Annotated in this window: 101 protein-coding genes, 1 tRNA gene and 2 pseudogenes (1 of these 104 running past the window's edge); 45 read left to right on the forward strand and 59 right to left on the reverse strand. The window is 63.6% G+C overall.

All coding sequences use genetic code 11. The features are described 5' to 3' along the window. The first annotated feature begins 176 nt into the window (after nt 1–176). From ctaD to DXT59_RS22010, 5 genes are all read left to right on the forward strand, one after another. Entirely contained in the window at nt 177–1784 is a 1608-nt protein-coding gene (gene ctaD / locus DXT59_RS21995; RefSeq protein WP_116139107.1) for a cytochrome c oxidase subunit I, read from the forward strand. A gap of 154 nt (nt 1785–1938) precedes the next feature. After that, complete coding sequence (locus DXT59_RS31260) at nt 1939–2034, forward strand: cytochrome oxidase small assembly protein (protein ID WP_420823420.1); 96 nt, start codon at nt 1939–1941, stop codon at nt 2032–2034. A 30-nt stretch (nt 2035–2064) separates the two neighbouring features. Further along, complete coding sequence (locus tag DXT59_RS22000; RefSeq protein WP_116139109.1) at nt 2065–2682, forward strand: cytochrome c oxidase assembly protein; 618 nt, start codon at nt 2065–2067, stop codon at nt 2680–2682. 26 nt (nt 2683–2708) lie between these two features. Beyond that, entirely contained in the window at nt 2709–2903 is a 195-nt protein-coding gene (locus DXT59_RS22005; protein WP_116139111.1) for a DUF2970 domain-containing protein, read from the forward strand. Nucleotides 2904–2997: 94 nt separating this feature from the next. Continuing rightward, nucleotides 2998–3855: a cytochrome c oxidase subunit 3 gene (locus tag DXT59_RS22010; RefSeq protein WP_116139113.1), complete on the forward strand. Its 858-nt coding sequence runs from the start codon at nt 2998–3000 to the stop codon at nt 3853–3855. A 184-nt stretch (nt 3856–4039) separates the two neighbouring features. On the opposite strand, the gene DXT59_RS22015 is transcribed toward DXT59_RS22010, so the two are convergent. Further along, nucleotides 4040–4249: a twin transmembrane helix small protein gene (locus tag DXT59_RS22015; protein ID WP_116139115.1), complete on the reverse strand. Its 210-nt coding sequence runs from the start codon at nt 4247–4249 to the stop codon at nt 4040–4042. A gap of 141 nt (nt 4250–4390) precedes the next feature. Here DXT59_RS22015 and DXT59_RS22020 point away from each other — a divergent pair, with 141 nt between their 5' ends. The 6 genes from DXT59_RS22020 to DXT59_RS22045 all read left to right on the forward strand — a co-directional run bounded on the left by DXT59_RS22020 (nt 4391) and on the right by DXT59_RS22045 (nt 9440). Further along, nucleotides 4391–5095: an SURF1 family protein gene (locus tag DXT59_RS22020; protein ID WP_116139117.1), complete on the forward strand. Its 705-nt coding sequence runs from the start codon at nt 4391–4393 to the stop codon at nt 5093–5095. 19 nt (nt 5096–5114) lie between these two features. Continuing rightward, nucleotides 5115–5762: an SCO family protein gene (locus DXT59_RS22025; protein ID WP_420823416.1), complete on the forward strand. Its 648-nt coding sequence runs from the start codon at nt 5115–5117 to the stop codon at nt 5760–5762. A gap of 31 nt (nt 5763–5793) precedes the next feature. After that, a complete protein-coding gene (locus tag DXT59_RS22030) occupies nt 5794–6903 on the forward strand; it encodes a COX15/CtaA family protein (protein ID WP_116139121.1) in 1110 nt (369 codons plus the stop codon). Between the two features lie 4 nt (nt 6904–6907). Further along, a complete protein-coding gene (cyoE, locus tag DXT59_RS22035; protein WP_116139552.1) occupies nt 6908–7813 on the forward strand; it encodes a heme o synthase in 906 nt (301 codons plus the stop codon). A gap of 7 nt (nt 7814–7820) precedes the next feature. Then, entirely contained in the window at nt 7821–8432 is a 612-nt protein-coding gene (locus DXT59_RS22040; protein WP_116139123.1) for an SCO family protein, read from the forward strand. A 198-nt stretch (nt 8433–8630) separates the two neighbouring features. Beyond that, nucleotides 8631–9440, forward strand: coding sequence for a MetQ/NlpA family ABC transporter substrate-binding protein (locus DXT59_RS22045; RefSeq protein WP_116139125.1), 810 nt, complete (start codon nt 8631–8633; stop codon nt 9438–9440). Between the two features lie 76 nt (nt 9441–9516). On the opposite strand, the gene DXT59_RS22050 is transcribed toward DXT59_RS22045, so the two are convergent. After that, the gene (locus DXT59_RS22050; RefSeq protein WP_116139127.1) at nt 9517–10443 is read right to left on the reverse strand and encodes a bifunctional helix-turn-helix transcriptional regulator/GNAT family N-acetyltransferase; all 927 of its coding nucleotides are present in this window, start codon (nt 10441–10443) and stop codon (nt 9517–9519) included. 411 nt (nt 10444–10854) lie between these two features. Here DXT59_RS22050 and nagA point away from each other — a divergent pair, with 411 nt between their 5' ends. From nagA to nagE, 4 genes are all read left to right on the forward strand, one after another. Continuing rightward, nucleotides 10855–11958 (forward strand): N-acetylglucosamine-6-phosphate deacetylase, encoded by a 1104-nt coding sequence (gene nagA / locus DXT59_RS22055; RefSeq protein WP_116139129.1) that lies wholly within the window; start codon nt 10855–10857, stop codon nt 11956–11958. After that, the gene (locus tag DXT59_RS22060; RefSeq protein WP_116139131.1) at nt 11942–12958 is read left to right on the forward strand and encodes an SIS domain-containing protein; all 1017 of its coding nucleotides are present in this window, start codon (nt 11942–11944) and stop codon (nt 12956–12958) included. The genes nagA and DXT59_RS22060 overlap by 17 nt, the downstream gene beginning before the upstream one ends. A 13-nt stretch (nt 12959–12971) precedes the next feature. Continuing rightward, nucleotides 12972–15554 (forward strand): phosphoenolpyruvate--protein phosphotransferase, encoded by a 2583-nt coding sequence (gene ptsP, locus DXT59_RS22065; protein WP_116139554.1) that lies wholly within the window; start codon nt 12972–12974, stop codon nt 15552–15554. 106 nt (nt 15555–15660) lie between these two features. Beyond that, on the forward strand, nt 15661–17415 hold the full coding sequence (gene nagE / locus DXT59_RS22070) for an N-acetylglucosamine-specific PTS transporter subunit IIBC (RefSeq protein WP_116139133.1): 1755 nt from the start codon (nt 15661–15663) through the stop codon (nt 17413–17415). 99 nt (nt 17416–17514) lie between these two features. Here nagE and cydX read toward each other — a convergent pair whose 3' ends face one another. The 5 genes from cydX to rpoH all read right to left on the reverse strand — a co-directional run bounded on the left by cydX (nt 17515) and on the right by rpoH (nt 21973). Then, on the reverse strand, nt 17515–17631 hold the full coding sequence (cydX, locus tag DXT59_RS22075) for a cytochrome bd-I oxidase subunit CydX (RefSeq protein WP_116139135.1): 117 nt from the start codon (nt 17629–17631) through the stop codon (nt 17515–17517). Between the two features lie 61 nt (nt 17632–17692). Continuing rightward, on the reverse strand, nt 17693–18829 hold the full coding sequence (gene cydB / locus DXT59_RS22080) for a cytochrome d ubiquinol oxidase subunit II (protein WP_116139137.1): 1137 nt from the start codon (nt 18827–18829) through the stop codon (nt 17693–17695). 45 nt (nt 18830–18874) lie between these two features. After that, complete coding sequence (locus tag DXT59_RS22085; protein ID WP_116139139.1) at nt 18875–20464, reverse strand: cytochrome ubiquinol oxidase subunit I; 1590 nt, start codon at nt 20462–20464, stop codon at nt 18875–18877. Further along, on the reverse strand, nt 20454–20726 hold the full coding sequence (gene cydP, locus DXT59_RS22090) for a cytochrome oxidase putative small subunit CydP (protein WP_116139141.1): 273 nt from the start codon (nt 20724–20726) through the stop codon (nt 20454–20456). The genes DXT59_RS22085 and cydP overlap by 11 nt, the downstream gene beginning before the upstream one ends. Before the next feature lie 314 nt (nt 20727–21040). Continuing rightward, the gene (gene rpoH, locus DXT59_RS22095) at nt 21041–21973 is read right to left on the reverse strand and encodes an RNA polymerase sigma factor RpoH (RefSeq protein ID WP_116139143.1); all 933 of its coding nucleotides are present in this window, start codon (nt 21971–21973) and stop codon (nt 21041–21043) included. 331 nt (nt 21974–22304) lie between these two features. On the opposite strand from rpoH, the gene DXT59_RS22100 reads away from it, so the two are divergent. Together DXT59_RS22100 and DXT59_RS22105 are read left to right on the forward strand one after the other, a co-directional pair. Further along, nucleotides 22305–22901: an acyloxyacyl hydrolase gene (locus DXT59_RS22100; RefSeq protein WP_116139145.1), complete on the forward strand. Its 597-nt coding sequence runs from the start codon at nt 22305–22307 to the stop codon at nt 22899–22901. A gap of 38 nt (nt 22902–22939) precedes the next feature. Beyond that, a complete protein-coding gene (locus tag DXT59_RS22105; protein ID WP_116139147.1) occupies nt 22940–23323 on the forward strand; it encodes a nuclear transport factor 2 family protein in 384 nt (127 codons plus the stop codon). Nucleotides 23324–23389: 66 nt separating this feature from the next. Here DXT59_RS22105 and leuA read toward each other — a convergent pair whose 3' ends face one another. Both leuA and ybiB read right to left on the reverse strand, forming a co-directional pair. Beyond that, a complete protein-coding gene (leuA, locus tag DXT59_RS22110) occupies nt 23390–25066 on the reverse strand; it encodes a 2-isopropylmalate synthase (RefSeq protein WP_116139149.1) in 1677 nt (558 codons plus the stop codon). 355 nt (nt 25067–25421) lie between these two features. After that, complete coding sequence (gene ybiB / locus DXT59_RS22120) at nt 25422–26372, reverse strand: DNA-binding protein YbiB (RefSeq protein ID WP_116139151.1); 951 nt, start codon at nt 26370–26372, stop codon at nt 25422–25424. A gap of 181 nt (nt 26373–26553) precedes the next feature. Here ybiB and DXT59_RS22125 point away from each other — a divergent pair, with 181 nt between their 5' ends. Continuing rightward, a complete protein-coding gene (locus tag DXT59_RS22125; protein ID WP_116139153.1) occupies nt 26554–27270 on the forward strand; it encodes a fumarylacetoacetate hydrolase family protein in 717 nt (238 codons plus the stop codon). 28 nt (nt 27271–27298) lie between these two features. After that, nucleotides 27299–27943: a maleylacetoacetate isomerase gene (gene maiA, locus DXT59_RS22130; RefSeq protein WP_116139155.1), complete on the forward strand. Its 645-nt coding sequence runs from the start codon at nt 27299–27301 to the stop codon at nt 27941–27943. Nucleotides 27944–28003: 60 nt separating this feature from the next. On the opposite strand, the gene ftsY is transcribed toward maiA, so the two are convergent. Next, nucleotides 28004–29254 (reverse strand): signal recognition particle-docking protein FtsY, encoded by a 1251-nt coding sequence (gene ftsY / locus DXT59_RS22135; protein WP_116139556.1) that lies wholly within the window; start codon nt 29252–29254, stop codon nt 28004–28006. A 269-nt stretch (nt 29255–29523) separates the two neighbouring features. On the opposite strand from ftsY, the gene rsmD reads away from it, so the two are divergent. The 4 genes from rsmD to DXT59_RS22155 all read left to right on the forward strand — a co-directional run bounded on the left by rsmD (nt 29524) and on the right by DXT59_RS22155 (nt 33414). Then, nucleotides 29524–30144 (forward strand): 16S rRNA (guanine(966)-N(2))-methyltransferase RsmD, encoded by a 621-nt coding sequence (gene rsmD, locus DXT59_RS22140; protein WP_116139558.1) that lies wholly within the window; start codon nt 29524–29526, stop codon nt 30142–30144. 104 nt (nt 30145–30248) lie between these two features. After that, on the forward strand, nt 30249–30743 hold the full coding sequence (gene coaD, locus DXT59_RS22145) for a pantetheine-phosphate adenylyltransferase (RefSeq protein ID WP_116139157.1): 495 nt from the start codon (nt 30249–30251) through the stop codon (nt 30741–30743). 111 nt (nt 30744–30854) lie between these two features. After that, nucleotides 30855–31124 (forward strand): YfhL family 4Fe-4S dicluster ferredoxin, encoded by a 270-nt coding sequence (locus tag DXT59_RS22150; RefSeq protein WP_116139159.1) that lies wholly within the window; start codon nt 30855–30857, stop codon nt 31122–31124. 604 nt (nt 31125–31728) lie between these two features. Continuing rightward, nucleotides 31729–33414, forward strand: a complete 1686-nt coding sequence (locus DXT59_RS22155; protein ID WP_116139560.1) for a hypothetical protein — start codon at nt 31729–31731, stop codon at nt 33412–33414. Between the two features lie 446 nt (nt 33415–33860). On the opposite strand, the gene DXT59_RS30765 is transcribed toward DXT59_RS22155, so the two are convergent. Then, on the reverse strand, nt 33861–34049 hold the full coding sequence (locus DXT59_RS30765; protein WP_162878192.1) for a hypothetical protein: 189 nt from the start codon (nt 34047–34049) through the stop codon (nt 33861–33863). Between DXT59_RS30765 and DXT59_RS22160 the strand changes: the two genes are divergently transcribed. Together DXT59_RS22160 and DXT59_RS22165 are read left to right on the forward strand one after the other, a co-directional pair. Beyond that, nucleotides 34036–35694 (forward strand): hypothetical protein, encoded by a 1659-nt coding sequence (locus DXT59_RS22160; protein ID WP_116139161.1) that lies wholly within the window; start codon nt 34036–34038, stop codon nt 35692–35694. The two genes, DXT59_RS30765 and DXT59_RS22160, sit on opposite strands and share 14 nt — an antisense overlap. Nucleotides 35695–36012: 318 nt before the next feature. Next, the gene (locus DXT59_RS22165) at nt 36013–37902 is read left to right on the forward strand and encodes a hypothetical protein (protein WP_240324623.1); all 1890 of its coding nucleotides are present in this window, start codon (nt 36013–36015) and stop codon (nt 37900–37902) included. A 92-nt stretch (nt 37903–37994) separates the two neighbouring features. On the opposite strand, the gene DXT59_RS22170 is transcribed toward DXT59_RS22165, so the two are convergent. Beyond that, complete coding sequence (locus DXT59_RS22170) at nt 37995–39068, reverse strand: acyltransferase family protein (protein WP_116139163.1); 1074 nt, start codon at nt 39066–39068, stop codon at nt 37995–37997. Between the two features lie 18 nt (nt 39069–39086). Beyond that, a complete protein-coding gene (locus DXT59_RS22175; protein WP_116139165.1) occupies nt 39087–40409 on the reverse strand; it encodes a glycosyltransferase WbuB in 1323 nt (440 codons plus the stop codon). A 252-nt stretch (nt 40410–40661) separates the two neighbouring features. Here DXT59_RS22175 and gmd point away from each other — a divergent pair, with 252 nt between their 5' ends. From gmd to DXT59_RS22190, 3 genes are read left to right on the forward strand one after another with little or no spacing between them, the layout of a single operon-like run. Next, nucleotides 40662–41774: a GDP-mannose 4,6-dehydratase gene (gmd, locus tag DXT59_RS22180; RefSeq protein ID WP_116139167.1), complete on the forward strand. Its 1113-nt coding sequence runs from the start codon at nt 40662–40664 to the stop codon at nt 41772–41774. Nucleotides 41775–41777: 3 nt separating this feature from the next. Next, nucleotides 41778–42752, forward strand: coding sequence for a GDP-L-fucose synthase (gene fcl, locus DXT59_RS22185; protein ID WP_116139169.1), 975 nt, complete (start codon nt 41778–41780; stop codon nt 42750–42752). Further along, complete coding sequence (locus DXT59_RS22190) at nt 42749–43390, forward strand: putative colanic acid biosynthesis acetyltransferase (RefSeq protein WP_420823417.1); 642 nt, start codon at nt 42749–42751, stop codon at nt 43388–43390. The genes fcl and DXT59_RS22190 overlap by 4 nt, the downstream gene beginning before the upstream one ends. Here DXT59_RS22190 and DXT59_RS22195 read toward each other — a convergent pair. From DXT59_RS22195 to DXT59_RS22265, 16 genes and pseudogenes are all read right to left on the reverse strand, one after another. Beyond that, the gene (locus DXT59_RS22195; protein ID WP_116139171.1) at nt 43387–44595 is read right to left on the reverse strand and encodes a glycosyltransferase; all 1209 of its coding nucleotides are present in this window, start codon (nt 44593–44595) and stop codon (nt 43387–43389) included. The two genes, DXT59_RS22190 and DXT59_RS22195, sit on opposite strands and share 4 nt — an antisense overlap. Further along, nucleotides 44592–45881: a glycosyltransferase family protein gene (locus tag DXT59_RS22200; protein WP_162878193.1), complete on the reverse strand. Its 1290-nt coding sequence runs from the start codon at nt 45879–45881 to the stop codon at nt 44592–44594. The genes DXT59_RS22195 and DXT59_RS22200 overlap by 4 nt, the downstream gene beginning before the upstream one ends. Before the next feature lies 1 nt (nt 45882). Beyond that, the gene (locus DXT59_RS22205; protein ID WP_116139175.1) at nt 45883–47175 is read right to left on the reverse strand and encodes an NUDIX hydrolase; all 1293 of its coding nucleotides are present in this window, start codon (nt 47173–47175) and stop codon (nt 45883–45885) included. Beyond that, complete coding sequence (locus tag DXT59_RS22210) at nt 47172–48221, reverse strand: glycosyltransferase family 2 protein (RefSeq protein ID WP_116139177.1); 1050 nt, start codon at nt 48219–48221, stop codon at nt 47172–47174. Before DXT59_RS22210 ends, DXT59_RS22205 begins: the two co-directional genes overlap by 4 nt. Nucleotides 48222–48254: 33 nt before the next feature. Beyond that, nucleotides 48255–49721, reverse strand: coding sequence for a lipopolysaccharide biosynthesis protein (locus DXT59_RS22215; RefSeq protein ID WP_116139179.1), 1467 nt, complete (start codon nt 49719–49721; stop codon nt 48255–48257). After that, nucleotides 49718–51814 (reverse strand): right-handed parallel beta-helix repeat-containing protein, encoded by a 2097-nt coding sequence (locus tag DXT59_RS22220; RefSeq protein ID WP_116139181.1) that lies wholly within the window; start codon nt 51812–51814, stop codon nt 49718–49720. Before DXT59_RS22220 ends, DXT59_RS22215 begins: the two co-directional genes overlap by 4 nt. Beyond that, nucleotides 51811–54150, reverse strand: a complete 2340-nt coding sequence (locus DXT59_RS22225) for a polysaccharide biosynthesis tyrosine autokinase (protein WP_162878194.1) — start codon at nt 54148–54150, stop codon at nt 51811–51813. Before DXT59_RS22225 ends, DXT59_RS22220 begins: the two co-directional genes overlap by 4 nt. Nucleotides 54151–54207: 57 nt before the next feature. Next, the gene (locus tag DXT59_RS22230; protein WP_116139185.1) at nt 54208–55242 is read right to left on the reverse strand and encodes a helix-turn-helix domain-containing protein; all 1035 of its coding nucleotides are present in this window, start codon (nt 55240–55242) and stop codon (nt 54208–54210) included. Nucleotides 55243–55822: 580 nt separating this feature from the next. Further along, nucleotides 55823–56830, reverse strand: coding sequence for an ATP-grasp fold amidoligase family protein (locus tag DXT59_RS22235; protein WP_116139187.1), 1008 nt, complete (start codon nt 56828–56830; stop codon nt 55823–55825). 301 nt (nt 56831–57131) lie between these two features. After that, nucleotides 57132–57734, reverse strand: coding sequence for an aminoacyl-tRNA hydrolase (gene pth / locus DXT59_RS22240; protein WP_116139190.1), 603 nt, complete (start codon nt 57732–57734; stop codon nt 57132–57134). 131 nt (nt 57735–57865) lie between these two features. After that, nucleotides 57866–58474 carry a 50S ribosomal protein L25/general stress protein Ctc gene (locus DXT59_RS22245; RefSeq protein ID WP_116139192.1) on the reverse strand — a complete coding sequence of 203 codons (609 nt, stop codon included), beginning with the start codon at nt 58472–58474 and terminating at the stop codon, nt 57866–57868. Nucleotides 58475–58656: 182 nt separating this feature from the next. Further along, nucleotides 58657–59613, reverse strand: a complete 957-nt coding sequence (locus DXT59_RS22250) for a ribose-phosphate pyrophosphokinase (protein WP_102645078.1) — start codon at nt 59611–59613, stop codon at nt 58657–58659. A gap of 39 nt (nt 59614–59652) precedes the next feature. Then, nucleotides 59653–59729, reverse strand: a tRNA-Gln gene (locus DXT59_RS22255). A 53-nt stretch (nt 59730–59782) separates the two neighbouring features. Beyond that, nucleotides 59783–60664 carry a 4-(cytidine 5'-diphospho)-2-C-methyl-D-erythritol kinase gene (gene ispE, locus DXT59_RS22260; protein ID WP_116139194.1) on the reverse strand — a complete coding sequence of 294 codons (882 nt, stop codon included), beginning with the start codon at nt 60662–60664 and terminating at the stop codon, nt 59783–59785. Between the two features lie 87 nt (nt 60665–60751). Further along, nucleotides 60752–61387 carry a lipoprotein insertase outer membrane protein LolB gene (lolB, locus tag DXT59_RS31265; protein WP_240324631.1) on the reverse strand — a complete coding sequence of 212 codons (636 nt, stop codon included), beginning with the start codon at nt 61385–61387 and terminating at the stop codon, nt 60752–60754. Nucleotides 61388–61456: 69 nt separating this feature from the next. Next, nucleotides 61457–63265 (reverse strand): annotated as a pseudogene (locus DXT59_RS22265) (tetratricopeptide repeat protein); the annotation flags it as partial. A gap of 99 nt (nt 63266–63364) precedes the next feature. Between DXT59_RS22265 and mutM the strand changes: the two are divergent. After that, nucleotides 63365–64192, forward strand: coding sequence for a bifunctional DNA-formamidopyrimidine glycosylase/DNA-(apurinic or apyrimidinic site) lyase (gene mutM / locus DXT59_RS22270; protein WP_116139200.1), 828 nt, complete (start codon nt 63365–63367; stop codon nt 64190–64192). Nucleotides 64193–64205: 13 nt separating this feature from the next. Next, nucleotides 64206–65318: an A/G-specific adenine glycosylase gene (gene mutY / locus DXT59_RS22275; protein ID WP_116139202.1), complete on the forward strand. Its 1113-nt coding sequence runs from the start codon at nt 64206–64208 to the stop codon at nt 65316–65318. Nucleotides 65319–65327: 9 nt separating this feature from the next. Here mutY and DXT59_RS22280 read toward each other — a convergent pair whose 3' ends face one another. The 11 genes from DXT59_RS22280 to kdsD all read right to left on the reverse strand — a co-directional run bounded on the left by DXT59_RS22280 (nt 65328) and on the right by kdsD (nt 74675). Then, a complete protein-coding gene (locus tag DXT59_RS22280) occupies nt 65328–65963 on the reverse strand; it encodes an LON peptidase substrate-binding domain-containing protein (protein ID WP_116139204.1) in 636 nt (211 codons plus the stop codon). Between the two features lie 91 nt (nt 65964–66054). Next, nucleotides 66055–66954, reverse strand: coding sequence for an RNase adapter RapZ (gene rapZ, locus DXT59_RS22285; protein WP_116139566.1), 900 nt, complete (start codon nt 66952–66954; stop codon nt 66055–66057). A 95-nt stretch (nt 66955–67049) separates the two neighbouring features. Next, a complete protein-coding gene (gene hprK, locus DXT59_RS22290; RefSeq protein WP_116139206.1) occupies nt 67050–68018 on the reverse strand; it encodes an HPr(Ser) kinase/phosphatase in 969 nt (322 codons plus the stop codon). Between the two features lie 135 nt (nt 68019–68153). Then, complete coding sequence (locus DXT59_RS22295) at nt 68154–68609, reverse strand: PTS sugar transporter subunit IIA (protein ID WP_116139208.1); 456 nt, start codon at nt 68607–68609, stop codon at nt 68154–68156. Nucleotides 68610–68881: 272 nt separating this feature from the next. Further along, nucleotides 68882–69238, reverse strand: coding sequence for a ribosome hibernation-promoting factor, HPF/YfiA family (hpf, locus tag DXT59_RS22300; RefSeq protein ID WP_116139210.1), 357 nt, complete (start codon nt 69236–69238; stop codon nt 68882–68884). A 171-nt stretch (nt 69239–69409) separates the two neighbouring features. Next, nucleotides 69410–70915 (reverse strand): RNA polymerase factor sigma-54, encoded by a 1506-nt coding sequence (locus tag DXT59_RS22305; protein ID WP_116139212.1) that lies wholly within the window; start codon nt 70913–70915, stop codon nt 69410–69412. Between the two features lie 127 nt (nt 70916–71042). Beyond that, a complete protein-coding gene (gene lptB, locus DXT59_RS22310; RefSeq protein ID WP_116139214.1) occupies nt 71043–71849 on the reverse strand; it encodes an LPS export ABC transporter ATP-binding protein in 807 nt (268 codons plus the stop codon). Further along, entirely contained in the window at nt 71846–72505 is a 660-nt protein-coding gene (gene lptA, locus DXT59_RS22315; RefSeq protein ID WP_116139216.1) for a lipopolysaccharide transport periplasmic protein LptA, read from the reverse strand. The genes lptB and lptA overlap by 4 nt, the downstream gene beginning before the upstream one ends. 30 nt (nt 72506–72535) lie before the next feature. Continuing rightward, nucleotides 72536–73150 carry an LPS export ABC transporter periplasmic protein LptC gene (gene lptC, locus DXT59_RS22320; RefSeq protein WP_116139218.1) on the reverse strand — a complete coding sequence of 205 codons (615 nt, stop codon included), beginning with the start codon at nt 73148–73150 and terminating at the stop codon, nt 72536–72538. Further along, the gene (locus tag DXT59_RS22325) at nt 73147–73692 is read right to left on the reverse strand and encodes a KdsC family phosphatase (protein ID WP_116139221.1); all 546 of its coding nucleotides are present in this window, start codon (nt 73690–73692) and stop codon (nt 73147–73149) included. The genes lptC and DXT59_RS22325 overlap by 4 nt, the downstream gene beginning before the upstream one ends. Next, a complete protein-coding gene (gene kdsD / locus DXT59_RS22330; RefSeq protein WP_116139223.1) occupies nt 73692–74675 on the reverse strand; it encodes an arabinose 5-phosphate isomerase KdsD in 984 nt (327 codons plus the stop codon). The genes DXT59_RS22325 and kdsD overlap by 1 nt, the downstream gene beginning before the upstream one ends. A gap of 140 nt (nt 74676–74815) precedes the next feature. Here kdsD and DXT59_RS22335 point away from each other — a divergent pair, with 140 nt between their 5' ends. From DXT59_RS22335 to purU, 5 genes are all read left to right on the forward strand, one after another. Further along, complete coding sequence (locus tag DXT59_RS22335; protein WP_116139569.1) at nt 74816–76819, forward strand: monovalent cation:proton antiporter family protein; 2004 nt, start codon at nt 74816–74818, stop codon at nt 76817–76819. 82 nt (nt 76820–76901) lie between these two features. Next, the gene (locus DXT59_RS22340; RefSeq protein ID WP_116139225.1) at nt 76902–77468 is read left to right on the forward strand and encodes an adenine phosphoribosyltransferase; all 567 of its coding nucleotides are present in this window, start codon (nt 76902–76904) and stop codon (nt 77466–77468) included. A gap of 40 nt (nt 77469–77508) precedes the next feature. Continuing rightward, nucleotides 77509–78123, forward strand: a complete 615-nt coding sequence (locus DXT59_RS22345) for a LysE family translocator (RefSeq protein WP_116139227.1) — start codon at nt 77509–77511, stop codon at nt 78121–78123. A 35-nt stretch (nt 78124–78158) separates the two neighbouring features. Continuing rightward, nucleotides 78159–79013 (forward strand): NUDIX hydrolase, encoded by an 855-nt coding sequence (locus tag DXT59_RS22350; RefSeq protein ID WP_116139229.1) that lies wholly within the window; start codon nt 78159–78161, stop codon nt 79011–79013. A 40-nt stretch (nt 79014–79053) separates the two neighbouring features. After that, nucleotides 79054–79923 carry a formyltetrahydrofolate deformylase gene (gene purU / locus DXT59_RS22355; protein WP_116139231.1) on the forward strand — a complete coding sequence of 290 codons (870 nt, stop codon included), beginning with the start codon at nt 79054–79056 and terminating at the stop codon, nt 79921–79923. 45 nt (nt 79924–79968) lie between these two features. Here the strand turns inward: purU and DXT59_RS22360 are convergent, their stop codons facing one another. Both DXT59_RS22360 and uvrA read right to left on the reverse strand, forming a co-directional pair. Continuing rightward, nucleotides 79969–81054, reverse strand: coding sequence for an AI-2E family transporter (locus DXT59_RS22360; RefSeq protein ID WP_116139233.1), 1086 nt, complete (start codon nt 81052–81054; stop codon nt 79969–79971). A gap of 79 nt (nt 81055–81133) precedes the next feature. Further along, nucleotides 81134–83995 carry an excinuclease ABC subunit UvrA gene (gene uvrA / locus DXT59_RS22365; protein ID WP_116139235.1) on the reverse strand — a complete coding sequence of 954 codons (2862 nt, stop codon included), beginning with the start codon at nt 83993–83995 and terminating at the stop codon, nt 81134–81136. Nucleotides 83996–84223: 228 nt separating this feature from the next. Between uvrA and DXT59_RS22370 the strand changes: the two genes are divergently transcribed. Beyond that, complete coding sequence (locus DXT59_RS22370; protein ID WP_162878211.1) at nt 84224–85378, forward strand: MFS transporter; 1155 nt, start codon at nt 84224–84226, stop codon at nt 85376–85378. A 74-nt stretch (nt 85379–85452) separates the two neighbouring features. Continuing rightward, on the forward strand, nt 85453–86001 hold the full coding sequence (locus DXT59_RS22375; RefSeq protein WP_116139239.1) for a single-stranded DNA-binding protein: 549 nt from the start codon (nt 85453–85455) through the stop codon (nt 85999–86001). An 89-nt stretch (nt 86002–86090) separates the two neighbouring features. Here the strand turns inward: DXT59_RS22375 and DXT59_RS22380 are convergent, their stop codons facing one another. The 3 genes from DXT59_RS22380 to DXT59_RS22390 all read right to left on the reverse strand — a co-directional run bounded on the left by DXT59_RS22380 (nt 86091) and on the right by DXT59_RS22390 (nt 90338). Next, nucleotides 86091–86540: a response regulator gene (locus tag DXT59_RS22380; protein ID WP_116139241.1), complete on the reverse strand. Its 450-nt coding sequence runs from the start codon at nt 86538–86540 to the stop codon at nt 86091–86093. Beyond that, the gene (locus DXT59_RS22385; protein WP_116139243.1) at nt 86537–88768 is read right to left on the reverse strand and encodes a PAS domain-containing sensor histidine kinase; all 2232 of its coding nucleotides are present in this window, start codon (nt 88766–88768) and stop codon (nt 86537–86539) included. Before DXT59_RS22385 ends, DXT59_RS22380 begins: the two co-directional genes overlap by 4 nt. A gap of 85 nt (nt 88769–88853) precedes the next feature. Then, on the reverse strand, nt 88854–90338 hold the full coding sequence (locus DXT59_RS22390; RefSeq protein WP_116139245.1) for a hybrid sensor histidine kinase/response regulator: 1485 nt from the start codon (nt 90336–90338) through the stop codon (nt 88854–88856). Between the two features lie 558 nt (nt 90339–90896). Here DXT59_RS22390 and DXT59_RS22395 point away from each other — a divergent pair. Continuing rightward, entirely contained in the window at nt 90897–93524 is a 2628-nt protein-coding gene (locus DXT59_RS22395; RefSeq protein WP_205417465.1) for an ATP-binding protein, read from the forward strand. Further along, nucleotides 93521–94663, forward strand: coding sequence for a sensor histidine kinase (locus tag DXT59_RS22400; protein ID WP_240324624.1), 1143 nt, complete (start codon nt 93521–93523; stop codon nt 94661–94663). Before DXT59_RS22395 ends, DXT59_RS22400 begins: the two co-directional genes overlap by 4 nt. A gap of 93 nt (nt 94664–94756) precedes the next feature. Here the strand turns inward: DXT59_RS22400 and DXT59_RS22405 are convergent, their stop codons facing one another. The 3 genes from DXT59_RS22405 to DXT59_RS22415 form a co-directional block, all read right to left on the reverse strand. Further along, complete coding sequence (locus tag DXT59_RS22405) at nt 94757–95338, reverse strand: hypothetical protein (RefSeq protein WP_116139247.1); 582 nt, start codon at nt 95336–95338, stop codon at nt 94757–94759. 66 nt (nt 95339–95404) lie between these two features. Then, entirely contained in the window at nt 95405–96805 is a 1401-nt protein-coding gene (locus DXT59_RS22410; RefSeq protein WP_162878195.1) for an alkaline phosphatase family protein, read from the reverse strand. 114 nt (nt 96806–96919) lie between these two features. Then, entirely contained in the window at nt 96920–99424 is a 2505-nt protein-coding gene (locus DXT59_RS22415; RefSeq protein ID WP_162878196.1) for a hypothetical protein, read from the reverse strand. A gap of 221 nt (nt 99425–99645) precedes the next feature. Here DXT59_RS22415 and DXT59_RS22420 point away from each other — a divergent pair, with 221 nt between their 5' ends. After that, nucleotides 99646–100323: a LuxR C-terminal-related transcriptional regulator gene (locus tag DXT59_RS22420; protein WP_116139253.1), complete on the forward strand. Its 678-nt coding sequence runs from the start codon at nt 99646–99648 to the stop codon at nt 100321–100323. 121 nt (nt 100324–100444) lie between these two features. Further along, nucleotides 100445–102361 carry a sensor histidine kinase gene (locus tag DXT59_RS22425; protein ID WP_116139575.1) on the forward strand — a complete coding sequence of 639 codons (1917 nt, stop codon included), beginning with the start codon at nt 100445–100447 and terminating at the stop codon, nt 102359–102361. Nucleotides 102362–102394: 33 nt separating this feature from the next. Here the strand turns inward: DXT59_RS22425 and DXT59_RS31270 are convergent, their stop codons facing one another. From DXT59_RS31270 to DXT59_RS22440, 3 genes are all read right to left on the reverse strand, one after another. Further along, the gene (locus DXT59_RS31270; RefSeq protein WP_116139255.1) at nt 102395–102826 is read right to left on the reverse strand and encodes a putative quinol monooxygenase; all 432 of its coding nucleotides are present in this window, start codon (nt 102824–102826) and stop codon (nt 102395–102397) included. 64 nt (nt 102827–102890) lie between these two features. Further along, on the reverse strand, nt 102891–103799 hold the full coding sequence (locus DXT59_RS22435) for a dioxygenase family protein (RefSeq protein WP_240324625.1): 909 nt from the start codon (nt 103797–103799) through the stop codon (nt 102891–102893). Nucleotides 103800–103848: 49 nt separating this feature from the next. Beyond that, nucleotides 103849–104379, reverse strand: a complete 531-nt coding sequence (locus DXT59_RS22440; protein WP_116139259.1) for a cupin domain-containing protein — start codon at nt 104377–104379, stop codon at nt 103849–103851. 321 nt (nt 104380–104700) lie between these two features. On the opposite strand from DXT59_RS22440, the gene DXT59_RS22445 reads away from it, so the two are divergent. From DXT59_RS22445 to DXT59_RS22460, 4 genes are all read left to right on the forward strand, one after another. Next, nucleotides 104701–105636: an NAD(P)-dependent oxidoreductase gene (locus DXT59_RS22445; RefSeq protein WP_116139261.1), complete on the forward strand. Its 936-nt coding sequence runs from the start codon at nt 104701–104703 to the stop codon at nt 105634–105636. Nucleotides 105637–105645: 9 nt separating this feature from the next. Next, nucleotides 105646–106893: a sugar MFS transporter gene (locus tag DXT59_RS22450; RefSeq protein ID WP_116139262.1), complete on the forward strand. Its 1248-nt coding sequence runs from the start codon at nt 105646–105648 to the stop codon at nt 106891–106893. Between the two features lie 53 nt (nt 106894–106946). After that, a complete protein-coding gene (locus DXT59_RS22455; RefSeq protein WP_116139263.1) occupies nt 106947–107321 on the forward strand; it encodes a YciI family protein in 375 nt (124 codons plus the stop codon). 107 nt (nt 107322–107428) lie between these two features. Continuing rightward, on the forward strand, nt 107429–108388 hold the full coding sequence (locus tag DXT59_RS22460; RefSeq protein WP_116139264.1) for a LysR family transcriptional regulator: 960 nt from the start codon (nt 107429–107431) through the stop codon (nt 108386–108388). Between the two features lie 31 nt (nt 108389–108419). Here the strand turns inward: DXT59_RS22460 and DXT59_RS22465 are convergent, their stop codons facing one another. The 8 genes and pseudogenes from DXT59_RS22465 to DXT59_RS22495 form a co-directional block, all read right to left on the reverse strand. Then, the gene (locus tag DXT59_RS22465) at nt 108420–108914 is read right to left on the reverse strand and encodes a Fic family protein (RefSeq protein ID WP_240324626.1); all 495 of its coding nucleotides are present in this window, start codon (nt 108912–108914) and stop codon (nt 108420–108422) included. Nucleotides 108915–108971: 57 nt separating this feature from the next. Further along, nucleotides 108972–109106, reverse strand: a pseudogene (locus DXT59_RS31620) (Fic family protein); the annotation flags it as partial. Nucleotides 109107–109438: 332 nt separating this feature from the next. Next, on the reverse strand, nt 109439–110239 hold the full coding sequence (locus tag DXT59_RS22470) for a DUF2167 domain-containing protein (protein WP_162878197.1): 801 nt from the start codon (nt 110237–110239) through the stop codon (nt 109439–109441). A gap of 386 nt (nt 110240–110625) precedes the next feature. Continuing rightward, a complete protein-coding gene (locus DXT59_RS22475) occupies nt 110626–111654 on the reverse strand; it encodes a methyltransferase (RefSeq protein ID WP_116139269.1) in 1029 nt (342 codons plus the stop codon). Between the two features lie 67 nt (nt 111655–111721). Next, nucleotides 111722–112504 (reverse strand): DUF6875 domain-containing protein, encoded by a 783-nt coding sequence (locus tag DXT59_RS22480; protein WP_162878198.1) that lies wholly within the window; start codon nt 112502–112504, stop codon nt 111722–111724. A gap of 8 nt (nt 112505–112512) precedes the next feature. Beyond that, nucleotides 112513–113616, reverse strand: a complete 1104-nt coding sequence (locus tag DXT59_RS22485; protein WP_240324627.1) for an ATP-grasp fold amidoligase family protein — start codon at nt 113614–113616, stop codon at nt 112513–112515. 259 nt (nt 113617–113875) lie between these two features. Next, entirely contained in the window at nt 113876–114994 is a 1119-nt protein-coding gene (locus DXT59_RS22490) for an amidohydrolase family protein (RefSeq protein WP_162878199.1), read from the reverse strand. Between the two features lie 60 nt (nt 114995–115054). After that, nucleotides 115055–115343, reverse strand: the 3' end of a protein-coding gene (locus DXT59_RS22495; protein ID WP_116139276.1) for a phosphatase PAP2 family protein. The gene runs 320 nt beyond the window's last position; only the last 289 of its 609 coding nucleotides appear in the window; its start codon lies beyond the right edge, outside the window; its stop codon occupies nt 115055–115057.

The raw sequence follows: 115343 nt of genomic DNA on the forward strand, positions 1-115343 counted from the left end.
AAGCGAGGCGCCCGCCGCGAGCGGCGCGCAGGCGGCGAGCGGGCCGACGGCCGCGATCGGCCCGAGCGGCGCCGTGACGGCCAGCCGGATGGTCAAGGAACAGCCGGAAGCGGTCGCTGGCCGCTCCCAGCCTGCGGCTTAACGTGTCGCCGCACTATTTGCTCTAGGAGATTCTCATGTCTAGCATCGGACACGATGTAGCCGCGGGCCATGGTCACGACGACCATGCGCACGCCACGCCGCATGGATGGCAGCGGTGGCTGTTCGCCACCAATCACAAGGACATCGGGACGATGTACTTGTTGTTTTCGTTCACGATGTTCCTCGTGGGCGGCGTCGCGGCGTTGATGATTCGGGCCGAGTTGTTCGAGCCGGGCTTGCAGATCATGCGGCCCGAGTTCTTCAACCAGCTCACCACGATGCACGGTCTCATCATGGTGTTCGGCGCGATCATGCCGGCCTTCGTCGGCTTCGCGAACTGGATGATTCCGCTGCAGATCGGCGCGGCCGATATGGCATTCGCGCGGATGAACAACTTCAGCTTCTGGCTGCTGCCGGTCGCCGCCGCGCTGCTCGTCGGCTCGTTCTTCGCGCCGGGCGGCGCGACGGCCGCGGGCTGGACGCTGTATGCGCCGCTGTCGACGCAGATGGGCCCGGGCATGGACTTCGCGATTTTCGCGGTCCACATCATGGGCGCGTCGTCGATCATGGGCTCGATCAACATCATCGTGACGATCCTGAACATGCGCGCCCCGGGCATGACGCTCATGAAGATGCCGATGTTCGTGTGGACTTGGCTCATCACGGCGTACCTGCTGATCGCGGTGATGCCGGTGCTCGCGGGCGCGATCACGATGGTGCTGTTCGATCGCCACTTCGGCACGTCGTTCTTCAACGCGGCCGGCGGCGGCGACCCGGTGATGTATCAGCACATCTTCTGGTTCTTCGGGCACCCCGAGGTCTACATCATGATCTTGCCGGCGTTCGGCATCGTGTCGCAGGTCATTCCGGCCTTCGCGCGCAAGCCGCTGTTCGGCTATAGCTCGATGGTGTACGCAACGGCCTCGATCGCGATTCTCTCGTTCATGGTCTGGGCCCACCACATGTTCGTGACGGGCATGCCGGTGACGGGTCAGCTCTTCTTCATGTACGCGACGATGCTGATCGCGGTGCCGACGGGCGTGAAGGTGTTCAACTGGCTCGCGACGATGTGGCGCGGCTCGCTGACGTTCGAGTCGCCGATGCTGTTCGCGATCGGCTTCCTGTTCGTGTTCACGATGGGTGGCTTCACGGGGCTGATGCTGGCGATGGCGCCGCTCGACATCCAGTACCACGGCACTTACTTCGTCGTCGCGCACTTCCATTACGTGCTGGTGGCCGGGTCGCTCTTCGCGTTGTTCGCGGGCTGGTACTACTGGTCGCCGAAATGGACGGGCTGGATGTACAACGAGACGCGCGGCAAGATTCACTTCTGGGCGTCGATGATCTTCTTCAACTTGACGTTCTTCCCGATGCACTTCGTCGGTCTGGCCGGCATGCCGCGTCGCTATGCCGATTACCCGGCGCAGTTCACGGATTGGAACCAAGTGGTGTCGATCGGCGCGTTCGGTTTCGGTCTGGCGCAGGTCTACTTCCTGTTCGCCGTCGTGCTGCCCGCTTATCGCGGCGCGGGCGAACTCGAGAAGGCCGCCGACAAGCCGTGGGACGGCGCGACGGGCCTCGAATGGACGGTGCCGAGCCCGGCCCCGTTCCATACGTTCGAAAACCCGCCGACGGTCGAGTAACGAGATTGGGCCGATGCCCGCCGGTCGGCGCATGCGATGCGTATGAACGAACCGGCGGGCGGGTCCCCGATATGAGGCGAGGGCGGTACGCCGCGCTCGCCTTCGCAACGAATAGACGATGAATCACCCACACAAAAGACGTTCGCCGGAGCGTATGCGCGCCGGTAATCTGCGGCTCGCGCTGATCTTGGTTGCGGTTGTCGCCGTCTTCTTTGTGAGTGCCGTTCTGAATCAGTGGCTGTCTCACTGAGACGGGCGCCTGCCGTAAAGCGAGGAAACGATGGCAACGCCTTTGCCGCGCGATAGCGATCGGACGCTGAACCGTTCTATGCTGATCAAGCTCGTCGTGATGGCGGCGGTCATGTTCGGCTTCGGCTTTGCGCTCGTGCCGCTTTACCGTGCGATCTGCTCGATCACCGGGGCGAACAGCCTCGTGAAGCGCGACGTCACGGCAGCCGGCGCGAGAAATACGCAAGTGGATTTGACGCGCACGGTTTCGGTGGAGTTCGACGCCAATGCGCGCGGCGCGCTGGCGTTCGTGCCGGAGCAAAACGCGTTCGACGTGCATCCGGGCGCGGTCACGGTCGTGAAGTACCGCGTGACGAACGGCCAAAACCGTACCGTTCGCGCGCAAGCGATTCCGAGTTTCGCGCCGGCGCTCGCCGGGCAGTACTTCGAGAAGATCGAATGTTTTTGTTTCACGCAGCAAACGCTCGCGCCGCATGAGACGCGCGAGATGCCGGTGGTGTTTTTCGTCGATCCGAAGCTGCCGCGCGACGTGAAGACGATTACGCTGTCGTACACGTTTTTCGAATTGGGCGGTCCGGCGGGCGAGACGGTGAATGCGGGCAAGGGCGGCAAGGCCGCGGCGACGCCAACGGCGCCGGCCGGCGCATGAATGGAAGCGAGAGCGGGGTGAGGACGATGGCGTCTAGCGGCAAGAGCAGTTTTGCTCGGACGGTGAAAGCGGTGCTCTGGTCGTTTTTCGGCGTGCGCCGGCGAGCGGACCATGAAGCCGATACGCAACTCAATCCGCTGCATCTGATCGCGGCGGCCATTATCGCGGCGGCCGTGTTCATCGGATTGCTGGTGGCCGTGGTGCATATGGTCACGAGCTGAGCGAGCCGCGGGCGGACAACTTAAAAGCGAAGCGGTGCGCGGTCAAACGCGCCGCGATAGTGCGAAACAATTGGACTGAAGTGGAGAATCAACAATGAGCGGTCAAAACGAGAGCCCGTATTACTTCGTGCCGAATCCGTCTCGGCACCCAGTCACGGCGTCTATCGGCGTGTTGGTCATGCTCGGATCGTTGGCGCTGTGGATCAACGATACGCCCTGGGCGCCGTACACGATGTTCGCGGGCTTGCTATGGCTGCTCTTCGTGCTCTGGCACTGGTTCGGCGATGCGATCGCCGAATCCGAGACCGGCATGTACGGCAAGCGCGTGGACCGCTCGTACCGCTGGAGCATGAGCTGGTTCATCTTTTCCGAAGTGATGTTCTTCGGCGCGTTCTTCGGTGCGCTCTTTTATGCGCGGATGATCGCGTTGCATGAACTCGGCAGCCTCGACTACAAGCTCATTTGGCCCGACTTCACGGCGGTATGGCCGAACGAAGGTCCGGCCGCGCTGGCCGGCCACTTCAAGCGGATGGTGCCGTGGCCCGTGCCGACGATCAACACGGCATTGCTGCTGAGCTCGGGCGCCACGCTCACCGTCTCGCACCACGCGCTGCGCGACAACCATCGCAACAAGGCGATCGTGTGGCTCGCCGCCACCGTCGCCCTCGGTCTGCTGTTCTTGTTCCTGCAAGGCTTCGAGTACGTTCACGCGTACAACGAACTGAACCTCACGCTGGCGTCCGGCGTGTACGGCTCGACGTTCTTCTTGCTGACCGGTTTCCACGGCTTCCACGTGTTCCTCGGCGGCACCATGCTCACCGTCGTGCTCGTGCGCTTGATTCGCGGACACTTCACGGCCGATCATCACTTCGCGTTCGAAGGCGCTGCGTGGTACTGGCACTTCGTGGACGTCGTCTGGCTGGGTTTGTACGTCGTCGTCTATTGGCTGTAATGCAGCAGCAGGCCCGTCCGGCTGGATGGACGGGCCTCGATGCATCGCGCCGATGCGCGATGCATCGAGATGAAATCCCCGTGCGCCGCCTGCGATTCGATCGAGGCGGCGTTTGTCTTTTCAAGTGGGGTGCTGCGGCAATGTGCCGCGGCGAAGCGGCGGGGAACAGCGGATAAAAGGCCGTTTAGCGGCCGAGCGGGACGTGGCTGTAGTCGATCCAGCCGAGCCAATGGGCGAGCCACAGGAAGAGGAAAAGCGAGATCGAGAGGCCGACGCGCGTCGCCAGAGACCAGACCATCCGCTTGGTCTTACCCTTGTCGTGCATCATGAAATAAAGGGCCGAGACCATACTGGCGATGATGAGGATGAAAGCGACGGCAACGAAGATATGCATGGAACCAACCGATGTTCGGATTCGACAAAAAGCAACTGATGCAATTATCGCACCGACGTCGCCTGCTCACGCGGCGTACGAGGGCCCGATGGCAATCGTCGATGGCCGGCTGCGGGATGTTCGAGGCGCGGTTGATCTGACATGAAGATTCGTCTCGTCCCCGCGCTATTGATTCTGATCGTGATGGCGATCACGATCCGCCTCGGATTTTGGCAACGCGACCGCGCGCATCAAAAGGAAGCGTTGCAGGCGCAAATCGATCGTTACGAACATGCGCCGGCGCAGCCGGTCGGCGGCCAGCCGATCGCGCTGGCGTCGATCGAGTATCACCGGGTCCGGGCCGTGGGACACTTCATGCCGGAGCATGTCGTGTATCTCGATAATCGTCCCTATCGCGATCAGCCCGGTTTTTACGTCGTGATGCCGTTCGCGTTGTCCGGCGGCGGCCACGTACTCGTCAACCGGGGCTGGCTGCCGCGCAATGCCGACGTGCGCACGGCGATCGCGCCGTACCATACGCCGCTCGGCGAAGTCGCGATCGAGGGCATTGCGCGCGCCAACGCATCGCGCGCGTTCGAACTCGGCGAAGGTGGATCGGCCGCGCATCAAGCCATCCGCCAGAACCTCGATATCGGCGCATTCGCTCGGGAAACTGGTTTGCAACTGCAACCGTTCGTGATCGAGCAAACGAGCGACGATGGCGATAAGCTCGTACGCGATTGGCCGGCGCCCGCGATGGGCGTGGAAACGAATTACGGCTACATGCTCCAGTGGTGGGGCATGGCGGCCGCGGCGCTGGGCTTCGGCTTATACGCGGCCAGGCGCGCGGCGAAAAAGGGAAATTGAGAGGGAGTTACGCTTGTCGATGTCATCTGAACATTCTCGCGAGCAAAAGCAGCGCGCGCCCGCATCGGCCGGGCGCACGCCGCGCGGTTCTTGGACCAACGGCCGGTGGATGGTGCTGCTGATCGCGCTCGTATGCGCGGCGCCCGTCATCGCGTCGTATCTGACGTATTACGTGATTAAGCCGAAGGGCGGCGCGACGAACTACGGCACGCTGATCGAGCCGCAACGGCCCATTTCGCCGGCATTGATCGTCAAGGACGAAGCCGGCAAGACGATGCCGCTCGCCTCGCTGCGCGGGCGTTGGATCATGATCAGCGTCGATCGCAGCGCTTGCGACGAGGCCTGTGCGACGAAGCTTTATTTCATGCGGCAAATTCGCGCAACGCAGGGCGGAGAGCGCGAGCGTATGCTGACGGTCTGGCTCCGCACCGACGCCGGGTCCGTGCCCCCCGTCATCGAGCAGGCTTATCCGGATACAGGCAAATACATTGCGGATCCGGCCGCGCTGTCCGCCTGGTTTCCGTCCGAGCCCGGGACGACCGACGTGGACCATATCTACTTGGTCGATCCGAACGGCAACTTGATGATGCGCTTTCCGAAGAACCCCGATCCGAAGAAGATCAAGGGGGACATCACGCGGCTGCTGAAGTGGTCGAGTATCGGCTGACGCGCGTCGCCGATCGGTTGGAGGGTAATCGATGTTCTTGCTGCAATTGGCCGCGACGGGGCTTTGTATCGCGCTGCTTCCCTTGAGCTACGTATGGGTCAGGGGCAGCGACGACAAGTTCCGCAAGCTCGTCTGGGTCACGACGTTTCTGACGCTCGATCTGATCATGTTCGGCGGCTTCACGCGCCTGACCGATTCCGGGCTCGGTTGTCCGGACTGGCCCGGCTGCTACGGCACCGCTTCGCCGTTCCTCGCGCACGCTCAGATCAGCGCCGCCAACGCCGCGATGCCGACAGGGCCCGTGAGCATGGTCAAGGCCTGGATCGAGATGATCCATCGCTACTTCGCCATGGCGATCGGCGTGCTGATCGTCGCCCAGACGGCCAGCGCGTGGCTCGCGCGCGTCAAGCGCCGGACGCCGCACGTCTCGCCGTGGTGGCCCACCTCGCTGCTGCTGCTGATCGTCGTGCAAGGCGTCTTTGGCGCATGGACGGTCACGATGAAGCTGCAGCCGGTGATCGTGACGACGCATTTGTTACTCGGCCTGACCCTGCTCGGCTTGCTCGCTTGGTTCGCCGCCCGGCTCACGCCCATGCCGGCATTCGAGCCCGAGATCGCACGCTATCGCGCGTGGGCGCTTGCCGGGCTCGCGCTGCTCGTCGCGCAGATCGCATTGGGCGGATGGGTGAGCACGAATTATGCGGTGCTCGCCTGCACCGATTTCCCCACCTGCAACGGTCAATGGGTGCCCCCGATGAATTTCGCGCAAGGATTTCACCTCTGGCGGGCGCTCGGTATGACCGGCGACGGCGAGGCGATCACGCAAGACGCGCTCGTGGCGATTCATTGGACCCACCGCACGTTTGCCGCGGTCGTCATCGTCTACCTCGCGGTGCTCGCATTGAAGCTGCGCCGTTACGCGTCGCTGCGCAGCCCGGCGACGGGCGTCTTGATCGTGCTCGCGCTGCAGTTCGCGACGGGGTTGTCGAACATCGTTTTGCAGTGGCCGCTGCCGATTGCCGTTGCGCACAACGGCGGGGCGGCCGTCCTGCTGTTGCTGGTCGTTGTGCTAAACTTTCGAACCGCTTCCAGCCGACTTGGCCGCGCCGCCGTTTCGCCGCGCGAGGCCGCACCTGCGTGATCCCATGGAAAGCACGACATTCGCCCGTCATCCGGGCTCCCGAATCTCCCAATATCTCGCGCTCACGAAGCCTCGTGTGACGCAACTCGCGGTGTTTTGCGCGGTTATCGGCATGTTCTTGTCGACACCGGGCATGGTGCCCTGGACCGTGCTCGTCGGCGGAACCGTCGGCATCGCGCTGACGGCGGGCGCCGCGTTCGCGATCAACTGCTTGGTGGAGCAAAAGATCGACGCGATGATGCGTCGAACCGCTTGGCGCCCGTCCGCACGTGGCGAGATCTCCACGTTGCAGATTCTGCTGTTCTCCGCCCTGCTGGGCGGCGCCGGCATGTGGACGCTCTACGCGCTGACCAACGCGTTGACGATGTGGCTGACCGTGGCCACGTTCATCGGTTACGCCGTCGTTTATACGTTGCTGCTCAAACCGGCCACGCCGCAAAACATCGTGATCGGCGGGGCGTCGGGCGCGATGCCTCCGGCGCTGGGCTGGGCCGCCGTGACGGGGCACGTTCCGGGCGACGCCTGGATCCTCGTGCTGATCATCTTCGTTTGGACCCCGCCGCATTTCTGGGCGCTCGCGCTGTATCGCCGCAAGGATTACGAAAACGCGGGATTGCCGATGCTGCCCAACACGCACGGCGAGCAATACACGCGGCTGCACATCCTGCTCTACACGGTCATCTTGTTCGCCGTGACGCTGATGCCGTTCGTCTCCGGCATGAGCGGCATCGTCTACCTCGTCTCGGCGGTTTTGCTGGGCGCCGTCTTCCTGGCCTACGCGTGGAAGATCTATCGCGAGTACTCGGATGCGCTCGCGCGCAAGACCTTCCGTTACTCGATCGTCTACTTGTCGCTCCTGTTCGCCGCGCTGCTCGTCGATCACTATGCGCGCGGCCTGATCGGTCTTTGACCCGTTTATGTCCAAGCTTTCGCTGATGCGCGCCTCGCGCGCTATTCTCGCGGCATGCCTCGTGGGCGGCGCACTGTTCGTTGCCGGCTGCGGCAAGAGCGAGCCGGCGTTCCAAAATCTCGATCTGACGGGCAACAAGCAGTTCGGCACCGATTTCTCGATGCCCGATACGGACGGCAAGTTGCGCACGATGGCGGACTACAAGGGCAAGGCCGTCGTGCTGTTCTTCGGCTACACGCATTGCCCCGACGTTTGCCCGACGACGATGGCCGAACTTACCCAGGCCATGCAGCAGCTCGGGCCCGACGCCAAGCGCGTGCAGGTCCTGTTCGTCACCGTCGATCCCGAGCGCGACACGCCGCAAGTGCTCTCGCAGTACGTGCACGCCTTCGATCCTTCGTTTGTCGGTCTCAGGCCCGACAACGCTCAGCTTGGAAAGGTCGCCAAGGACTTTCGCGTCTATTACGCGAAGGTGCCGGGCAAGACGCCCGAGAGCTACACGATGAATCACACGGCGGCGAGTTACGTGTTCGATCCTTCGGGCCAGTTGCGTCTGTTCGCCCGCGACGGACAGGGCGTCCAGCCCTGGGTTCACGATCTGAAGCTCTTGCTCGACTGATCGGGCCGAATTCCAATGACGATGACAGCGGCCGTAACGGCCGCTTCGTCGTCGAGCTCGATCAGTTCGTTCTCCTAATCGATAGCGCCGCGTCGTTCGATTCGCATATCCATATGCGATCAACGTATTTCCCTTCCAAAGGCGGCTATGACACCATGCCGTGTCTTTTTATTTTTCCTATAAAGAAAGCGAGTTTTTATGCAACGCGGAACGCTTCTCAAGCTCCTCTCGTCCGCCGCAGCCAGCGCGGCATTCGTTATCGGTTCGGTCGCCCATGCCGATCAGGTCGTCAAAGTGGGTACGATCGCGGGTCCAGACGAGCAAACGTGGGCAGTCGTGCAAAAGGTGGCGAAGCGAGAGGGGCTCGACGTCAAGATCGTGACTTTCAACGATTACGTGCAGCCGAACGCGGCGCTCGACGCGGGTGATCTCGACGCGAACAGCTTTCAGCATCAGCCCTACCTCGACAGCCAGGTGAAGCAGCGCGGCTACAAGATCGTGACCGCGGGATTGACCTACATTTCGCCGATCGGCATCTATTCGAAGAAGCTCAAATCGGCGAAGGACCTCACGCAAGGAGCAAAGGTCGCGATCCCGAACGACCCGTCCAACGAGAACCGCGCGCTGTTGCTGTTGCAAGCGCAAGGCTTGGTGAAGCTGAAGGCGGGCGCGGGCACGAACGGCAATAACGCGACGACGCTCGACGTGGCCGACAATCCGAAGAAGCTCAAGCTGGTCGAATTGGATGCGGCGCAACTGCCGCGCTCGCTCGGCGATGTCGATGCGGCCGTCATCAATACGAACTACGCGCTGGCCGCCGGACTCTCGCCGACGAAAGACGCGATTGCGCGCGAGGACGTCCATAGCCCCTACGCGAACCTGATCGCCGTTCGGACACAGGATAAAGACAAGCAGTGGGTGAAAAAGCTCGTGGCCGCGTATCAATCGCCTGAAGTGCGCGCGTTCATCGAGACGCAATTCAAGGGCGCGATGGTGCCTTCGTTCTAAGCGAATCGGCCCCGATAAAAACGCCGCGTGCCTGCACCGCACGCGGCGTTTTTTTATGCGGACGACGACACGCCGTTCATAACTTCCGCTCCCAAGTCTGGGCGATCAAATTGCGCCCGAACCGGCGCTCCGGCTCGGTCGAGATGCATTTGAATCCCGCGCGCTCGAATACGCGGCGGCCGTCGTTGAGCACGCCGCATGTGGTCAGCGTCAGCGTGTCGTAGCCTGCACGCCGCGCGAACCCGATGCTTTGCCCAACGAGCAGAGTACCGATGCCCAAGCCGCGCGACTCCGGTTCCACATACAGCAGCCTCATCCGCGCGGCATGGTCGGATAAGGCCGTCACGAATGCCGCGCCGACGACCGTTTCCTGCTGCTCGGCAATCCAGCACATCGCCCGCTCGCGATCTCGCAGCCGCGACAATTCCGCCATTTCCTGCGCCGCGAATGCCTCGAAGCCCATGTCGGCGCCATACTCGGCCCCGAACAACAGCGCTTGGCGGTGCACGAGCCATCCGTAATCGCCCAGCCTCGGGGCACGCAGCGAGACGGCCGCGCGCGGCGGCGTGCGGTCGAGAAGCCGCTCGATGATGCGCATGGCGGAGATCAGTTGTTCTTGCCCCGCCGCGGACAGTCCCTCCAATACGCCGCACACTTCCTCGATGGCCGCGACTTCGAGCGGCGCGTATGCGGCGCGCCCTTCCGGGGTCAATTCGAGCAACGACTGGCGAGCGTCGGCCTCCGATTGGCGCCGCGTGATCAGTTGCCTGCGCTCGAAGCTCGTCAGCAAACGGCTCAGATAGCCGCTGTCGAGCCCGAGCACGCGCGCGAGCTCCGTCGCCGTGGAAACGGTGCCGATCGTCAACTCGCGCAGGACACGGACCTCCGTCAACGAAAACGGGCTCTTTTGCAGGAATTCATGCAATACGCCGATGTGCTGCGTGTAGAAACGATTGAAATGGCGCACCGCTTCCGCGCGGCGCTGCAAGGAAGTTTCGATCAATGCGGGTGTCACCGTATCGTCTAGATTAGTCAGAACTATATGGGATCGTCGTCAACAAACAAGTTCTGCTCCCCAAACTGGTGGGTGACGAACCGGTCCAACCGCGCCTCGGGCGCACGGGCGTTTCGCCGCGCCGCCGTTCGTTTGGACGAAATTGGTATGCAGTGCGGGTAAATCCCGATGCGGAAGAACCGCCCGAAGGGAGGCTCGATTAATGCGCAAACCTTTGTTACTAAAGGGATCCCAGCTTGATCGACGACGACCGCGCGGTAAATTGACTGGTCCTATTCTGGTTATATAATGGGCTCCAATTTCATCGCCCCCCACCAGCAAGACCGCTGCGGGCGCGTGAGCCCGCAACGACGGTGCGCCTTGCTCGCGCACTCAAGCTTTATTTGAGATAGCAACTTCATGCTGAACGGAAACATCCTTACGCCGGACGGTTGGATTCGCGGCGCGCTGCATGTCGAAAACGGGCGGATCATGGCCCTCGAAGGCACGCCTGTCGATCCTGCGACGAACGGCGACCCGTACGTCCTGCCCGGCTTTATCGATTTGCACGTCCATGGCGGTGGCGGAGCCGACGTGATGGAAGCGGGCAACGCCATCGAAACGATCGCACGAACGCACGCGCGTCACGGCACGACGAGCTTGCTCGCGACGACCATGACGGCGCCGCGCGACGAATTGCTGGCCGTCGTCTCGAGCCTCGGCGAAGTGACGCGCAATCGCACGCCGGGCGGCGCGCGCGTACTCGGGGTGCACCTCGAGGGCCCTTACATCAATCCGGGCAAGCTCGGTGCGCAGCCAGACGCGGCGGTCTCGGCCGTCCTCGATGAAGTGTTGAAGTATCTGGCCGTCGCACCGATCCGCGTGGTGACGCTCGCTCCTGAAATCTCGGGGCACATGGAAATCATCTCGGAGATGGTCGCGCGCGGCGTGCGCGTTCAGCTCGGCCATTCGCTCGCCACCTACGACGACGCCGTCGCCGCGCTGAAGCACGGCGCTTGCGGCTTCACCCATTTGTTCAATGCGATGTCGCCGATGCATCACCGCAATCCTGGGCTCGTCGGCGCCGCGCTCGCGCACGCCGAGTTCGCCGAGATCATCCCCGATCTGCTGCATGTCCATCCGGGTGCGATTCGGGCTGCGATGCGCGCGATTCCGCGCCTCTATGTCGTCACCGACAGCACCTCGGCAACGGGGATGCCCGACGGCGAATACCACCTTGGCAGTCAGCACGTGACGAAATGCATGGGCGGCGTCCGCTTGGCCGACGGCACGCTCGCCGGCAGCACGCTGACGATGGACGACGCACTGCGCAATCTCGTGTCGCTGGGCTTGCCGCTCGCCGATGTGTCCAACCGGATGTCGCGTTATGCCGCCGACTACCTGGGCATCGAGGATCGCGGCCGTCTTGCGCGCGGCGCATGGGCCGACGCCGTCGTCTTCGAACGCGACCTGACGCTCGCCGCCACCTACGTCGAAGGGGAACAGATTGTCGAATATGCTTAAAGAGGCGCTCGCCGCGAGCAACGTCGTGGCGGCGCAATGCGCCGACAGCGCGCGCGTCGAGCAACTGGCCGAGCGGCTCGCCGACGCGCCGCGTCACGTCGCGCTGACGATCGCGCGCGGCAGCTCCGACCACGCCGCGAGTTACTTCGCGAGCCTCGTGATGAGCCGGATCGGCTTGCCGGTGGCCTCCTTGCCGATGTCGATCGCGACGCTGCAAGCGGCGCCGCTGCGCGTTGCCGGCGAACCGGCGATCGCTTTTTCCCAGTCGGGCCGCAGTCCCGATCTCGTCGGCACCATGAAGGTGCTGCGCGAGGCGGGCGCGTTGACCATCAGTGCAGTGAACGCGCCCGGATCGCCGCTCGCCGACACCTGCGAATGGCAACTGCCGCTCTTGGCCGGACCCGAGCGCTCGGTAGCCGCGACCAAGAGCTATATCGCGATGTTGTCGATTTCGGCGCAGCTCGTGGCGTACTGGCAGCGCGATCCGATGCTGCTCGATGCGCTGCAAGCGTTGCCCGATACGCTGCGCGACGCCGCGGCGCTCGATTGGTCGCCGGCCGTCGATGCGCTGCGCGACGTCGAACGCATGATCGTGATCGGCCGCGGACTGGGGCTCGCGATCGCCCAGGAAGCGGCGCTCAAGTTCAAGGAAACCTCGGGCATTCAGGCCGAAGCATTCTCGAGCGCCGAGGTGCGCCACGGCCCGATGGAGTTGATCGATCGCGACTACCCGCTGCTCGTGTTCGCGCCGCGCGGCCCCGAGCAAGCCGGTTTGATTCGTCTCGCGGCCGACATGCGTGCGCGCGGCGCGCGCGTATTGCTGGCCGCGCCGAGCGATATCGCCGATGCGCAATTGCCGCTCGCGACGAGCCGGCACGTGTCGCTGGACCCGATCGCGGCGATCCAAACCTTCTACGTCATGGCTGCGGAACTCGCGGCCGCGCGCGGACGCGACCCCGATGCACCGCGCCATTTGAACAAGATCACCGAAACCCACTGAGCGAGAGATGCGGATGGAACGTGCTGAGGAGTCCCGATTAATGAATCAATCCCCGGACAACGTAGTCCTGCTCGCGCCGCTGACGGGACCGGTGGTCGCGCTCGCCGACGTGCCCGATCCGGTCTTCGCCGGTGGGATGTTCGGCGAGGGCATCGCGATCGATCCGCTCGAGGGGCGTCTGCTCGCGCCCTGCGCGGGCGTGATCACGCACCTGGCCCGCACCGGTCACGCGGTGACGCTGCAAACGCCCGAGGGCGCGGAGGTGTTGCTGCATATCGGCATCGATACCGTCGAATTGGGCGGACAAGGGTTCGCCGCGCACGTGGCCCAAGGCGATCACGTGCAAGCCGGCGACTTGCTCATCGAATTCGATCAGGACACGGTGGGGATGAAGGCGCCCAGCCTGGTCTCGGTCGTCGCCATCGCGAATTCCGATGCGTTCGACGTCGTCGAGCGCGGATCGGGGCGCGTGACGGCCGGCGTGACGCCGCTGCTGGCGCTGCGCGCGAAAGGCGGCGCGAGCGCCGCGCCCAACGCGCAGCCGAGCGACGTGAAGGTGCAAGCGAGCCGCACGATCAAACTCGTACAGGCCGGCGGGCTTCATGCCCGGCCCGCGGCGCGTGCGCGCGAGGCCGTGCGCGGATTGCAGGCCCGCGTGGAAGTGCGCCATGACGGCCGCCAAGCGAACGTCGAAAGCGTGGTGGGCTTGCTCGGGCTCGGTGCGGGCGAGGGCGCGAGCGTCGAGTTGGTCGGTACCGGACGCGATGCCGCGCAAGCCGTCGATGCGGTGGCGCGCGAACTGCTGCGCGAAGTGCACGGCGAGTTCGAGGAGACGCCCGCGCGCATCAAATCGCCGGCACCCGTGGCGGTGGTACGGCCCGTGGGCGCGCCGCTCGACCCCAATACGCTGGCGGGCGTATGCGCCGCGCCGGGTATCGCGGTGGGCAAGCTCGTACGCTGGGACGACGCGGAATTTACCCCGCCCGAACTCGCGACGGGCACGCCCGCGGCCGAAAGCCGTTTGCTCGACCGCGCGCTCGCGACGGTGGACACGGAGTTGAATGCGACGGTGCGCGATGCGTCGCAGCGCGGCGCCGTCGGCGAAGCGGGCATCTTCGCGGTGCATCGCGTGCTGCTCGAGGACCCGACGCTCATCGACGCCGCGCGCGATCTGATCAGCCTCGGCAAAAGCGCGGGCTTCGCTTGGCGCGAGGCGATTCGCGCGCAGATCGCCGTGCTCGCGCAAGTCGAGGACATGTTGCTCGCCGAACGGGCGGCCGATTTGCGCGATATCGAGAAGCGCGTCCTGCGCGCGCTCGGCCATACGAACCCCGCCGCGCGTGCGTTACCCGACGAGGCCGTGCTGGCCGCAACCGAATTCACGCCCTCCGATTTGTCCTCGCTCGACCGCGGGCGCGTGATGGCCCTCGTGATGGCGGCCGGCGGCGCGACGTCGCACGCCGCGATCATCGCGCGCCAACTCGGCATTCCCGCGCTCGTCGCGGTCGGCGATGCGTTGCATGCGATTCCCGACGGCACGCAAGTCGTCGTCGATGCGAGCGCGGGCCGGCTCGAATACGCGCCGACCGAACTCGACGTCGAGCGCGCGCGCTTGGAGCGCCAACGCTTGGCCGGCGTGCGCGAGGCGAACCGTCGCACGTCCAGTCAAGCGGCGGCCACGCGCGACGGCCGCGCGATCGAGGTTGCCGCGAATATCGCGACGATCGACGATGCGCGCACGGCCGTCGAAAACGGTGCCGATTGCGTGGGCTTGCTGCGCACGGAGTTGCTGTTCATCCATCGCGAATCGGCGCCGAACGTCGAGGAGCACCGGCAAAGCTACCAAGCGATCGTCGACGCGCTGGGCGGGCGCACGGCCATCATCCGCACGCTCGACGTCGGGGCGGACAAAGAGGTTCCGTATCTGACGCTGCCGCCCGAGACGAACCCCGCGCTCGGCTTGCGCGGCATCCGGCTCGCGCAGGTGCGGCCCGATTTGCTGGACGATCAGTTGCGCGGGCTCATCGCCGTGCAACCGCACGGCAGCGTGCGGATTTTGCTGCCGATGGTGACGGACGCGGGCGAACTTCAGCGCGTGCGCAAGCGCATCGACGATCTCGCGCGCGCACTCGGGCGCACGGATCCCGTCGAGGTGGGCGTGATGATCGAGGTGCCGTCGGCCGCGCTGCTCGCCGATCAACTCGCGCGCCACGCCGATTTTTTGTCGATCGGCACGAACGATCTCACGCAATACACGCTGGCGATGGACCGCTGTCAGGCCGATCTCGCGGCGCAAGCGGACGGCCTGCATCCGGCCGTGCTGCGCCTAATCGACCAAACCACGCAAGGCGCCGCCAAGCACGGCAAGTGGGTGGGCGTATGCGGTGCGCTCGCGGGCGATCCGCTTGCCGTGCCGCTGCTCGTGGGCCTTGGCGTCACCGAGCTTTCGGTAGACCCGGTCGCGGTGCCGGGCATCAAGGCGCGCGTGCGGACCCTCGATTATCAGCTATGCCGTCAACGCGCGAGCGATTTGCTCGCGCTCGACTCGGCGCAGGCGGTAAGAGCAGCAAGCCGCGAGATTTGGCCGCTCGAATAGGCGGGAAATCCTAACTATTAGGATACCTAACTAATTAGCGGTCGAAATCGCACTTAGACGATAGACTAAAAGTAGCAACGACGAGCCAGACCAACCGGAGGATTTAATGGATGCGAACCCATTCCTAAAGGTGCAGCGCTTAGGACGAGCGCTGATGCTGCCGATCGCGGTATTGCCCGTTGCGGGCATCTTGCTGCGGCTTGGGCAGGCCGATGTCCTGAACATCAAGTTGATCGCCGACGCGGGCGGCACGATCTTCGACAACTTGCCGCTGCTCTTTGCGATCGGCGTCGCGGTGGGGTTCGCAAAAGAAAACAACGGCGTGGCGGCGCTCGCCGGGGCGATCGGCTATCTCGTCGAAATCGCCGTGATGAAGGACATCAACGACAAGCTGAACATGGGGGTGCTCTCGGGCATCATCGCCGGTGTCGTGGCGGGGCTGCTGTACAACCGGTACAAGGACATCAAGCTGCCCGACTATTTGGCCTTCTTCGGCGGCAAGCGCTTCGTGCCGATCGTCACGGGGCTCGCGTGCGTCGTGCTCGGCATCGTGTTCGGCTACGTCTGGCAGCCCGTGCAATTGGCGATCGATGCGACGGGCCACTGGCTCACGACGGCCGGTGCGATCGGCGTGTTCGTCTACGGCACGCTCAATCGGCTGCTGCTCGTCACGGGCCTGCACCACATCATCAATTCGCTCGCTTGGTTCGTGTTCGGCACGTTTACGCCCCCGGGCGGCGGTGCGCCGGTGACGGGCGATCTGCACCGGTTCTTCGCCGGCGACCCGACGGCGGGAGGCTTCATGACGGGCTTCTTCCCAATCATGATGTTCGGCCTGCCTGCCGCGTGCTTGGCCATGTTCCATGAAGCGCCGAAGGAACGCCGCGCGCTCGTCGGCGGCCTGTTGCTCTCCATGGCGCTCACCTCGTTTCTGACGGGCGTGACGGAGCCGGTGGAGTACACGTTCATGTTCCTCGCGCCCGTGCTCTACGTGATTCATGCGGTGTTGACGGGGCTGTCGCTGGCGATTTGCCAAGCGCTGGGCGTCCATCTGGGCTTCACGTTCTCGGCCGGTGCGATCGACTACGTACTGAACTACGGCCTGTCGACGAAGGGCTGGTTCGCGATCCCGATCGGTCTGGCCTACGGCGTGGTGTATTACGGCCTGTTCCGCTTCTTCATCCGTAAATTCAACATGGCGACGCCGGGCCGCGAAAGCGCGAGCACCGAGGCGCAAATCGAATCGTTCGCCGCCGGCGGCTACGTCGCTCCGACGGCCGGCGGGGCAGGCTCGCGTGCCGATCGCTATATCGCCGCGCTCGGCGGTGCGCAGAACCTGACGCTGGTGGATGCTTGCACGACGCGGCTGCGTTTGTCGGTCGTCGATGCCGAAAAGATTTCGGAGCCCGCGCTGAAGGCAGCCGGTGCGCGCGGCGTACTCAAGCGCGATGCGCGTAACGTGCAAGTCGTGATCGGACCGGAAGCCGATATGATCGCCGACGAAATGCGCGCCGTGATCGCGGGTGGTGCGGCCGCCGCTGCCGCGCCGGCCACGTCGGCAACCGCCGCGAAGGTGGCCGACGGCCAAACGGGCCCGCTCGATCCCGATCCGATGCGCTGGCTTGCCGTATTCGGCGGTGCGACGAACGTGGTCGCGCTCGATCCGGTGGCCGCCACTCGCTTGCGCGTGGTCGTGCGCGATCCGTCCGCCGTCGATCGCCAGCGCCTGGCCGCGCTCGATGTCGCATGGGTCTCGGCCGATACGTTCCACATCGTCTGCGGACCGGCCGCGCAACGTTACGCGCAGCAACTCGCGACGCGTTTGCCGGCGTCGGGCGGCCCCTCGCCGCAACCGGTTTGAATGCGGGCCGGCGCCTCGTTCCAGAGGCGCCGGCATAATCGCGGGATTCACAAAAGCGGCGCCTGCGCGCCGCTTTTGTCGTTTCGAGGCCCAGGCTGCCTAGCGCCGCTCCACTTTCACGGCCGCCTTTTCCATCCTCGATTCGAGCCACATCGCGTTGATGATGCCGAAGCCGAGCGCGACGCCGATGCCGAGTATCCAACTGAAGTACCACATGATTCGATCTCCCAAGTAACGAAGCAACGTTCAAAGACGTTCCGGCCGCGACGGCCACGGATCAGTACATCGAATGCCGATTCTGTTCGAGCGCCGCTTGCGTAACCTTGCCGCGCATGACGCGATAGACCCAAGACGTGTAAGCCAGCACGATCGGCAAAAAGACGATCACGGCCACCAGCATGATTTGCAGCGTCAGCCGGCTCGAGGTCGAATCCCATAGCGTTAGGCTGCTCTTCGGGTCGAACGACGAGGGCATGATGAACGGGAACATCGAAAAGCCTGCCGTGAGAATGACGCCGGTGATCATGAGGCCCGTTGCGACGAACGCGGATTTTTCGAAACGCGAACGCGCGAGCGCGAAGGCGGCGAGACCGCCGGCGAACGCGAGCGCCGGTGCGATCGTCATCCACGGATAGCGGCCGTAGTTGGCGAGCCATAGACCCGTGCCTCGATCGACTGTCTTGAGCAGCGGATTGGCGATCGCGTCGAGAGGCGGTGCGCTTTCGATTCGATAGCCCGCGATCGAGGTGGCGATCAATGCGCCGGCCAGCGCGAACGTCAGTAACGCGACGCAAGTCGACGCGCGCAGCGCAATCGCGGCGCGCGCCGCGATTGCGCCTTCCGTCTTCATTTTCACGAAGGCGGCGCCGTGCGCGATCAGCATCGATAGGCTCACCAACCCGGTCAGCAGCGCGAACGGATTGAGCAGCGCGAAGAACGAACCGTGATAGGTCGCGCGCATTTCGTTGTCGAAAGCGAACGGTGCGCCTTCGAGCAGGTTGCCGAACGCGACGCCGAACACCAGCGCAGGCACGAAGCCGCCCGCGAACAGCGCCCAGTCCCATGTCGAGCGCCAGCGCGGATCGATGCGTTTGCTGCGGTAGTCGAAGCCGACCGGGCGGAAGAACAGCGCGAACAGCACGAGCAGCATCGCGAAGTAAAAGCCCGAGAACGAAGCGGCATACACGAGCGGCCAGCTCGCGAACATGGCGCCGCCGGCCGTGATGAGCCAGACTTGGTTGCCTTCCCAGGTGGCGCCTACAGTGTTGACGACGATACGGCGTTCATCGTCGGTCTTGCCGACGAAAGGCAGCACGATGGCGGTGCCCATGTCGAAGCCGTCGGTCAGCGCGAAGCCGATCAGCAGCGTGCCGATGAGCGCCCACCAAATCACCTTGAGCGTTGCGTAGTCCATGATGGTCCTTTGATCGATCGATGACGTGGATTCCGAAGCGCGTGTTCATGCGGGCGTATCGCTCGCCACCTTCGACGCGGGAAGCGGCTCCGGCGGATAACGCCCCGTATGCAACGAGGCGGGGCCGAGGCGCGCGTACTTGAACATCAGCGTGATCTCGATGACGAACAGCGCCGTATAAAAGAGCGCGAAACCGGCGAGGCTCAAATAGACGTCGGTGGGCGTCAAGCTGGACACCGAGAGATTCGTGGGCAAGATGCCCGCGATCGTCCAGGGCTGGCGGCCCACTTCCGCGACGACCCAGCCGAACTCGGCTGCGATCCAAGGCAACGGAATGGCCCAGACGGCCCACCGCAGAAACCAGCGGCGGCGTTCGTCGAGCACGCCCTTGCGGGCGCAGAGCCAGAACGCGTAGGCGAACGTCGCGAGGAACAAGATGCCGAGGCCGACCATCAACCGGAACGAAAAGAATATCGGCGCGACGGGCGGGATCGTGCTTTGTGCGGCGTCGTGGATCTGAGCGGGTGTTGCATCGACAACACGCGGCGTCATCGGTTTGAGCAGTAAGCCGTAGCCGAGGTCGGCCTTGTGCGCGTCGAAGGCCGAGCGGGCGGCGGCCGATGAATCGCCCTGCCGCAGTTGCTGCAAGGCGGCGTAGGCGATCATGCCGTTTTTGACGCGCGCCTCGGCCGATGCGGCGAGGTCCTTCAGGCCGAGCACCGGCTCGTCGATCGAGCGCGTGGCGATGAGCCCGAGCGCATACGGCACGCGCAGCGCGTAATCGGTGCGCTGCGCCGCTTGGTTGGGAATGCCGAATACCGTGAATGCGGCGGGCGGCGTGGCCGTTCCCCACTCCGCTTCGATCGCGGCAAGCTTGACCTTTTGGACTTCGCCGGTGTTGTAGCCCGATTCGTCACCGAGCACGATCACGCATAGCGTCGAGGCGAGGCCGAAGCCGGCCGCGATCGTGAACGAGCGCAGGGCGAATTCCACGTCGCGGCGCTTGATCAGATACCACGACGAGATGCCGAGCACGAACATCGCCGCGGTCACGTATCCGGCCGACACGGTATGGACGAACTTGACCTGGGCGATCGGGTTGAAGATGACGGCGGTAAGGCTCGTCAGTTCCATGCGCATCGTTTCGTAGTTGAACGCGGCGCCCACCGGATTGTTCATCCAGCCGTTGGCGACGAGAATCCAGAGCGCGGACAGATTCGAGCCCAGCGCCACGAGAAACGTCACTGCCAAGTGCTGCACCTTCGAAAGCCGATTCCAGCCGAAGAAGAACAGCCCGACGAACGTCGATTCCAAGAAGAACGCCATGAGCCCTTCGACGGCCAGCGGCACGCCGAAGATATCGCCCACGTAGTGCGAGTAATAGGCCCAATTGGTGCCGAATTGAAATTCGAGCGTAATGCCCGTCGTGACGCCCATGGCGAAATTGATGCCGAAGAGCTTGCCCCAAAACTGGGTCATGTCTTTATAGACGGGCTTATCGGTCATGACATAGACGGCTTCCATGATGACCAGCAGCCATGAGAGTCCCAACGTCAGCGGGACGAATAAGAAGTGATAAAGGGCGGTGACTCCGAATTGGAGGCGGGATAGATCGACGACTTCACTACTGAGCATGGCCGACTCCTTGTGGCACGCGAGAGGCGGTAGAGGAAAGCAATGCGCGGGCGACTTCGGCGGGAGGCATCGACATGTCGGCCGCGCGAGGGTGATTGAAGAACGCGAATTTGAGGGCAGCCAAGAGCAGGATCTTGAGCGCGAGCACGAGTGCGATGTCGCGCGCGAACGTCGGACTGCGTCTAAAGCGCGCGAGCGATGCCGCGAACGGCACGCTCGATGCACGGGCTTGGGCGTCGCCTACTTCCGGCGTGGGTTGCATGGTCTCGTATCCCCGTATTCGCGGAACTCGGGGTGCGGCGCCGCGCTCGTCGATGAGCGGAAGGGGCACCCGGTTCTATGCGTACGGAATGATCGTAGAGCCGGGCTTGGGAGCGGGTGTTGACCTGCGACAAGGGTGCGGCGCTAAAACGCAGGCCGATGCGGTACGGGATTTCCGCGCTAACGACCGGGTCCGGGGCGGGTCCGGGCCGGGTCCGTTTTGGGGCGAGGGCAAAAAAAATCCCGCCGCGCTTCGATGCGGCGGGATCGGTTCGGAGCCGTGGCGCAGGCGGGGTGCCGCCTTCGCGAGAGGCGTTAGGCGTATTCGGCGAGCGCGGTGCGCATCTTCTTCATGGCGCTCGCTTCGATCTGACGAATGCGTTCGGCGGAGACGCCGAATTCGTCGGCCAATTCGTGCAGCGTCGAGCCGCCCGAACCGTCGTCCGCGACATTGAGCCACCGTGCTTCGATGATGCGCCGGCTGCGCGCATCGAGCGAATCGAGCGCCTGCGCGATGCCGTCCGTTTGCAGGCGGTCGTTTTGCCGCGCGGACAGTACGGCCGTCGGCTCGCTATGCGAATCGGCCAGGTAGGCGATCGGCGCGAACGATTCCTCGCCGTCCTCGACCTGCCCTTCGAGCGCGATGTCGCCGCCCGACAGGCGCGTCTCCATCTCCGAGACTTCCTCGCGCTTGACGTTCAACTCCTTCGCCAAGCCATCGATTTCGTCGGGCGTGAACGCTTGCAGCCCTTGCTTGTGGCTGCGCAGATTGAAGAACAGCTTGCGTTGCGCCTTCGTGGTGGCGACCTTCACCATGCGCCAGTTGCGCAAGATGTACTCGTGGATCTCCGCCTTGATCCAGTGGATCGCGTACGACACTAGGCGCACGTTTTGCTCCGGATCGAAACGCTTCACGGCCTTCATGAGACCGATGTTGCCTTCCTGGATCAAATCGGCGTGCGGCAGGCCGTAGCCCAGATAGTTGCGGGCGATCGAGACCACCAGGCGCAGATGCGAGAGCACCAGCCGGCGCGCCGATTCCAGGTTGCTGTGCTGACGGTAATCGGTGGCGAGCTCGCGTTCTTCCTCGGCGCTCAGCATCGGAATGCGGTTGACGGCCTGGATATAGGCGTCGATGTTCCCGAGCTGCCCGGGCAGCATCGACGGCGCGAGCATCAAAGCACCTGCCGAAGCGGCCTTAGCGGAGGCCGGGCGCACAAGATTCGGAAGGGTCATAGCGTTGCTCACGTAAACTCCTTGTGAAACAGATAACTGCTCAGTCACGAAGACTAACTCCACGGAGGATATTAGCACTCCCTTTCGCAGAGTGCTAAGCATTCGAGTCCGCTCGCGCGGCGAAGTTCCCTGGTGCCTATCGAAATTTCGTTTCGATAGAGATTATTTTACGCCGTTTGTCGTTTCGCTGCAGTTCTCCGGTCGCGGCCGGCGATCATTGCGTACGGCGAACAGTATGTTGCGTGAAATGGCATCGTCGCGAGCGCTTACTAGCAAGTAACATCATTCGCCCCCCGGTACCCGGGGGACGATCGACATGTCTCCCGTTCGTTGGAGTATCGAGATGAACAAGAAAAACGAATTGATTCGCATCAAAGGCTGGGCTCGGGTGGGTGCGGCGTGTGCGGCGTTGTTCGTCGGCGCGGCAGCCCATGCTCAGGCATCGGTTACGCCGTCGTCGCAGCAGCAGTTCGGCGTTCAGGTCGGCGTCGGCGCCTCGTTGCAGCATCGGGTGAGGGAAGCCGATCTCGGCTTCGTCTGGGACCCGGGGCTGAACTGGTGGGACACCGGCGGGTGGCACTTCGGTTTGACCGGCGAGGCGCACGTGAGCTACTGGCATACGAACACCGGCGCCTTCCACAACGACGTCTATGCGCTCGGCGTTCAGCCGATGGTGCGGTTCATCAAGGATCAAGGGGCGATTCGCCCGTATATCGAGGCGGGTGTCGGCCTGCGTCTGCTCTCGCATCCGACGATCACCGACCAATATTCACTGTCGACGGCTTTTCAGTTCACCGAAATCGTCGGCGTCGGCGCACAGTTTGGCGGGCATCAGCAGTACCAGGCGGGTTGCCGGTTCCAGCACATCTCTAACGCCAGTATCAAAGACCCGAATCCTGGTATAAATTTCACCCAGCTATACCTGCAGTACAACTTCTGACGCCGGCGCATCCGCGCCGGGTACAAGGGGGCGGTGCGATGGGTGCGAAGGTGATCGAGGCGATTCGGGCGCTCGAGCGCGATCGGTTTCGCGCGATGGTGGACGGCGACGTCCCCCTGCTCAGTCAGTTGCTGTCCGATAGCGTGAGCTTCGTGCATACCAACGGCAAGCGGGAGACGAAGCAGCAGTTCATCGACGCCATCGCCAATGGGCACCGCCGCTACCGGCAAATCGAGTTGCAATCGCAAGACGTGCTGCCGGTGGGGAGCGATACCTGTGTCGTCACCGGGCGGGCCTTGTTGGAGATGGAAGCGAATAACGGCGCGTTGCTGTTCCCAATCGCCTATACGGCCATTCAGGCGCAAGAGGGCGGGCACTGGCGGCTCGTGGCCTGGCAAGCGACGCGCTGCGCACTCGAGTAGAGCCGCGCCGCGCGCCGCCCGTGTTCGCTCGCTCGTGGCGGGCGACTCCGGGTACCCTGCCGGCGCTCAAGCCGCGGCGGGTTCGTCCGCGCGTGCTCGATCCCACTGGAGCCGGTTCAGGGCGCAAACGAGCGCATCCGCCGCCGCCGTCGCCGGATTCACGTTCACGCCGGCGCCGTAACGGGCGGCTTGCGTGCTCCGTCCCGCCACGCCTTCGAGCGCGCAGGCAACGAAAGCCGCCGTGCGGCCGTCGCTCGTCTGAACCGTTTCGAAATCGCAGATCCGCACGCGTTCGCCCACCGCGCCCGAGAGGGCGTCCGCGCAAGCGCTTACCCAGGCATGTCCGCTCTCGTAGTCGGCCGCCGTGTCCAGGCGCATGACCTCGCGATGCCGCCAGCGCAGCGATGCGTCCATGCGCTCGGCCGGCCCGCTGACGTCGAAGTATTCCCGCGAAAACAGGGCGCATACCGCATCGCCGCTCACTTCGGCGCCCGAATCGTCGGCGATTCGTTGCACGGCGTGGCTGAACTCTATTTGCACGCGTCGCGGCGGCGCGAAGCCGAGCCCGCGCTCGAGCAAGAACGTGGCGCCGCCTTTGCCCGATTGGCTGTTGACGCGGATCACCGCTTCATAGCCGCGCCCGACGTCGGCCGGATCGATCGGAAGATACGGCACTTCCCAAGCCCCGTCGCCGCGCTGCTGTGCGAGGCCTTTGCGAATCGCGTCTTGATGGGAGCCGGAGAACGCGGTGAATACGAGGTCGCCCGCATACGGGTGACGCGGATGGACGGCGATCGCGTTGCAGCGCTCGACCACGCGGCGCACCGCGTCGATGTCGGAGAAGTCGAGTCCCGGATCGATACCCTGCGTATACATATTGAGGGCCAGCGTGACGAGATCGACGTTGCCGGTGCGCTCTCCGTTGCCGAACAGGCATCCTTCGATCCGGTCCGCGCCGGCGAGCAGCGCGAGTTCCGCCGCCGCGACCGCGGTGCCACGGTCGTTGTGCGGGTGCACCGAGAGCACGATGCTGTCGCGATAAGCGAGGTTCCGATCCATCCATTCGATCTGATCGGCGAACACGTTCGGCGTCGCCGCTTCGACCGTGGCCGGCAAGTTCACGATCATCTTGTGCTCGGGCGTGGGGCGCCATACCGCGCTGACCGCATCGCATACCTCGCGCGCGAACGCGAGTTCCGTCATGCTGAACGTTTCCGGGGAGTACTCGTAGATCCAGTGCGTGCCGGGCCGCCGCTGCGCTTGTTCCTTGATAAGGCGTGCGCCGTCGACCGCCAGCGCCTTGACGTCGTCCTTCGATGCATTGAATACGATGCGCCGGAACGATGGAGCGATCGCGTTGTATTGGTGGACGATCGCGCGCGGCGCGCCGTCGAGCGCCTCGAAGGTGCGGGCGATCAGATCCGCGCGCGATTGCACGAGCACCTCGATCGTCACGTCTTCGGGAATACGCTTTTCGTCGATGAGCTTGCGCACGAAATCGAAGTCCGTCTGCGAGGCCGAGGGAAAGCCCACTTCGATTTCCTTGAAACCGATCGCGACCAGCATCTCGAAGAACTCGAGCTTGCGCTCGATGCTCATCGGCTCGATCAGGGCCTGATTGCCGTCGCGCAGATCGGTGCTCATCCATATGGGAGCGCGCTCGATGGTGCGGTTGGGCCACTTGCGGCCGGCCAATTGCACGGGCGGGAAGGGGCGGTACTTTGCGGCAGGGTTGCGAAGCATGACGGACCTCGGTTCGTCGGGTCGTCTGCGAAACGCGGCGGATCGAGCGGCTGGCCGATTCGCGCCTGGACGCGATGCTGCCACGTCGGCTGTTTCGCGATCCGTCCGAGCGGTACTCGGCCGAATGCTGACGACTACGGGTTGTAGAAGGAACTGCGGCTAGGGGGTGAAACGAAAACGGCTCGGGGTACTGCGGGAGGACCGCGCGGACGACGCGCGGCGCTACGACCGGCTTACGCTAGTCGTAGCGATAGGGGCCGCGCTAGGCGGCCGGAGGTAATTCGGAGGGGGTTCAGGTTCGAACACATAAGGCGCACTCTATGACAGCGCGCGAGGCGCTGTCAACAGGGCAGTTTTACCGGCCTCTCACTATCCGGACGATTTCTTGAACTTGCCGGGCGAGCGTGGGGGGGACCGGCACGGCGCCGCTCAGCACCTCTCGGATCCAGTGCGCGGTCGTTTCCGCGTCGCGTGCGGCCGGCAGTTCGGGCCCGGCGGCGTCGGGCGAGGATCGCTCGGGCGCGACGAGCGTTTCGGCGATGCCGTCGTGAAGCCAATCGATTTGTACTTGGCGGCGCGTGTCGGCCACGGCTTCGCCCTCGGTTCCGCGGGCAAGCAGGACGCCGCCGGCGGCGGCGTCAAGGTGACCGAGAAAAAGTTCGGCGAGGCTGTCGCGGTAGGGCGGATGCGTGTAATTGACGAGCCGCAAGCCCGCCGGCGCGAACGGCTGCAAGATCTTGATGAGCGTATGCGTGGAGTTGCGCACGCCCATCACGCGCCGCAGCGAGAGCAAACGCGCGAGCTTGGGCGCCAACACTTCGACCGGTGCGAACGCGACGCGCTGGCCGGTCAGCGCCTGCTCGATGCCGGCGTGCGAGGTCGAGGCGGCGATACCGAGACACGCGAATATCTCCGCGCTCGTCACGCGGCCCGGATCCTCGGTCACGCCATGCACGAGCGAGGGCACGCCCTCGCGAGCGAGCAGCAACGCGAGCAACGGAACCAGGTTCGCTTGCTTGCGCGCGCCGTTGTAGCTTGGGATCGAGACGGCCCCCGGCACGCGCAACGGCTCGAGCGAGGCTTGGGCCGCGGCCAGCATCGCGGCGAGCTCCTCGGCCGTTTCGCCCTTTAACCGGTACGCGAGCAAAACGGCGCCGAGTTCGATATCGGAGACGCGAGCGTCGAGCATCGCGCTGTAAAGCGCGTACGTGTCCTCACGCGAGAGCGCGCGGGCTCCGTGCGGGCCGCGCCCGATCTCCTTGATGAAACGGGCGCAGGCGAAGGGTTCGGCGGTGGATGCGGTCATGAGGTGCGAGAGCGAGCGGCGAGTCCGCTCGCGCAAAGGTGAAAGTCCAACGAGTATCGCATTCCTTCGAGATCTGGCAAGCGGGCCGCCGGGCGGACGCGAGGTCGCGCTACACTCGACCTTTTCGCGCGGGCCGCGCTCGAGCGGTTCGCGGCGCGCAATGAACCATGGAGAAAGAGCGATGGAGTACGTGTTTCCCCCGCCCCCGGTCGTCGCCGTGCCGATCGCCGACAGCGTCGGCGAGGCTAGCGCAAGCGAGCGCTTCGCCGTGCGCCGCATCTATTGCGTCGGTCGCAATTACGCGGCGCACGCGCGCGAGATGGGCCACGATCCCGACCGCGAACCGCCGTTCTTTTTCTCGAAGCCGGCCGATGCCGTCGTCTACGTCGCGCCCGGAACGACGGGCGAGTTTCCGTATCCTTCGCGCACGAACGACGTGCACCATGAAATCGAATTGGTCGTCGCGATCGGCCGGGCGGGCCGCGATATCGCCGTGGACGAGGCGCTGGACCACGTCTACGGTTACGCGGTCGGCCTCGACATGACGCGCCGCGACCTGCAAGCGGAGGCGAAGAAAATGGGCCGGCCCTGGGACGTGGCCAAGGGCTTCGACCATTCCGCGCCGCTCGGTCCCATTCATCCGGTATCGCGGGTCGGACATATCGAGCGCGGCGCGATTTGGCTCGAGGTGGGCGGGATCGAGCGGCAACGCTCGGATGTCTCGACGCTCATCTGGTCGACGGCCGAGACGATCGCCTACTTATCGACGCTATTCACGCTGCAGCCCGGCGACCTCATATTCACCGGTACACCGGAGGGCGTGGCCGCCGTCGCGCGAGGCGACGTGCTGATGGGCGGCGTCGAGGGGCTCGGCCAATTGAAGGTGCGCGTGGCCTGACGCCCGAGGCGGGAGGAGGAGACAATCGATGAAGCTTTATAGTTATTTCCGCAGTTCGGCCAGTTATCGCGTGCGTATCGCGCTGAATTTGAAGGGGCTGCCTTACGACTATGCGCCCGTTCATTTGTTGCGAAGCGGGGGGGAGCAGTTGACACCCGAATATCGGCGCATCGGCCCGGACGGTATCGTTCCCGCGCTCGTCGATGGCGACTTGGTGCTGCAACAATCGCTCGCCATCATCGAGTATCTGGACGAGACGCATCCGGATCCGCCGCTTTTGCCCGGCACGCCGGGCGAGAGGGCCTACGTGCGTGCGATCGCGCTGCAAATCGCCTGCGAAATCCACCCGCTGAACAATCTGCGCGTGCTCAAGTATTTGAAGCACAGCCTGAATGTGACCGACGAGGCCAAGGACGCCTGGTACCGGCACTGGATCATCAACGGCTTCGACGTATTGGAGCGCAGGCTGGCCGGCGACCCGCGCACGGGCAAGTTCGTCTTCGGCGATACGCCGACGATGGCCGATCTCGCGCTCGTGCCGCAGGTGTTCAACGCTCAGCGCTTTAACGTGGACATGTCGCCGTATCCGACGATCCGGCGCATCAACGACGAAGCGCTGCGGCACGACGCGTTCGTGCAAGCATCGCCCGAGCGGCAGCCGGACGCCGAGTAACGGCAGCAAACGAGGCGCGCGCGGCCGCGGGTGTCGCGCGCTCGCTTGCGGCCCGAGGGATTAGCCGAGCAGTGCGTCGGCGAATTCCTCGGCGTTGAACGGCTGCAAGTCTTCGACCTTTTCGCCGACGCCGATGAAGTAGACGGGCACGGGACGCTGACGCGCGATGGCCGCCAAAATGCCGCCCTTGGCGGTGCCGTCGAGCTTCGTGACGATGAGCCCTGTCAACGACAGCGCGTCGTCGAAGGCCTTGACCTGCGCGAGCGCGTTTTGGCCTGTGTTCGCGTCGATCACGAGCAACACCTCGTGCGGCGAGCCCTCTTGCGCTTTGCCGATCACGCGCTTGACCTTGCGCAGTTCCTCCATCAAATGCAATTGCGTCGGCAGCCGGCCTGCCGTATCGGCCATGACGACGTCGATCTTGCGCGCGCGCGCGGCGCTGACGGCGTCGAAGATGACGGCGGCCGGATCGCCGCTTTCCTGGGAAACGACCGTCACGTTGTTACGCTCGCCCCAGATCGCGAGCTGCTCGCGCGCGGCGGCGCGGAACGTATCGCCGGCCGCGAGCAGGACCGACTGATGGAACCGCTGCAAGTGCTTGGCGAGCTTGCCGATGCTCGTGGTTTTGCCGGCGCCGTTTACGCCCGCGATCATCATCACGAGAGGCTGCGCGCGTCCGAGCATCAGCGATTTCTCGAGCGGCTTGAGTAGATCGACGAGCAACGCGCGCAGCGCGGCTTTCACTTGCAGCGGATCGGTCAGGCGCTCGGCGCGGACCTTTTCGCGCAACGCGCCGAGTAAGAATTCGGTCGCCTCGACGCCCGCATCGGACATCAGCAGCGCGGTTTCCAGCTCTTCATACAGTTCGTCGTCGATCTTCGTGCGCACGAAGATGCCGGTCAGGCCGGCGCTCGTTTTCGACAGGCCGGAGCGCAGCCGCGCAAGCCACGATTGTTTTTGAGCCGGCTCGGGAGCCGGAGGGGGAACGATTTCCTCGGTTTCGACTTCCTGCCCTTGCTCGCTGTCCACGAACTGCTCGACGGCGGCCGATTGCGCCGCATCGGTGCTCGGGGTGTAGCTAGGCTGCGCCTGCGTGGACGGCGCCACCTGCGGGGCCGGAGCAACGACGGGAGCGCTCGGCGCGGCGGCAGGCGCGGCCGTGGAAGTGGGGACGGCGGGTATCGAAACCGGGGGCGGAACAATTTCGGCCGAGGGCGCGGGCGCGGGAGCCGGGGTTTCCGCGGCTTGGGTATCCTGCTGCGCGGTGTCGGGCGTCTTGCCGCCCTTGAATCGTTTGAAGAAGCTGAACATGATCTGCCGTGATGGGTGCCGGGGCGAGGCGCCCTCGGCGGCAATGAATGGCGCGTGACCGCGCATGCGCCGCGGTGGACCGGCAATGCGGCAATGCGCTCGATAAGCGCGACATTTTACCAGGCGTGCCGTTCATGGCGTGCGCAGCGACATGCGTAGCGGCGTGCGCAGCCGTTCTCGCGGGCGCCGGCGCGGCTGTGGTAACGTTGGCGGTCGTACCCGCGCCGATTTTGCGCGAACCTCATCGCTTTCCAACGCCAGCCGCTCGTATGTCCCGTTCCCCGTCCGCCTCCCGCGCCCCCGGCGCCGCGCCCGCGCGCGGCAAACCCCATACCGTCCGCATCATCGGCGGCGACTGGAAGCGCACGCCGCTGCAAGTGCTCGATCTCGAGGGGCTGCGCCCCACGCCCGACCGCGTCCGCGAAACGCTGTTCAATTGGCTAGGCCAGCGGCTCGACGGGATGCGCTGCCTCGATCTGTTCGCAGGCACGGGCGCACTCGGCTTCGAGGCCGCGTCGCGCGGGGCTGCGCGCGTGCTGATGGTCGAGCGCAACGCCAAGGCGGCTCGCCAGTTGCGGGACATGCGCGAGCGCTTGTCCGCCCAGGCCGTCGAAGTCGTGGAAGCCGACGCGTTGCGGCTCGCGCCGGGCCTGCCGCCTCGCTCGTTCGACGTCGTTTTTCTCGATCCGCCTTTCGGCGAGACGATTGCGCTTTCGCGCTCGCTGCAAGCGTGCGCGCCGCTGGTCGCCGAGGGCGGCTATCTATATGTGGAGTCGGGCGCGCCGCTAGAGGCGGCGGAATCGGAGGCGCTCGCCGGATGGCGGATCGCGCGACAGGGCAAGGCCGGCGCCGTACACTATCATTTGCTGCAGCGCGAAAATGATGAATAATGCGCGTTTCCAGCAGCACGAGAGACGCCGGTCACGGTAAGCCGCGTCAAGGCCGGCGGGCCGCACGCCCACGGCCCAAACAGGATGATGACAGGAGATGGTCGATGGTAGTCGCCGTGTACCCGGGTACGTTCGATCCGCTTACGCGCGGTCATGAAGACCTCGTTCGGCGTGCGTCGAGCATTTTCGATACGCTCGTCGTCGGCGTGGCCGACAGCCGCAACAAAAAACCGTTCTTCACGCTGCAGCAGCGGCTCGATATCGCCCAGGAAGTGCTGGGCCACTATCCGAACGTGCAGGTGATGAGCTTCAAGGGGCTGCTCAAGGATTTCGTGCGCGCCAATAACGCACGCGTGATCGTGCGCGGCCTGCGCGCCGTGTCCGATTTCGAGTATGAATTTCAGATGGCGGGAATGAACCGCTACCTGCTGCCCGACGTCGAGACGATGTTCATGACGCCGTCCGATCAGTACCAGTTCATCTCCGGGACGATCGTGCGCGAGATCGCGCAGCTCGGCGGGGACGTCAGCAAGTTCGTCTTCCCTTCGGTCGAAAAGTGGCTCAAGGAGAAGGTCGCCCAAATGGCGCAGGGTTCTTAGGGGATTGCCTCGAAGATGGAACTTCACGCACCCGGCGAACTCGAAGGGGTCTAAAATAGCGGCGCCGCAGCAAAAAACGGCTGCGGCGCTCTACCGTTTTTCGATGACAGCATGGCTTTACTGATTACCGACGAGTGCATCAATTGCGACGTATGCGAGCCCGAGTGCCCGAACGACGCGATCTCGATGGGACCTGAGATCTACGTGATCGACCCAGCGAAGTGCACGGAGTGCGTCGGCCATTTCGACGAACCGCAGTGCCGGCAGGTGTGCCCCGTCGAGTGCATTCCGAACGATCCGCAGCATGTCGAGTCGCCCGAAGGGCTCCTCGCGAAGTATCACGCGCTTCAAGCAAAGAAGGCCGCCGAAGGCAAGCATTGATTGGCGCATGCGTCAATAGGCTAGGCGGTATTTGCGGCCTCGACAAGAATTTGTGTCGTGACCGGCAATTAGTGGGAACTTTGCATTCGAGTTGGAATCTTCATACGTCGTTGGTCGGAGCCTGAATCGATATCAGCCGCCGCCAACGCATGGTCCGTATCGTGGCCAGCGTCGACTGAGTTGTAACTCTGACGCGCTCGGCCTCGCATATTACAAAACGTTCAATGTTCGCCTGTTTGCAACGCGAGCAATTCGAACAATTCCGAACGCATTGCAGCGTTAGCGCTCGGTTCAATTACGACTAGTAGTGTTCACGGGGTTGTTCGATGCCATTGCCGTCGCACGGCAGTGGCGCGCCCGTTCGTGCCGACAGCTTATAGGTCATCTCATGATATTCATATTCAAGCCCCCCGCGTGCCGTTCATTAGGACTACTAAATATTGCCGCCGCCGCGATCTATGCCTTCGCGAGCGCGGGGGCGACGAGCGCAAAAGCGCAAAATCCGCCCGCCAATTCGATTGTTTGCTCATCACGAACGACAACAGCCGGCGGTACGCCGCATGGATCGGTCTGGGCCGATACGCCCGCATCGAACGGCTTGCGTATGTTTGGTCAAAGCGCCGTTTTCCCGTTGCAATTCGTTACGAATTCGCCCGGTGCCGACCGAGTCAATTGGTCGATTCAGGACTATGCGGGCAATATCCGCGGCAGTGGGTCGTTCGCCGTCCCCGCGGGGACGCACACGTCCAACCTCTCGTGCACGAGTACGGCGAACGGCTATTTCGCCGTCACGGCTACCTTGAGCAACGCCGGCGGTACGTTGCCTAGAGCCGGCACGCGCCCGGCGGGCATCGCGACTTTCGGCATATTGCCCAACGTCTCGTGGGCGCTGCCGCCCGCGGCCTTCGCGAGTCAAGATCAGCACCGCTTCGGCATGCAGGGCGTGAACGATAAGCCCGATCTGCTCGATGCCCTGGGCGTCACGCAATCGATCGACTGGCGCCAGATGCTGATCAAAGAACCGGACCGCGCATATAGCTGGCAACCCACGGCCTCCCAAAGCGTGGAGAGCCTCGATCCGCTGTTCAAGACGGGGCGGATCTCGCGCCTCGTACGCCTCGATGGCGTACCCGCCTGGGCCAGCCGCACGGGCGCGGCCGAGCGCGACACCTACGCGCCGAAGGACCTGACGTATTTCCAGAACTACATGTCGCGTGTCGCGGCCGATGCAAAGGCGATTCACGAGACCTACTTCCCGAACATGCGGAACAATTACTACCAGGTGACGTGGGAGCCCTTGTGGAAGGACTCGCCGCAGAACTTCGTCGCGATGTATAAGGCGGCCTGGGAAGGTATCCACGCGGTGGATCCCCACGCGGTGGTGATGGGGGTGGCGAGCCCCGATCCGGGCATGACCGGCAACTGGTGCACGGCCAACTTGCTGCGCACCTACGCACCGCTTGGGCTCATGAAATATGTCGATGGGATCGCGACGCACGGCTACTACGCGAACCACGATTCCCCGGCGTTCCCGCCGGAGCTGTACGACACGAGCCCCGAACCGTACTACCAGCGCCAAGCGCTCATTCGTCAGATGCGCGATCTGCGCTCCGAGATGCAGTCGCTCAAACCCAATATGCGGCTATGGTCGACCGAACTCGGTGTTGCCTACGATAAGGGCATCAAGTACGGCAACGGCATTTCGAGCAACCAGCTTTACGCGCAAGCCGCCGTTGCCGCGCGTGCGCACTTGATCGTTCTCGGCGAGGGGGCGCAAGTGACGTACTTCTTCTTCGGCTCGGATTACCCGGGCGAAGTGGGCTTCGGCACGTTCTTCGATCTCGATCATCCGGAAGGCGACTTCCATGCGACGTCGCTGAGCCCGAAGCCCGAGGCCATGGCCTTCGCCGCAATGACGCGCATCATCGACGGCACGGACACGCTCGGGCATCTGAACAACTTGCCGGCCTCGGTCTACGGCTATGCATTCCAACGGCTCGGGCATGGTCCTGTCGTCACGGCGCTGTGGTCGCACAACAATGCGAACTGGCCGACGCACTCGGGCGTCTATAGCCAGAGCGTCAGCACCACCTACGCGCTCAAGGTCGATGCGCCGGGCACGAGCGGTAAAGTGACGGTGTTCGACATGATGGGCAATCCGGCGATCATGCATTACACGAACGGCGTCGTGAATCTCTCGCTGTCGGAAGCGCCGATTTACGTCGTGTCCTCGAACGCAGACGTCATCAAGGCGAACGTCACCGCGCCGGTCGGCTACACCGGGCAGTAACCGCCGAGCGAAGCGCCGGGCCTCGGCCCGGTTCTTCGCCGTCCGTGCTTTATCCTTCGCGCGCCTCGTCCTGGGGCGCGCACATTCCCTCTCCGGCCTTCGCTCGAAATCCCGCCGCTGCTTCCATAGTGGGAATTTCTCCTGCCCCCGCGCGCCGAGCGCGCTGTAGGAAACGCCTGACGCGCCGCGTACCAGATATTACAGAAGGTTCAGTCCGCGCCGGATATGCAACCGGTGTCATCTGAACAATACTGCACGTACTGCAGGCCTAGCGTTCGATTCGATGGAAACGAGCCGCGCAAACAGGCCAAGCAATCCGTCTCGCCATTACCCAGTATCTGGCGAACCCGTTCAGAGCTAAAGGTTGAAAGGTCACTCATGCAAGCCATTTCGAAATCCTCCGCACCTGTCTCGTTAGGATTCCTAAATATTGCCGCAGCCGCGGTTTACGCTTTCGCCAGTGTCGGATCGACCGGTGCGAAGGCCCAAACGCCGCCGACCAATTCGGTGACGTGCGCGGCGCCGACGACGACGGCCGGCGGTACGCCCAAGGGCTTGATCTCGGCCGATACGCCTGTCGCGAACGGCGTGCGTCTGTTCTCGAGTGCGAGCAAGTTCACGATGGAGTTCGTCACGAACGCGCCGGCGGCCGACCACGTCAATTGGACGGTGCAGGACTACCAGGGCAACGTGCGCGGCAGCGGTTCGTTTGCCGTCCCGGCGGGCGTGCAAACGTCGAAGATCACCTGCTCGAGCACGGCAACCGGATACTTCGCGTTGACGGGCACCTTGAGCAACGCGGGCGGTACGCTGCCTCGCGCAGGTACGCGTCCGGCCGGTATCGCGACGTTCGGCGTGTTGCCCAATGTGTCGTGGGCGCTGCCGCCCGTGACCTACACGAGCCAAGATCAGCATCGCTTCGGCATGCAAGGCGAGAACGACAAGCCCGCGCTGCTCAACGCCCTGGGCGTCACGCAAGTGCTCGACTGGCGTCAGCTCTCGAATATGGAGCCGATGCGCGCCAATAGCTGGCATCCGACCGCGGCCCAAAGCGTGGCCAATGTGGATGCTATGTACAAGACGGGACAAATCGCTCGCCTGATCCGCTTGGACGGCATCCCCGCATGGGCCAGCGTAACGGGCGCGTTCACGCAAGACACGTATGCACCGAAGGATCTTTCCTACTTCCAGGGCTACATGGCGCGTGTCGGCGCCGACTCGGATGCGATCCACAAGGCGTACTTCCCGAACATGAAGAACAACTACTACCAGGTGACGTGGGAACCCAAGTGGGCCGGCTCGGCCGAGAGCTTCGTCTCGATGTATAAGGCCGTCTACGAAGGCCTGCACTCGACGGATCCGCACGCGGTCGTAATGGGCGTGACGAGCCCCGATCCGGGCACGCAGGGCGATTGGGGCACGGGCTACATGCTGCGCAACTACGCTTCGCTCGGCCTGTTGAACTATGTCGACGGGATCACGACGCACAGCTACTACGCAAACCACCCGTCGCCGGCGTATCCGCCGGAGCGTTACGACGGCAACCCGAACTCGTACTATCAGCACCAGGCGCTGGACAACCAACTGCGTGACCTTCGCTCCGAAATGCAGACGCTCAAGCCCAATATGCGGCTCTGGTCGAGCGAGGTCGGTATTGCCTACGATACCGGCATCACGTACGCCAGCGGTCCGTCGAGCAACCAGTTGTTCGCCCAAGCCGCTGTTGCCGCCCGCACGCATTTGACCGTGCTCGGCGAGGGCGCCCAAGTGACGTACTTCTTCTACGGCTCGGACTATCCGACGGAAATCGGCTTCGGGACCTTCTTCGACATCGTGAACCCGCAAGGCGACTTCCATGCGACGACGCTGAGCCCGAAGCCCGAGGCGCTCGCCTTCGCCGCGATGACCCGGATCATCGACGGGACGGAGACGCTCGGACACCTGAACAACTTGCCCGCATCGATCTACGGTTACGCGTTCCAGCAGCTCGGCAACGGCAAGGTCGTGACCGCACTGTGGTCGCACAACAATGCGAATTGGCCGACGACGTCCGGCGTCTACAGCCAAACCGCCCGCACGAGCTACACGCTGACGGTCGATGCCCCGGGCACGAGCGGCAAGGTGACGGTGTTCGACATGATGGGCAATCCGTCGATCCTGGCTTACACGAACGGCGCGATCACGCTCACGCTGTCGGAAACGCCGATCTACGTGGTGTCCTCGAACGCCAACGTGATCAAGGCTAACGTCACGAAGCCCGTCGGTTACACCGGTCAGTGATACGCCCGTAGTCGCGGTTCAACGCAATGCCAGGCCTCGCGCCTGGCATTTTCGCTTTCTGAGCAAGGCTTAAGGAATCGTGGCCGCCGTGGCTTCGCACAGTGTAGGAAACGTCTGACGCGGCGCGCTGCAGATATTACAGAAGGTTCAGTGCTCGCCCAATAGGCAGCCAAAGTGATCTGAACAATACTAAACGTACTGCAGGCCTAGTCCTCCCCAACTGCAATCAGCAGCATATACCGGGTCCGCGGAAATTCGATCGCCAGTGCCTCAGCCGCGGCGTCCCATACAGTGCAATAGGTTGAAAAGGTGAATTCCATGCAATCCGTCTCGAAAGCTCCCTTCGGTTATTCCTTAGGACTCCTTAATGTCGCAGCGGCCGCATTTTACGCATTCGCGAGCGTCGGCTCGACCGGCGCCAAGGCGCAAACGCCGCCCGCCGATTCGATCACTTGCTTGGCGCCGGCGACGGTTGCCGGGGGCACGCCGAAGGGCTTGATTTCCGCGGACACGCTGACGACCGACGCGACTCGCATGTATGCGCAAGGCAGCGCGTTCAAGATGCAATTCACGACGAACGCCCCCGCGGCCGATACGGTCCAGTGGTCGGTGCAAGACTATATGGGCAACATTCGCGGCAGCGGTTCGTTCGCGGTCCCGGCCGGTGCGCAAACCTCCACGCTGTCGTGCACGGGTACGGCGAGCGGCTATTTCGCGATCACCGGTACGCTTGCCAATGCGGGCGGCACGCTGCCGCGCGCCGGAACGCGCCCCACCGGCATGGCGACCTTCGGCGTGCTCCCCAACGTCTCGTCGGCCCTGCCGCCCGTGACGTTCGCGAGCCAGGACCAGCACCGCTTCGGCATGCAGGGCGAAAGCGACAAGCCCGCGCTGCTCAATGCCCTGGGCGTGACGCAAGCGATCGATTGGCGCCAACTTTCGACGATGGAGCCGAACGGCCCCAATACGTGGACGCCGTCGCTCTCGAAGGTCGATCCGCTCTTCAAGACCGGAAAAATCGCCCGCCTGGTGCGCCTCGACGGTTTCCCCGCCTGGTCGAGCCCGACCGGCGCGTATCAGGACGACACGTACGCCCCGACCAACCTCACGTACTTGCAGAGCTACATGTCGCGTGTGGGGACCGATTCGGAGGCGATTCGCCAGGCGTACTTCCCGAACATGAAGAACACCTACTACCAGGTGACGTGGGAGCCGGCATGGGCCGACACGCCGCAGAACTTCGTGAACATGTACGCGGCCATCTACAAGGGTCTGCACGCCACTGATCCGCATGCGGTCGTGATGGGCGTCACGAGCCCCGACCCCGGTATGGTCGGAAACTGGTGCACGGGCTCGAACTTGCAGACGTACGCGGCGCTCGGCTTGGGCAACTACATCGACGGCGTGACGACGCATAGCTACTACGCGAACCATGTTTCGCCGTCCTCGCCGCCGGAGCAATACGATACGAGCACGAACACGTATTACCAGAAGCAAGCCCTCGATCATCAAATGCAGGCGCTGCGCGCCCAAATGCAGCAGATCAAGCCGAATATGCGCTTGTGGTCGAGCGAAGTCGGCGTGGCCTACGATGCCGGGATCACCTACGATAGCGGTCCCTCGAACAACCAGCTTTTCGCGCAGGCTGCCGTCGCCGCGCGCGCCCACTTGACCGTGCTCGGCGAAGGCGCGCAAGTGACGTATTTCTTCTACGGCTCCGACTATCCGAGCGAAATCGGCTTCGGCAGCTTCTTCGACATCGTCAATGCGCAGGGCGATTTCCACGCGACGACGTTGAGCCCGAAGCCCGAGGCGCTCACCTTCGCGGCGCTGACGCGTATCATCGACGGCACGCAAACGCTCGGACGCCTGAACGCATTGCCGACCAACGACTACGGCTACGCGTTCCAGCAACTCGGCGGCGGTAAGGTCATCACGGCGCTCTGGAACCATCAGAACGTGAATTGGCCGACGAGCTCCGGGCTGTACAGCCAAACGGCGAGCACCGGTTACGCGCTGACTGTGGATGCGCCGGGAACGAACGGGAATGTGACGGTGTTCGATATGATGGGCAATCCGACGACGGTCGCTTACACAAACGGCGTGGTCAACCTGACGCTGGGCGAAACGCCGATCTACGTGGTGTCGTCGAACGCGAGCGTGATCCAATCGCAGGTCACGGCGCCGGTAGGTTACACGGGGCAGTAAGCGCGTAGACGGGAGGGTAAGCCCGAAACGAAAAATGCCAAGCTTCGGCCTGGCATTTTCGCTTTTTTGCGGAGCGTTGCGCTATCCGTCTCCTATCTTCTGCCGCAAGCGAGCAGCGTGAATCCCGGAAACCGCGCCCGCATCCGGGGGTGCAGCGAAGCCAGCACGACGATGACGAATGCGGGGATCAAGAAATAGAACCCCAGCGCGACATCGGAAGAGTGCAAGGGCACCCACTTGAGCGAAACCTTCCGGCAGATCGTCAGTAAAGGTTCGTGGGCGGCAAATACGAAGAAGCTCGCATCGCCCAAACGCACGAGGTGGCGCGTCATGGCATCGGAACGAATGGCGAATCGCGTCATCCATAAGGCCGATACCACACCGAGCAAGACCGACACTTTATGGACGACGACGTATTCGGGGCCGGCGAACCGGCTCGCATCGGCCAGCAACAACGGAACGTAGAGGACTGTCGAGATTGCGCCGATGCGGTCGAGGAAAAAGGGCGTGCTGCCCTTGATCGCCAACCAGGCGCCCATCGTGAAGAATAGCGTGGCATCGCATGCCGGGACCGGTGTCCACCAGATGTTCGCCAGCCATAGACTCAGCAGCGCCAGCACGGCCGCGGCACCCGCGCGGCGGCATACGACATAAACGAGCGGAGCGAGGAGCACCAAGACCATTAGGTCCCGCACGAACCAAAACTGGTAGGCAATCGGCTCCCCGTGTATGCCGAACAGAAGGTCGAGGAATGCCGGCGCCGACAATTGCGACGCGAGCAGGTGCTTTCCCGAGAGAAACCGCGATGCCGCGGGCAGCGATTGCGCCAGCACCAGCACACCGAGCGTGGCCAGGTTCCAAAACAAGAAGGGAAGCAGCAGCGTCTTGGATCTCGATTTCAACTTGCCGAGCAAGCTCGCAAGCGTGGGCTCGAAATCGAGGAAGAATAAATAGCCCGCGATCAGAAAGAGCAGGGGGACCGATATCCGCGCCACGCCCTGCGAAATCACGTTTCTGACGAAATCCAGTACCGGCCCGTCAGCCGTGAAGCCGACCGAGCCGCCGCTGAGCGTCGAGGACAGATTGTAGTTGTGAATAAAGACGACCCCGACGATCAACGGAAACCGCAATATGTGCAGTCGGAGCGAGGCCTCCTTGCTCAGCATTCGTCGCCCTCCTTCGGGTCAGCGCGTGGCCGCGACGTCGGTGTCGGCGACCGAATCCTCGATCATTTCGACCGGGGCGGCGGCAATAGGTGCGCTCTCGCGCGCACGGCGGCGGGCCTTGGCCGACACGCGAGCGTGCAGCGTGTTCGAAAACTCGCCTAGCACCGCTTCGCGCGAGAGCACCGCCTGCGCGAACGCACGGCCCATTTGACCGAGTTCGGCGCGCAAAGGCGCATCGTCGGCAAGACGCTCGATCGCCTGCGCCAACGTGTGTCCATCGCCGGGCGGGATGACCCAGCCGCGCGGCGCGACGACTTCGTAGAGCTCGGTGCCCGATTGCGCCATAGCGATGACCGGGCGCTCGCTGGCGAACATCCCCGTCAATTTCGAAGGCATCACCAAGTCGGCCGCGTCATGGCGCTGCGGTAGGACATGAATATCGGCGAGATTCATGAGCTCGTTCAGTTCCTCGGCGGGACGCAGGTCGCTGAACCGGCAGTTCTTCATCGGGCCGCATAGGGCATGAATGGCGTCGCGCACGGGGCCGTTGCCGCAGAAAACGAAGACGATGTCCTCGCGATCGACGAGTTCAACGGCCGCGGCCGCCAGCACCTCGAGCCCTTGCTTGACGCCCATGTTGCCCGAGTAGAGCACGACTGTCGCATCGGCCGGGATGCGAAACGTTTCGCGCAGCGCGCTGCGTCGGCCGAGCGGACGGATTGCCGCCACGTCGGCCCAATTCGGAAAGTGCACGAGGCGCGCCGGCGCGACGCCCTTGTCGGCCGCGCGTTCGAGCATCTTTTTCGAAATCGTCGATACGGTATCGAAGCGGCGCAACAGCGTGCGCTCGACCCACAACGCCGTGCGCTTGAGCAGCGAACCGTTGAGCATGCCGAGTTGAAACGCCGCATCCACCTCGTAGTCTTGGATATGGATCCAGGCGTGCGCCCGGCACAACCGCGCCACGAGCCAAGCCGCCGGCGCGTTCAGCATGCTCGGTGCGATGCACATCACGACATCGGGCCGCCAAAGCGCGTGCGCCAGCACAACGGGGAGGCTGGAGGCGGCGAAGCTCGCCAAATGGACGATACGGCGCACGCCGCGCGGACGGTTCGGCACCCATAGCGGCGCGCGCCAAAGCGCGACGCCATCGCGGTGCTCCCGGCCGTAGCGCAGCGCCGAATAACCTTTTCCTACGCGCCACTCGGGGTAATAAGGGGGCGCGCACACGACCCGCACGTCGTGACCCTGCGCCTGCAGTGTCGCCGCCATTTCGGCGGTGTACTTGCCGATTCCGGTCAGCTCCGGCGCATAGTTGATTCCATACACGAGAATCTTCATGAACTCCCCGCTTGGCGCAATTTTCGAAAGAAAATGGCGTATCACTGTACTTAACGAATCGTCTCCCAAGCGAGACGTCGACGCGCGCCAGCGTATCGTCTTGTAGAGCCAAGTGCGGCAGGCCCGCGCAACCCTTGGCGTATTTTTCCGGCCCCGATGCGCCAACTTTCTGCGCGCCGCGCCAAGCGCTTGCGCCGCTTTTCTTGGAAGGGCATAACTAGCGCGACTCCCTCTCAATATATAGAGCCCGCTATGCAGAAAGTCGCTTTGATTACCGGTATCACGGGACAGGACGGCGCTTACCTCGCCGAATTTCTGTTGTCGAAAAATTATGCGGTCCATGGGATCAAGCGCCGCACCTCGCTTTTCAATACAGACCGTATCGACCATCTGTATCAAGATCCGCACGAAAAGGACCGTCGCCTTATCTTGCATCACGGCGATATGACCGATTCGTCCAGCCTGATTCGGATCATTCAGGCCGTTCAACCCGACGAAATCTACAATCTCGCCGCGCAAAGCCATGTCGCCGTCTCGTTCGAGGAGCCCGAATACACCGCGAATGCCGACGGGCTAGGCGCGCTGCGTATCCTCGAGGCGATTCGCATCCTCGGACTGACGAAGAAGACGCGCTTTTATCAAGCCTCGACTTCCGAGCTCTACGGCAAGGTTCAGGAAGTGCCGCAGAAGGAAACGACGCCGTTCTATCCGCGCAGCCCGTATGCGGTGGCGAAGATGTATGCCTACTGGATCACGGTCAACTACCGCGAGGCCTATGGCATCTACGCATGCAACGGCGTGCTGTTCAATCACGAATCGCCGTTGCGCGGCGAGACGTTCGTTACACGCAAGATCACGCGCGCGCTGGCGCGCATCTCGCTCGGCATGCAGGATTGCGTCTACATGGGTAACCTCGATTCGCTGCGCGACTGGGGCCACGCGAAGGATTACGTGCAAATGCAGTGGTTGATGCTGCAGCAGGACAATCCCGAGGACTTCGTGATCGCGACCGGCGAGCAACATAGCGTGCGCGAGTTCATCACGCGGGCCGCGCGCTGTCTCGGCATCGAGTTGATGTGGGAGGGTAAGGGCGAGCGCGAGGAAGGGATCGTCGTCGACGTGGGCGTCGATGCGCGCGTGAAAGTGGGCGACGTCCTCGTGCGCGTCGATCCGCGCTACTACCGGCCGACCGAGGTCGACACGCTGCTCGGCGACCCGACGCGCGCGCGCGAGCGTCTGGGCTGGACCCCGACCACGAGCTTCGAACAACTCGTCGAGGAAATGGTCCAAAAAGACCTCGCCGATGCGCGCAAGGACTACCTCGTGCGCAAACACGGCTTCTCGGTGTTCGAGCGTAAGGAGTAGCGAATGACGACGAGCAAGACGCGAATCTTCGTCGCCGGCCATCGCGGGATGGTGGGCTCGGCGATCGCCCGCCGGCTTGCGGCCGAGCCGCACGTCGAATTGGTAGTGCGCGCATCGTCCGAACTCGATCTGACCGACCAAGCGGCGGTGCGTGCGTTTTTCGCCGACGAGCGCATCGACCAGGTGTACCTGGCCGCCGCGCGCGTCGGGGGTATTCGCGCCAACGACACCTATCCCGCCGAGTTCATCTATCGCAATCTGATGATCGAGGCGAACGTCATTCACGCGGCCTGGGAGGCGGGCGTCGAACGCTTGCTCGCGCTCGGCTCCTCGTGCATCTACCCGAAATTCGCGCCGCAGCCGATCGTCGAGGACTCGCTCCTCACGGGTGAACTCGAGCCGACCAACGAGCCGTACGCGATCGCCAAAATCGCCGCGATCAAGCTATGCGAGTCGTACAACCGGCAGTACGGGGTGGACTACCGCAGCGTCATGCCGACCAACCTCTACGGTCCCGGCGACAACTTCCATCCGCTCGATAGCCACGTGATTCCCGCGCTGATCCGGCGCTTTCACGAAGCCAAACTGAGCGGGGCCGCAAGCACGGTGCTGTGGGGCAGCGGGCAGGCGCGGCGCGAGTTCTTGCATGTCGACGATTTGGCAGAGGCCTGCGTGATCGCGATGAACGTGCCGCGCGAGCGCTATTACAGCGTGGCCACGGAGCGCTGCTCGCATCTGAACGTCGGGTACGGCGACGATGTCACGGTGCGCGAATTGGCGGAATTGATCGCGAGCGTCGTCGGCTTCGAGGGGCGCATCGAACAGGACTTGAGCAAACCGGACGGCACCCCGCGCAAGTTGATGAGCAGCGCACGCATGATGTCGCTCGGCTGGCAGCCCAAGATCGATTTGAAATCGGGCCTTGCGTCGACCTATGCGTGGTTTCTCGAGTCTCAGCAGCAACAGGTAGCCGCATGAGCGTCGCGCGTTCCGCCGCGTCGCCGAGCCCGCGCGATACGCCGCCGGATGCCGATTATCCGGCGCCGCGCATGCAAGATCTATCGGCGTTCGAGGTGCCCGCTGATTTCCGCGGCAAGCCCGGCTGGTACGTGCAACTTTGGTGGATCGCCGATGCGCTGCTCTTTCGGCCCTCGCCGCAAGTGTTGTATGGCTGGCGGCGCGCATTGCTGCGCTGGTTCGGCGCCCGCGTCGGCGACGGTGCGATCATCCGGCCCAGCGCGCGGATCACCTATCCATGGAAAGTGTCGATCGGCGAGCATGCTTGGGTCGGCGACGACGTGACGCTCTATAGTCTCGGTCCGATCGAGATCGGGGCGCATGCCGTCGTATCGCAGCGCTCGTACATTTGCGCAGGCGATCACGACTATCGGCGCCGCAACTTCCCGATTCGGGGACGAGCCGTCAGGATTGGCGCGCAAGCGTGGGTCGCGACCGACGTCTTCGTCGCACCGGGCGTCACGATCGGCGAGGGCGCCGTGGTGGGCGCGCGCAGTACGGTATTGCGCGATCTGCCGCCGCGTATGGTCTGCTACGGGTACCCGGCGGTCGCCGTGCGCCCGCGCGAGTGTCTCGACGCGGGGCACGAACCGAACTAGCGTTTGGCCGGCGGCGCGAACGTCGCGCGATACTCGCCCGGCGCGGCCGTGTTGCCGGCGATCAGTTTCACGAGCTTGCGCGCCGCGCCTTCAATCCGAAACTCGCGGTGGTAGCAATCGAGCGCCCGCCCGCGCATCTCGGCGATCTCGGCCGGCCCCTTCGTGTCGCACCATGTCGCGATGCCGGCGCCGACGCCTTCCAGCGTGTCCTTGACGACCATCCCGGCGCCCGAGGCCGCGACTTCGCGCCAGATATTGACGCAATCGGTGATGATGACGGGCGTGGCCGACGCCAACGCTTCGACGACCGCGATGCCGAAGTTTTCCTGGTGGGAGGGCAGCACGAACACTTCGGCCGCCCGCAGCGCGGCCCACTTGACGGCGCCGCTCAGCATTCCGGTCCATACGACTTGCGCGCCGATTCCGCGCGCATCGGCCAGCCGCTCGAGCGCGTCGACCGTCGCGTCGTCGCCGGGCCCCGCGATCACGAGCCGTACGTCCGGATGACGCCCGGCCACCTGCGCGAAGGCTTCGATCAGCAGATCGCAACCCTTCTTCTCGTGAATCCGCGAGAGAAACAGCAAGATCCGTTTGCCGCGCAAGGCCGGGTACGCTTCGAAAAACGCCGCGCCGCCGGAAGGGTCGTCGGGTGGCGGCGCAATGCCGAAACCCGTTACTTCGAGCGGCATGCGGCGGTCCAGAAACGGTTCGCGCGCCAGCTCCAATTCGGTGCGACAGGTGAACAGCACGGCGCGTGCGCGCCGGAACACCCATCGTTCCGCGAGCGCCCAATAGGCGAGCTTCTTCACGTGCTTGCGCGGGTAGGTGCGCTGAAACCACGGATCGAGCATGCCGTGCGGGAACACGAAGAGCGGGGTACCTGAGCGGCCCGCGCCGTAGCGGGCCGCAATCGAGTGGAATTGCCAAATGCCGTGCACGACGATCGCATCGTATTCGCCCGCGTGTTCGCGCATCCACCGCATGGCGTCCATGCTCAGCCCGTACGTCCCTCGCGCGGGGCCCAGCCGATGAACCGCACCCAGCAGTCGCTCGCTCACGGGCGTGTCCGGCCCGTCGAGCGAAGCGACTTCGCCGACGCAGCCATAGGGCAGCATATGATTGACGAGTTGCACCACCGCCTCGGCAACGCCGCCGGCGCGTGGGTCCAACGATCGTACGACGTGCAGCACGCGAAGAGGCATCATTCGTTTTCCGTGACGGCGGGTGCAAGCGGGGCATGCTCGGTGGCGGCTACGGCGGCGCCTACATCGCGCCCGGCCGGCGCGATGGCGGGTCTCGCGCGCGGCGCGGTGTCGGCCACGGCCTCGATGAATTCGATCAGGCGTGCGCCCACTTCGCGGCGTCCGCAACTGGCCGCGATGACGCGCTGTCCCTGCTCGGCGATGCGCCGGTGCGCATCGGGGTTTTCGACGATCGAGGCGATCCGGTGCGCGAGCGCATCGGGCGTGGCTTCGTCCAGCAACGCGGCGCTCTCTTCGTCGAACAGCAGGCTGACGTCGCTGACGTCGGTGCTCAGCACGAGCAAGCCTTGGCTCGCGAATTCGACGACCTTCGACGGAAAGGTCGTGGTCGCCAATTCGGTACCGGGTAGCCGTAGCGACAACCCGACATCGGCTTGCGCCAGCAGTTGCCGATATTCGCGCGGCCCGATGTCTTGGTGAAGCTCGACCCGTACGCCCGAAGCGGCAACGTCGCTTGCGAGCGTCGCGAGCGTTTGCCCGCCGCCGAAGCCGCTGACGACGAAGCGCGCGCGCGGCGCCAGATGGGCGTAGAGCTTGGCGAACCGGCGTACGCCCTCGGCAAAGAGGTACAAGCCGGTCCCGGTTTCGATCGTGCCGCCGAAGAGGAACGTGATGGTCGCGCCGAACGCGCGCGGCGCTGTCGGCTGCGGGGCGCAGACGCCGTTCACGACGCAGGCGTCGCGGATCGCGAGCGATTGCGCGAGCTCGCGCGAGACGACGATCGCGCGCCGGCTGCAAAGCCGTTTGAGCACGACGAGGCTGGCGCGCGTGACGAACCCGCGCAAATCCCTTTCATCGGACCGGGGGCCGTCCTCGATGTCGAGCAATACGCGATCGCGCCCGAGCCATAAGCGCAGCCAAGCGGCGACCGGAATGTATTCGGGGAAGTAGTTGTACAGGACGGCGACGTCCTCGCGCTTTACGTGCCGCCATGCGAAGCGCAAGTAGCACAAGGCCGCGAAGACGCGGTTCAGGCCGCGTAAGCTGATGGCGGGCAAATAGGCGCAGGGCAGGCCGGCATCGCGGCAGGTGAAGCCGTCGAAGAACTTGCGGTCGCGGCTTGCCGTGACGATCGGTGAACTGACGATCACCGCGCGGCGCGCGTGCGCGCGCATGCCGGCCACCATCCCGACGACTTTATGGGCGGCCGCCCCCACGAGAAATCGCTGCCGTTGCCGCTCGTTGTAATGCGGCAGCATGATCGGTGCGAAAAAGAATTGGCGAGCCAAGTCAGATCTCCGGAATGGGAAGCGGGGGACGCGCCGGGCCGGGTACGGGAAAAACGGGCGCGGCCGATGGGTGCCTCGATGAGTATTGCTGGGGCGCCGCCGCGCGATAGCGGCGGTAACGCGCGATCTGGAGCGCGAAGACGATCACGACGAGCTTGTCGAAATCGAGTTCTGCGCCGTTTTGCGCGAGCACGAAGAGTACGAATAACCCGTTCGCCCCACCGCCTGCCGCCCGCCATAGCATCCATAAGAGGGGCAGCGCGAGCCAGCCGTACGACATCAAAAAGTTGAACACGCCGTTTTGAAACGGCTGGTCCTGAAACGGCACGATCATCCGGTGCCGCACGAAGTACGACTCGGCCGCGGTGATCGGCACGCCGAACGGCGCATCGGTCAACACCTGACCGAGTAACTCGAACGGCTGGACCAAACGAATCGCGACCGATTCATCCTCGCCCGAGACGATGCGCTCGATCCGTCCGGTGCTCTTGGCCACCGAGGACGGCAGCGCGCCGGTTACCGTGGCGAGCAAGCCGGCGCTGAGCGCCAGCACGGCGAGTGCGATCGCGAACGACTTCGGAATGCGCGGGGCGTGGAACGCCGCGAAGATGATGAGGTTGGTGGTGAGGCCGAAATACGTTTGCGCCAACGCCGATGTGGTCACCGCGACGGCAAGCGCGAGCCAGCGCAGCTTCGGGCGCAGCGTATGCAGACACACGAACTGCAGCAGCAAGGTCATGAAGCCGAGGTACGAAGGCTCGGAGAAGGCGGCGGCGGGGCGGATCTTCCACTCGTAGCCGTGCTCGCGCGCATGCTCGACCCAGGCGCTTGCGAGCGCCTGATCGTTCGATGTGATGAACCATCGCTGCGGCGGAAACAGCGCGATGCCTTTTTTGGCGGCAACCCACTGCACGGCGGTAACAAAAAACAGCGCGATCAGCATCGCCAATGCAAAACGGCCATCGAAACGCTGGGCGGCATGCCGGGGCGTGCCCCAGAGCGCCGCGAACAGAAAGAGCAGCCCGGCGGCGAAGCGCGCCTCACGCAACAAGTTCGGCTCGTCCGGCAACCCGATGGCGCAATACGCGAGGCTCGCGCCCGTGGCGATGAGCACCATCGCGCTTGGTAGCGGAACGAGCCGCAAACGGGTGTTCCACGCTGTCATCGCGAAGAGAACCGCAGCCACCGAGACGAAGTAGTTGGCGCCGTATTGGATCGTCGGCAGCAGCAAGATCAAGCCGTGCGCGAAGCGATTGCCGCGCCACGCGGCGCGCAGGGCACGCAGCGCGTTCATGACTGCAGGCTCCGTGCTGCCGATTCGGCGTCGAGCTCGTCCGGCCGCAAGGTTTCCACACGACGTACTTGCTGCAGCCAACGATAGAATCCCCGTCCCGCGCGCGGGCCGAGCAAACCGATCGCGAGCCAGAACAAGCTGCGCGTGGAGGCCCGGTCGCGCCACGCCGCGCGGGCGAAATGCGTGACGGCCGCGCGGTGTCCATAGCTGAGCGCCGCGCGTCCGTTTGCGATCAACGCGTCCACGTGCATGCGCCGGCGGAACGCCTCGAAGTCCTGAAAGGCGGACATCGCGTCGCCCCATTTGCGCTCGAAAGCGGCCAGGCCCTTGAGGCGTCGCTCGATGTTGACGCTGGTCCGGTCGCCGCTGTGTTGTACGAACTCGACGAGCGGCGTTTGCACATAGCGCAACTGCCCATACTCGAGACAGCGCAGCCACATGTCGTAGTCTTGAAAGCTCGGCAGGTTTTCGTCGAACAGGCCCGCCTCGATCAGCACGTCGCGGCGTACGAGCGCGAGGCTCGTCGAGGTCGGGCAGACGCCGGAGAGCGCCATCTCGCGCGTGAGAACCGGTTCGAAGCCGCGGCAACTGACCGCGTGTCCGAAGACGAAGTCGATCTCGATATACGAGCACAGCGCGCCGATGCAGACGTCTTGCGTGAGCAGCCGCACTTGTTCGGTCAGTTTCTCGGGCAACCAGCGATCGTCGTCATCGAGAAAGCCGATCAACTCGCCGCGCGCACTCATGATTCCCGTATTGCGCGCGCCGCACGCGCCTTTCGCGCGCGCATTGCGCAGCAGTCTCACGCGCGGGCCGAACGGTTCGAGTACCTCGCGCACGCGCCTTTGTTCCTGCTCGTCGGTGTTGTCGTCCACGACGAGCACTTCCACGTTCGAATAGCGCTGCGCAAGCACGCTGCGCACGGCGCGCGGTAGCATATCGGCGCGCTTGAAGGTGGGAATGATGGTGGAAACGAGCGGTTGCGAGCCGAGCGGCGGCAGGCTCTGGATGGCTGCGCGCCTGTGCTCGTCACGAGGGGTTTGCATCGGTAACCTCCGGTCAGGATGCCGCTCGGCGGCTCACAAGGTGGGCTCGCCGCGCGGTACGCGCAGCCGCAGCGTACGCAGCAGGGAGCCGCACTGGGTCGGGTGAAAGCGGCTTAGATGCCACAGGCCGTAGAGCGCGCCGACGCCGCCCGCGATCACGAGCCGCGCGAGCGGCGGCAATTCGGTGTCGGCCAGCATCGAGTCCGCGGCGAATGCGCATACGAAGACGCCCGTGCCGAGCAGGACCGGCGCGCCGACCGCGCGCAGCAGGGCCATGCGTTTGAGCGCGAGCAGGCGCGCGACGCAGGCGAGGTAGAACGGCGCCGTCGTCAACGTCGCGACCAGATAGCCGGCCGCGATGCCTCGTAGCCCCCAATGGGCGCCGACGAGCCAACACGCGATGTGCACGGCCGTGTTGCCGAAATTGATCCACAGCAGCGAACCGGTGCGGCCTTTGACGATGAACGCCGCGGGCGCGGTACTCAGTACGGATTGGACGAAGCCGACCGGCGCGAGCCACAACAGCAATTGCCCGACCTCGGCCCAACGAGGGCCCAGCGCGACGGCGACGAACGGCACGCGCAGCGCCATGAGTCCGCCCATCAAGGTGGCGGTCAGCAAGCCGACGAACGAGGTGCTGGACAGCCAAGTGGCGGCGAGCCGCTGCGGCTCGCCTTGCTGCATGGCGAGCACGGGGTAGAGCGACTTCGATGCGACGAGCGAAACGTTCTGCAGCGGATACAACATGATGCGAAAGGCGAGGGAATAGGGGCCGAGCGCGGCGGCCCCCAGCATCCGGCCGACGATGACCGAATCGCAGTTGCGCTGCAGATACATGACGAGATTGGACAGCGTCAAATTCGACGAGAACGCGAAGATCCGTTTCAAGTGCGTGGTGTCGCAATGCAGCGACGGGCGCCAAGGCGAAGCGAGGAACAACTGCACCGACGAGAGGCAGGCCTGCACGATCGCCTGCAGCACGAGACTCAGCGCGCCGAGACCGGCGTGCGCGGCGACGACGGCCGCAACCATGCCGCTCGTATACGAGACCACGTCCGCCCGCGCCGTGATGCGAAAGCGCGACTCGCGCTCGAGCAGCGCTTGATGCGCGGCACCGAAGCTCATGATGGGAAACGTCAGCGCGAGCCCGTAGAGAAGATGGGCCAACGGCGCGGCGTCGAACGCGCGTGCGAGGGGCACGGCGGTGGCGACGACGATCAGCGCAACGACGGTGGCGACGCTCAGATTGAGCCAGAAAATCGCATCGACCATCGCGTGATCGAGCTTGCGTGCGCGAATGATCGCGGGCCCCGTGCCCATGTCGCGCAGCAGCCCGGCCAAGCTCGTCACGACCGTGGCGAGCGCCATCATGCCGAAGTCGGCGGGGCCGAGCAGCCGCGACAAGATGCCGATGCCGACCAACTGCACCAGTATCTTCGCGACCTGGGCAGCGCCGAGCCAGCGCGCGTTGGCGCCTACCGAGGGTTCCTTACGCGTCATCGAGCACTCCGCATCGGCGCGATACGCGCCGACGGCTCGAAGCCGCTCGACAATGCCGGTGAACTCGGCGAGAGCGTCAACGATTCCAGCGTACTGCGCGCACCGTTGGGCATCGACTGCGCGAAGCGCACGTCCGCCGAGCCGAACGTTTGCTGCTCGTCGACGTACGGCCGGGCTGCGCTCTCGATGTCGAAGCGCAGTCCGCCGATGATGGCGTTGCGTGCGAGCACGGTGCCCTTGGGCGCGCCGGGGGCATCTTGCATGACCCGCGCCAGCGCCGGGTAGCGCGTCGAATACGGCGGCGCATCGACGCGCCGGTTCGCGAGCATGCTGCGCAACTGGCTGCGCGGATTCGCGACCTCGGCCTTTTGCCAGGTGAGCCCGCGCGCATCGACGTGGACGGCGGGCGCACAGTCCACGAACAAGTTGTCCTCGACGACGTTGTCGCGCCCGCCGCCGACGAACACGGCCTGATTGACGCGCGCGAAGACGTTGCTGCGGATCGTGATGCCGCTCGCCTGGTCATCGAGATAGATGCCCATCGTCGCGTGCGGCCGGTCGGGCGAGCCGATATCGCGCAGGAAGTTGTTGTCGATGACGGTGCCGCGCGCGGTCCAATCGCGCCCCGTGTAGATCGCGCCGGCGTCGCTCGATTCCTTCACGACGCTGTAGATCGTATTGCCCTCGATCCGATGGTCGTTGCCCGTGAAGATGATGGCGGCGTGCGGGCCGTCGTGGATGACGCTGTGCTCGATGCGGTCGCCGACGCCGGTGATGCTGACGGCCGGGCGATAGGAGCGGGCGAGCCGTGCGTAATCGTTGAAGGTGCTGTCGGATAAGACGACGTTGCCCGGCGTGAGATGGTTTTGGTCGCCGGCCGTGATCGATACGCCGCCTTGGCCCGTCCGTTCCACGAGCAAGCCGGCGAAGCGGCTGTTGACCGCGCTCGAGACGAGCGCGCGCGCGCCGGTGTTCTCGATCCCGACGCGCTGGAACGAGAGATTGCTGCCGCCTTGCAACGTCACGGCATCGCCGCGCGACATATCGAACGTGACATCGCTCACTTCGACACCGCTGGCGTTGTCCATCCGCAGGAGCGTGTCGGTGACCGAGGCTTCGATGTCGTTTTCGGCGCCGGGCGCCGGCGGCCAGACGTACACGCGTCCCGCCCGGCGATCCACGTAGTACTCGCCGGGGGCATTTAATTCGGATAGTGCGTTTTCGATGAAGACACGCTGTCCGGCCTTGATGCCCATGCGCGGCGCGCTGGAGAGCGTGAGCGCGCCGCTCGTGGGATCGACGGCGCTGACGGCAAGCGTTTCGTCGGCCCAGTCGCGCGCCCAATAGCCCATCGCGCGCAGATTGGCGTCGCCGCTCCAGCGTGCCGCATTGACGCCTGCGACCGTGAAGCGGGTGCCGTTTGCCCCATCGGGCACGGTGCCGATCGTGGCGTAACCTTGCTGCGGCCACCGCGCGAGCGTGAGCGGCCGGTCGCGATAGAACAGTTCGAACTCGGCCGGCTGCACGGGGATCGCGAAGCCGTACGGCGCGAACGCGGCGGGCAGCGTGATGCCGTTGGCGGCCAAATCGGCGACGCGCACCGCGCCGCGCGCCGCCGCGGGCAATCGGCCGAGCACGGCCGGATCGCGCACCGGCGCCCAGCCGTGCAGGAGTTGCGCGCCGGAAATCACCGCACGCGCATCGCGGGGCCCGCGCAATGCGATCGGGGTGCCGCGCCAGCCCGGGCCCAATGCGACGGTCAGCGCAGCGGCCAGGCGGTAGGTGCCGGGACCGAGATCGATATTGACGCGGCCGACGTCCGGGCCCGCGCGCGCCTTGTCGCGAGCAAGCAGGGCGAGGGCGTCGCGCAGCGACATCGGCGCGGCGGGCGAAGCGTCGCCCGAGCCGGGCCCGGCCTGTGCCGAGTTGGGCGTGTGCGCAGCGGCGAGCTTTGCTTCTTGCGCGTTCGTTCGCTCCGCCGAGACGTGCAATTCGAGTACGTCACCGCTCGACGCATCGGAGGTACTCGTCACGCATGCCGTTGAAAGCGCGGCTACGGCAATGGCGACTGCGACGGCAACGTGCCGGGTCATTTACGTACCTCGGGCGGCAACGCTTCGACCAGCACTTGCTGCGGGACACTGCCCTTGTGCGGCGTGTAGTGGGACCGGTAGCGGTACCCATGCAGCCCGGTGCTCGGATGAAAACCGTTGAGCACGACGCCCTTGAGCAACACGCCTGCCTGCGTGAGACGCTTGGTGGCCTCGGCGAGCCGACCCGCCGTCGTGACGCGGTGGCGCGCGACGATCAGGGCCGTGCCCGCATGCTGACCGAGCGTCGCCGCATCGTCGACCGGCAGCGCCGCCGGCGAATCGATGATGACGACGTCGTAGTTCGCGCTCGCGGCGCGCACGAGGTCGCCGAGCGGCGGGCTTAGCAGCAGTTCCGACGGATTCGGCGGAATGCTGCCGCGCGTGATCAGATCGAGTTTGGGCAGCACGTCGCGGTGCACGACTTGTTCGAGCTTGGCCTCGCCGCCGATGAGCTCCGAGAGCCCGGGCGCCGCCGAGACGTTGAAGTGCCGGCCCAGATCGCCCCGACGCAAATCGCCGTCGATCAGCAGCACGCGTTGATTCGACGCGGCGAGCACCGCGGCGAGGTTGGCGCTCGTAAACGACTTGCCGACGTTAGGCTCGGCGCCCGAGATCAACACGACGTTGTTGTGCGCATCGGGCAGCGTGGTGCGCAGCGCGGAGCGCAGGCTGCGTAGGCTCTCGACGGTGAGCGAATCGCGCTGGGCGTGCGCGAGGAGCCTCACGCCTCCGAGTTTCGCGCGGCGCTTGTCGAGCCGTGCTTGTTCGCTGCTGAACAGCACGCTCGCGAGCACCGGCAGGCCAGACGCCGCTTCGATTTCGCGCGGTTGGGTGATACCGCCGAACAGGCGCTGACGCACCCATGCGATCGCGACGCCGACGCACAAGCCGATGATCGTCGACAGTGCGAGGACGAGCCAACGCTTCGGTTTGACGGGCTTATCAGCCGGCGTCGCGTGATCGACGATGCGCGAGTTGCCCTTGCTTGCGCGGGCCAAATCGAGTTGCTGCAGGTTATTGAGCAGGCCCGTATAGAGTTCGGTGTTGACCTTCACGTCGCGCTGGAGCCGCACTTGCATCTGCTCGAGTTCCGGCAACTGCCGCGTTTGCGATTCGATTTGCGCGACGCGCGCGCGCAGCGTGGCGATTTGGCTGTCCACAGCCACGACCGACGCATGCTGCGGCATGAAGGTCGCCAACAGTTCGCTGCGCTTTTGCTCGAGTTCGGCCAATTTCGTTTGGGCGTCGACCGATTGCTGCAGGATGTTCGTGTCCTGCGTGCCTAGGTCGAGCGTCATATGCTGCGCGCGGAACGCGTTATAGGCGTCCTCCGACTCCTCGAGCTGATGCTTCAGGCGCGGCAACTCGCGGTTCAAGAACTCGATGGAGCGTTGAGCCTCCACCGACCGGCGCTCGGCATCCTGTGCGACGTACTCGTCGCCGATGTCGTTCAAGACGCTGGCGACTTGCAGCGCGTTCGAGCCCTGCAGCGAGGCGCGGATCAAATCCGAATCCTTGGTCGGCTGCGTGACGTCCATGGCACGCTGCAGATCGTCGACCGCCGTGACGACGGCCACGCGCGAGAGCTTGAACGCCGCGCCGGGACGGGCCTCCAACGACGTCACCACGAGCCGAATCGGCCCGTACGGGGTGGCGATGTTCAGCGGTTCGCCGAGGCGGCCCGACGCGTCGATATCGACGTCGATGTCGCTGAACGATCCGAGCAGCCGGTAGCGCCCGCCGTCTCCGGCGACGAGTTTGAACCGCCTGCCGTAGAACTCGGCCGGCATTTCGAACGAGCCCAACTCGGCCCGTTCCGCGCCCCATACGAAGCCGCCCCAGCCGAGCAGCCCCGGATTGGAGAGCGACAGGTCGTGTGCATGGCGCCTGCGCTCGGCGACCCACCGTCCGATCATCGGGAAGTAGCGCGGCTCGGCCCGAACGTTTAGGTGGTACTTCTCGACGACGCGCGATAACACGAGACGCGAGTTGAAAATCTCGATCTGGTCGGAGGTCGCCGATTTCTGATCGAACATTTGCTGCACGTTCTCGAGCAGACTCGTCGACGCGTTCGGGTTGTCCTCCACCTGCAAGAGCAGGCTGGATTGGAACGTCGGCTGCGCGAACACCGCGTAGGCAAGGCCAAGCAGCGTCATGACGACCGTCAATACGACGATCATCGTGCGGTTCGCGTGCAGCAAGTCCCAGAACGGGCCCATGTCGAGCTCGTTGCGGGCAGGCTCGTAGGCGGGAAACGCGGGTGCCGGTCTAAAAACGTACCTGCCGGCTCCCGGCTCCGACGAAGGCTGGTGCGAGGGTTCAAGCGGTCGGTCCACGTTTTTCGACTCCAAATGATGATTGACGGCGAATGGGATGCCGGTGTGCGGCGCGAATCAGATAGGGCACTCGCGCGCGATCTGGCGGACGGCGTCGTGCTGCTGTGCTTCGGGCGGCATGCGGCTGCGCGCCCGGTATTCGGTCGGCGAGATGCGCAGCGTCTTGCGGAAGATTTTGCCCAGGCGATCGCCGTTGCCGATCCCGCAGCGCCGCGCGATTTTTTCGACGGGCAAGTCGGTCTCGGTCAGCATGCGGCACACGAGATCGAGCCGGGCGCGCAGCAGGAATTCGGACGGCGTGACGCCGAGTTGAAGCTTGAAGTGCCGCGAGAAGCTGCGGCTACTCATCATCGCCACTTGCACGCCGTCGGCGACGGTGATCGGCCGGGTGCAGTTTTCGTCGAGCCATAGCGCCGCCGCCCGTACTTTTTCCTCGATCGTTTTATGACCGATGTCGCGCAAAAGTAGATCGACTTTCGCCTTGGTGCTCGGCAGCACGCGCTCGCTGATCTGCTGTGCGAGCTCGTTGCCTAGATCGCGTTTGACTAGATTGAGCGCGCTGCGCACCGCGTCGGCGCCGTTATCGACGACGCAGGTTTCGTGCGTGCGTTCGGTGCCGGGCGCGGCCCAGCCGCCGCGTAAACCGGGTGCATCGCCCGGGCCGCGGCGGCTTCCGCCGGCCAGCAACTGCGCGTACAAGCCGGAGTCCAACGCGCGTCCGGCCAGTAGGAACAAGGCGTCGAAGCGGTCGCGCTGCTCGAACTGGAAGCATTCGGTCAGCATACGGGCAGAGGACGACGATTGCAGGCTCCCGCCCAGCGGCGAAAGCATTCTGACGTCGTAGGTCACCCCGCTCATGTCGTGCAGCGAGTGCGCGAGCGTATGTTCGTTGGCGAGTTGGAATACTTCCGTGATCGCACCCACGCGAAGCAGCGAGAAGCCCTCGGACAGCACGATGCCGATCCGGCGCGTCGTCGGATGCGCGGCGGGCGCGGCCAGCGCCGGATGGATCTCGCCGCGGCCTCGTCGCTCATGACTCAGCGTGTTGACGCCCACGTGCAATAGGTTATTGATTTCGCTGACAGGCGTCATAACGTCACCCTCGAACTTTGGATCATGCAGCGCGGTTGGTTTTTATTGGGCTTCCTTTCCTACGACGGACGCAGGATAACTGAGCAGAAAGACGCTTAATACCGTTTGACCGAAAAAGCCGCCCAAATGGCCAAATTATCCACGGCTTAAATGAGGGTGCGTCGTTTTTGTCGCGGGGGTGAATAAGCTTTCCGCATGAGACTCGAGTGAGTCCGTGGAATCTCGCCGGCAGGAAAACGGCTGGCTGGCGATACCTCTGACGGCAGCCGGCCGCGACGAGCTGGGGCCTTGTGCGGTGGCCCTGTCAGGCCTTTTTCTCGGCCCGAGGCGGTGTGCGCCACCGATATTTGCCGCGCCATTAATAACACGGCTAGGTCCGCATTCCCTGTTTGCATATGCGTTGCCTGCACGAATTATTGCCGCGCTTAATTGGCGATTGCGTCTTGAAAAATGGCCGATAAGTCTGGCTCGTGGAAATTGAAGACGATGATTATGCGTTTTTCATCGATTCGATCCCGACTAATCCGCCAATGGCGTTTTTTTCGCCGATGACGTGGACGGACGCCCGGATTGCCGCCGTTCAATTCGCCGGCTGTTCAATCCGTTTGAGCAATGCGCCCCATTCGTAGTCGATGCGATCGGGGTGGAACGCGAACACACCGGCGCCGGGCGTGAAGGTCAGTTCGCCGAAGTAGATATGCCCGGCGATGTTGTACAGATCGACCCGTACGTAACCGAGACCCTCTGCGAGGCGCGTGGCGACATCGATGATCTCTTGCCAATTCTCTGGCCGCGGCACGTCGGTGGCGCTGCGCGGGAAGTGGCCGAGCGAGAGGTCGACGCGATTCCAGTTGGCATCGAAGACATCGCCGCGTACGTTCCCGAACCGGTCGGCGACGACGCCCGTGAGGATGATCGGGCCGTCGGGCCCGTTGCCGAACATATTCATCTTCACGTCGGCGGGCACGCGCCCGTCGGCCTCGAGCAGCAGCGTTTCAAAATACAGACGCGGCTTGATCGTGCGGTAATGGCGTTCCCGGGCCTGGCAGTAGTAGTTCGTTGCGAGCCAACGATCGGCCAGGCGGCGCAAGGCCTCATACGACGTGTTCGATTTGTCGCGCACGATTTCGACGAACCCGCATCCGTGGTTCGCCTTCATGACGAACGCATCGGGGAGCGCCTCGAATACCTCGCGGGTGAACGTCTCGGGCACCGCGATCAGCGGCACGAGATACTGCTCCCCGATCTTGCTCTTCGCGTACTCGCGCACGGCGAGCTTATCGGCGAGCGTCGTCCAATGCGGCTCGGGGTGCAGGCAGCGGCGCAAAATGTAGTCGTTGTAGGTGACCGGGTTGCGCAAGTTGGGGAAGCGGCCTACGCGGCGCCGATGATTGATCCAGAGGAATAACGCGTCGGGTCCGAGACATCTCAGTCGTCTGCGTACTGCCCGGGCGAGCTCGCCGGCGCCGCTTGCGGCGGCGCGACGAACCAAGCGGTCCCGCGTATTGCGCGTGAATGCCAGCAACGCGTCCACGCCGGCTCGAACCGCCCCGGTCGGCCGCGTGAGTTTGTCGGCTTGCGTCGTCATCGGATCGCCCCGTCGAAAAGTGCCTGACTACTAAGGTCCCTGAATGAGCCAAACGCTCCGCCGGCGGCGCGTTTGTCATGCCGGTCAGATGGTGGCGCGCTCTTGGCTCGTTCAACGGCCAGTTAATTGTGTGTCGCTGCTTGATCTTGTCCATCGAAACATATCCGCCGATAGCCCGGCAATACTGGGGCTCAAAAGGTCGAAGTGTTGGCGAGTTTCGATGACGCTTGGCGAAACGAGACGATGAGGGGGCGGGCAAGGGGGAAGATACGGCCGCCAAGCGCGTGGCGGCCCGTGCGCGTCAGCCGGCGCTATGGAGCTGCATCATGGCGCGCTCGGGCGCGCCTTTCACGACATGGGGCATCACGGCGAGCGAGCGCTCGATCGCGGCATCGATGACCTCTTGTTCTTCCTTGCGCGGCGGCTTGAGCACGAAGGCCGCGACGTCGGGCTTGCTACCCGCGCGGGCGCTTTCGGGGATGAGATCGCGCGGATGACCGATGCCGATCCTCAAGCGCCAGTACTGTTGCGACGACAAATGGGCCGAAATGTCCTTGAGCCCGTTGTGGCCGCCGCTGCCGCCGCCGAGCTTGAGCTTGACGGCGCCGGGCGGCAGATCGAGTTCGTCGTGCGCAACGAGGATTTCGTCGGGCAGGATCTTGAAGAAATGGGCGACGGCGACAACCGATTGCCCCGACCGGTTCATATAGGTTTGCGGTTCGAGCAGATGCACTTCCTCCCCGTGCAAACGCGCTTTCGCATAGAACCCGTGGAAGCGCCGCTCGTCGCGTAGGGTGGCGCCGGCCTCGCGCGCGAGCTGATCGACGAGCCAAAAGCCCGCGTTGTGCCGGGTGGCCGTGTATTCCGCGCCCGGATTCCCGAGCCCGACGATGAGCTTGATCATGCTGTCATACCGGCGAGCCGGTCCGTGAACGAAAGATGAAGGCGGCGAAAAAAAACCCGCCGGGCAAGCCGCGGCGGGTCACGTCGTCCGTTCCAATGAAACGGATCGAGAGGATAGGCGCGAGAAACGCCTTAAGCGGCGGGCGTTTCGCCTTCCGCTGCGGCTTCAGCCGCGGCACCGGCCGGCACGGCGGCTGCCGCCACCACCGGGTTTTCGCTTTCGATGTGCGCCACGAGCGACACGCCCTTCGGCAGCGTGATGTCCTTAGCGTGCAGCGATTGACCGGCTTCGATCTTCGCCAAGTCGAGTTCGACGAATTCCGGCAGATCGCCCGGCAGGCATTCGATTTCGACTTCCGTCACGACGTGCGAGATGATCGCGCCGCCGAGCTTCACAGCCGGATTCGATTCTTGATTCATGAAGTGCACGGGCACCTTCGTGTGCAGCTTCTTGTTCGGGTCGACACGTTGGAAATCGACGTGCAGCACGAGCTGGCGGAACGGGTGGTATTGCACGTCGCGCAGCAAAACGCGTTGCGATTGGCCGGCCACTTCGAGGTCGAGGATCGACGAGTGGAAAGCTTCCTTCTTCAGTGCATGCCACAAGGCGTTGTGATCGAGCTCGATCAGTTGCGGCTCTGCCGTTGCGCCATACACGATCCCCGGCGTCTTGCCGGAGTTGCGCAGGCGGCGGCTCGCACCCGTACCTTGCTTGCTACGCTCAAAAGCGACGACTTTCATGTTCTATCTCCATAACTGCCCGCGACCAGGCAGTGAAACGGAGCCCTCATCCCGCGGATCGAGGCCGCGGAAACAATCGGGCTCCAGACGAAAACGGCGCGTTTCGGTGATCGAATCGCGCCCAAGTGCCGAAGCCGCTCAGTCATGCGGCGCCCTCGGCCAATACTTCTTAATGCTCGGCTTTAGCTCTCGGCGAACAGCGACATCACCGAATCGCCGCGACGGATACGCGAGAACGTTTCGGCAAGCAGACCCGCGCACGAGAGCGAGCGGATCTTCGCGCAAGCGCGCGCTTCGTCGCTGAGCGGAATCGTATCGGTGACGACGAGTTCGTCGAGCGACGAATTCGTGATCCGTTCGCTGGCGCCGCCCGACAGCACCGGGTGCGTCGCATAGGCGACGACTTGCTTCGCGCCGCGCTCCTTGAGCACTTGTGCGGCCTTACACAGCGTACCGGCGGTGTCGACCATGTCGTCCATGATGACGCAGGTACGTCCTTCGACTTCACCGATGATGTTCATCACTTCGGCGACGTTCGCCTTGGGCCGGCGCTTGTCGATGATCGCCAGATCGCAATTCAATTGCTTCGCGAGCGCACGGGCACGCACGACACCACCGACATCGGGCGACACGACGAGCAGATTCTCGTAGCTCTGCTTGCGCAGGTCGCCGAGCAGCACGGGCGTGGCGTAGATGTTGTCGACCGGAATGTCGAAGAAACCTTGAATCTGGTCGGCGTGCAGATCCATCGTGATGATCCGCTCGACGCCGGCGATTTCCAGCATGTTGGCGACGATCTTGGCCGAAATCGCGACGCGCGCCGAACGCGGGCGGCGATCTTGCCGTGCATAGCCGAAATAGGGGATGGCTGCCGTAATCCGACCCGCCGACGCGCGCTTGAGCGCATCGACCATGATCATCAGCTCCATCAGGTTGTCGTTCGCCGGCGCGCAGGTGGATTGCAGGACGAAGACGTCCTTACCACGCACGTTTTCCTGGATCTCGACTTGGATCTCGCCGTCGGAGAAACGGCTGACCATTGCTTTGCCGAGGGGGATGCCGAGAATTTTGACGACTTCCTGTGCAAGCGCGGGATTTGCGTTGCCAGTAAAAACCATCAGGCCGTCATGGCTGCTCATCATGCACCTGCTGCTGGAGGCGGGAACTGCGGGAATGTTTGGCAGGGGAGGAAGGACTCGAACCCTCGAATGCCGGAATCAAAATCCGGTGCCTTAACCAACTTGGCGACTCCCCTACACTGACTCTGAGCTTCGCCGGGCCTGCGGGACAGCCCCGACGATGCGAAACCTATGACGCGAAAGCGAAGAGTGGATGGGTATCCAAACTCGATGCCACGGCGCTGACCCAATCTGCAGGCAGCTTGGCTTGCGCCGCTTCCGCTTCGGCGATGCTCCGGAACGCGGCAAACACACTCGAGCCCGATCCGGTCATCCGTGCTGGTGCAATGGTTTCAAACCATTCAAGCACCTGCGCGACTTCCGCGTATTTTCCCACGACAACTGGCTGCATGTCATTCCGGCCGTAGCTTTCAGGCCATCTTGCGCTGCGGCTTTGCTGTGCAAGAAAGTCCGTAATTGTGACGGCTTCCGAATCTCTTGTCAACGACTTATCGGAAAAAATCGCTGCGGTCGGAACATGCGCCTTCGGGGTGACCACCAGAAAGTAGCGCGGCGGCAATTGTACAGCTTCGAGCGCCTCTCCGACACCCTGCGCGAACGCATTTTTCCCGAAAACGAAGAACGGCACGTCCGCGCCGAGTTGCAGTGCCAACGTTTGGAGCACGTCGCGGGCCAGATCGAGCTTCCAGAGCCGATTGAGCGCCAACAGCGTGGTCGCGGCGTCCGAACTGCCGCCGCCGAGACCGGCGCCCATCGGCAAGCGCTTCTCGATCTCGATGTCCACGCCGAGCGCCGAGCCCGTGTGCGCCTTGAGCAGCATCGCCGCGCGCACGACCAAGTCGTTTTCCTCGGACACACCGGCCACGTCGGTTATGCGGTGCACGCGCCCGTCCTCGCGCAGCGTGAAGTGCAGCGTATCGCCCCAATCGATCAACTGGAACACGGTCTGCAGCGCGTGATAGCCGTCGGGCCGGCGGCCCGTGATGTGCAAGAACAGATTGAGCTTGGCGGGCGCCGCGCAGCCGCGCAGCGAGTGGGACGTTTCGATCATTTGAGGTGCGGCGTAATACGAGAGCTAAGCGTGAACGGGGCGCGCGGCATGGACGGCACTAAAAGCGGTAAAAGCGGGCGGCCCCGCTCAGCGGTCCAATACGAGCTTGATGTCGAGCGGCGGGTCGCGGCGCGTCAAATCGAGGCGCTTGACGCCCGTCGCCGGGGCATCCGCATAGGCGATGTAGTCGATCGTCCAGCCTTCCTGGTCGATCTCCTTCATGCGCGAACTCTGGTTCGGATCGAGCACCGTCTTCGCGTGCGAACTCGGCGCGGGCGAGGACTCGAGCCAATAGCGCAGTCCCTCGATCGGCAAGGCAAAACCGAGCGTGCGCTGCATCAGTTCGCTCACGTTGTCGGCCGTGACGGGCTGATGGTTCGGCACCTCGAGCGTGGCCGACGCCGAGGACGACGTGACGATGGCGAGCGTCTGCCCGAACGGATTGAGCAGTTGCAGCGTGACCGTATCGCCTTGCTGCAGCCAGTCGAAATTGCCGTAGGCGTTGCGCGTTTGGCCGTTCTGGTCCAAATAGCGGACCGAGAACCGGCCGTGGTACGCGTGCATCGTCTGCGTCGAAAGCTCGGGCGTCGCGTTCGAGGTCGAGGGTCCGTGCTTCGGCGTGACCGCGCAGCCCGCGAGGGCGACCGCGAAAGCGGCCGCCGCCGCGCGCGCGGCGCGGCGGGCGGCGGCACCGTCGAGAGGAAAGAAAGACAAAACCGGCATCACAGATCGTTGGCGTTCACTTGGAACCGTTCGAGCGTTTTGACGAGCGTGCTGTTGTCGGGTTCGAGCTTGGAACCGTTCGAGCGTTTTGACGAGCGTGCTGTTGTCGGGTTCGAGCGTACGCGCGCGGCGCCAAGCGTCGAGCGCTTGCTTCTGATCGCCGCTCTTCCAGAGCACTTCGCCGAGGTGGGCGCCGATCTCGGCGTTCGGCTGAAGCTCGAACGCGCGCTTGAGCAGCTTGGCCGCATCGGCCGTATCGCCTTGGCGATACTTGACCCAACCGAGGCTGTCCATGATGAACGCATCGTTCGGCGCGAGCGCCGAGGCTTTCTCGATCAGCTTGCCGGCCTCGTCCAAACGCTGGTTGCGATCGGCGAGCGAATAGCCGAGCGCGTTATACGCTTGCGGGCTATCGGGCTGCTCTTGCATCACCTTGCGCAGCACGCTTTCCATCAACTCGTAATGGCCGTTCTTCTCGGCGGCCATCGCATAGTCGTACTGGATTTCGGGATCGTTCGGGGACGCGTCGTTCGCCTCCTGCAAGCGCGCCTCGGCTTCCTTGTAGCGCTTCGCATCGAACAAGATCGCCGCATCCGTGCGCGCGATCGCGCCCTGTTCGCGAGGATCGTCCGTTTGGATATCGGCGAGCAGCTTGCGCGCATCGTCGATCTTGCCTTTTTGCGCCAGCATCTGCGCGCGCGTGACCCGTGCCGTGACGTATTGGGCGCTTGCCGGCGGAACCTTGTCGAGCCACTTGGCCGCGTCGTCGTCGTGTTTTTGCTCGATCGCCAGTTGGGCCAAGTACAAATACGCTTGGCCCGGATCGGCTCCCGGCGATTTTTCCGCGAGTTCGGCGTATTGCGTCAGGTATTTCTGAGCGGCGTCGTATTGCTTTTGTTGAACCTTGATGAGTCCGAGCGCAAGCAGCGGCATCGGATCTTTGGCGTCCATCGCGCGCAAGGCCTCGAATTGCTTTTGCGCGTCGTCGAGCCGGTTGGCCGCCAAATGGAGTTGCGCGAGTGCGACGCGCGGCTCGCGCTCTTTCGGATGTTGTTTCACATACGCGTCGAGCGACGCGATGGCTTCGTTGCGCTCGTCGCTGCCCATCTGACCGAGCGCGAGCGCGGCCGGCAGGAAGTCGGGCTTGAGCTTCAGGGCATGCTCGAACGAGGCGCGCGCACCGGGCCGGTCGTCGGCCAGCAATTGCTGTCTGCCGATCGCCAGATAGGCCTCGGGGCGGTTCATGTCGTTTTTCAGCAGGTCCTGCAGCACTTGCAAGCCGCCCACGCGGTTCGGGCCGCGCGAGATCAACGTCTGCAAGGCCTGCACGGCGCCCCCTCGTTTGTCGGCCGGCACCTTCGCGAGCTCGGCGGCGAGCATGGGCTGCGCTTCGTTGGGCTTGCCCGACAAAACGAGCAACGAGGCATCGATCTGGATCGCCCGCTCGGAGCTAGGCGCGTACTCGTGCCATAGCTGTGCGGCGGCGAGCGCGTCCGAGGGACTTTGCGCCTGCACCGCGATTTCGGTTGCGCGTTCCGCCATACGCGGATCGTGCGTGTCGCGCGCGAGCGCGAGATACGTTTGGTAGGCGGGCGCGGGCTGATTGCGTTGCAACGCGATTTCGGCCGCCAGTACTTGGAACACGATCTGGCTCGAGAGCGGGACGTCCGGCAAATCCTTGTCTTCCTCGGGCAGCGAGGGGAGTCCGAATGCGTCCGTCGACGTTACACCGCCGCCGTCGGATGCCGACGGGTCCTGAGCGTGCGCCGGCAACGCGGTCAACGTCCATGCGCAGAGCGCGGCCAGGGCGATGCGGCCCGCTTGAGCGGGGCGGGCGCCGACCGGGCGCGAGAAGAGCTGCTTGAGGGACAAAATCATGGAGATCCGTTCGAGGTTTCGGTCGATTGTAACGCGCTCGCTACAATACACGCAGAATTGGACCATGCAAGTTACACACCTGTTTCCGCCCTGAAGAACATGCCCGAGTTGCCAGAAGTTGAAGTTACCCGGCGCGGCATCGAGCCGTACGTGACCGGCCGCCGCGTCGAGCGCGTCGACGTGCGCACGCCCGCTTTGCGCTGGCCGGTGCCGGCCGATCTCGCGCGCACGCTCGCTCGGCAAGCGGTTCGAAAGGTCGAGCGGCGCGGCAAATATCTGCTGTTCGAGATCGACGCGGGCTGGTTCATCGTCCATCTCGGCATGACCGGGACGCTACGCGTGCTGCGCCATGAGCAAGCGAGCGAGCCGGCCAAGCACGATCATATCGATTGGATCTTCGACGAATTCGTGCTGCGCTATCGCGATCCGCGCCGTTTCGGCGCGGTGCTGTGGCATGCCCGGGCCGACGGCGACGTGAACACGCACCCCCTGCTCGCGAGTCTCGGCGTCGAGCCTTTCAGCGACGAGTTTAGCGGCGAGCTGATTTTTCGCCGCACCCGCGGGCGCACGGCCTCGATCAAGCAATTGCTGCTCGCCGGAGAGATCGTCGTCGGCGTCGGCAACATCTATGCATCGGAGAGCCTGTTTCGCGCGGGCATTCGTCCGACCACGGCGGCGGGCCGCGTGTCGCTCGCCCGCTGCGAACGGCTGGCCGATGCCGTACGCGCGACCCTGGCCGCGGCGATCGAGCGCGGCGGCAGCACGCTCCGAGATTTCGTGGGCAGCGACGGCGCGAGCGGCTATTTCCAGCTCGAATGCTTCGTCTACGATCGCGCCGGCGAGCCGTGCCGCGTGTGCGCCTCGCCGATCCGGCAGATCGTCCAAGGGCAACGTTCCACCTATTACTGCGCGCACTGTCAGCGCTGAGTCTTCCTCGCACATGTTCGTCTCTCCGATCCCCGCGGCCGAGCCCGCTACGCCGCTCGAAGCGGCCTTCGCCTCACGGCTGATCGAGTGGCAGCGCCGCCACGGCCGCCACGATTTGCCGTGGCAGAACACGCGCGACCCATACCGCGTCTGGCTCTCCGAGATCATGCTCCAGCAGACGCAGGTTTCGACGGTCATCCCCTATTACGAAAAATTTCTCGCGCGCTTTCCCGACGTCGCGTCTCTAGCCGCGGCTCCGCTCGACGAAGTCATGGCATTGTGGGCGGGCCTCGGCTATTACTCGCGGGCGCGCAACCTGCATCGATGCGCGCAAGCCGTCGTGGAGCGGCATGGAGGCGCATTCCCGGGTACGCCGGAACAATTGGCCGATTTGCCCGGCATCGGGCGCTCGACGGCGGCGGCGATCGCCTCGTTCGCGTTCGGCGCCCGGGCCACGATTCTGGACGGAAACGTCAAGCGCGTGCTGGCGCGCGTGTTCGGGATCGAGGGCTTTCCCGGCGAAAAGCGGGTCGAAAACGCGATGTGGTCGCTCGCCGAGCGTTTGATGCCGGCGCCCGATGCGACCGACGACGAGCTGAGCGCCTATACCCAGGGGCTCATGGATCTCGGGGCGACGCTCTGCGTGCGCGGCAAACCCGATTGCGCGCGCTGTCCGTTCGCCGCCGATTGCGTCGCGCGCGAGAGCGGGCGTCAGCGCGAGTTGCCGGCCGCCCGGCCGAAGAAGGCGGTCCCGACGCGGCGCACCTGGATGCTCGTGCTGCGTGACGGGCCCAGCGTGCTGCTCGAAAAGCGCCCGCCGTCGGGCATTTGGGGCGGATTGTGGAGCTTGCCCGAAGCGGCCGACGAAGCCTCGCTCGCCGAACGAGCCCACATACTGGGAGCGCAGCCGAGTCTTACGCGTCTGGCGCCGATCGCTCACACGTTCACGCATTTCAAGCTCGACATCGAGCCGCGTTGCGGCGAGTTGCGCGCGGTGCCTCCCACGGGCGTTTGCCAGGCGCTCGACGGCGAGACGGCTTGGGTGCCGCTCGAGAGAATCGACGATTACGGCGTGCCGGCGCCCGTGCGCAAGCTGCTCGATGCGCTCGATGGCCCGTTGCTCTGACTGCGTTCGTCAGAGCAATTGATGTTGGCGCATGTAGTGATGGACGGCGTCGATCCGTTCGCCGGCGTCGGTCAGTTCCATGAGCTTTTGTCGTGCCCGCAACGGAATTTGCAAGATCTCCGCCAAGCGATTGGACACCCAGCTCGGGTCGTCGAAACGGAACGGTTCGGCGAACGGCACGCTCTCGGGATCGCGCTCGCGGATCGTCTCGATGATGCGTTCGAGCACCTCCGCGCAGGCGCCGAATTTGGCCACCGCGTCGGCGCCGTCCAGCGGCGCGTCTTCGGGCACCGGTTCGGCGACGCCGACGAGCAGCCCGCTCGATTCCTTACGATGCGAGAGCAGGCGAAATCGCTGCGTGCCGCGCGCGCGGATGAGCAGCATGCCGTGCTCGTCCACGTCGCACTGATCGATCCGGGCTAGCGTGCCGACCATTTCGGGTACGCACGGCACGTCTTGTTGCGCGACTTCGGCACCGCTTTTGAGCAGACAGACGCCGAATGGACTCTCGTCGCGCAGACAGGCGCGCGCCATATCGAGGTAGCGCGCCTCGAAGATCTTCAACGGCAGCAGCCCATCGGGGAACAGCACCGTGTGCAAGGGGAACAGCGGCAGCTCAGCGTAGACGGCAGGAATGGAGGACATGGCGCACGCTTCGGATTGCCGCGTAGGCCGCGGCGGGTTGAGCCGCTAGTGACCTGGGCCGGGAGTATTCATCGACCGACAAGCTCCCGGTTCACGCCACCAACCTGGACGATTCGTCGATGGCGACCGGCGCGTCGCGATGCCGAACGATCACGGTCGCCTCGCGTGCCAGACGCGCGGCGAGTGTTTCGGCGATGAACACGGAGCGGTGTTGCCCGCCCGTGCAGCCGACGGCGACGGTCAAGTAGCTGCGGTTGTCTTCGCGAAACCGCGGCAGCCATTTCAAAACGAATGCGTGAATATCGTCGATCATTTCATGCACGATCGGCAATGCGTCGAGGTAATCGATCACGGGCTGATCGCGGCCCGTGAGCGGACGCAGACGATGATCGTAATACGGATTGGGCAGCGCGCGCACGTCGAACACGAAATCGGCGTCGAGCGGCAGGCCGCGTTTGAAGCCGAACGATTCGAACATCAGCATCAAGCCTTCCCGCTGTTCCTCGATGAAGCGCGTCACCCATGCGCGCAACACGTTCGCGCGCAAATTGCTCGTATCGATTTGATGACCGAACTCCGCGAGCGGCGCGACGAGTTCGCGTTCGCGCTCGATGGCTTCCTCGAGCGAGGCCAGCAGCCCGACGTCGGCGTCGTGCGCGGGCGAGCCCGAAAGCGGGTGACGCCGGCGCGTCTCGGAAAACCGCTGGATCAGCGACTGCGTGCTGGCGTTCAGAAAGAGCACGCGCACGTCGTGTTCGCTGGCCAGATCGCGAATGATGCCGGGCATGTCGTCGAGCGAGGCGCTCGAGCGGGCGTCGATGGCGACCGCCAGCCGCTCGTGTCCTTCGTCGTCGCTCGCCAGGTACTGGGCGAGCGCGGGCAAAAAGCGGGGCGGCAAATTGTCGACGCAGTAATAGCCCGCGTCGGCCAGTGCGTTCAACGCGACGGATTTGCCGGAGCCGGAGATGCCGGTGATTAGAACGATGCGCATGGGAAAGAACCAGTTCGTTTCATCATAGCACTTGCATCCGGGCTTGGTCGCGGCGGCCCGCGGCCCTTTGCCGGCCGTGGGGCCGGCCGCTCGATTCACATGAGCTTGCCCGGCAACTGACTGTCGGGATCTTGCATCGCGATCCGCTGCCGATCCATGAAGTCGCGCAACGTGTCGATTCCGCGTAGCTGCAGGATCGTATTGCGCACGGCGGCTTCGACGAGCACGGCCAGGTTGCGGCCCGCCGCCACTTGAATCGTCACTTTGCTGATCGGCAGTCCGAGCACGTCGACGGTCTGGCTTTCGAGCGGCAGGCGCTGGAATTCGCCGTCGGGCCGGCGCACGAGCTGCACGATGAGCTTGAGCTTCATTTTGCGGCGCACCGCGGTTTCGCCGAAGATCGTTTTGATGTCGAGCAGGCCCAGCCCGCGGACTTCGAGCAGATTTTGCAGCAGCGGGGGGCAGCGGCCCTCGACGAAATCCGGTCCGAGCCGCACGAAATCGACCGCATCGTCGGCCACGAGCCCGTGACCGCGGCTGATCAATTCGAGCCCCAGCTCGCTTTTGCCGAGGCCCGAATCGCCTGTCAGCAGGACGCCCATGCCGAGAATGTCGAGAAAAACGCCGTGCAGCGTGGCGCGCGGCGCCAAGATACGCGACATGTACAGGCGCAGGTTGTCGATAACCGAGGCCGGCGACATCGTCGTCGTGAACAGCGGTGTGGACGAGCGCGTACAGCGCAACACGAGCTCCGGCGGCGCGGCGACGCCGCCCGCGACGACGAGAAACGGCGGCTCCAGCGCGATCAATTCGGCCATGTGCCGCGAGCGGTCTTCGTCGGATTGCCGCTGGTAGTAATTGACTTCGGCCTCGCCGAGCACTTGAATCCGGTTCGGGTGGATCAAATTCAAGTGGCCGACGAGGTCGGCGCTCGACGTCGCGTTCGCGACGGTTTCCGCGGAAAAACCGCGCTCCCAGCCTTCGTGCCCCGTCAGCCAGCTCAGTTTGAGCATGGAGGCGTTGTCGTCGAAAATGCTTTGGGCGTTGATGCTGGACGTATCCATGAATCCCTTGCTCCTGGTTGACCGCGACGCGCGCGGCGACGACGTGCGCCGCCCCGCCCGCCAAGGCCGATGAACGGCGCGCGAGGCGCCGTGCTTGCAAGCCGAACCAAGAAGGTTAGGGTGCGGCAAGCAAGCTCAAGGGTGCCACTGGGTGAGCAGGCGATGCAACTCTTCGCGATTCGATTCTGTGTGCAGGCGTTCGCGCGCTTCGCGGTCGGACAGCAACTGCGCGATTTCCGAGAGAATTTCCAAGTGCTGCTGCGTGGCCTGTTCGGGCACGAGCAGAAAGATCAATAGCGAGACGGGCTGCCCGTCCGGCGCTTCGAACGGGATCGGTTGGTCCAGGCGCACGAATGCGGCCAGCGGCTGCTTGAGGCCCTTGATCCGCCCGTGCGGAATCGCAACGCCTTCGCCGAGGGCCGTGGAGCCCAGCCGTTCGCGAGCGAAGAGGTTATCGGTGACTGCACTGCGGCCGATTCCGTTCTGGTTTTCGAAAATCAAGCCCGCTTGCTCGAATACGCGCTTCTTGCTGGTAACGGAAAGGCCGAGGACGACGTTTTCGAGCGGAAGAAATTTGGCTAAACGATTCATGTTGGCAGGCTAACGCGTCGCCTCAAGCGCTCCTCGGGGCAACTGGCTGATTGTCGATTTTCGGCCGCGCGCGCCGGCTCCATGAACCGACGACGCCGGGCACTGCCACGGCCGGCTGCCCCTTCAATAACCGGCACATTATAGATCAGGGTCGGGGCATATGGTGCGCCGCGCCAGGCGAGGAAAGATTCCGTTCGCCCATGAAAAAGCCGCCCTGCAACGGGGCGGCTCTTCACGCGGGGTGCGCGGCCGGCTTGCGGGCCGCGGCGGGCTTACTGCACTTGCTCGCCTAGCGGCGGCAGATCTTGATGTTTGATCGCCTCATGCTGATGTTCTTGGATGCGCCCCTTGTGGCGGACCACCTGACGGTCCAGCCGGTCGACCATGAGATCGATCGCGGCGTACAGGTCGCCGTTGGCGCTTTCGATGCAGATATCCTTGCCTTTCACATGGAGGGTGATTTCGGCCTTCTGCCTCTTGTCTTTTTCTTTATGGTTGTCGATCGAGAGGACCACATTGCCATCGATCACCTGATCGAAATGTCTTAGCACCTTGTCGAGCTTGGTGATCACGTATTCTCGCAACGCCGGCGTTACTTCGAGATGGTGTCCACTGATCTTCAGATTCATAGTGCTCTCCAAACAAATGGCAGCCTGGCACCAAAGGTGCGGCTGAGCCGGTCGGGAGCGGCCCGCTCGTGTCATCACCCCGCGTGACTGACGAGCGGCGGGTCGTATCGGCCGGCCGGTTCCGCTGGTGGCGTCAGGGCCGGTAAACGCTCTTCGCAAAACGCGAAAAGCCTAAAGAGACTTGCGCAAATTGACTGCGGGGATCTTGAGAGCTTCGCGGTACTTGGCAACCGTGCGGCGCGCCACCACGAACCCTTGTTCCGCCAGCAGTTCGGCAATGCGGCTGTCCGAAAGAGGCGATTTCGAGTCTTCGGCTCCTATCAGTTGCTTGATGAGTGCGCGAATGGCCGTGGACGACGCCGCGCCCCCCGTATCGGTCGACACATGAGAGCCGAAGAAGTACTTGAACTCGAGCGTCCCGAAGGGGGTGAGCATGTACTTACCCGTCGTCACACGCGATACCGTCGATTCGTGCAAGCCCAGCGTATCAGCTATTTCCCGCAAAACCAAGGGGCGCATGGCGATTTCGCCATGCGCGAAGTAGTTGCGTTGCCGCTCGACGATGGCTTGCGCGACGCGCAGAATCGTCTCGAAGCGTTGCTGGATGTTTTTGATCAGCCAGCGCGCTTCTTGGAGCTGTTGGCGCAGCGAGCCGCTGCCGGGGTCGCCGCGGTTGTTGCGCAAAATGTTTGCGTACAGATGGTTGATGCGCAAGCGCGGTACCACCTCGGGGTTCAGTTCGGCTTGCCAGCCGCTCGAGGTCTTTCGCACGATGATGTCGGGCACGACGTAGTCGGCTTCCGCCTTGCCGTACGCCGCGCCCGGAAACGGCTCGAGCGAGCGGATCATCGCATGGGCCTCGCGCAGATCGTCGTCGCCCGCCTTCAATTGCTTGCGCAGGCGCGTGAAATCGCGCGCCGCAAGCAGTTCGAGATGATTTGCCGCGATCTCGAGCGAGAGCTTGCGCGTGGGCGACTCGGGCAGCCGCAGCAATTGCAGCTTGAGGCATTCCGACGCGGAGCGGGCCCCCACGCCGGCCGGATCGAAGCTTTGCAGCAGCGCAAGCGCCGCGCCGAGTTCATCGAGGTCCACCTCGAGTTCTTCGGGCAAATCGGCCAGGACCTCGTCGAGCGAAGCCGTGAGGTAGCCGTCGTCGTCGAGCGATTCGATCAGAAACGTGACGAGCGCGCGGTCGCGCGTGCCCGCCTGCGTCACGCGCAGTTGCGCCATCAGGTGATCGCGCAGCGTAGTGGTCGATTCGTGGATTTGCAGCGGTGGCAGATCGTCGTCGTCGGATGCGCTCGGCGAGCGCCCGTAGTCGTCGAGATTCCACTGCGACGAATCGGCGCCGTCCCCGCTCGCCATCGTGCCGAATTCCTCGGGTGCCGAACCGTCGCTCGTTTCGCCGCGCTCGGCGCTTTCCGCGGGCGCGTTGCCGCTCATCGGCTCCGGGGCGGAAGAGGCGGGCGTTTGAGCGATGACGGAACCGTCGGCGGCGACCCGCAGCGGGCTCGCGATCCATTCGTCTTCGGATTCGAGCAGCGGGTTTTGCGCAACGGCCATCGCGACTTCCTGTTGCAACTCAAGCGTCGATAGCTGCAGCAGTCGAATCGACTGTTGCAGTTGCGGGGTCAACGCAAGATGCTGCGATAGGCGGAGTTGGAGGCTGGCTTTCATGGCAATGTGTCTTTCATTGTAGAGACTTTGCCACGCGCCGGGAACCTCGCTGCGGCCGGCGACGGCAACGCGCCGCGACCGGCCTACGCCGATCGCGTAAAAATTGCTCCGTTCGGCGCTCGGGCGCTTACATGCGGAAGTGCTCGCCCAGATAGACGCGCCGCACGCTCTCGTTTTCTACGATTTCGTGGGGGGCGCCCGCCGCCAGGACCGAGCCGTCGCTGATGATGTACGCGTGATCGCAGATACCGAGCGTTTCGCGTACGTTGTGGTCGGTGATCAAAACACCGATGTTGCGCTGCTTGAGGAATTTGACGATCTTTTGGATCTCGAGCACGGCGATCGGATCGACGCCCGCGAACGGCTCGTCCAGCAGGATGAAGCTTGGGTTCGTCGCGAGCGCGCGCGCGATTTCCACGCGCCGGCGCTCGCCGCCCGATAGCGAAAGGGCCGGGTTTTCCCGCAGATGCGAGACTTGCAACTCGTCGAGCAGCGCGTCCGTACGCGCTTCGATCACGGCCTTCGTGAGCCGCTTGCCGTCTTCGTCGCGCAGCAATTCAAGCACCGCGCGAATATTTTCCTCGACCGTCAGCTTGCGAAACACCGACGCTTCTTGCGGCAGATACGACAGACCGAGCCCCGCGCGCTTGTGAATGGGGAGCAGGCTGATCGAGTTGCCGTCGAGCACGATCTCGCCCGCGTCGAGCGGCACGAGGCCGACGATCATGTAGAACGACGTGGTCTTGCCCGCGCCGTTCGGGCCCAGCAAGCCCACCACCTCGCCGCTTTTGACGTCGAGCGAGACGTCCTTCACGACGGTGCGCGAGCCGTAGCGCTTCTTCAGATTGCGCACGACGAGCGAACTCGACGTGCGGGCAGGGCCGCTCGCGCTTGCTTCGCTCGTCGCGGCGGCCGGGGTGGAGAGCGTATTCACTGCGTTCCGGTTCCTTGAATCGCCGATGCGGGCGCGAGCTTGGCCGGCCCGCCGTTCAAAGGCGCGGGTGCGCCGTTGCGCGGCGACAGCATGGCGCGTACGCGGCCGGTCGGATTGCCGGGGCCGGCCACGTCCTTGCCCGCGCGCGCGGTATAGAAGTCGTTTTGGCCGTCGTACGTGACGACGCTGCCGTGCACCTGGTCCATCACGGTGGTGAGCCCCTGCAGGCGGCGCACCGTGGCGTTCGTGGTGAGGGTCGTCAGATCCTTCTTGCCATCGTAGTCGATCCGCTCGGCTGTGCCTTCCACATACTCGTCGACACCTTCGCGTTTCTGGTGGAAATAGGCGAGATCCTTGCTGCCCGGGGCCATCGTGCCCGTCGAATACTGATAGCCCTCGGGATCTTGACGTACCTCCACGCGATCGGCTTTGATGAGGATCGTGCCCTTTGTCGCGACGACATGGCCCGTGAAAATCGTGACCTGTTTCAGATCGTCGTAGGTCATGTTGTCGGCGTCGATGTTCATCGGTTTGTCCTTGTCGGCCTGCTCGGCGTGGGCCTGGGGCCCGAACGCGAGGCAGGCCACGAGGGCGAGCGCGGCCGCCAAGCCGAAGTGTGCCGGCCGTGGGACGCGAAAAGAGAGCGATTCGTTCATGCGGTCACGCTACGAAAGGATGGGACCCGATTACTTTGCGCCGGCGCGGGAGGCGCCGGCGCCCGATGCGTCGGAAGCCGCGATGTTGCCCCGGACCTTGCCGAAAAGCTGCATCACACGGGTGACATTGTTGTAGTTCATGGCATTTGCCGTCGCGATGGACTGGCCGCGCCGAAGTTTAACCGGGTTTTTCGACTCGATCACATCGTCGTTCACGAACACGCGAAAGTGAGACGAATCGGCCTGCATTTCGGGATCGCCGGCGCCGGCTGCGCGCACGATGCGAGCGTTATCGTATAAGTCGACGATCGAAGCGTCGCCGTTGACCGTGCCGCGCTGCCCGGTGGCCGTGACGATCGGCCTGCCCGGCTGGAACGCCCGGATCGCCGGGAGCGTCAGGTCGCTGTTCTCGTCGTCCTCGTAGTGCACCATCTTGGCGGCCATCAACCGGTATTGCGTGCTGCCCGACTGATCGAGTTCGGAAATCGAGAAATCGTCGACGAAATAATCGGGCGTGTGCGTCTTCGCCGTGGCCGCGTTTTCGGCCGCCGGCGGGCGCGTGGCTTGCAGCAGCCAGTACGTGCCGCCCGCGAGCGCCGCGAGGGCGATCAACGAGAATAGCGACGTCAGGCGCGCGCTATTCATGGGCGACCCGCTCCGCACGCCGCGGCCAGCAGCGCTTCGTAGCGGTGCTGAGCCCGCAAGATCGCGTCGCATACTTCGCGCGCCGCGCCTTGACCGCCACGCGCTTCCGATACCCAATGGGCACGGGCGATCACTTCGGGGTGGGCATTGGCGGGGGCCGCCGCGAAGCCGCAGCGCGTGAGCACGGCCAGATCGGGCCAATCGTCGCCCATGTAGCCGCATTGCTCCGCGGTGACCTGTGTTTCGCGCATCAATTGCGCGAACGCCTCGAGCTTATCGGCGACGCCTTGGTAGAGATGGGAGATCCCCAATTCCTGCGCGCGCGCGAGCACGATCTCCGAGCGGCGGCCCGTGATGATCGCCGTTTGTATCCCGGCCTTGCCGAGCAGCTTCAGGCCATGACCGTCCATCGAATTGAACGCCTTCATGTAATCGCCCTGCGCCGTGAACATCAAGCCGCCGTCCGTCAACACGCCGTCGACGTCGAAAATCATTACCTTGACGCGACTCGCGCGTTCGCTTGCCGTGAGAGCCGCGGCCATCAAATCACCTTCTTCGAGAACAGATCGTGCATGTTCAGCGCACCGATCAGCAGGCCGTCGGCATCGACGACCAGAATTTGGTTGATGCGATGGCGCTCCATCGATTCCACGGCTTCGACGGCGAGATGATCGGGGCCGATCGTGCGCGGCGCGCGCGTCATGACCTCGACGATCGGCAAATCGCGGAAATCGCCCGTGCGTTCGAGCACGCGGCGCAAATCGCCGTCGGTGAAGATGCCTTCGACGCGGCCCGCGTCATCGACGATCGCGGTCATGCCCATGCGCTTGGCCGTCAGTTGGAACAGGGCGTCGCGCACCGTCGCGCGCGCATCGACGCGCGGCAATTGATCGCCCGTGCGCATTACGTCGCGCACGTAGGTGAGCAGCCGCCGCCCGAGCGCGCCGCCCGGATGCGAGCGCGCGAAATCGTCGGCGCCGAAACCGCGCGCGTCGAGCACGGCCATCGCCAGCGCGTCGCCGAGCGCGAGCGCGGCCGTCGTGCTCGCCGTCGGGGCGAGATCAAGCGGGCACGCTTCCTTGGCCACGGCGGCGTTCAAGTGAACGTCCGAGAGCTTGGCCAGCGTCGACTGCGGACGCCCCGTTATCGCGATCAACTTGGCGCCCAGGCGCTTGACGAGCGGCAAGATGGCAATGAGTTCTTCCGATTCGCCCGAATTCGAGAGCGCGATGAACACGTCGTCTTGCGTCACCATGCCGAGATCGCCGTGGCTTGCCTCCGCCGGATGCACGAAAAACGCGGGCGTGCCCGTGCTGGCCAGCGTCGCGGCGAGCTTACGGGCGATGTGGCCGGATTTGCCGATGCCGGATACGACGACGCGGCCGCGGCAACTCAGAAGAAAGTCGACGGCTGCGACAAAGCGCTCGTCGACTTGATCGCGAAGCCCGCGAACCGCGTCGGCTTCGATGTCGAGGACTTCCCGGGCGAGCGCCAATGCCCGGTCGCCATTGATTTTCGCTATCATTCGCCGGAGTATAGCAAAGGCGTTGTTCGCCGCGCCGGGCCGCCCTTGGCCCCAGCCGCTTTCAGGCGCTCAAAACCGAATGCGCGGCGCGCCTTATGCGCGCGACGTGCGTTCCGCTGACGAACGAGGACGCTGAACCCGTGATTTCTCCGCTCGAGATGACGCTTTTCCTACTGCTTGCGTCGGTAGTGGGCGTCGTATTGTTCCGCTCGTTGAATTTGCCGCCGATGCTCGGCTACTTGACGGTCGGCATCGTCGTCGGGCCGCACGCGCTCGGCCTCGCGCCCGATTCGGAGCGGGCGCAAAACCTCGCGGAATTCGGCGTCGTGTTCCTGATGTTTTCGATCGGGCTCGAGTTCTCCTTGGCCAAGCTGCGCGCGATGCGCAAGCTCGTGTTCGGACTCGGCTTGCTGCAAGTGATCGGCACCGTGGGCGTCGCCGTGCTCGTCGGCGTGCTGCTCGAGCGCTGGATGCACGTGAGTTGGCAAGGCTGCATCGCGCTGGGCGGCGCGCTCGCGATGTCCTCCACGGCCATCGTCAGCAAGATGCTCTCGGAGCGGCTCGAGATCGAAACCGAGCACGGGCGGAACATCTTCGGGGTGCTGCTGTTTCAGGATCTGGCCGTCGTGCCGCTCTTGATCGTGATCGCCGCGCTCGGCGGCGATACGCACGACTTGCCGATGACGCTCGGTGTCGCGGCGCTGAAGATCGTCGTCGCGCTGTCGCTGCTGCTGTTCGTGGGCCAGCGCTTCATGACGCGCTGGTTCAACGTCGTCGCGCGGCGGCGCTCGCAGGAACTGTTCGTCCTGAACCTGCTGCTCGTGACGCTGGGGGCCGCGTTCATTACCGACAAGTTCGGGCTCTCGCTCGCACTGGGCGCGTTCATCGCCGGCATGCTGATCGCCGAGACGCCGTATCGCCATCAAGTGGAAGAGGACATCAAGCCGTTTCGCGACGTGCTGCTCGGCTTGTTCTTCGTGACGACGGGCATGCTGCTCGATCCGCGCGTGCTCATCGCGCATCCGCTGCTCGTGCTCGCGTTCCTGATCGCGCCGGTGCTGCTCAAGATCGTCATGATCACGGGCCTCGCGCGCTTGTTCGGCGCCACGCCCGGCGTGGCCATGCGTACCGGTATCGGGCTGGCGCAAGCGGGGGAGTTCGGCTTCGTGCTGCTCAATCTGATCCTCGACAAGCATCTCGTGAGCGCCGCCATGCTGCAGGCGATTCTCGCGGCGATGCTGCTGTCGATGCTGGCCGCGCCGTTCATGATCCAGAACGCCGACCGTATCGTCTTACGGCTCTCCTCGACGGAATGGATGCAACAGTCGCTGCAAATGACGCGCATCGCCACGCAAAGCCTGCGGCAAAATGCCCACGTCATCATCTGCGGCTACGGCCGTGCCGGGCAAAACTTGGCGCGCATGCTCGAACATGAAGGCCTGCCCTATGTGGCGCTCGACTTGGACCCCGATCGCGTCAATGCCGCGGCCGCCGCGGGCGAGTCGGTCGTGTTCGGCGATGCCGCGCGGCGCGAATCGCTGGTCTCGGCCGGGATTCATCGCGCGGCGGCCGTCGCCGTGACTTACGCGAACACGCCTTCCGCGCTGCGCGTGCTGCACCACGTCCATGAACTGGAGCCGGCGTTGCCCGTGATCGTGCGGACCGTCGACGACGCCGATTTGGAAAAGCTGCTCGCGGCCGGGGCGACCGAGGTCATTCCCGAGATCGTCGAGGGCAGCTTGATGCTCGCGTCGCATACGCTCGTCTTGATGGGCGTGCCGATGCGGCGTGTCGTGCGGCGCGTCGAGGAGTTGCGCGATGCGCGCTATAGCCTGCTGCGCGGCTACTTCCACGGCGCCGACGATCCGGGCGACGACGACGGGCATGACCAGGTGCGGCTACAATCGGTGGCTGTCGACGGCAATGCCGATGCCGTCGGCCGCAGCCTGGACGAACTCGGGCTTGCCTCGATGGGCGTGGAGGTCACGGCAATCCGGCGGCACGGGATCCGCGGGGTCGAACCCGGCCCCGAGACGAAGCTGCGCGAAGCCGACATCCTCGTCTTGCGCGGGCTACCGGAAGCGTTGGCATTGGCCGAGGAGCGGCTGCTGCGCAACCGCCGAGCCGGCGCCATGGTCTCCTGAGACGGCGCGCCGTCCACCCGATATACCTCTAAAACGACTTGCTCGCCGCGCGCGAGCCAATCACTTGCCAGCGGAGAATTTCATGTCCCATGCGCCCGCGGATGCGCCTCTCGACGCCCCCGCGTTCATCAAGAGCCAAATTCGCACGGTTCCGGATTGGCCGCTGCCCGGCGTGCAGTTTCGCGACATCACGCCGCTGCTCCAGCGGCCCAAGACGTTGCGCGTCCTGATCGATCTCTTCATCGAGCGCTATGTCGAAGCCAAGCTCGACTACGTGGCCGGGCTCGATGCGCGCGGCTTCATCATCGCGCCGATCGTCGCCTATGAGTTGAACATCGGCTTCATTCCAATCCGCAAGATCGGCAAGCTGCCGTACAAGACCGTGTCTGAGTCGTATTCGCTCGAATACGGTACGGCCACGGTGGAAATTCACGAGGATGCCTGCGGCCCCGGCGAGCGTGTCGTCATCGTGGACGATCTGATCGCCACGGGCGGCACGATGATGGCGGGCAAGAAGCTGCTCGAGCGGCTCGGCGCCGTCGTGGTCGAAGGTGCGGCAATCGTCGATCTGCCCGATTTGGGCGGCTCCAAGCTATTGCGCGAAAGCGGTCTGCCGCTTTATACGGTCACGCAGTTCAGCGGGCATTGATGGTTTGCACGCTAGCCCTCGTCTTGTTCTGAGCGAAAACATGCCGAATCTTCCGCTTTTTCTTGCCGCCTCGATCGCAGTCACGGCTGCGCCCGGTCCCGACAATCTGCAGGTGCTGGCACGCGGCATCTCGCAGGGGCGCGCCGCGGGACTCGTGGCCGCGCTCGGTTTTGCCGCCGGCCTGACGTTTCATACGACGCTCGCCGCATTGGGCGTGGCGGCGCTGCTGCGTTCGTCGCCGCTGGCCTTCCAGATCGTCAAAATCGCCGGGGGGCTGTATCTGATTTGGATCGGTATCAAGGCGTTGACGAGCCGTGGTCTGGCGAGCGCACACGACAGGCCGCCGCAGCCGCTCGCGGCCGTCTTCCGCCAGAGCGTGATCGGCAACATGATGAATCCGAAGGTGACGTTGTTCTTCGTCGTTTTTCTGCCTCAGTTCGTCGATCCGAGCGGCTCGCAGCGCGTCGCCGTGCAGATGATCGAGCTAGGCCTCGTCTTCATGCTGCAAACGCTTGCAATCTTCTCGCTGTTCGGCGTGTTCGCCGGCACGCTCGGCGGCTGGCTCAAGCGTCGGCCCAAAGCGGGCGTTTGGCTCGATCGGCTCGCCGGGGCGACTTTCATCGCGCTTGGCTTACGCGTGGCGCTGCGCGACTGAGCGCGCCGATCGATAACCGTCGTTCGAGGAATGTCATGAGTTTGTCGTGTATCGCCCGCGCGCGCCGCTTCGACCCGAGCGCGCACCGGCCCTTGGTGATGTCGGCCGAGCAAGTCGGCTGGATTCGCGAAAGCGACGTGCCGTTGCTCGCGCAATGGCCCGACGTGTTCGAAATCGATGCTGCGGGCGTGACGCTCGCCGCGCGTTTCGACGTCGATGCGAACCGCCGTTCGGCCGCGCTCGCGACGGTGATCGGTGCCCTGGCGGCCCAGGGGCGCATTCACGGTTGGCGCGACGAGACCTATGCGATTCGCAATTCGTTCGACGGCGAGCCGCTCGCCTTTATCGAGCGAGCCGCGGCGCGGTTTTTCGGCACGATGACGTACGCGGTGCATTTGAACGGCATCGTAAAATATGCCGATCGCGCGCCGCAGCTTTGGATCGCTCGCCGCAGCGAAACGAAGGCGACCGATCCGGGCATGCTCGATAACGTCGTCGCCGGCGGAATCGGCTGGGGCTTTTCGATCGAAGAGACGATCGTCAAGGAATGCTGGGAGGAAGCCGGCATCGAGGCCACGCTCGCGGCGCGGGCCGAGCCCGGGCGCGTCGTGCACGTGCTGCAATCGCTGCCCGAGGGTACGCAGGCCGAGCAGGTATTCGTCTACGACTTGCCGTTGCCCGAGGACTTTTCGCCGCGCAACCAAGACGGCGAGGTCGGCGAGCACCGGCTCGCGCGCATCGACGAAGTCGCGCGCTGGATCGAGGACGGCCAAATGACGGTCGACGCGAGCCTGGCGACGCTCGACTGCATGTTGCGTCATCGCTGGATCGACGAGGACGCATGTACCGGCATCGAATCGCTTTTCGCCGCGCCGCTCGTCACGCCCTGAGCGGCACGGCGCGTATCCATCACAGGAGTTCAGAGGTCATATGTCGACCCAACACAGCTTCATTCTGAAACTGTCGTGCCCCGACCGGCCCGGCATCGTTCACGCGGTCTCGGGTTTTTTGTTCGAGCGCGGCGCCAATATTCTCGACTCGGCGCAATTCGGCGACAGTCACACGGGCGAGTTTTTCATGCGAGTCCACTTCCAGCAAGTGGGCGGCGACCCGGGCCTCGACGCGTTGCGCGAGGCGTTTTCGACGCTCGCCGACGAATTTTCGATGCGCTGGGAGATTCACGACGCCGCGCTCAAGCCCAAGGTCGTCATCATGGTCTCCAAGATCGGCCATTGCTTGAACGACCTGCTGTTCCGCTATCGCACGGGCCAACTGCCGATCGAGATTCCGGCCATCATCTCGAACCACAAGGACTTTTACCAACTGGCCGCGAGCTACGACATCCCGTTCCATCACTTCCCGTTGACGGAATCGACGGGTGCGGCGAAGGCCGCGCAGGAAGCGCGCGTGCTGGAGGTCATCGATCAGCATGGCGCCGATCTCGTCGTGCTCGCGCGGTACATGCAGATCTTGTCGCCGAACCTTTGCGAGCACCTGGCCGGACGCGCGATCAACATTCATCACTCGTTCTTGCCGAGTTTCAAAGGCGCGAAGCCTTACTACCAGGCCTTCGACCGCGGCGTGAAGCTGATCGGCGCGACGGCGCATTACGTGACGACCGACCTCGACGAAGGCCCGATCATCGAGCAGGAAGTGGAGCGCGTCGATCACAGCATGACGCCCGATCAACTGACGGCGATCGGCCGCGACGTGGAATGCGTGACGCTCGCACGTGCGGTGAAGTGGCACGTCGAGCATCGGATCGTGTTGAACGGAACGAAGACGGTCGTTTTCCGTTGAGGGCCCGCGCGGCGCCGCCGTCGTGGCGGCTTCCGCGGCGGCGCGCTAGATCAACCGCAGGTAGATCAATTCGCGCTTGATGTACGCATAGAAAATCGGTGCGGCGATCACGCCGGGCACGCCGGCCGCCGCTTCCATCACGAGCATGGCGAGCAGCAGCTCCCATGCGCGCGCCTCGATCTGCCCTCCCACGATTCTCGCGTTCAAGAAGTACTCGAACTTGTGAATCAGAATCAGAAAGACAAGCGAGGAGATGGCCGTCGGCAGGCTTACCGCGAGCGAGACGGCCACGATCAGCGTGTTCGAAATCAGATTGCCGATCACCGGCAGCAAACCGGCGATGAAGGTGACGAGAACGAGGGTTTTCGACAGCGGGAGCCGCTGATGAAAAAGCGGCAGGGCGACGAGCAGATAGAGCGCCGTGAACACCGCGTTGATCGTCGAGATCTTCACTTGGGCGAAGACGATGCGCCGGAACGCGTCCGCAAAGCGGGTGGCGCGCGAGGCGAGGGCGGTCGAGAGCGGCAGCCGCTGCACGTGCCGCTCGCTCGTGATCGCGATCATCGCGCCGATGATCATGCCGAACAAAACATGCCCGAAGCCGCGTGCCACGTTCTTGCCGCCTTGCTGCAACTGGCTCATATGCGTTTGCATGAGCATGCCGGCTTTTTGCTTCATTTGCGACACGTCGCCGGGCAGCATCGCCGATAGCCACTCGGGCAAGCGCAGACGCGCTTGATCGACGATTTGCATCACCTGCGACATCAGGTTCTGGATGTTGGGCACCGTATGCTCGAAGTGCTCGACGATCCCGATCGCAATGCCCGCCAGGGCGCCGACCACGACGGCTGCGATGACGACGACGGCGACCCAACGCGCGCGCTGCCCCGACATGTGCCGTTCGATGCCGGGCGCGAGCGTATGGACGAGTTGATAAACGAGCATGCCGCCCAGCAGCGCACCGAGCAGCTTGAAGTGCAGTACCACCCACATGCCGAATAGCGCGAGGGCGTAGCTGCCGATTTCGACGGCGGACAGCTTCGGCAAGCTCATGTCGCTCGTGAGCCGTACGGGACGTCCGCCGACCTCGCGGATGCGGACGTCTTCGGGGGCCTCGTTGCGCTTAGCCATGATGTTTTAAGTCTCCAACTGTCCAACCCATTCGCGCGGCGCGGCATCGGGTCGTGCCGGCCGCTAACGCGCATCGCGATCAGCGGCGCTCGAGCAGCGGTGCGAGATAGCGGCCGGTAAAGCTCGCCTTCGACTTCGCGACTTGCTCGGGCGTACCCTGGGCGATGATTTGCCCGCCGCCCGCCCCGCCTTCCGGACCGAGATCGATGACCCAGTCCGCTGTTTTTATCACATCGAGATTATGCTCGATGATGACGACCGTATTGCCATGATCTCGCAGCCGGTGAATCACTTCCAAAAGCAGCGCGATATCGTGGAAGTGTAGGCCCGTCGTGGGCTCGTCGAGAATATAAAGCGTGCGTCCCGTGTCGCGTTTGGACAACTCCAGCGAGAGCTTCACGCGCTGGGCCTCGCCGCCGGAGAGCGTCGTGGCCGATTGGCCGAGCCGGATATAGCCGAGCCCGACGTCGAGCAGCGTCTTCAGTTTGCGCGCGATGACGGGTACGGCGCTGAAGAACTCGTAAGCATGCTCGACCGTCATGTCGAGCACTTCGCTGATGTTCTTGCCTTTGTACTGGACTTCCAGCGTTTCGCGGTTGTAGCGCTTGCCGTGGCAGACGTCGCACGGAACGTAGACATCGGGCAGAAAGTGCATCTCCACCTTGAGCACGCCATCGCCTTGGCATGCTTCGCACCGCCCGCCCTTCACGTTGAACGAGAAGCGGCCCGGATCGTAGCCGCGTTCCTTCGCGGAGGGCACGCCGGCGAACAATTCGCGGATCGGCGTGAACAAACCCGTGTAGGTCGCCGGATTCGAGCGCGGCGTGCGTCCGATCGGCGATTGATCGACGTTGATGACCTTATCGAAGTGCTCTAGGCCCTCGATCTGCTCGTACGGCGCGGGCTCGGTCGACGAGCCGTAGAGATGCTGCGCGACGGCGTGGTAGAGCGTATCGTTGATCAGCGTCGATTTGCCCGAGCCCGATACGCCCGTCACGCAGGTCAGCAGCCCGACCGGCAGATCGAGCGTGACGTGCTTCAAATTGTTGCCGTGCGCCTCGACGATCCGCAGGCGCCGCTCGTCGGGCTCCTTGCGCTCGTCCGGAAACTCGATACGCCGCTGGCCCACGAGGTACTGGCCCGTGAGCGAAGCCGGATCGGCCTGCACCTGCTTGGGCGTGCCCTCGGCGATGACCATGCCGCCGTGCTCGCCCGCGCCGGGGCCCATGTCCACGACGTAATCGGCCATGCGGATCATGTCCTCGTCGTGTTCGACGACGATGACCGAGTTGCCCAAGTCGCGCAGATGCTTGAGCGTGGCGATCAGGCGGTCGTTGTCGCGCTGATGCAGGCCGATCGACGGTTCGTCGAGCACGTACATGACGCCGGTCAAGCCCGAGCCGATCTGCGAGGCCAGCCGGATGCGCTGCGCCTCGCCGCCCGAGAGGGTGTCGGCGCTGCGTTCGAGCGACAGATAGTCGAGCCCGACGTTGTTCAGAAACATCAGACGCGCGACGATTTCCTTGACGACCTTCTCGCCGATTTCGCGCTTGGCGCCTTCGAGCTTGAGCGTTTGGAAGTAGCCGAGCGCGTCGCGCAGCGGCCAGCCGCTCACTTCGTAGATCGCGCGCGCGTCGCCATCGGCGCCCAGGCGCACGAAGCGCGCTTCTTGCCGCAGCCGCGTGCCGTGGCACGAGGGGCACGCCTGATTGTTCTGATATTTCGCGAGTTCCTCCCGGACGGCCGCCGAGTCGGTTTCGCGATAGCGGCGTTCGAGATTCGGGATGATGCCTTCGAAGACGTGTTCCCGGACCGTCGCCCGGCCGCGCTCGTTGATATAGGAGAACGGAATCTGTTCCTTGCCCGAGCCGAACAAGATCAGCTTGCGGATTTTCTCGGGCAATTCCTCGAACGGCGTATCGATATCGAACTCGTAATAGGCCGCGAGGCTTTGCAGCATCTGGAAGTAGAACTGATTGCGCCGGTCCCAGCCTTTAACGGCCCCGGCCGCGAGCGACAGCGTGGGATGCGCGACCACGCGTTTCGGATCGAAGAACGTGATCTGGCCAAGCCCGTCGCAATCGGGGCAGGCGCCCATCGGATTGTTGAACGAGAATAGCCGCGGCTCGAGTTCGGGCAGCGAGTAGGAGCAGATCGGGCACGCGAACTTCGAGCTGAACAGGTGCGCTTCGCCCGTATCCATTTCGAGCGCGATCGCGCGGCCGTCGGCCAGACGCAGGGCCGTTTCGAACGATTCGGCCAAACGCTGCTTGATGTCCGGGCGCACCTTCAAGCGATCGACGACGACGTCGATCGAATGCTTGTCGTTCTTCTTGAGCTTGGGCAGCGAATCGATCTCGTAGATTTGCGCCGTTCCCTCGTTGGCCGCGCCGCCGCCCGAGCGGATGCGGAACCGGATGAAACCTTGCGCCTGCATCTGCTCGAACAATTCCGCGTGCTCGCCCTTGCGGTTCGCCACGACGGGCGCGAGGATCATGAGCTTCGTCTCCTCGGGCAAGGCGAGCACCGCGTCGACCATCTGCGAGACGCTTTGCGCCTCGAGCGCGATCTCATGCTCCGGGCAGTAGGGTGTACCGACGCGGGCGTACAGCAAACGCAGGTAATCGTGGATCTCGGTGACGGTGCCCACCGTCGAACGCGGATTGTGAGACGTCGCCTTTTGTTCGATCGAAATGGCGGGCGAAAGGCCCTCGATCAGATCGACGTCGGGCTTCTCCATCAATTGCAGGAACTGGCGCGCGTAGGCCGAGAGGCTTTCCACATATCGGCGCTGACCCTCGGCATAAAGGGTGTCGAACGCGAGCGACGACTTGCCCGAGCCGGACAGGCCGGTGATCACGATCAGTTGATGCCGTGGCAGGTCGAGATTGACGTTCTTCAGGTTGTGGGTGCGCGCCCCACGGATGCGAATCTGTTCCATGAACCTGGCAAGAGGGAGGGGCCAAACCTGCTACTATAACGACTTTTCCAGACCGCCGTTACGGCGTCCTTACAGCGACGGGCAAACGAAAGCTGAAAGTCCCGCGCTCGTTACGTTCGCTCGCGACCTGCTGCGGCGAACCGGCTTGGGAACGGGACACAGCAACGGCGCCGGTTCGGTTCCCCCTAGCTCGCTCCGATGTCCAATCCGTCCGTTACTTCTTCGCGTATGAGCGCGCCCGAGATGCGCGCAACCGTATCGCTCGCCGGGATTTTCGCGCTGCGCATGCTCGGCCTGTTCATGATCATGCCGGTCTTTTCCGTGTACGCGAAGACGATTCCGGGCGGCGATAACGTGTTGCTGGTCGGCATTGCGCTCGGCGCTTACGGGGTGACGCAGTCGCTGCTCTACATCTTTTACGGATGGGCGTCGGATAAGCTCGGGCGTAAGCCCGTCATCGCCGCGGGACTGTTGATGTTCGCGCTCGGCAGCTTCGTCGCGGCGATGGCGCACGACATGACTTGGATTATCGTGGGCCGCGTGATTCAGGGGATGGGGGCCGTGTCCTCGGCCGTCATCGCGTTTATCGCCGATCTCACCGCCGAAGAACATCGCACGAAGGCGATGGCCATGGTGGGCGGCAGCATCGGCGTCTCGTTCGCGATCGCAATCGTGGGCGCGCCGATCGTTTATCAGTGGGTGGGCATGAACGGGCTGTTCGCGCTCGTGGGCGTGCTCTCGCTGCTCGCGGTCGGCGTCGTGCTCTGGATCGTGCCGGACGCGCCCAAGCCCGTGCACGTGCGCGCGCCGTTCGCCGAGGTGCTGCATAACGTCGAATTGCTGCGGCTGAACTTCGGGGTGTTGGTGCTGCATGCGACGCAAACGGCGCTGTTTTTGGTGGTGCCCCGGATTCTCGTGGCGGGCGGCTTGCCCGTCGCTTCGCACTGGGAAGTTTATTTGCCCGTGATGGGCTTGTCGTTCGTCATGATGGTGCCGGCGATCATCGCGGCCGAGAAACGGGGCAAGATGAAGCCCGTCTTGTGCGGTGCGATCGCGCTTATCCTAATCGGACAATTGCTCCTCGGACTGGCGCCGCATACGATCTTATCGGTGGCTGCGATTTTGTTCGTCTACTTTTTGGGCTTCAATATTCTCGAGGCGTCGCAACCGTCGCTCGTGTCGAAGTTGGCGCCGGGTACGCGCAAGGGGGCGGCTGCCGGCGTCTACAACACGACACAGTCGATCGGTCTTGCCTTGGGTGGAGTCGTGGGCGGTTGGCTAATGAAATCGGCGGGGCAGAACGCGGTGTTTTTTGCTTGCTCCGGGCTCGTATTGGGGTGGCTTATAATCGCCGCCAACATGAAGGCGCCGCGTAAGGCTTGAGGGCCTGGCGGCGTCGCGCGCCGTGCGCCCGGGCAGCGGGCGCGGCTGCGCAAATGGATTAATTGGAGAGATACATGGCATCCGTAAACAAGGTCATCCTCGTCGGCAATCTCGGCGCCGATCCCGAAATTCGTTACCTGCCGAGCGGGGACGCCATCGCCAACATCCGGCTTGCGACGACGGATCGCTACAAGGACAAGGCATCGGGTGAATTCAAGGAAGCGACGGAGTGGCACCGCGTCGCGTTTTTTGGGCGTCTGGCCGAGATCGTCGGCGAATACTTGAAGAAAGGCTCGTCGGTTTATATCGAGGGGCGTTTGCGTACCCGCAAGTGGCAAGGCCAGGACGGGCAAGATCGTTATTCGACGGAAATCGTCGCCGATCAAATGCAGATGCTGGGCGGCCGCGGCGGTGCGGGCGGCGGCGGTGGCGGTGGCGGCGGCGGCGGGATGGGTGGGGGCGATGACCTCGGCTATAGCCGCGAGTCGTCGGAATCGCGCGGCGGCGGCCGCGCGATGAGCGGCGGCGGTGGACGCAGCGGCGGTGGCGGCGGTGCTAGCCGCCCGAGCCAGCCGGCGGGCGGCGGCGGGCTCGATGATATGGACGACGATATTCCGTTCTAAGATTCATTAAGTCGAATTTTGTTGTTCGAGGCCCGTCTGTTCTCAGCAGACGGGCTTTTTCTTTACCCGGACCTCCCGCGATGCCGCCGTCATGCAATCGACGCAGGTGGCCGCTGGTTGAGCACCATCCAATAGACCCCCAGCCGCTGCACCGCTTCGGCGAACTGCGTAAAGTCGACCGGCTTGACAATGTAGCTATTGGCACCGGATTCATACCCGCTTATCAAGTCCCTGTCCTCCTTCGAGGATGTCAGGATGACCACTGGAAGGTGGCAGGTCCGTTCATCGGCCCTAATCGCGCGCAAGACGTCGAGTCCGTCGATCTTCGGAAGCTTCAAGTCCAGAAGAACCACTTGCGGAACCTCCGTGATATCACGGCTCGCATACTGACCGCGCACGAACACGTAATCGAGCGCGGCCGCTCCGTCGCGGACCACGACGACTTTGTTGGCGATGTTGCTCTTCTTGAAAGCACGCAGCGTCAATTCTTCGTCAATCGAGTTGTCTTCAACGAGCAGGATCACGTGCTGTTCGCTCATGTTCTCGGACTCCTTTCGTTCAATGTGAAGTAGAACGCAGCCCCGCGCCCCACTTCGCCTTCGGCCCAAATGTGTCCGCCGTGACGCCGAACGATTCTTTGGGCCGTGGCGAGACCGACGCCCGTTCCCTCGAACTCGTCTGCCGAATGCAGTCTCTGGAATACTCCGAAGAGCTTGGATGCGAAGGCCATATCGAAACCCGCGCCGTTGTCCCGCACATAGAAAACCGGCTGCCCGTCTTGCGGCATCGAAGCGAACTCGATACGGGCACTCGGTTGCTTGCGCGTAAACTTCCACGCGTTGCCGAGCAGGTTGTCCAGCACGACGCCAAGGAGACGGTGATCACCCGTAGCCGTCAACCCATCGTCGATGAGGAACTCGACGCTGCGCTCAGGCTGCGAAACCCTCAGCCGTTCGGCGACGGCATTGGCGAGCCCGCTCAGGTTGACCGGCTCGTGCCGCAACTCATTGCGTGAGACCCGAGCCAGCGTGAGCAGGCAGTCGATCAGCTCCGCCATGTGCTGCGCCGATTCGCGCACACGTCGCAGATGACGTTGCCCCTGTTCGTCGATCTTCGCGGAGTAGTCCTCGAGCAGCGCCTGGCTGAAGCCGTCGATGCCGCGCAGGGGGGCGCGCAGATCGTGCGCCACCGTGTAGCTGAACGCCTCCAGCTCGCGGTTGGCGGCATCGGTGGCCTCTTTGGCGCGGGCGAGGACCTCTTCCGCGCGCTTGCTCGCGGAAATGTCCCGAGCCACCTTCGACGCGCCAACCACGTTCCCGCGCGAGTCATGAATCGGCGAGATCGTGACCGAAACGTCGATGTCTCGCCCGTCCTTGCGGCGGCGCACCGACTCAAACGTTTCCACGCGCTCGCCATGCTTGAGGCGCTCGATGATGGCCGGTTCTTCTCCCTGCCGACCGGGCGGCAGGAGTACCGATATCGGCTTGCCGATCATCTCTTCGGCGACATAGCCGAAGATGCGTTGGGCCCCGGAGTTCCAGCTACGGATCGTGCCGTCCAGACTTTTGCCGATGATCGCGTCCTCGGAGGAGTCCACGATGGCGGCTAGCTGCGCCCGAAGCTCGTCGGCCTTCTTGCGCTCGGTGATGTCGCGGATCGCACTAGAGACGATGACGCCCTCGTCGGTTGTGATGGGGCTTAGGCTGATCTCGATCGGAAACTCGCTGCCGTCCTTGCGGACCCCAAACAACTCGAGCCCGGAGCCCATCGCGCGCGCTCTCGGGTCCGCGAAGAAACCTGTTCGGTGCGCCAGGTGCTTCCCACGAAACCGCTCCGGCATGAGCATCTCGACCCATTGGCCGATCAACTCGCGACGGGCGTAGCCGAAGAGCTTTTCAGTCTGGGCGTTCACGAGGATGATCCGCCCCGCCTCGTCGACGATGACCATCGCGTCGGGCGCCGACTCGAGGAGGCTTCGGAATTTCTCCTCGGCCTTTCTTCGCTCGCTGCTGTCGCGGATGGAGGCCGAAACGAGCATGCCTTCTTCCGTCTCGAGCGGGCTCAAACTGATTTCGATCGGGAACTCGGTGCCGTCCTGACGCAGGCCGAAGAGTTCGAGCCCGGAGCCCATCGGCCGAACTTTCGGCGCGGCAAAGAAGTCGGCTCGGAATCGCGGGTGGTTGGCGTGGAAGCGCTCAGGGATTAACTTCTCGACCTTCTCTCCGAGAAGCGCCCGCCGATCGTAGCCAAACAGCTTCTCGGTCTGGGCGTTGATGAGCACGATGTTGCCGTACCTGTTGACGATTACGACCGCATCGGGCGCCGACTCGAGCAGGCCCCGGAACTTTTCCTCCGCCCGCTTGCGCTCGGTAACGTCGCGAATCGCGCAGACAACGAGTAGCCCTTCTTCCGTTTCGATCGGACTCAGGCTGATCTCGATCGGGAACTCGGTACTGTCCTTGCGCAATCCGTAAAGCGTCAGGTCGGAGCCCATGGCGCGAATCCTCGGCTGTGCGAGGTAGTTGCGACGATGCGTCGGATGTGCCCCGCGAAAGCGCTCGGGAATGAGCACCTCCACGTGCCTGCCAATAAGCTCTGCCGGCGGATAGCCGAAGAGCTGCTCCGCCTGCCCGTTGATGAGGATAATTTGGCCATCCTGACCGACGACGATCATCGCATCGGGCGCTGCTTCGAGGAACTTGGAGAAATTCGCCTCGACGGCTCGCCGCGGGTCAAGAGGCGTGTCCGGCTGCACTGTCTTGTCCATGACGCCTCCACTCTTCACATGGAGCTGCTACGCAAATAGCGCCGCGCGCTTGTGTGTCGTCGCCCGTGACTCGCTCGCGCTCATCTCATTGCCCGGCTTCCACTGCCTCGAGAGGGAGGATCGCGGTCAGCTCAAAGCCTGAACCCGGCGCGGTGCGGATCTGAATCTCGCCGCCCAGGAGGGCGGCGCGCTCACGCATTCCGAGTAGACCGAACGAACGGCGGCTTGGGTTTGCCTCGCGAGTCGTACCGTGGCCGTTGTCGGCGATCCGTACGATGCAATGCGTATCGTCGCGGATGATCTCGAGCGCCACCTCGGTCGCGCCGGAATGGCGCGCGACGTTCGTCAGCGCTTCCTGGACCATGCGAAAGACCTCGATCGCACTTTCCCGATTGAAGCTGATCGCGTGTGCATCGATACGGCGTATCACGCTCACGTGATAGCGCGCGGAAAAATCATCCGCCAGCCACTCGATCGCAGGAATCAGGCCAAGATCGTCGAGCATCACGGGACGCAGGTCCGCGGCGATCCGCCGTACCGAGTCGACGAGGCGATCGATCAACGAGGACATGCCGTGCAGGTCGCCGCCCGATAACCGTGGCGAGGCGTCCTTCAGGTCGTGGTCCACCAGGGTTACAGCCATCTTCAGCGCGGTCAACTGCTGCCCCAGGTCGTCGTGTAGTTCGCGCGCGATGCGTGCCTTTTCCTCCTCGCGGATATGCTGAATGTGTGAGGACAGGCGCCGTAGCTCCTCGCGCGAAAGCCTTAGTGCCTCCTCGCTTCGTTTGCGCTCCGAGATGTCCATGATCCAGCCGACCATCCGGGCCTCTCCACTCTCATTGCGGAAGGCCTGTCCGCGAGACTCGATCCAGCGGAACTCGCCCGACTTGGTACGTACTCGGTACTCGACATCGTAGGTGCTTCCGCGCTCCAGATGCGCTTTAAGCGCTTCAGTCACCCGGACGATATCGTCGCGGTGGATCGCATCGAGATGCGCCTGCCTCTCGTTAGGGAGTTCATGATCTTCGTAGCCCATGATTCCCTTGAAATGAGGGGAAAAATAGATCGCATCAGTGTGTACGTTCCAATCCCACAACCCCGCGGTCGCGCCGCTCACCGCAAGCTGAAACCTCTCCTCGCTGGCCGTCAGCGCCTGCTCGGCGGCCTCGCGGTGACGCAACTCCGCCTCTTCGGCCAGTGCGCGCCGGACCGCCGGGCCGAGGCGGGCAAGCCGGTCCTTCAGCACGTAGTCGCGCGCGCCTGCCTTGATCAGTTCCACCGCCTCGTCGTCGCCCAACGCGCCGGTCACCATCACCACCGGCACGGTCCGGTCGTACTGCTGCACGATGGCGAGCGCCTGCCGGCCATTGAGGTCGGGCAGGTTGTAATCGGAGAGCACGATGTCGGGCCGGGATTTTCGCAGGATGCTGATAAATTCATTCTTCGTCGCGGCGCGGACCGCGACAAAAGCGATATTTGCTTTCGTGAGCGCACGACAAATCAACTCCGCCTCTTCAGGCGTGTCCTCGAGGAGCAATATCCGCAGTTCCGGGCTCGATTCGGTCGTCATGGCTTCGGTGCTCTACGTGGTCTGGCGCACGCACCAGCACGCTGAAAACTGCGAATTCGGACAATAAATAGGCTCGCTGACCGGAAGATGGGCTGGCTGGGATTTCGTCCCGGTGCCGTGTCAGCAGTTCGGCGAGGGGTCAACGCCCGCGGCCAACAAACGCGGGCGCAAATACATTAACGCCAACGAAGACGAACGCTTCGCGGCCGGTGTGATATCGCGCGACTGCCCGCTCGAAAAGGGCGCGCTATCTTCATATCATAGAGCAGAATTTAGGCTATTTCGCCAGAGTTTGCGGCGACGAAAGCCGGGGCTTGTCTAATGTTCTATGCGTTTTTCGATAGTCCCGTGCGCGTGCGCGGCCTAGCCAACCGTAGGGAACATTAGCTTCGAATTAGGCGGGATGGCGATGATTTTGGCGATGGGCCGAAATAGGGCGCAACGAAGCGGCAGTATGTTCTTGCTCCTCCTATAATCAGATGAAATTGCGCCAGCATAGTCGATGCCGCGATAGTCGCATTGCTATTTGAAGGGCGGGATCGCGGGAGAGAATCGCAAATGCCCGGTTCGCCAACCAGCCAGCCGAACTTGTCCCGAAGCGTCACCGGTACGCTGATCGCGTTTGCGTCGATCGGCGCGCTCCTTATGGTGACGGGGGACAAGAACTATCCCGAGCTCCATGCGATTCTGGATACGGGGGGATTCCTGCTCTCGGGCCTGCTGGCGTCACTGTTTTGGGACATGGGCGTGCGCCTGGAGCGCCCGCTGCCCAAGCGGATTGCCGTCAGCTTCGCGGTCACCTCGCTGCTCGAGCTGATTCACATCCTAGTTGCCGTGGAATGGTCCGGCGTGCTGGCCCCCATTGCGCAGGCGGAGCGCTTGTTGAGGCCTTCCACCTGGCCACCGGCCGCATACGTGCTGCCCGTCGGAATCGCGGGCGCTCTATTTCTCGCCCGCCCCGGCCAAGCGCACCTGGCGGCGTTCACGTCTGTCCTGCTCGCGCTCGGTGCGGGGCTCATCGCGCTCTTTGACTCGTTGCCGCGGTACGGGCCGCCCGACTGGCTGGGGATTTCGCGTCCTAGTCTGCTCTTCGTCCCGTTGCTGTGGGTATCGACCGGTTGGCTCTGCTGGCGCCAACGCGCCGAGGAGCGCGCATTGCCCATACTCGCGCTCATGGCGGTCGTGTTGTTTTCGGCTCACTTGGCGATGCTTTATTCCCGCGCGCCGGATGACGCACCGGCGATGGCGGCGCACTTTGGCAAGATCTGCGGCTACCTGTTCGTGCTGCTGACGCTGATGCATATGGCATCGACGGACATGCTCGAACGTATCCGCGCCGAGCGCGCACTCGCTCAATTGAACGACGAGTTGGAACGCCGCGTGGTGGAACGGACCGCCGAGCTCGAGTCGGCAAATCGGCTGCTGGAAGCGGAAATCTCCGTGCGGCGACAGGCCAAGCAAAAGGCCCACGCGCAGCTCGAACGGCTCAATTTGCTGCACCAGATCACCCGTGCTATCGGCGAGCGACAGGATCTGAAAAGTATCTTCCAGGTCGTGGTGCGCCGCGTGGAGGAGCATCTACCCACCGACTTCGGCTGCGTCTGCCTGCACGAGCCGGGACAGAACTGGCTCAGCGTCGCGCACGTCGGGGTAGGCAGCGAGGCACTCGCCCTATCACTGGCGTTGACGGCGCAGGCGCGCGTCGAGATCGACGCAAACGGCCTGTCGCGTTGCCTGGGCGGGCACCTAGTTTACGAGCCCGACGTTTCGGAAGTTCCAATGCCGTTTGCGCAGCGGCTTGCACGAGGCGGGTTGCGCGCGGTCGTGATGGCGCCGCTTCTGGTGGAAAGTCAGGTGTTCGGTCTCCTGTTGGCGGCGCGCCGGCAGCCACAGAGCTTCACGAGCGGCGAGTGCGAGTTTCTTCGGCAATTGAGTGAGCACGTCGCGCTCGCCGCGCATCAGGCCGAGCTTCACGGGGCGCTGCAGCGCGCCTATGACGATCTGCGCCAAACGCAGCAGGCGGCGATGCAGCAGGAACGGCTGCGTGCGCTCGGACAGATGGCAAGCGGCATTGCGCATGACATCAATAATGCGATCTCGCCGGTGGCGATCTACACCGAGTCGCTATTGGAGACGGAAGCAAACCTGAGCGTGCGTGCCCGCCAGTGTCTCGAGACCATTCAGCGGGCGATCGACGATGTGGCAAAGACGGTCTCGCGCATGCGCGAGTTCTACCGCTCGCATGAGCCCCAGGCGACACTGGCTCGGGTTCGGCTGGACACGCTCGCGCAGCAGGTCATCGACCTCACGCGGGCGCGCTGGAGTGATATGCCGCAGCAGCGCGGCTCCGTGATTCGGATGGTGACGGAGTTTTCCCCCGATCTGCCCGATACCATGGGCGTGGAAAGCGAGATTCGCGAGGCCCTGATCAATCTCGTCTTCAATGCGGTCGATGCGATGCCGGAGGGCGGGGTATTGACCGTGCGCACCCGCGCGGTACCGGGCCGGCAGGAGCCCAATGGCGGGCCCATGCCGCGCCAAGTATGTGTGGAAATTGGCGACACCGGCGTTGGTATGGACGAGGACACGCGTCGACGTTGCCTGGAGCCCTTCTTCACCACCAAAGGTGAGCGCGGCACGGGGTTGGGCCTCGCCATGGTCTACGGCGTCGCGCAACGGCATGGGGCGGAAATCGAGATCGAGAGCGAACTCGACAACGGCACCAACGTACGGCTGGTGTTTCCCGTGTCCGAGGCGCTTGCCGGGCTGGTGCAAGCCGCGCCCCCGGCGACGGCACCGCCGCCTCAGCGCATCTTGATCGTCGATGACGATCCACTGGTGCTCAAGTCGTTGCGCGACACGCTCGAGACCGATGGCCACCGGGTTGTCGCAGCCAATGGCGGTGAGGCCGGGATCGAAGCGTTCCAGTCTGCCCACCAGCGCGGTGAGCCGTTCGGCGTGGTGATTACCGACCTCGGCATGCCGCACATCGATGGGCGCAGAGTCGCCGGTGCGGTGAAGGCGGCCTCGCCGTCGACCCCGGTTATTCTGCTCACCGGATGGGGGCAGCGCCTGGCCGACAACGGCGAGCAGCCGGTGAACGTGAACCGGGTACTCAGCAAGCCGCCCAAGCTGCGTGAATTACGCGAAGCCCTCGCGTCTTGCTGCCATGAGGTGCCATCTTGAGCCCGGCCAAGTACGACCTCGGCACAGTGACGCACGAGGGCCAGGCAATACGTCTTCTGATCGTGGACGACGAAGCGCCGCAGATGAAGGCACTGTGCGACACGCTGCGCGAACACGGCTATGAGACGACCGGCTTCACAGCGGCCGCCCCCGCGCTCGCTGCGCTGCGTGACGCGCCGTTCGACCTGCTGCTCTCCGACCTGATGATGCCGGAGATGAATGGCGTCGCGCTGTTGCAGGCTGCCCTCCAGACCCAACCCGATCTCGTGGGCATCATCATGACCGGCGAGGGTACGATCGCTACGGCGGTCGAGGCGATGAAGGTGGGTGCGCTCGACTACATCCTCAAGCCATTCAAGCTGAGCGTCATCCTGCCGGTGCTCTCTCGCGCGCTTGCGATGCGGCGGCTCAAGCTGGAGAACGCCGAGCTGGACCGGCGCCTGCGAGATCATGCGGCCAAGCTCGAAGCCGCCAATGGCGAATTGGAGGCTTTTTCCTATTCCGTTTCGCATGATTTGCGCGCTCCGCTGCTGGTGATCAACGGCTTCTCGCGGATCCTGATCGAGGACCACGCGGCGCAGTTGCAGCCCGAGGCAAGGCGGTTGCTCGAAAATGTGATCGCGGGTGGCGAGCGCATGGAGCGTCTTATCGCGGATTTGCTCGAGTTTTCGCGCTTGAGTCGTCAGCCACTCACCAAGCGCGCTGTCGATATGGCTGAACTCGTCCAGCGCGTCCTCGATGAATTGCGTATGCAGCAGCCGGAGCGGAGCGTCGAAGTGCGTGTGGATACTCTGCCCGCGGCCATGGGCGACCCCGCATTATTGAAGCAGGTATTTGTCAATTTGTTGTCCAACGCCTTCAAGTTCACGCGCACGAGAGTGCAGGCCAGCGTGGAAGTCGGCTATCGCCAGGAGGCCGGGAAGACCATTTACTTTGTTCGCGACAACGGCGTCGGATTCGACATGAGCAACGCGACGAAACTGTTCGGTGTGTTTCAACGGCTGCACGGCGTCGACAATTTCGAGGGGACCGGCATTGGTTTGTCTATCGTTCAGCGCATCGTCCAACGTCATGGCGGGCGCGTCTGGGCCGAGGCGGCCGTGGATCGCGGCGCCCTGTTTCAGTTCACTGTCGACTGAGCGGGCCGCGGCCCTGCTCGAGACAAATTCTTCGTGTGCCTGCCGACGCAGCTTGTTTGTTTTCGACTCGGGAAAAATCCCGCGGTTTTTCGCTCAATCCTCCTTGTCGCCGCTATCCCGGTCGGTCGCGGCCGAGGGCGCCGCCTCCGTTGCAGAGGCCCCTTCCGGCGGCGCATCGTCATCCTTGATCACATAGTGCGGGTTATGTACCCAGCGACGCAGATCTTTACTGATGATCACGGAGGTGCGGTCGAGAATCGAGCACGTGCCTTTGAACGCGCCCCACACGCCGCCGACGGACCAGCGCTTGAACTTCGCATGGCGCACGACTTTGCCGTTATCGATCAGATCGGCGGACAACGAGATGGCCTTCGGCCCCGTCCATGCGCCGCCGCCTACCCCCATGACGTAGGAGATTTGCAGTCTTAGCACCTGGGCATCGCCGGGGGCGCTATTGGCGTCGATCGTTCCGTCTCCGGTTCGGTTTAGCCGCCCCAGGGCGTCGCCCACGCGATGCGCAAGCAACTCGTCGATATGACACTCGTCCTTGACCCGGTCGACGACGCCGGCGCCCGAAGCATAAGTCACCGGTGTTTCGAGTAGAACGGGTCTGCGCTCGCCGGCAAAGACGTTCGCGCAAGCCAGCCATAAGGCAAACAAAACCACGCGTTTCATTGAATTATCGGTCCCCGTATGGTGGTTCGGCATTTTCGCATAGGGAGCGGCGCGAGGCGCGCGTTCTTATTCGCGTTCGATGTCGGAGCGCCGCAAGACTTCATCCAAGTAGATCACGGCATCGCTTTGCTGCCGGCTCGCCAGCGCGCGTTGCCGCAGCCCGTTCAACGCTTCGTCATGCCGGGCGAACGCAGCAGCCGCTTCGACGAGTTCGAACTGCAGCCCGTTGAGCAGGCTCGTTGGCGCGTACGTCATCGCCGCATGATCGCGAGTGGGGGTGACGGTGTGCGGTGTGTCGGCTCTTGGCTCGGACAGCGAGAACAACGAAGCAAGGTCGTTTTCGGCTGCCCATTTGTCGCGCGCGGTTAGTGCCGGGAGTCCAAAACGTTTTTCAAGGAGCGCGAGAATCGCCGTATGGTCATGGACGCGCGAGTCGATCGTCATCCGCGGAATCAACGGGGAGATGACGATCGCGGGCACGCGAGCGCCAAGCCTCTCGAAGTTGAATTTGATCAGTTTGCCGTCTTCATCGTCGTCCTGGCCGATCTTGCCGTCGGGATTCACGGTCTTCGGCGCCGGCGCGTGATCGTAGGTCCCGCCGCTCTCATCGTAGGTGATGACGATCGCCGTCTTCTCCCATAGCGTCGAGCGGCGCACCGCGTTGTAGATCGAAGCGATTAGCTTCTCGCCTTCGTGCATGTCGTTCGACGGATGCTGATCGTTCGCGCGAACGTCTCCATAGTTGAAATATCGCGGTTCGATAAACGTGTAGTGGGGCAGCGTCCCTCGTTCGAGATCGCGCCAGAAATCCTTGATCGGCTTGAACTTCGCGTGGATCAACAGCGAAAGCATCGTCAGCGATTGCGGGACGTCATGGAAATAAACCGTGCCGCTAAGGCCGCGCGTCTTCAGCAACTCGAATATCGTCCGAGACGCCGATACCTTCTGCGTGCCGCCCAAGTACCCGTCGGAGGTGGCCGAGTGAACGAATCGCCGGTTCGGGCAGGTCGCCCCCGGCGCGGAGCTGAACCACTTGTCGCAGACGGCGAACTCGCGCGCAAGTGTCGTCAGCACGGGCAGGCGTTCCGGCGCGAAGCATTTCATGATGTCGGCCGGATTGCCCAGCACGCGCTGCTGATAATCGTAGACATACCCGTTGTTCGCCGGCGGCAGGTCGGGAAACCAGGCGAGTTCCTGCCGCGCCGCTTTGCTCAATCCGAACATTTGCGTGACGGCAGCCGGGTTGAAGCTGTGCCCGGGGTCGATGGGCGGATCGCTGTATGCCGCGTCGCGCGTCACCGTGTAGCGAGGCGATGCGGCATCGTTCGGATTCGCGGCGTTCGACTCGTGGCCCTGCAATCCGTCGATCGGATAATCGGGGGTTCTCATAAAACCGAGCACGTGGTCGAACGAACGATTCTCCAACATCAGCACGATGAAATGATCGATGCGATTCAATGCTGTCACGATGTTTCTCTCCGCATGAGCCGAGCCCTTTCTAGAGGCGATGCGGCCTGCGCATCGCGGGCAGGCCGAACGGCGGCTAGGTATGTGGGCAATGGTTTTGCCGCTGGCTACCGGCTAGTGAAGCTTGACGTCGACGTCGCCGCAGGCGAGCAGGAGCGGTTTTCGTCCGCTATCCTCCATGGAGTCCAGCGCGAGGCCTTGCAGCGTGATCGTGACCTTCCTTCCGCCGATCGTCGTGTTGATCTCGGGGATGGTGTACACGTCGAACTCCTTGCCGCCGAGGGCTAGCGTGACGGTAGCCATGACGACCGGATTGAAGGCGTTCAAGACGCCGCTGATCGCCTTGTCGACGAATGCCGGCAGGCCCCCGAAATGCCAGTTCACGACGATGAAGTCGAGGGACCGGAAAACGATTTTCACCTTGCGCTCCGGCGTGACGACGACGGACGCCGTGGCCAGCACATAGCCGTCGGCGTCCGCGCTGGGCCCGACACGGAGGAGTTTAAAATTGGCGCCCCCGGAGACATCGATTCGGACTTGGTACGTGTTGCCCCGGCTGCCCGAAACGATGAAGTTCGGATTCTTGAATTCCAGATAGTATTCGGCCGAAACGGACCCTATGCCGATATTGGCGCTCCAGCGCTCACGCGGCGAAATGTCCTTTAAGAAGCTGGCGGCGACCGCGTCCAAGGCTGGGGTATCGACGCCGCAAAACAATTTCCGTTGAGGCCAGTGCGAGGCCGGCGGCGGAAACACCGTGTCGGGCACCATGCTGGTCGAGCCGAGCAAGTACGGCTGCTGCAGGGAAATGACCGGAGCGGCGAATTCGATGCCGTTCAGCTCGAGCTTGGGGATGGCAATGCGCTCTAGGATGTTGTTGTTCAAATAGAGGAGCAAGAGCGGCAAGAAGGCCGCATTAAGTGCCAATTCCAGCTTGATCCGGGTGATTTCGTCGACTTGCCCTTCTAGGATATGCAATACACCGGCATTCAGGTGAAGGGTCAAGCGGTTGTCAGGGTCGAAGTGGACCGCCGCCGACGCATCCAGTACCGCCTCCACTTCCGCCGTGATCGTGCCGCCGATCTTTAATTTCACATGCTCGGCGCGCGCCGAAAAACTCGCCGCGTTGGCTTGCCGCAGCACCGCTTGTTCCGTGGCGGAGACGGCCGTCATGCGCTCCAATTGTTGCTCGTACAGCATGGACGGCTCGAGGCGCAATACCGGGGGCGTCGTGATGTCGAAGCCAACCGTGTCGAGGCCTTCGCGGCCCACGGTCAGCGATTCCCTGAACACGCTCGGATAGCAGCCTCGGTAAATGGCTTCAGCCACCCGGTTCAAGGCTGCCTCGTCCCCCCCGGCGACGACGTTGTAGGTTTGCACGGCGGTGCGCCACAACTCGTTGTCCGCGCCGCAGGCCCACGGCCAAGTGAGTAGCGTGGTGCCGCGATCGAGATACGGCGGGTTGCCGCGCACGTTCAGCTTCAATTCCCAATCGGTCCAGCAATTGATCGCGTTGTACCGGCCGCGGACCGTGTCGTCGCGCCAAACGCAGTCGTCGAGTTTGGCGGTGCGGATTTCGGCGAGTACGGTCGGCTCGCGGCCACCGCCGCGAGCGATGCATTTGGTGGGGTCCGCTTTGCTGATCAGCAGATAACCTTGGCCCGCTTTGACCGGGCGCTTGTCCCAGCTTTGCCATTTCTCGTCGCCGGGCACCTCGACCGTTACGGCGTTATTGAACGGACGGCCGGTGATGACCAGCATCCGTCCCGACTGCGCACGGGCCTTCGAGACGATGGACACGTAATTGGGCACTCGCTTGACGAGCTTGACTACGATGCCGATGAGCCCCAACGATTGTCCACGCGTTCCGCAAAACGCTCCATTCGCAAACCAGCCGGTCTCGCCGTCGTTCTGGTTGTACGCCATGTACATGACGTCGTATTCGGTGAACTTCTCCCCGGTCAGCTCGATCGCAAAACCTTCCACCGTCGCGCTTTGGCCGCGGCTGCCCGCGAACTCCCCGTCCTTGAGCCAACCCGTATCGCCCTTTTTGCTGACGTGGGCCATATAACGCAGTCCAACGCCCACGGGAGTCGGGAAGCTTATCTGAAAGCCTTCCAGGGGTTTGCTTGTGTCGTTGGTACCGGCCAACTCGCCCGGGCCCACCGTCATATCGCCGATGTTGTGCACGTGCACGAGTACTTTGAATCGCGGTGTGAGCTTGACGACGATCGCGTAGAGGCTCTGCTTCTCGCCGCGCGTGCCGCAAAACTCGCCGTTCGAGCACCAGGCGGTTGCGTTGCCGTCTTCTTTGTACGCTTTGTACGAGATGTTGTATCGGTCGGCGTCGTCCCCGGTCAATTCAACTGCAAAGCCTTCCAAAGCGGACTTTCCGGCGCGGCTGCCGATAAACGTGCCCTCGTTGACCCAGCCCGTATCGCCGCTGCCGGCGAAATGTCCCATATAACGCAGCCCGAGACGAGCCGATTGGGAGAACGTGATTTGAAAGCCGTCGACGGTTTTGCTCTTATCGCGTCCGCCGGCATACTCGTCAGGGCCGACGGTGACGTCCCCGATCCCTTCGACATAGACGAGCACTGTAAATTGAGGTGTGGTCATTTTCATATCTCATGGGCGTGCGCACCCGCTGCCGGGAGAATTGGCCATTGCTCGCAGCGGCGCACGCGTCGAATTGAATTGCCGATAGGTCGTTCCGGCGTGACGTAGCGGCCCCGTTTCCGTACTTTTTGTTTCGGCGAAGTATATTCAGGGGAATAGGTTCATCGCTGTAGCGCAAATGTGCTACACGGATAGATCGGTCCCCCTTACAATTCGCCGCTATGCCACCCACGCTTTCCGATTCCGCGCCAGCCACGATCCGCGTTGCGGTGGTCGAGGACGATGTCGGATTTAGCGCCGATCTTCGAGGCATCATCGAAGCGGCGCCGGATCTTCGTCTCGCCGGCCTCGTGGGAACGAAGGCCGACGCACTCGCCTTGTTGCGCGGGCCGTCGGCGGACGTCCTGCTCGTCGATCTCGGACTGCCGGACGGCTCGGGCATCGATGTCATCAGTGCGGCGGCTCGCGAATGGCCGCACTGCAACATCATGGTCAGTACCCATTTCGGCGACGAGTCGCACGTCATGCGCTCGATCGAGGCCGGCGCCGCGGGCTATCTGCTGAAGGATGGCTCCGCCGCTCGCATTGCAGACGAGATTCGCAGCGTTGCGAGCGGCGGCAGCCCCATCAGCCCGATCATCGCGCGCCAAGTTTTGTTGCGGTTGCAGCAAGGCGAGTCGGCTTCGGCGCCGCGAGCGCCTTCGCCGTTGTCAAGCCGTGAAGCACAAGTCTTGGATCTGATCATCAAGGGCTTTACGACACAGGAAATCGCCAAGTTGATGGCGCTGTCGCACTTTACGGTGCGCAGCTTCGTGCGGCGCATCTACAGCAAACTGAAGGTCACCTCCAAGGCGGAAGCCATATATGAAGCTAGAGCGCTCGGGCTGTCGCGCGAGTGACGAACGTTTGCGTGCGTCGCGCGGCGTTCGAATCGGGGATTGGCTGCGCCATGCGCGCGAGCGGGTGCGCCTGCGCGTGGGCCGCACTGCCGTGGCCACGGCAATGTTGTTGTTCGTGTCGATGGCATTGCTCGTCGGCGCGGGGCGTTGGTATCTCGCCGGCGACGGTTCAAGACGATCGGACGCGCCTTTGCATTTGACCGAGGCGGACTGGCTGGTGACGGCGGCCAATGGGATGACCACCCCGCCGCACGTCGTCGACAGCGGCGCATTGCCGGGCACGTGGCGGCACACGGTGTTGCCGCGCGCCTTACCCCCGGCCGCGAGTAGCGATTTTGCCGGCGGACGCTCGCTGGCGGAGACCACGACCATCGGCAGCGTGACATGGATTCGCATCGCGACCCACGCGTCGCAGGTGTGGTTTGAACCGCTGGTGCTCTATGTCAGCCGCGTCAAAACCGACGGCACCGTCGCCGTTTATGTCGACGGTGCGCTGGCCTACCGCGCGCAGCGGCAGGGACCATTGTGGAATAGCTTGTTCGCGCCGCTATGGATCGAACTCGAGCGCCCCGACGGAGCGCCCCCGCCGCGCGAAATCCTGGTTCGACTCGAGCATACGCGCGTGACCGGCGTGGGCCTCGCGTCGATCTGGCTCGGCACGGCGGACGCTTTGCGCGGGCGCTATTACGCGCGTCAATGGCTGCAGCGGGAACTGCCGGCCATGCTGAGCGCCGCTTTTCTGATGGTGGGCGTCTTCTCTTTGTTCGTATGGTTCCGGCGCCGGGAAGAAACGGGCTATCTGCTGTTTTTCAATCTCGCGGCCACGTCGTTCGTCGCGCATCTGCATTACTACGCGGGGTTGCCTATCACCGACGATTGGTTCGCATGGCTCACGCTCAACGCGCTTTTTTGGATGGTCGCGGTCGTCCATTTCTTCCTGTGCCAAACGCACGGGCGCTCGGTCCGTTGGCTGACCTGTGCCGTGGTGGGCGTAAGCGGATCGATTTCGGTGCTGACGTTGCCCCCCGTTGCGCTATTGCCGGTGCTGCCGAATACGCCGGTCATCGTGCCGTTGATTTATGCGGTCGCGATCGTCATGAGCGCAGTGGTGGCAGCCATAGGCGTGACGGCCGGTTGGCGCCACTCGTGGGAAGCCAGGCTCGTCGCCGCCGCGGTGGGGCTATGCACGTTGCTCGGCATGTCCGATTGGGCGATGCACAACAATGTGGTGAGCCTGGAGGGGTGGTTTCTCGGCGCGTACATCAACGCCGCGACCTTCGGAGCGTTCGGGCTTCTCATTTATCGGCGCTACGTCAATGCGATCGTCGCGGTCGAGGAGCTCAACGTCAGCCTCGCCCAGCGTCTTGCCGCGCGGGAGGCCGAACTCGAAGAGAGCCACCGGCTGCTGCGCGAAGCGGAGCGCCGACGCACGATCAGCGATGAGCGTCGGCGGTTGATGCAGGATATGCACGACGGCTTGGGCTCGTCGTTGATCAGCGCGCTTCGTTCCGTGGAGCGCGGCGACACCAGCGGTCCTCGCGTCTCGCAGATTCTGAAAACATGTCTCGACGATTTGAAGCTGACGATCGATTCGATGGAGCCGGTGGAGGCCGATTTGCTGGCTTTGCTCGCGACGCTGCGGTTTCGCTTGGAGCCGCGGCTGGACGGTTCCGGCGTGACGCTGCGCTGGGACGTTCAGACGGTGCCTACGTTGCCGTGGCTCGATCCATCCAGCGCGCTGCATATTCTGCGTATCATCCAAGAGAGTATCGCCAACATTCTGGCGCATGCGCGCGCGACTGCGATCCGCGTGAGCACTTCGGTCGCGTCCGGCGGCGTGGAGGTGGTGATCGAAGACGACGGACGGGGATTTGACGTCGAACAAGCGTTGAGCACGGGGAAGGGGCGTGGCCTGCGCAACCAGCAACGGCGAGCCAGTGCAATCGAGGCAGACGTGCGCTGGAGTGTGGGGCCGCAAGGGACACGCTTTACGCTTTGGCTCCCGCTGCAGCGGGCAGCGGGGGCGTCCGTGACGTGATGACGCCGTGGGCCGTGCTGCTTTGCCAAGTTGTTACCGCCCGCCGCTGCAATAGAACTTGCGTTTCAGCACTTCAAATGCTCGATTCTCCTGGCCCGGGCATAACTCTGTCGGGGATTGACCGCATCTGTCGGTCGAACGCACCGCACCCATTGCATCCACAGCCTTCAAGCGAACGACGACCGGTGGCCGGGCAAGCAAGGGGTCGATCTTTCGCCGGAAAGCCTGATAGTGCTCCGTCTGCCGGTGCGCGGCGAGCGCATCGGGCGCCGCGAAAATCTCAAACAAGTGCAGCGTCGTGGGGGCGGATTCGCTCCGGTACAAATCGAACCGAATACAACCCGGCTCAGCCCGCGTCGGTATGAGCGCTTCCTGCAGCGCGGCCATTACGGCCTCCTCGATCCCGGGGCGCGGCTCGAACGTCGCAAAAATGGTGACGCTGGTGTCATCGGTTTCTACGTTCATGAACGATGAAAAACGAAAACGCTGCGAGCATCCGCAGCGTGAAAGCGTTATTGAAAAGACAGCTTCAAGGCAGCGGGCAAAGCGGCACACGCATCGTTCCCGGCTCGAGCTTGAGTTCGAGATTCAACACATAGCCGCCGTCCTCCTGCACGTCGAAGTGCTGCAATAGCGAGCCCACCGCACCGAACACGACGTCCCGATAGGCGTTGGGATCGTCCGCATCGAAGATTTGCGTCGCGAGTGTCTTGTAGCCTTCGGCGAGCACGATGAAATGCAGATGGGCCGGCCGCATGATGTCCCGCCGCTGCAAGCCGAGCAGCTTCCCGCAGGGACCGTCGACCGGTACCGCGTAACCGGCCGGGCGCACGCTATGGAACGAGAAACGCCCATCTTCATCGGTCTCGAAGCGCGCGCGCAGATTCATATCTTCCTGGTGCGGATCTTGATTCTCGTAGAGTCCTCCCGGGGACGCCTGCCAAGTCTCCACCCGCGCGTTGGGAATAGGGTGACCGTCTAGCGACACCACGCGGCCGTCGACGAACAATTTGTCCCCCGGCGTTTGCGCGCTCGCGATTTGCGCGCCGTTCGGTCTCAGCGGTTGGTTTGCCCGCCAGAACGGGCCGATCAAAGCCGGCTCCGTGCCGCCCGCCGCAAGGGCTTTTTTAGCGTCGATGAGACCGACCAGCGTTGCCAGACCGAGAATGTCGGCCAGCAAGATCCCTTCGTGTTTTTCAGGCCCCGTCGCCTTGCCTATCTGCACGAGGAAGTCGATGCCTTCCTCCAATTCGGCGTAACTGAGCTGCACCTCGGAAGCGAATGCATGCAGGTGGCGCAGCAACGAATCGAGGATGTGTCGTAGGCGCGGATCGGCCGTCCGCTCGTTGGAGGCCAGCACCGCCGAAAGCAACGCCTCGGGCGTTGCCGGGATCGGCTGGCGAGGCTGATCGCTCGCAACGTTGCTAGGGTGTTCCATTTTCATTGACTCGCGCCTCTCGCATGTCCGTCCATGATGGCCCCTTGCATCAAGCTTCGCTTTTCAGAAAGCCGGTTTCGTCGTACGCGAGCCCCGTGCCTGCCGCCGCCTTCAGTACATCCGGGTGCCACTCGATGCGGCCCACTTCCTCGTCCCGTCCGCCGACCACCGAGTACACCACCAGGTCATGATCGTTCGGATTGCGAAAGCCTCGCATGACGCCGACCGGCATGGAGATGCAGTCCCACTGGTTGAGCTCGATCTGGTGTTCGCCGTGCTCACCCCAGAAGACGATCATTTTTCCGTTCAGCGGAAAAAAGACTTCCTCGGTCTTGTGCGAGTGCAGATTCGCCCCTTGGCCCGCCGGTACCTCGATCAGCGTAACACCGAAGCGATGCGCGCCTTGTATCGCCGGTTGTACTCCCTTGTTCTCGAGCACCCCGCGATTGATGAGCTTATAGAGCCGCTTGGTAAAGCCCGGCAGCCGGCTCTCGATGAATGTCTCCCCGTATGGTTCGACCTTGCCCCACCGCGCGACGCGCGTCGCTTCCATTTGCGCAGGCGTAATGTCCGTTGGCATGTTCTTCCTCGAATCAGTGGATAATGACGGAACGAGCGTCCGTGAGGAAATGCTAGGGAGGCCGGCGCATCAAATCCAACACCATTTTTCTTCGGAGTCGATAACTTAAAGGCATCGAGCCCCCGCGCGCCGTGTGCTCAATTCGATAACGAAAAGGCATCGGCCCAAGAGGGAAACGGTGTTGGACCCACCCGGCCCAGCCGCCTAGCATCGTCCTACGGCATACGGCGCAAGCATCGCCGATTGCCGGCTCAGTGAGCCGCCGTCGCAAGCGTGCGCCGGCGGCCGGCCTCAAAGCACTCACAAGACATCGGAGACAACATGGAAAGTGCCGTTTGCAGCCCGCCTGTACGCGAGGCGGCCCTATCGCCGTCCGCGACGTTTCATATCGGTTTGATCGGCACCGGCAAAATGGGCCTGCCGATCGCAAAGCACCTTCAGCGCGGCGGATATCGAGTGACCGTATTCGATACTTCCAAGGAACGTCTCGCGCTGGCTCGTACTCATGGCTTACAGGCAGGGGATACGCTCGATCAGGCCGTGGAATCCGCGCAGGTCATCATCAGTTCCCTGCCGAACGATGGGGCGTTCGAAGCTGTCGCGAGCGACGTGGCCACGCGCGTGCGTCCCGGGCAGGTCTATGTCGATATGAGTACGGTGTCGCTCGCTGCATCGCAGCAAGTCGCGCGCGCCTATGACGAAGCCCAGGCCGATTACCTGCGCGTCGCCGTGTCGGGCAATCCGCAGATGGTTGAAAACGCGCAGCTTACGGCGATCGCATCGGGCCCGCGCCGCGCGTTCGATCGTGTGCTGCCGCTGCTCGAACTGCTTGGACCCGCCCAGTTCTATGTCGGCGCACGGGACGAAGCCCGCACGATGAAGCTCGTGATCAACCTCATGGTGGCCAATACGGCGGCCATGCTCGCCGAAGCCCTCGCCCTCGGGCAGAAAGCCGGCCTTCGCTGGTCGGACATGTGGGAGGTGATTCCCGCCAGTGCGGTGGGCTCCCCGGTCATCAAGGCGAAGGCTGAGCAACTGAAGCGCTATGACTTTACGCCGACCTTTACCGTCAACCAGATGCTGAAAGACGTTGGTCTGGTGCTCGAGGCCGGGGCGGCGTTGCATGTGCCTCTTGCCCATACCGCCGGGACCGCTCAACAACTGCAGCAGGCGTCGGCGCTCGGCTTCGAGGGCGACGACTACGCTGCGATCATCAAGGCGGTCCAACAGTCGGCCGGCTTGCCGCAGCAAGCGTAGGGAGCGCGCATGAATACGATCACCAAAGCAGCGGCGGCGCACGGGCCGTCTTCGGCAAGCGCCGATACCCGTCATACCATGGCGCTCACGCTCGTCATCAGTCTGTTTTTCGCTTGGGGCCTCACTTATGGCCTGCTCGACGTGCTGAACAAGCACTTTCAGCAGACGCTCAGCGTCAGCCGCATGGAATCGGCTCTGCTCCAAACCTGCTATTTCGGTGCCTATCTGCTTGTGGCCATACCCTCGGGCCTTTTCGTCAATCGTTACGGATACCGGCGAGGCATTCTCCTCGGCCTCGCGCTGTTTTCGGTCGGTGCGCTGTTGTTCGTGCCCGCCACGGACGCTGGGCGATTCGGTCCGTTCCTTTTCGCGCTATTCGTGCTCGCGTCGGGGGCGGCTTGCTTGGAGACAGCCGCCAATCCGTTCGTCACGTTGCTCGGCGCGAAGGAGGGCGGTGCGCGGCGCCTCAACCTTGCTCAAGCGTTCACGGGCCTGGGTTCGTTTATCGGACCCATCATCGGCGGATTGTTCTTCTTTCAACACGGGACATCGTTCGCAAGCAATGCGGTCCCGGTCAAGATCACATACGTCGCGATCGCCGTGGCCGTCACGCTGCTCGCCATCGCGTTCTCGCGCGCGAGGTTTCCCGACGTTGAACCTGCCGAGAGCCGCACTCAGTTCTCGGAAGCCGCGGTGCCGCTATGGAAAGAAGCCACGTTCATGGCCAGCGTCGTGGCGCAGTTCTTTTATTTTTCGGCTCAGGTCGGCATCGCGGCATTCTTCATCAACTATGCCACGGAGCACTGGCGCGGCCTCGCCGTCCATTCGGCTGCTTTCATGCTGTCGGCCGGCATGACGAGCTTTACGGTGGGCCGGTTCGTATCGACGATTTTGATGCGCAAGGTGACGCCCGCGAGCCTGCTCGCCATGTATGGGACGATCTGCATCGCGCTTTGTGTCATCGTCGTCGTCGGGATACCCACCGTATCCGTGGTGGCTTTGATTGCCGTGTTCTTCTTTGAGTCGATCATGTTCCCGACGATTTTCGCGCTCGGTGTCCAGGACCTCGGCCATCGCACGCGACGCGCGGCGTCGTTCCAAGTGATGGCCCTCTTTGGCGGGGCGCTCGCTCCGTTGGCAATGGGGGCCGTTGCCGACCGCTTCGGCATCGCCCTCGCGTATCTCATCCCGATCGGCTGCTTTTCGATCGTGCTCGCGTTCGCCTTGTATGGCGGCCATCGTCGCGCGCGGCCATAAGCGTGCCATCCCTAGCTTTCTTTCACGAACGATCCCACCATGGAGACAGTGAGATGTCCGATATCGACAACGAAATCGAGCAACTGATCGAGCCCAACCTAAGAAAGCGCCTATATGTCGCGTTCAGCTACCCCGTTGCACCGATCGACGAGATCGTGCCTTACATTCCCGAGCATCTGCGATACATGATGGAATTCGAGGATCGGATCTTCCTATCCGGGCCGTTTATCACCGAGGGAAAACTTGTTGGCGAGGGAATGACGGTGCTCCTCGCGGATAGCGAGGAGCAAGCCGCGCAGTTTATGCGCAACGAGCCGTTTATTCGGCGTGGCCTGCGCAGGTTCGAAATAAAGTTATGGGAGTTGCGCGAAGGTACGCTGACGCTCAAGACTAAGCTTTCCCAAACCCGCTTCGACATCGTGAAGTAGGAGGCTTGGCAAGAACGACGAGCATGCGCGCAAGGAGGGGGCGTCGATATAATGCGCACGTTGAGTCCATCGGCCCGTCCCCTTCCAACGCCGTCCCTTGCGCGATCATGGATCTGAGGCAGCTTCGATATTTCAGTGTATTGGCCGCGCACCAGCACTTTGGCCGTGCGGCCGCAGTCCTGCATATCGCGCAACCCGCGTTGAGCCGGCAGATCCAGTTGCTCGAATCGGAGCTCGGCGTGCGGCTTGTCGAACGCCATTCGCGCGGTGCGTCGTTGACGAGCGAAGGCGAGTTGCTGCTCGAGCGTGCGACGTTCCTGCTGCGTTATACCGATCAGATCAAGGTCGACATCATGGACATGCAGGCGACGCCGCGCGGCCCGGTTGCGCTTGGACTACCGCCTGCGCTGGCCAGCGTCATGGTGCCGCCGCTTGCACGGGTACTCAGGGAGCGGTATCCGGCCGTCCGGTTGCGCGTGGTCGAAAGTTTTTCGCCTGCGCTCTGCGATGGATTGGAACAGGGGGCTGTCGATGTCGCCGTGTTGAGCGGACCGATTGCCGCGAGACCGCTCATTCATACCGAGCCTTTGTTGGCCGAGAGAATCTGCGCGATCGCGCGTGCCGACGATGCGCGCTTGCCGGCCGGCTCCGTGAGCGTATCGGAACTGCAATCGGTACCGCTCATTCTCGCCGGGCTGGAGAAATCCGGCGTGCGACTCGCACTCGAGCGTGCGACTGCCGCGGTGGACGTGCAGTTGAACGGCGTCGTCGAGGTCGAGTCGGCTACGGTGGCGGCTCAACTCGTGCGGGACGGCCTCGGCTGGACCGTGCATTTCGCCTCCGCCGTGCAGCGCGAGATCGCCACCGGCGAACTGCGCGCCGTACCGATCGAAGGGCTCGTGCTGGCGCGCTACCTTGCACATGCCGTAACGCGGCCGCCGTCCACCGCCACTGTTTCGCTGATGACAGTCGTCTGCGAGACGGCGCAGTCGTTGATTGAATCCGGCCGCTGGCCGATGGCTGAAATGGGTGCGAAGGCAGGCGAGGGTGAGGCAGGGCAACAGTGAGCGCCGGCGCTATCTGCCATGGCTCTGATGCTTATGCCCCCGTCGCCTCGGCCTCGGGCCAGAGCCGCGGAAATAGCCACCGGAAAGCCGACATAGGGATAGCTAACTCCACCGGGCCCCGTGGACTCGGCGAATGCAGGATGCCGATGGAAAAAAGGTCGGCAACTACCCGATCGGCCGTGCGTGCTGCGAGGCCCATGATCGCCTTGAAGCGCGAGCGATCCATCGATGCGACCGTCGCGAGGTACGAAAGCGGCAGCGCCGCCTCCGCTCGCAAATATCGACTATTCTCGTCCTGGCTATGCGCGGCAAGCATCTGAGCTAGGCGTCGCTCGAATGCTCGAAGGTCGAGCATCCCGCTCATGAACTGGATTTGGTCAAGGCAAAGCCGGAGGAAGTATTCGATGAACTCGATCAGACCGCGCTCCGTGAGATTGCCACGACCGTCCAAGTCGCCCTGCCGCACTCGATCGGCGGCAATCAGATGTTCGTAGTACTGCGCCTGCGAGCGAGCTAGCCCTCGCATGGGCGACCAAAGTCCGTGCGTCAAGCCAAGCGCGGTGAGACCGATATGCGTATGCAGACGGGCCGTCCGGCCATTTCCGTCGAGGAAGGGATGTATCCAGGCCAGGCGATGATGAGACGCAGCTAGCGCGATGACTGCGCTCTCTCCGGCGCGCGCGAATTGATAGCCCCGGTGCCAAGCCCTCGGCCGCAAGCAGCCTTAGGGATTCCAGCTTATGCTCGCCCGGCAGCATCGGAAGCATTTGATGAGGACTGTCGCAGAGGTGCAAACCGGCGCATTCTTTCATAGGAAAGGCGGCGAGCGGATTTGGCGCTGGTGTTGGCGACTATTTTGGCGCAGAGAATGATGATGATTGCACGCCAAAAGCGCTGAAATATCATCGGGTTATGGATGATGAAAAATTTCTCTGGCGGATTCTTTGGCGACTAATTTGGCGGCTCACGGGCGGCTCCTGCCGAGACGATCCGTCAATAGTCGCCGTGCTCAGCAACGGCACCCGCTCGTGTCCCTGAGCCCCGCCCGGCCTACATTGCCGCCTCATCGCCCTTCGTCTGCCGTTTGCGCCGCGTCGCCCCCCAGCCCACCGCCGCCAATCCCATCAGCGGCAATACCCGCAAGGCCACCCCGCTCCAATCGAATCGCCGGGCACGTGCCACCTTGGCATTGAACGCCTTTTCGTCTTCCGTCTCGGGCCCGGTGATGTAATCAGTCAGCTTCAGTTGCGCGGTGGGTTCTCCGGGTTGATAAGCGATGTAAGCCTCGGCGTCGCGGAACGTGATGCCGCCGACCAATTTATCGAACGTGCTCTGCACGGCTTGCGCTCGGCGATGACTGTCGGCGCCGTCGAGTTCGGTCTGGATCGCCACCGTGTAACGTCGCCCCAAGATGGCCGCATTGAGAAACGAGGTGTCATCGACGCCACGCGCGCCTGTCGTCTTGTTCTCGTAAAGCCAGTCGAGTGTGTATTTCGCGCCATCCCAGCGCGGGGCGCGAATCCATTTGATCTCGACGAGATCGGGTACCGACTGCTCCGAAGCGGGGGAGAGCGGATTGAACGGGCTGCTCCGAATCTGCATCGTTTTAGCGAGATCGTCGGGATCCAGATACACGTCGTTGGTATCGATGTGTCCCGTGTAAGCCAGGGCAATCCGCGTCGTCCAACTGCCGTCGTCCGGCGCAATCACGACGCTTAGCGAGTCGTTCGACGCGTCGTCCGTCGCATCTGCATCGGATGCGTCTGCGTCGACGCTCGCTCGCAGCGCAGGCAGATAGCGAAATCCCGGCGGTACGACCAGCGTCGCCACATGGCCCAGCTTCGCCGTCATCGGTCCGCGCTGCCACCGGGGATCGTTCCAAACGTCACTGGGGATCGACGCATCCGCCGGCACCAGCAGGGAGGCGGGAGACGCTGAATCGGCGGCGCGCGCTTGAAGCGGTCCATGCACGGCCGCGTGCGCCGACGCGACGAATATGAGGCAGTACAAAAAAAGCAAAGAGGAACGCGCGCTCCTCACGGAAACGTCAGTCTTTGTCATTGCGGCTCTCAGGTAATCTTTTTATTCGCGGGCCGGAATGGCGTTAGCCCCGTCTTTTATTATATGGACGACCTGGACGATGGCTGAACCCGCGGCACGCATTATAAGTGCCCTTGCTCAGCCCCATCGCCGAACCCATCAAATTCGCTTTGAGCCGCTGTGACTAACGCATGGGCTTATCGCGCCACCAATGCACAGTGATCGATCGCACGCGCATCGTACTTCGTCACGGTATTGAAGCCCGCATCGTTCAACCAGCGAATGTGATCGCGCACCGGGTACGCCATGCCTTCGCCGCTCGCCACCGTCACGAAGTAGAGCGAGGACTTGACCGACTGCAGGCCGCCTGCTTCGTCGTCGTCGCACATGAGCGACCAGACGAAAAGCTGCCCGTTACGTTCCAGGTAGGCGCGCGCTTTCTTGTAAAGGAACTGGATCTTCTCGGGCGAGAAAATCTCTAAGACATGCGAGAAAATCACGCCGTCGCAGCCGCCCGGCCACGGATCGGAGAACATATCGACGGCGACGCAGGTCACGCGATCGGCGAGTCCGGCCGCCTCGATATTGGCGCGAGCCTTTTCGATGACGGACGGCAGATCGACCAGCGTCACCATCAGCGACGGATACCGTTCGCACAGCCGAATGGCGTTCGTCCCATCGCCGCCGCCAAGGTCCAACAGCATCGATACGTCGCCGAACTCGCCGACTTTCATCATGCGCGGCGACAGCCGCGTATACGCGCCCATGCCTTCATGAAAGAGGCGCTCCAGCGCGGGATCGGTCGCCATGCGGCCGTATAGCGTCGGCGAATCGCCGGGGAATTCGTCCAGGCCCGCATTGCGCCCTTCGCGCAACGCTCGCGTGAAATGCAAACACGCGCGATGCTGAATCTTGTCGTTCAAATGGACGAACGGCACCATCGACTGTTCGGCGTTGCGCAGCAAGCAGCGACGCGTGAGCGGCGCGTTCGTAATGGCGCCGTCCTCACTGACGCTCACGAGCTTCAATTGTTTCAGGCCCAATAGCAGTACCCGGCAGCCGTGCTCGTCGATCTCGAGCCGCTTGGCCAGCGTTTCGATCGTCGCGCCTCGCTCGATGACGTCGAACACGCCGAGATCGCATGCGGTCGAAAGCACTTGCGTTTTGATGTACCCGTTCATCATTTCGCACAGGGTCTGCCACTCGTCCCACGCCAGTTCTTCCATCGCCGTCTTTCTCCTCTACGAATAATCAGTGCATCGCCGGTACGATGCGGTACCCGGTCCGCTCCCGCTAGACGCCGACCGTCTGCGCCGTCGGCTGCGCAACGGCATCGACGGCCGCAAGCTGAGCTTTGCGCTGCGCGAGACGATCGACCACGCGCTCGCGTTCCGCGCCGGACAGGCGCGGCGCGTTCCAACGCAAATAGCATTCGAGTTCGTGCACGCGCATGCCGATCGGCGTGGAGGCGCCGTCGATGAACAGCGCGTCGTGTAGGGCCATGGCGCGGATCACCAATAGCGGCATGTCGGCGCGCATCGGCCGGAACGAATCGGAATGCGCGCCCCGCACCGTGCTCGCGGGATGGAATTCGCCGAGCATCAATCCGCATTCCATATAAAACGGCTTCAAGATCATGTGCGCGCAATCGATGAACTTGTAATACGCGTCATCGGGCAGGCCCAGCGGATAAACCGCCAGCGAGAGCAACTCGGACGGCTCCGGCCGCTGGCTGGCCACGCGGTGGAAAAAATATGGAAGCCGCATCATCGCACCGATGTACGTATCGAATGCCATACCCGTCGCGTCGAACGCGCTGAACAACAACGCGCGATCTTCATGCGACGGTTTCGCGAATGGGCAGACTGCCCCCTTACGCCCGAGGTCAGGGTGGGGCTGCATGATGAAGCGTTGCATCCAGGCGAGGCCCGCCGCATAGGTGTCGCGTACGCGGCTATCGGTCACCGCGTCGATATCGGTCGACGCCGTCAGCGTGCGCTCGATCTGCGCAAGCGCTCGCTCAATCTCGCAGGAGTGGGCGAGGGTGATGCCTTCCGTTGTAGTCGTTTCGGTCATCTGCATGGTCATACTCGCGAGTCTTGTTGAATTGCCTCGTTCTCGATCGGCCGGTTTTCTTCGATCATGTTTTTGAATAACTGCCCCCATTCGTAGTCGTAGCGATCCGGATGGAAAGGAAACACTCCCGCGCCGGGCGTGAACGTCAGTTCTCCGAAATAAACCTTGCCGTCGGGTACGTAGAGATCGACGCGCACATAGCCGAGCCCGTCGGCCAGCCGGGTGGCGAGTCTCACGATCTCATCCCAGTGCGGCGGTTTCGGCGGCGGGACCTTGCTGCGCGGGTAGTGGCCCACAGCGAGGTCGAGATGATTCCAGTTCACGTCGAAGACATCGCCGTGCGGCGTGCCGAACCGGTCCGAGACGATGCCCGCGTAAATGATCGGCCCCGTATGGTCGCGGCCGAACATATTCATTTTTAGGTCGGCCGGGATGTTGCCCGCCCGGTCCAAGAGCAACTGCTCGAAGTACAACTTAGGCTTGATCGGACGATAGTGCCGCTCGCGCGAGGAGAGATAAAAGTCCTGCGCCAGCCACGCTTGAGCGAGCCGATTCAATTCCTCGAACGAGGTTCGGCGTTTGTCTTCGACGATCTTCACGAACGCGCAGCCGTGATTCGTCTTCATCACGAACGAGTTCGGCAGCGAAGCGAACAGCTCTTCCGTAAAGACCTCGGGCACGGCGATCAGCGGAATCAAATACTCCTCGCCGATCCGCTGTTTGACGAACTCGCGCACGGCGAGTTTGTCTGCGAGCACGCTCCATTGCGGCTCGGGGTGCAGGCAGCGCTGCAAAATGAATTCGTTGAACGTTTGGGGCGCGGCAAGACTCGGAAAGCGGCCGACGTGACGACGATGCGATAGCCGCAAAAATAGTTCGTCGGGCAACAAACGCTTCGCCGCGCGCCAAGCACCGCGCATACCTTTATTGAGCCAAGCGGGGAGCCACCGCCGGGCTTTTTCGTGCATATTCATTGCCGCTGCGCCACGCGCCTCGATGCACGCGTTCGTTCCAGTTAATACAGGCCCGGGCAGCACGAATGCCGCTCCGTCGCAGCCGGCTGGCTCGAGCTGCTGGCTGAGCTGCTGATCGGGTTCCGCTACTTTCGACATGGTCTATCCCCGCGTCTTCGATGCGCGTGTGTAGGTCAGTGATCCGTAGACGTGATGGAACCATTCCCCATGAGAGGGAGCAATGCGAGGAGCCGGAAGTCGGGAAGCTTTGGCGCTTTATGCCGTGGTTATCTTGGGCGCTGTTGTTTGGAAATCTGTGCTTACAAAATCCGATATTTGCTTAGGCTTTTTACTCATTAACGCTGGCGGAATACGCCGGGTTTAAAAGGCCCACGAACCAGTGCAAAAACGCCATCGATTAAGTTTGCGTGGCGAGCGAGCTTAAAGCGTATTCGTGTGCCGCGAGATCGATGCATGGCGCGCTCGCTGCGCATCGCATGAGAGTTGGGCATGCGATGCAAGACCCGGCGACGATCACGGCGAGGGGCTCGCTCGAGTCATACAACTGAACGAACGCTGCGCTGTCGGCACCGAGCATCGATCCATGCGGTGCCCGGAAAAGGCAAAGGTCCGCTTGCATCCCCTCCGATATGCGGCCACAGTCCGTTTGCCCCAAAACGCCTGCCGCATCGATGGTGGCCGCGTCGACAGCGCCTTCGGCGCTGGTTGCGGACCTACCTGCGAGAGCCGAAAGGCGCGACCCGGGAAAAGCCGTCTCAGTCGAGGTGCCGATCGGGCTGGCGTCGAGACGCCGCGCGCCGGATCGGACGAGTAGATCGACGTCATGGCGCGTCAACTGCGAAAGTCCCCAAACGGTCGTGCCATGGTGGAGCAACTGCAAAAAACTGAGCAGCTCGGTCTCGCTGCTATAGAACCGTTCGCGAAATGCTCGGGCCGAGTCGGGGCTGTCCGCGAACTCGAATCCCAAGGCAAGTCCCGCGGCGGCGGCCAGGTTATAGGCGTAGACGAGTTCGAATGCCGAGCCGATCGCAGCGCAGCGTACGGCGAGTGCGAGGCGGCCGCCGTGGCGCCGCATCAACGTATCGATGCGCGCGAGCGCACGCAACTCGGGCGCACCTGCGCGGGCATCCGGTCGATGTCCGCGACAGCGCGCGCGTGCGAATTCGTTCAACGTCAAACGGGCAACGACTCGCTGCGGCGCTTGGCGGGCTGCTACGACACATTGCCTTGCCGTCGCGCATGACGTTCCGACGGTGGTGATCCCTGCGCGCAGCCATTGACCCGACGCGTGTGCGACGTCGCCAAAATCGGCATGGGTGCGAACGAGCCCGGGCGTGCATACAAACGGGCGAGCATCGACCGCGGAGCCGAGCATGGATGTGCCCGGTGGCCGGAGGGCGCCGATCCGGTCGCCGTCGATTTCGAGGTCGCCGGCGACGAACCGGTGCGTCGAGTGATCGAAATAGGTAACGTTTTTAAGGGCCCATCGCGATGAACCCCGACCCGCCTCGCGCATGCCGTCCTCCGTGCGCCACACCGAGGAACGCTACGCAGGAATCATGCCGCTCGCATCGTCTTACGGGCGCAACCACCCCAGCCGGATGGGCGTGGCGAAGACGCGCCGATGGACGGTAATCGCCCACCGCGTGAGCGGCGGCCCGACGTATTTCCAAAAAGGGGCGGAGAGCGCGTGAACGGCGGCGACGATACAGACAGCACCGAGCATATCGAGCGGAAAATGCACCCCGAGGAAGATACGCGCCCAGGCCACGGCCAGGCCGCCCGCGAGCGTCAACAGGCCGAGACGGTTCATGCGCTGCGCGAACAGCGTGACGCATAGCGCGGCGAAGACGGTCGCATGGTCG

This window comes from Trinickia diaoshuihuensis (genome assembly GCF_003390925.1).
Lineage (GTDB): Bacteria > Pseudomonadota > Gammaproteobacteria > Burkholderiales > Burkholderiaceae > Trinickia > Trinickia diaoshuihuensis.

Excerpts from the sequence above, each read along its gene's own strand:
- DXT59_RS22205 (WP_116139175.1), bottom strand. The coding sequence starts at position 47,175 with ATGAACGCGCTGCGTGCCCTGCGCGCCGCGTGGCGCGGCAATCGCTTC.
- DXT59_RS22380 (WP_116139241.1), bottom strand. The coding sequence starts at position 86,540 with ATGAGCGAACAGCACGTGATCCTGCTCGTTGAAGACAACTCGATTGAC.
- DXT59_RS22425 (WP_116139575.1), top strand. The coding sequence starts at position 100,445 with ATGGCATTGCTCGTCGGCGCGGGGCGTTGGTATCTCGCCGGCGACGGT.
- cydP (WP_116139141.1), bottom strand. The coding sequence starts at position 20,726 with ATGCAACCCACGCCGGAAGTAGGCGACGCCCAAGCCCGTGCATCGAGC.
- lptC (WP_116139218.1), bottom strand. The coding sequence starts at position 73,150 with ATGAATAGCGCGCGCCTGACGTCGCTATTCTCGTTGATCGCCCTCGCG.
- maiA (WP_116139155.1), top strand. The coding sequence starts at position 27,299 with ATGAAGCTTTATAGTTATTTCCGCAGTTCGGCCAGTTATCGCGTGCGT.
- DXT59_RS22490 (WP_162878199.1), bottom strand. The coding sequence starts at position 114,994 with ATGCGCGAGGCGGGTCGGGGTTCATCGCGATGGGCCCTTAAAAACGTT.
- gmd (WP_116139167.1), top strand. The coding sequence starts at position 40,662 with ATGCAGAAAGTCGCTTTGATTACCGGTATCACGGGACAGGACGGCGCT.
- uvrA (WP_116139235.1), bottom strand. The coding sequence starts at position 83,995 with ATGGAACAGATTCGCATCCGTGGGGCGCGCACCCACAACCTGAAGAAC.
- DXT59_RS22420 (WP_116139253.1), top strand. The coding sequence starts at position 99,646 with ATGCCACCCACGCTTTCCGATTCCGCGCCAGCCACGATCCGCGTTGCG.
- DXT59_RS22480 (WP_162878198.1), bottom strand. The coding sequence starts at position 112,504 with ATGACCGAAACGACTACAACGGAAGGCATCACCCTCGCCCACTCCTGC.
- DXT59_RS22000 (WP_116139109.1), top strand. The coding sequence starts at position 2,065 with ATGGCAACGCCTTTGCCGCGCGATAGCGATCGGACGCTGAACCGTTCT.
- DXT59_RS22375 (WP_116139239.1), top strand. The coding sequence starts at position 85,453 with ATGGCATCCGTAAACAAGGTCATCCTCGTCGGCAATCTCGGCGCCGAT.
- DXT59_RS22295 (WP_116139208.1), bottom strand. The coding sequence starts at position 68,609 with ATGAATCGTTTAGCCAAATTTCTTCCGCTCGAAAACGTCGTCCTCGGC.
- DXT59_RS22435 (WP_240324625.1), bottom strand. The coding sequence starts at position 103,799 with ATGGAACACCCTAGCAACGTTGCGAGCGATCAGCCTCGCCAGCCGATC.
- DXT59_RS22160 (WP_116139161.1), top strand. The coding sequence starts at position 34,036 with ATGGAGTTCGTCACGAACGCGCCGGCGGCCGACCACGTCAATTGGACG.
- DXT59_RS22280 (WP_116139204.1), bottom strand. The coding sequence starts at position 65,963 with ATGTCCTCCATTCCTGCCGTCTACGCTGAGCTGCCGCTGTTCCCCTTG.
- purU (WP_116139231.1), top strand. The coding sequence starts at position 79,054 with ATGTCGACCCAACACAGCTTCATTCTGAAACTGTCGTGCCCCGACCGG.
- DXT59_RS22305 (WP_116139212.1), bottom strand. The coding sequence starts at position 70,915 with ATGAAAGCCAGCCTCCAACTCCGCCTATCGCAGCATCTTGCGTTGACC.
- DXT59_RS22025 (WP_420823416.1), top strand. The coding sequence starts at position 5,115 with ATGTCATCTGAACATTCTCGCGAGCAAAAGCAGCGCGCGCCCGCATCG.
- cyoE (WP_116139552.1), top strand. The coding sequence starts at position 6,908 with ATGGAAAGCACGACATTCGCCCGTCATCCGGGCTCCCGAATCTCCCAA.
- DXT59_RS22190 (WP_420823417.1), top strand. The coding sequence starts at position 42,749 with ATGAGCGTCGCGCGTTCCGCCGCGTCGCCGAGCCCGCGCGATACGCCG.
- DXT59_RS22020 (WP_116139117.1), top strand. The coding sequence starts at position 4,391 with ATGAAGATTCGTCTCGTCCCCGCGCTATTGATTCTGATCGTGATGGCG.
- ftsY (WP_116139556.1), bottom strand. The coding sequence starts at position 29,254 with ATGTTCAGCTTCTTCAAACGATTCAAGGGCGGCAAGACGCCCGACACC.
- DXT59_RS22395 (WP_205417465.1), top strand. The coding sequence starts at position 90,897 with ATGCCCGGTTCGCCAACCAGCCAGCCGAACTTGTCCCGAAGCGTCACC.
- DXT59_RS22325 (WP_116139221.1), bottom strand. The coding sequence starts at position 73,692 with ATGGCCGCGGCTCTCACGGCAAGCGAACGCGCGAGTCGCGTCAAGGTA.
- DXT59_RS22460 (WP_116139264.1), top strand. The coding sequence starts at position 107,429 with ATGGATCTGAGGCAGCTTCGATATTTCAGTGTATTGGCCGCGCACCAG.
- ctaD (WP_116139107.1), top strand. The coding sequence starts at position 177 with ATGTCTAGCATCGGACACGATGTAGCCGCGGGCCATGGTCACGACGAC.
- DXT59_RS31270 (WP_116139255.1), bottom strand. The coding sequence starts at position 102,826 with ATGAACGTAGAAACCGATGACACCAGCGTCACCATTTTTGCGACGTTC.
- DXT59_RS22370 (WP_162878211.1), top strand. The coding sequence starts at position 84,224 with ATGAGCGCGCCCGAGATGCGCGCAACCGTATCGCTCGCCGGGATTTTC.
- DXT59_RS22345 (WP_116139227.1), top strand. The coding sequence starts at position 77,509 with ATGCCGAATCTTCCGCTTTTTCTTGCCGCCTCGATCGCAGTCACGGCT.
- DXT59_RS22450 (WP_116139262.1), top strand. The coding sequence starts at position 105,646 with ATGAATACGATCACCAAAGCAGCGGCGGCGCACGGGCCGTCTTCGGCA.
- DXT59_RS22470 (WP_162878197.1), bottom strand. The coding sequence starts at position 110,239 with ATGACGGCGAAGCTGGGCCATGTGGCGACGCTGGTCGTACCGCCGGGA.
- DXT59_RS22440 (WP_116139259.1), bottom strand. The coding sequence starts at position 104,379 with ATGCCAACGGACATTACGCCTGCGCAAATGGAAGCGACGCGCGTCGCG.
- DXT59_RS22030 (WP_116139121.1), top strand. The coding sequence starts at position 5,794 with ATGTTCTTGCTGCAATTGGCCGCGACGGGGCTTTGTATCGCGCTGCTT.
- hpf (WP_116139210.1), bottom strand. The coding sequence starts at position 69,238 with ATGAATCTGAAGATCAGTGGACACCATCTCGAAGTAACGCCGGCGTTG.
- DXT59_RS22195 (WP_116139171.1), bottom strand. The coding sequence starts at position 44,595 with ATGATGCCTCTTCGCGTGCTGCACGTCGTACGATCGTTGGACCCACGC.
- rsmD (WP_116139558.1), top strand. The coding sequence starts at position 29,524 with ATGTCCCGTTCCCCGTCCGCCTCCCGCGCCCCCGGCGCCGCGCCCGCG.
- DXT59_RS22385 (WP_116139243.1), bottom strand. The coding sequence starts at position 88,768 with ATGGACAAGACAGTGCAGCCGGACACGCCTCTTGACCCGCGGCGAGCC.
- DXT59_RS22165 (WP_240324623.1), top strand. The coding sequence starts at position 36,013 with ATGCAATCCGTCTCGAAAGCTCCCTTCGGTTATTCCTTAGGACTCCTT.
- DXT59_RS22175 (WP_116139165.1), bottom strand. The coding sequence starts at position 40,409 with ATGAAGATTCTCGTGTATGGAATCAACTATGCGCCGGAGCTGACCGGA.
- cydB (WP_116139137.1), bottom strand. The coding sequence starts at position 18,829 with ATGGACTACGCAACGCTCAAGGTGATTTGGTGGGCGCTCATCGGCACG.
- DXT59_RS22170 (WP_116139163.1), bottom strand. The coding sequence starts at position 39,068 with ATGCTGAGCAAGGAGGCCTCGCTCCGACTGCACATATTGCGGTTTCCG.
- DXT59_RS22150 (WP_116139159.1), top strand. The coding sequence starts at position 30,855 with ATGGCTTTACTGATTACCGACGAGTGCATCAATTGCGACGTATGCGAG.
- mutM (WP_116139200.1), top strand. The coding sequence starts at position 63,365 with ATGCCCGAGTTGCCAGAAGTTGAAGTTACCCGGCGCGGCATCGAGCCG.
- DXT59_RS22390 (WP_116139245.1), bottom strand. The coding sequence starts at position 90,338 with ATGACGACCGAATCGAGCCCGGAACTGCGGATATTGCTCCTCGAGGAC.
- DXT59_RS22040 (WP_116139123.1), top strand. The coding sequence starts at position 7,821 with ATGTCCAAGCTTTCGCTGATGCGCGCCTCGCGCGCTATTCTCGCGGCA.
- DXT59_RS22045 (WP_116139125.1), top strand. The coding sequence starts at position 8,631 with ATGCAACGCGGAACGCTTCTCAAGCTCCTCTCGTCCGCCGCAGCCAGC.
- ispE (WP_116139194.1), bottom strand. The coding sequence starts at position 60,664 with ATGATCGAAACGTCCCACTCGCTGCGCGGCTGCGCGGCGCCCGCCAAG.
- DXT59_RS22215 (WP_116139179.1), bottom strand. The coding sequence starts at position 49,721 with ATGACGCGTAAGGAACCCTCGGTAGGCGCCAACGCGCGCTGGCTCGGC.
- DXT59_RS22485 (WP_240324627.1), bottom strand. The coding sequence starts at position 113,616 with ATGTCGAAAGTAGCGGAACCCGATCAGCAGCTCAGCCAGCAGCTCGAG.
- DXT59_RS22125 (WP_116139153.1), top strand. The coding sequence starts at position 26,554 with ATGGAGTACGTGTTTCCCCCGCCCCCGGTCGTCGCCGTGCCGATCGCC.
- rapZ (WP_116139566.1), bottom strand. The coding sequence starts at position 66,954 with ATGCGCATCGTTCTAATCACCGGCATCTCCGGCTCCGGCAAATCCGTC.
- DXT59_RS22235 (WP_116139187.1), bottom strand. The coding sequence starts at position 56,830 with ATGACGACGCAAGCCGACAAACTCACGCGGCCGACCGGGGCGGTTCGA.
- DXT59_RS31260 (WP_420823420.1), top strand. The coding sequence starts at position 1,939 with ATGCGCGCCGGTAATCTGCGGCTCGCGCTGATCTTGGTTGCGGTTGTC.
- nagA (WP_116139129.1), top strand. The coding sequence starts at position 10,855 with ATGCTGAACGGAAACATCCTTACGCCGGACGGTTGGATTCGCGGCGCG.
- DXT59_RS22455 (WP_116139263.1), top strand. The coding sequence starts at position 106,947 with ATGTCCGATATCGACAACGAAATCGAGCAACTGATCGAGCCCAACCTA.
- cydX (WP_116139135.1), bottom strand. The coding sequence starts at position 17,631 with ATGTGGTACTTCAGTTGGATACTCGGCATCGGCGTCGCGCTCGGCTTC.
- DXT59_RS22360 (WP_116139233.1), bottom strand. The coding sequence starts at position 81,054 with ATGGCTAAGCGCAACGAGGCCCCCGAAGACGTCCGCATCCGCGAGGTC.
- DXT59_RS22210 (WP_116139177.1), bottom strand. The coding sequence starts at position 48,221 with ATGCAAACCCCTCGTGACGAGCACAGGCGCGCAGCCATCCAGAGCCTG.
- DXT59_RS22350 (WP_116139229.1), top strand. The coding sequence starts at position 78,159 with ATGAGTTTGTCGTGTATCGCCCGCGCGCGCCGCTTCGACCCGAGCGCG.
- leuA (WP_116139149.1), bottom strand. The coding sequence starts at position 25,066 with ATGCTTCGCAACCCTGCCGCAAAGTACCGCCCCTTCCCGCCCGTGCAA.
- pth (WP_116139190.1), bottom strand. The coding sequence starts at position 57,734 with ATGATCAAGCTCATCGTCGGGCTCGGGAATCCGGGCGCGGAATACACG.
- hprK (WP_116139206.1), bottom strand. The coding sequence starts at position 68,018 with ATGGATACGTCCAGCATCAACGCCCAAAGCATTTTCGACGACAACGCC.
- coaD (WP_116139157.1), top strand. The coding sequence starts at position 30,249 with ATGGTAGTCGCCGTGTACCCGGGTACGTTCGATCCGCTTACGCGCGGT.
- DXT59_RS22465 (WP_240324626.1), bottom strand. The coding sequence starts at position 108,914 with ATGCGAGGGCTAGCTCGCTCGCAGGCGCAGTACTACGAACATCTGATT.
- DXT59_RS22245 (WP_116139192.1), bottom strand. The coding sequence starts at position 58,474 with ATGAAAGTCGTCGCTTTTGAGCGTAGCAAGCAAGGTACGGGTGCGAGC.
- DXT59_RS22005 (WP_116139111.1), top strand. The coding sequence starts at position 2,709 with ATGGCGTCTAGCGGCAAGAGCAGTTTTGCTCGGACGGTGAAAGCGGTG.
- DXT59_RS22155 (WP_116139560.1), top strand. The coding sequence starts at position 31,729 with ATGTTTGGTCAAAGCGCCGTTTTCCCGTTGCAATTCGTTACGAATTCG.
- ybiB (WP_116139151.1), bottom strand. The coding sequence starts at position 26,372 with ATGACCGCATCCACCGCCGAACCCTTCGCCTGCGCCCGTTTCATCAAG.
- DXT59_RS22475 (WP_116139269.1), bottom strand. The coding sequence starts at position 111,654 with ATGGAAGAACTGGCGTGGGACGAGTGGCAGACCCTGTGCGAAATGATG.
- DXT59_RS22250 (WP_102645078.1), bottom strand. The coding sequence starts at position 59,613 with ATGAGCAGCCATGACGGCCTGATGGTTTTTACTGGCAACGCAAATCCC.
- kdsD (WP_116139223.1), bottom strand. The coding sequence starts at position 74,675 with ATGATAGCGAAAATCAATGGCGACCGGGCATTGGCGCTCGCCCGGGAA.
- DXT59_RS22010 (WP_116139113.1), top strand. The coding sequence starts at position 2,998 with ATGAGCGGTCAAAACGAGAGCCCGTATTACTTCGTGCCGAATCCGTCT.
- DXT59_RS22100 (WP_116139145.1), top strand. The coding sequence starts at position 22,305 with ATGAACAAGAAAAACGAATTGATTCGCATCAAAGGCTGGGCTCGGGTG.
- mutY (WP_116139202.1), top strand. The coding sequence starts at position 64,206 with ATGTTCGTCTCTCCGATCCCCGCGGCCGAGCCCGCTACGCCGCTCGAA.
- DXT59_RS22230 (WP_116139185.1), bottom strand. The coding sequence starts at position 55,242 with ATGACGCCTGTCAGCGAAATCAATAACCTATTGCACGTGGGCGTCAAC.
- DXT59_RS22220 (WP_116139181.1), bottom strand. The coding sequence starts at position 51,814 with ATGACCCGGCACGTTGCCGTCGCAGTCGCCATTGCCGTAGCCGCGCTT.
- nagE (WP_116139133.1), top strand. The coding sequence starts at position 15,661 with ATGGATGCGAACCCATTCCTAAAGGTGCAGCGCTTAGGACGAGCGCTG.
- lolB (WP_240324631.1), bottom strand. The coding sequence starts at position 61,387 with ATGCCGGTTTTGTCTTTCTTTCCTCTCGACGGTGCCGCCGCCCGCCGC.
- DXT59_RS22415 (WP_162878196.1), bottom strand. The coding sequence starts at position 99,424 with ATGACCACACCTCAATTTACAGTGCTCGTCTATGTCGAAGGGATCGGG.
- DXT59_RS22340 (WP_116139225.1), top strand. The coding sequence starts at position 76,902 with ATGTCCCATGCGCCCGCGGATGCGCCTCTCGACGCCCCCGCGTTCATC.
- DXT59_RS22405 (WP_116139247.1), bottom strand. The coding sequence starts at position 95,338 with ATGAAACGCGTGGTTTTGTTTGCCTTATGGCTGGCTTGCGCGAACGTC.
- DXT59_RS22445 (WP_116139261.1), top strand. The coding sequence starts at position 104,701 with ATGGAAAGTGCCGTTTGCAGCCCGCCTGTACGCGAGGCGGCCCTATCG.
- lptA (WP_116139216.1), bottom strand. The coding sequence starts at position 72,505 with ATGAACGAATCGCTCTCTTTTCGCGTCCCACGGCCGGCACACTTCGGC.
- ptsP (WP_116139554.1), top strand. The coding sequence starts at position 12,972 with ATGGAACGTGCTGAGGAGTCCCGATTAATGAATCAATCCCCGGACAAC.
- DXT59_RS22015 (WP_116139115.1), bottom strand. The coding sequence starts at position 4,249 with ATGCATATCTTCGTTGCCGTCGCTTTCATCCTCATCATCGCCAGTATG.
- DXT59_RS22085 (WP_116139139.1), bottom strand. The coding sequence starts at position 20,464 with ATGCTCAGTAGTGAAGTCGTCGATCTATCCCGCCTCCAATTCGGAGTC.
- DXT59_RS22105 (WP_116139147.1), top strand. The coding sequence starts at position 22,940 with ATGGGTGCGAAGGTGATCGAGGCGATTCGGGCGCTCGAGCGCGATCGG.
- fcl (WP_116139169.1), top strand. The coding sequence starts at position 41,778 with ATGACGACGAGCAAGACGCGAATCTTCGTCGCCGGCCATCGCGGGATG.